Source organism: Pontibacter sp. T17, from assembly GCF_057219875.1.
The window spans coordinates 1-115,343 of sequence record NZ_JBXVVW010000002.1; the positions used below are offsets into that span (position 1 = coordinate 1).

The 115,343-nt window shown below is 55.4% G+C and carries 99 protein-coding genes, 6 tRNA genes and 1 rRNA gene (1 of these 106 running past the window's edge); 73 read left to right on the forward strand and 33 right to left on the reverse strand.

The features are described 5' to 3' along the window. The first annotated feature begins 226 nt into the window (after positions 1 to 226). The 6 genes from rrf to AC2D8O_RS07925 all read left to right on the forward strand — a co-directional run bounded on the left by rrf (position 227) and on the right by AC2D8O_RS07925 (position 5,028). A 5S ribosomal RNA gene (gene rrf, locus AC2D8O_RS07900) occupies positions 227 to 338 on the forward strand. A 150-nt stretch (positions 339 to 488) separates the two neighbouring features. After that, positions 489 to 797 (forward strand): YegP family protein, encoded by a 309-nt coding sequence (locus AC2D8O_RS07905; RefSeq protein ID WP_484678280.1) that lies wholly within the window; start codon positions 489 to 491, stop codon positions 795 to 797. Positions 798 to 847: 50 nt separating this feature from the next. Next, positions 848 to 2,230: a dipeptidase gene (locus AC2D8O_RS07910; RefSeq protein ID WP_484678281.1), complete on the forward strand. Its 1,383-nt coding sequence runs from the start codon at positions 848 to 850 to the stop codon at positions 2,228 to 2,230. An 80-nt stretch (positions 2,231 to 2,310) separates the two neighbouring features. Then, positions 2,311 to 3,276 carry a PhoH family protein gene (locus AC2D8O_RS07915; RefSeq protein ID WP_484678282.1) on the forward strand — a complete coding sequence of 322 codons (966 nt, stop codon included), beginning with the start codon at positions 2,311 to 2,313 and terminating at the stop codon, positions 3,274 to 3,276. Further along, a complete protein-coding gene (locus AC2D8O_RS07920; RefSeq protein WP_484678283.1) occupies positions 3,269 to 4,075 on the forward strand; it encodes an ABC transporter substrate-binding protein in 807 nt (268 codons plus the stop codon). The genes AC2D8O_RS07915 and AC2D8O_RS07920 overlap by 8 nt, the downstream gene beginning before the upstream one ends. An 8-nt stretch (positions 4,076 to 4,083) precedes the next feature. Further along, on the forward strand, positions 4,084 to 5,028 hold the full coding sequence (locus tag AC2D8O_RS07925) for a Smr/MutS family protein (protein ID WP_484678284.1): 945 nt from the start codon (positions 4,084 to 4,086) through the stop codon (positions 5,026 to 5,028). A 103-nt stretch (positions 5,029 to 5,131) separates the two neighbouring features. On the opposite strand, the gene AC2D8O_RS07930 is transcribed toward AC2D8O_RS07925, so the two are convergent. The 3 genes from AC2D8O_RS07930 to AC2D8O_RS07940 are packed head-to-tail and all read right to left on the reverse strand — an operon-like array spanning position 5,132 to position 10,059. Beyond that, a complete protein-coding gene (locus AC2D8O_RS07930; protein ID WP_484678285.1) occupies positions 5,132 to 5,482 on the reverse strand; it encodes a HesB/IscA family protein in 351 nt (116 codons plus the stop codon). Positions 5,483 to 5,533: 51 nt separating this feature from the next. Continuing rightward, the gene (locus AC2D8O_RS07935) at positions 5,534 to 8,677 is read right to left on the reverse strand and encodes a PAS domain-containing protein (protein ID WP_484678286.1); all 3,144 of its coding nucleotides are present in this window, start codon (positions 8,675 to 8,677) and stop codon (positions 5,534 to 5,536) included. Positions 8,678 to 8,685: 8 nt separating this feature from the next. Beyond that, positions 8,686 to 10,059 carry a sigma-54-dependent transcriptional regulator gene (locus tag AC2D8O_RS07940; RefSeq protein WP_484678287.1) on the reverse strand — a complete coding sequence of 458 codons (1,374 nt, stop codon included), beginning with the start codon at positions 10,057 to 10,059 and terminating at the stop codon, positions 8,686 to 8,688. 217 nt (positions 10,060 to 10,276) lie between these two features. Here AC2D8O_RS07940 and AC2D8O_RS07945 point away from each other — a divergent pair, with 217 nt between their 5' ends. From AC2D8O_RS07945 to AC2D8O_RS07955, 3 genes are read left to right on the forward strand one after another with little or no spacing between them, the layout of a single operon-like run. Continuing rightward, positions 10,277 to 10,492, forward strand: a complete 216-nt coding sequence (locus AC2D8O_RS07945) for a hypothetical protein (RefSeq protein WP_484678288.1) — start codon at positions 10,277 to 10,279, stop codon at positions 10,490 to 10,492. Positions 10,493 to 10,503: 11 nt separating this feature from the next. After that, positions 10,504 to 10,845 (forward strand): hypothetical protein, encoded by a 342-nt coding sequence (locus tag AC2D8O_RS07950; RefSeq protein ID WP_484678289.1) that lies wholly within the window; start codon positions 10,504 to 10,506, stop codon positions 10,843 to 10,845. A 19-nt stretch (positions 10,846 to 10,864) separates the two neighbouring features. Then, positions 10,865 to 11,203, forward strand: a complete 339-nt coding sequence (locus tag AC2D8O_RS07955; RefSeq protein WP_484678290.1) for a hypothetical protein — start codon at positions 10,865 to 10,867, stop codon at positions 11,201 to 11,203. 45 nt (positions 11,204 to 11,248) lie between these two features. Here AC2D8O_RS07955 and uvrB read toward each other — a convergent pair whose 3' ends face one another. The 6 genes from uvrB to mazG form a co-directional block, all read right to left on the reverse strand. After that, positions 11,249 to 13,276, reverse strand: coding sequence for an excinuclease ABC subunit UvrB (uvrB, locus tag AC2D8O_RS07960; protein ID WP_484678291.1), 2,028 nt, complete (start codon positions 13,274 to 13,276; stop codon positions 11,249 to 11,251). A gap of 93 nt (positions 13,277 to 13,369) precedes the next feature. Next, positions 13,370 to 15,757, reverse strand: a complete 2,388-nt coding sequence (gene pheT / locus AC2D8O_RS07965; RefSeq protein WP_484678292.1) for a phenylalanine--tRNA ligase subunit beta — start codon at positions 15,755 to 15,757, stop codon at positions 13,370 to 13,372. Between the two features lie 65 nt (positions 15,758 to 15,822). Beyond that, positions 15,823 to 16,506 carry a hypothetical protein gene (locus AC2D8O_RS07970; protein ID WP_484678293.1) on the reverse strand — a complete coding sequence of 228 codons (684 nt, stop codon included), beginning with the start codon at positions 16,504 to 16,506 and terminating at the stop codon, positions 15,823 to 15,825. 103 nt (positions 16,507 to 16,609) lie between these two features. After that, positions 16,610 to 17,728: a sensor histidine kinase gene (locus AC2D8O_RS07975; RefSeq protein ID WP_484678294.1), complete on the reverse strand. Its 1,119-nt coding sequence runs from the start codon at positions 17,726 to 17,728 to the stop codon at positions 16,610 to 16,612. Between the two features lie 116 nt (positions 17,729 to 17,844). Continuing rightward, on the reverse strand, positions 17,845 to 18,861 hold the full coding sequence (locus AC2D8O_RS07980; RefSeq protein WP_484678295.1) for an L-threonylcarbamoyladenylate synthase: 1,017 nt from the start codon (positions 18,859 to 18,861) through the stop codon (positions 17,845 to 17,847). Beyond that, positions 18,813 to 19,631 (reverse strand): nucleoside triphosphate pyrophosphohydrolase, encoded by an 819-nt coding sequence (mazG, locus tag AC2D8O_RS07985; RefSeq protein ID WP_484678296.1) that lies wholly within the window; start codon positions 19,629 to 19,631, stop codon positions 18,813 to 18,815. The genes AC2D8O_RS07980 and mazG overlap by 49 nt, the downstream gene beginning before the upstream one ends. 39 nt (positions 19,632 to 19,670) lie before the next feature. Here mazG and AC2D8O_RS07990 point away from each other — a divergent pair, with 39 nt between their 5' ends. Continuing rightward, positions 19,671 to 20,054: a RidA family protein gene (locus AC2D8O_RS07990; protein ID WP_484678297.1), complete on the forward strand. Its 384-nt coding sequence runs from the start codon at positions 19,671 to 19,673 to the stop codon at positions 20,052 to 20,054. Next, complete coding sequence (locus AC2D8O_RS07995) at positions 20,033 to 21,271, forward strand: tetratricopeptide repeat protein (protein WP_484678298.1); 1,239 nt, start codon at positions 20,033 to 20,035, stop codon at positions 21,269 to 21,271. The genes AC2D8O_RS07990 and AC2D8O_RS07995 overlap by 22 nt, the downstream gene beginning before the upstream one ends. An 8-nt stretch (positions 21,272 to 21,279) precedes the next feature. Here AC2D8O_RS07995 and ftsY read toward each other — a convergent pair whose 3' ends face one another. Then, positions 21,280 to 22,257 carry a signal recognition particle-docking protein FtsY gene (gene ftsY / locus AC2D8O_RS08000; protein WP_484678299.1) on the reverse strand — a complete coding sequence of 326 codons (978 nt, stop codon included), beginning with the start codon at positions 22,255 to 22,257 and terminating at the stop codon, positions 21,280 to 21,282. A 235-nt stretch (positions 22,258 to 22,492) separates the two neighbouring features. Here ftsY and AC2D8O_RS08005 point away from each other — a divergent pair, with 235 nt between their 5' ends. Continuing rightward, positions 22,493 to 25,834, forward strand: a complete 3,342-nt coding sequence (locus AC2D8O_RS08005; RefSeq protein ID WP_484678300.1) for a S8 family serine peptidase — start codon at positions 22,493 to 22,495, stop codon at positions 25,832 to 25,834. 79 nt (positions 25,835 to 25,913) lie between these two features. Then, a complete protein-coding gene (gene rpmB, locus AC2D8O_RS08010) occupies positions 25,914 to 26,150 on the forward strand; it encodes a 50S ribosomal protein L28 (protein WP_484678301.1) in 237 nt (78 codons plus the stop codon). Positions 26,151 to 26,202: 52 nt separating this feature from the next. Here rpmB and AC2D8O_RS08015 read toward each other — a convergent pair whose 3' ends face one another. Further along, the gene (locus tag AC2D8O_RS08015) at positions 26,203 to 26,826 is read right to left on the reverse strand and encodes a thymidine kinase (protein ID WP_484678302.1); all 624 of its coding nucleotides are present in this window, start codon (positions 26,824 to 26,826) and stop codon (positions 26,203 to 26,205) included. 79 nt (positions 26,827 to 26,905) lie between these two features. After that, the gene (locus AC2D8O_RS08020; protein WP_484678303.1) at positions 26,906 to 28,228 is read right to left on the reverse strand and encodes a UDP-glucose dehydrogenase family protein; all 1,323 of its coding nucleotides are present in this window, start codon (positions 28,226 to 28,228) and stop codon (positions 26,906 to 26,908) included. Positions 28,229 to 28,240: 12 nt separating this feature from the next. Here AC2D8O_RS08020 and AC2D8O_RS08025 point away from each other — a divergent pair, with 12 nt between their 5' ends. From AC2D8O_RS08025 to AC2D8O_RS08180, 32 genes are all read left to right on the forward strand, one after another. After that, a complete protein-coding gene (locus tag AC2D8O_RS08025; protein WP_484678304.1) occupies positions 28,241 to 29,560 on the forward strand; it encodes a 3-deoxy-D-manno-octulosonic acid transferase in 1,320 nt (439 codons plus the stop codon). Between the two features lie 11 nt (positions 29,561 to 29,571). Further along, positions 29,572 to 30,519, forward strand: a complete 948-nt coding sequence (gene rsgA, locus AC2D8O_RS08030) for a ribosome small subunit-dependent GTPase A (RefSeq protein WP_484678305.1) — start codon at positions 29,572 to 29,574, stop codon at positions 30,517 to 30,519. 2 nt (positions 30,520 to 30,521) lie between these two features. After that, entirely contained in the window at positions 30,522 to 30,974 is a 453-nt protein-coding gene (gene dtd, locus AC2D8O_RS08035) for a D-aminoacyl-tRNA deacylase (protein WP_484678306.1), read from the forward strand. Beyond that, on the forward strand, positions 30,971 to 31,330 hold the full coding sequence (locus tag AC2D8O_RS08040) for a nucleotide pyrophosphohydrolase (RefSeq protein ID WP_484678307.1): 360 nt from the start codon (positions 30,971 to 30,973) through the stop codon (positions 31,328 to 31,330). Before dtd ends, AC2D8O_RS08040 begins: the two co-directional genes overlap by 4 nt. Further along, positions 31,327 to 32,280, forward strand: a complete 954-nt coding sequence (locus tag AC2D8O_RS08045) for a DUF58 domain-containing protein (RefSeq protein ID WP_484678308.1) — start codon at positions 31,327 to 31,329, stop codon at positions 32,278 to 32,280. The genes AC2D8O_RS08040 and AC2D8O_RS08045 overlap by 4 nt, the downstream gene beginning before the upstream one ends. A 4-nt stretch (positions 32,281 to 32,284) precedes the next feature. Next, positions 32,285 to 33,064, forward strand: coding sequence for a 4-(cytidine 5'-diphospho)-2-C-methyl-D-erythritol kinase (gene ispE, locus AC2D8O_RS08050; RefSeq protein WP_484678309.1), 780 nt, complete (start codon positions 32,285 to 32,287; stop codon positions 33,062 to 33,064). Further along, positions 33,061 to 34,740 (forward strand): dipeptide ABC transporter ATP-binding protein, encoded by a 1,680-nt coding sequence (locus AC2D8O_RS08055; protein WP_484678310.1) that lies wholly within the window; start codon positions 33,061 to 33,063, stop codon positions 34,738 to 34,740. Before ispE ends, AC2D8O_RS08055 begins: the two co-directional genes overlap by 4 nt. Positions 34,741 to 34,930: 190 nt before the next feature. Further along, positions 34,931 to 40,321 carry a PAS domain S-box protein gene (locus AC2D8O_RS08060; RefSeq protein ID WP_484678311.1) on the forward strand — a complete coding sequence of 1,797 codons (5,391 nt, stop codon included), beginning with the start codon at positions 34,931 to 34,933 and terminating at the stop codon, positions 40,319 to 40,321. 53 nt (positions 40,322 to 40,374) lie between these two features. Further along, on the forward strand, positions 40,375 to 41,220 hold the full coding sequence (locus tag AC2D8O_RS08065; protein WP_484678312.1) for a CheR family methyltransferase: 846 nt from the start codon (positions 40,375 to 40,377) through the stop codon (positions 41,218 to 41,220). A 27-nt stretch (positions 41,221 to 41,247) separates the two neighbouring features. Further along, positions 41,248 to 41,841 (forward strand): chemotaxis protein CheB, encoded by a 594-nt coding sequence (locus AC2D8O_RS08070; protein ID WP_484678313.1) that lies wholly within the window; start codon positions 41,248 to 41,250, stop codon positions 41,839 to 41,841. 14 nt (positions 41,842 to 41,855) lie between these two features. After that, the gene (locus AC2D8O_RS08075; RefSeq protein ID WP_484678314.1) at positions 41,856 to 45,065 is read left to right on the forward strand and encodes a PAS domain S-box protein; all 3,210 of its coding nucleotides are present in this window, start codon (positions 41,856 to 41,858) and stop codon (positions 45,063 to 45,065) included. A 23-nt stretch (positions 45,066 to 45,088) separates the two neighbouring features. Next, on the forward strand, positions 45,089 to 45,745 hold the full coding sequence (locus AC2D8O_RS08080; protein ID WP_484678315.1) for a SiaB family protein kinase: 657 nt from the start codon (positions 45,089 to 45,091) through the stop codon (positions 45,743 to 45,745). A gap of 20 nt (positions 45,746 to 45,765) precedes the next feature. Beyond that, positions 45,766 to 46,149 (forward strand): DUF1987 domain-containing protein, encoded by a 384-nt coding sequence (locus AC2D8O_RS08085; protein ID WP_484678316.1) that lies wholly within the window; start codon positions 45,766 to 45,768, stop codon positions 46,147 to 46,149. 45 nt (positions 46,150 to 46,194) lie between these two features. Beyond that, positions 46,195 to 46,740 (forward strand): SiaB family protein kinase, encoded by a 546-nt coding sequence (locus tag AC2D8O_RS08090; RefSeq protein WP_484678317.1) that lies wholly within the window; start codon positions 46,195 to 46,197, stop codon positions 46,738 to 46,740. Positions 46,741 to 46,769: 29 nt separating this feature from the next. Beyond that, a complete protein-coding gene (locus AC2D8O_RS08095) occupies positions 46,770 to 47,144 on the forward strand; it encodes a DUF1987 domain-containing protein (protein WP_484678318.1) in 375 nt (124 codons plus the stop codon). Positions 47,145 to 47,254: 110 nt separating this feature from the next. Continuing rightward, entirely contained in the window at positions 47,255 to 47,686 is a 432-nt protein-coding gene (locus AC2D8O_RS08100) for a hypothetical protein (RefSeq protein ID WP_484678319.1), read from the forward strand. A 128-nt stretch (positions 47,687 to 47,814) separates the two neighbouring features. Beyond that, positions 47,815 to 48,036, forward strand: coding sequence for a DUF2795 domain-containing protein (locus AC2D8O_RS08105; RefSeq protein WP_484678320.1), 222 nt, complete (start codon positions 47,815 to 47,817; stop codon positions 48,034 to 48,036). A 156-nt stretch (positions 48,037 to 48,192) separates the two neighbouring features. Then, a tRNA-Thr gene (locus AC2D8O_RS08110) sits at positions 48,193 to 48,265 on the forward strand. 54 nt (positions 48,266 to 48,319) lie between these two features. After that, positions 48,320 to 48,402, forward strand: a tRNA-Tyr gene (locus AC2D8O_RS08115). A gap of 80 nt (positions 48,403 to 48,482) precedes the next feature. After that, a tRNA-Gly gene (locus AC2D8O_RS08120) sits at positions 48,483 to 48,555 on the forward strand. A 175-nt stretch (positions 48,556 to 48,730) separates the two neighbouring features. Continuing rightward, positions 48,731 to 48,802, forward strand: a tRNA-Thr gene (locus AC2D8O_RS08125). A gap of 42 nt (positions 48,803 to 48,844) precedes the next feature. After that, positions 48,845 to 50,032, forward strand: a complete 1,188-nt coding sequence (gene tuf, locus AC2D8O_RS08130) for an elongation factor Tu (RefSeq protein WP_484678321.1) — start codon at positions 48,845 to 48,847, stop codon at positions 50,030 to 50,032. Positions 50,033 to 50,072: 40 nt separating this feature from the next. Further along, positions 50,073 to 50,145: transfer RNA gene (locus AC2D8O_RS08135), tRNA-Trp, on the forward strand. A 32-nt stretch (positions 50,146 to 50,177) separates the two neighbouring features. Next, positions 50,178 to 50,372, forward strand: coding sequence for a preprotein translocase subunit SecE (gene secE / locus AC2D8O_RS08140; RefSeq protein WP_484678322.1), 195 nt, complete (start codon positions 50,178 to 50,180; stop codon positions 50,370 to 50,372). A 25-nt stretch (positions 50,373 to 50,397) separates the two neighbouring features. Beyond that, on the forward strand, positions 50,398 to 50,937 hold the full coding sequence (gene nusG, locus AC2D8O_RS08145; RefSeq protein WP_484678323.1) for a transcription termination/antitermination protein NusG: 540 nt from the start codon (positions 50,398 to 50,400) through the stop codon (positions 50,935 to 50,937). A gap of 38 nt (positions 50,938 to 50,975) precedes the next feature. Beyond that, positions 50,976 to 51,422, forward strand: coding sequence for a 50S ribosomal protein L11 (rplK, locus tag AC2D8O_RS08150; RefSeq protein ID WP_484678324.1), 447 nt, complete (start codon positions 50,976 to 50,978; stop codon positions 51,420 to 51,422). A 32-nt stretch (positions 51,423 to 51,454) separates the two neighbouring features. Then, positions 51,455 to 52,150, forward strand: coding sequence for a 50S ribosomal protein L1 (rplA, locus tag AC2D8O_RS08155; RefSeq protein WP_484678325.1), 696 nt, complete (start codon positions 51,455 to 51,457; stop codon positions 52,148 to 52,150). Positions 52,151 to 52,161: 11 nt separating this feature from the next. After that, complete coding sequence (rplJ, locus tag AC2D8O_RS08160; protein ID WP_484678326.1) at positions 52,162 to 52,701, forward strand: 50S ribosomal protein L10; 540 nt, start codon at positions 52,162 to 52,164, stop codon at positions 52,699 to 52,701. A 59-nt stretch (positions 52,702 to 52,760) separates the two neighbouring features. Then, positions 52,761 to 53,144 (forward strand): 50S ribosomal protein L7/L12, encoded by a 384-nt coding sequence (gene rplL / locus AC2D8O_RS08165; protein ID WP_484678327.1) that lies wholly within the window; start codon positions 52,761 to 52,763, stop codon positions 53,142 to 53,144. A 144-nt stretch (positions 53,145 to 53,288) separates the two neighbouring features. Further along, complete coding sequence (rpoB, locus tag AC2D8O_RS08170; protein ID WP_484678328.1) at positions 53,289 to 57,092, forward strand: DNA-directed RNA polymerase subunit beta; 3,804 nt, start codon at positions 53,289 to 53,291, stop codon at positions 57,090 to 57,092. Positions 57,093 to 57,173: 81 nt separating this feature from the next. Continuing rightward, on the forward strand, positions 57,174 to 61,592 hold the full coding sequence (rpoC, locus tag AC2D8O_RS08175) for a DNA-directed RNA polymerase subunit beta' (RefSeq protein WP_484678329.1): 4,419 nt from the start codon (positions 57,174 to 57,176) through the stop codon (positions 61,590 to 61,592). 127 nt (positions 61,593 to 61,719) lie between these two features. Continuing rightward, the gene (locus AC2D8O_RS08180; RefSeq protein WP_484678330.1) at positions 61,720 to 61,944 is read left to right on the forward strand and encodes a hypothetical protein; all 225 of its coding nucleotides are present in this window, start codon (positions 61,720 to 61,722) and stop codon (positions 61,942 to 61,944) included. Between the two features lie 16 nt (positions 61,945 to 61,960). Here the strand turns inward: AC2D8O_RS08180 and queG are convergent, their stop codons facing one another. Both queG and ruvB read right to left on the reverse strand, forming a co-directional pair. Beyond that, positions 61,961 to 62,896 (reverse strand): tRNA epoxyqueuosine(34) reductase QueG, encoded by a 936-nt coding sequence (queG, locus tag AC2D8O_RS08185; protein ID WP_484678331.1) that lies wholly within the window; start codon positions 62,894 to 62,896, stop codon positions 61,961 to 61,963. Between the two features lie 8 nt (positions 62,897 to 62,904). Continuing rightward, positions 62,905 to 63,918, reverse strand: a complete 1,014-nt coding sequence (gene ruvB / locus AC2D8O_RS08190; RefSeq protein ID WP_484678332.1) for a Holliday junction branch migration DNA helicase RuvB — start codon at positions 63,916 to 63,918, stop codon at positions 62,905 to 62,907. A 49-nt stretch (positions 63,919 to 63,967) separates the two neighbouring features. Here ruvB and AC2D8O_RS08195 point away from each other — a divergent pair, with 49 nt between their 5' ends. From AC2D8O_RS08195 to AC2D8O_RS08220, 6 genes are all read left to right on the forward strand, one after another. Then, positions 63,968 to 64,858 (forward strand): outer membrane beta-barrel protein, encoded by an 891-nt coding sequence (locus AC2D8O_RS08195; RefSeq protein WP_484678333.1) that lies wholly within the window; start codon positions 63,968 to 63,970, stop codon positions 64,856 to 64,858. 93 nt (positions 64,859 to 64,951) lie between these two features. Next, a complete protein-coding gene (locus AC2D8O_RS08200; protein WP_484678334.1) occupies positions 64,952 to 65,281 on the forward strand; it encodes a 2Fe-2S iron-sulfur cluster-binding protein in 330 nt (109 codons plus the stop codon). 24 nt (positions 65,282 to 65,305) lie between these two features. After that, on the forward strand, positions 65,306 to 65,557 hold the full coding sequence (iscX, locus tag AC2D8O_RS08205; protein WP_484678335.1) for a Fe-S cluster assembly protein IscX: 252 nt from the start codon (positions 65,306 to 65,308) through the stop codon (positions 65,555 to 65,557). 130 nt (positions 65,558 to 65,687) lie between these two features. Then, a complete protein-coding gene (locus AC2D8O_RS08210) occupies positions 65,688 to 67,238 on the forward strand; it encodes a complex I subunit 4 family protein (protein ID WP_484678336.1) in 1,551 nt (516 codons plus the stop codon). 135 nt (positions 67,239 to 67,373) lie between these two features. Beyond that, on the forward strand, positions 67,374 to 68,531 hold the full coding sequence (locus tag AC2D8O_RS08215) for a hypothetical protein (protein WP_484678337.1): 1,158 nt from the start codon (positions 67,374 to 67,376) through the stop codon (positions 68,529 to 68,531). Positions 68,532 to 68,655: 124 nt separating this feature from the next. Continuing rightward, positions 68,656 to 70,971: a hypothetical protein gene (locus tag AC2D8O_RS08220; RefSeq protein WP_484678338.1), complete on the forward strand. Its 2,316-nt coding sequence runs from the start codon at positions 68,656 to 68,658 to the stop codon at positions 70,969 to 70,971. 76 nt (positions 70,972 to 71,047) lie between these two features. On the opposite strand, the gene AC2D8O_RS08225 is transcribed toward AC2D8O_RS08220, so the two are convergent. The 5 genes from AC2D8O_RS08225 to AC2D8O_RS08245 all read right to left on the reverse strand — a co-directional run bounded on the left by AC2D8O_RS08225 (position 71,048) and on the right by AC2D8O_RS08245 (position 79,332). Next, positions 71,048 to 72,358 carry a PP2C family protein-serine/threonine phosphatase gene (locus AC2D8O_RS08225; RefSeq protein WP_484678339.1) on the reverse strand — a complete coding sequence of 437 codons (1,311 nt, stop codon included), beginning with the start codon at positions 72,356 to 72,358 and terminating at the stop codon, positions 71,048 to 71,050. Between the two features lie 159 nt (positions 72,359 to 72,517). After that, complete coding sequence (locus AC2D8O_RS08230; RefSeq protein ID WP_484678340.1) at positions 72,518 to 73,828, reverse strand: Y-family DNA polymerase; 1,311 nt, start codon at positions 73,826 to 73,828, stop codon at positions 72,518 to 72,520. 108 nt (positions 73,829 to 73,936) lie between these two features. Beyond that, the gene (locus AC2D8O_RS08235) at positions 73,937 to 74,614 is read right to left on the reverse strand and encodes a response regulator transcription factor (protein ID WP_484678341.1); all 678 of its coding nucleotides are present in this window, start codon (positions 74,612 to 74,614) and stop codon (positions 73,937 to 73,939) included. Between the two features lie 164 nt (positions 74,615 to 74,778). Continuing rightward, positions 74,779 to 77,394, reverse strand: coding sequence for an ATP-dependent chaperone ClpB (gene clpB, locus AC2D8O_RS08240; RefSeq protein WP_484678342.1), 2,616 nt, complete (start codon positions 77,392 to 77,394; stop codon positions 74,779 to 74,781). Between the two features lie 177 nt (positions 77,395 to 77,571). Beyond that, entirely contained in the window at positions 77,572 to 79,332 is a 1,761-nt protein-coding gene (locus AC2D8O_RS08245) for a DUF5723 family protein (protein ID WP_484678343.1), read from the reverse strand. A gap of 124 nt (positions 79,333 to 79,456) precedes the next feature. On the opposite strand from AC2D8O_RS08245, the gene AC2D8O_RS08250 reads away from it, so the two are divergent. Genes AC2D8O_RS08250 through mnmC2 form a run of 4 tightly spaced genes read left to right on the forward strand, consistent with a single transcriptional unit; the run spans position 79,457 to position 85,602 of the window. Further along, complete coding sequence (locus tag AC2D8O_RS08250; RefSeq protein WP_484678344.1) at positions 79,457 to 81,517, forward strand: BatA domain-containing protein; 2,061 nt, start codon at positions 79,457 to 79,459, stop codon at positions 81,515 to 81,517. Between the two features lie 40 nt (positions 81,518 to 81,557). Beyond that, positions 81,558 to 82,850 carry an amidohydrolase family protein gene (locus AC2D8O_RS08255; RefSeq protein ID WP_484678345.1) on the forward strand — a complete coding sequence of 431 codons (1,293 nt, stop codon included), beginning with the start codon at positions 81,558 to 81,560 and terminating at the stop codon, positions 82,848 to 82,850. Positions 82,851 to 82,860: 10 nt separating this feature from the next. Beyond that, entirely contained in the window at positions 82,861 to 84,927 is a 2,067-nt protein-coding gene (locus tag AC2D8O_RS08260) for a biosynthetic peptidoglycan transglycosylase (protein ID WP_484678346.1), read from the forward strand. 6 nt (positions 84,928 to 84,933) lie between these two features. Further along, positions 84,934 to 85,602 carry a tRNA (5-methylaminomethyl-2-thiouridine)(34)-methyltransferase MnmC2 gene (mnmC2, locus tag AC2D8O_RS08265; protein ID WP_484678347.1) on the forward strand — a complete coding sequence of 223 codons (669 nt, stop codon included), beginning with the start codon at positions 84,934 to 84,936 and terminating at the stop codon, positions 85,600 to 85,602. A gap of 69 nt (positions 85,603 to 85,671) precedes the next feature. On the opposite strand, the gene AC2D8O_RS08270 is transcribed toward mnmC2, so the two are convergent. Both AC2D8O_RS08270 and queC read right to left on the reverse strand, forming a co-directional pair. Beyond that, positions 85,672 to 86,127: a DUF2147 domain-containing protein gene (locus tag AC2D8O_RS08270; protein ID WP_484678348.1), complete on the reverse strand. Its 456-nt coding sequence runs from the start codon at positions 86,125 to 86,127 to the stop codon at positions 85,672 to 85,674. Between the two features lie 60 nt (positions 86,128 to 86,187). Beyond that, positions 86,188 to 86,868, reverse strand: coding sequence for a 7-cyano-7-deazaguanine synthase QueC (queC, locus tag AC2D8O_RS08275; protein WP_484678349.1), 681 nt, complete (start codon positions 86,866 to 86,868; stop codon positions 86,188 to 86,190). A 318-nt stretch (positions 86,869 to 87,186) separates the two neighbouring features. Between queC and AC2D8O_RS08280 the strand changes: the two genes are divergently transcribed. The 4 genes from AC2D8O_RS08280 to AC2D8O_RS08295 all read left to right on the forward strand — a co-directional run bounded on the left by AC2D8O_RS08280 (position 87,187) and on the right by AC2D8O_RS08295 (position 90,479). Further along, complete coding sequence (locus AC2D8O_RS08280) at positions 87,187 to 87,840, forward strand: AlbA family DNA-binding domain-containing protein (protein ID WP_484678350.1); 654 nt, start codon at positions 87,187 to 87,189, stop codon at positions 87,838 to 87,840. 72 nt (positions 87,841 to 87,912) lie between these two features. Beyond that, complete coding sequence (locus AC2D8O_RS08285; RefSeq protein ID WP_484678351.1) at positions 87,913 to 88,878, forward strand: glycosyltransferase family 2 protein; 966 nt, start codon at positions 87,913 to 87,915, stop codon at positions 88,876 to 88,878. Positions 88,879 to 88,893: 15 nt separating this feature from the next. Beyond that, a complete protein-coding gene (locus tag AC2D8O_RS08290) occupies positions 88,894 to 89,946 on the forward strand; it encodes an NAD-dependent epimerase/dehydratase family protein (protein ID WP_484678352.1) in 1,053 nt (350 codons plus the stop codon). Positions 89,947 to 90,020: 74 nt separating this feature from the next. After that, positions 90,021 to 90,479, forward strand: a complete 459-nt coding sequence (locus AC2D8O_RS08295) for a GyrI-like domain-containing protein (protein WP_484678353.1) — start codon at positions 90,021 to 90,023, stop codon at positions 90,477 to 90,479. Here AC2D8O_RS08295 and AC2D8O_RS08300 read toward each other — a convergent pair. Together AC2D8O_RS08300 and AC2D8O_RS08305 are read right to left on the reverse strand one after the other, a co-directional pair. Next, on the reverse strand, positions 90,472 to 91,137 hold the full coding sequence (locus AC2D8O_RS08300) for a GNAT family N-acetyltransferase (RefSeq protein WP_484678354.1): 666 nt from the start codon (positions 91,135 to 91,137) through the stop codon (positions 90,472 to 90,474). The two genes, AC2D8O_RS08295 and AC2D8O_RS08300, sit on opposite strands and share 8 nt — an antisense overlap. 11 nt (positions 91,138 to 91,148) lie before the next feature. Next, positions 91,149 to 92,093 (reverse strand): ChaN family lipoprotein, encoded by a 945-nt coding sequence (locus AC2D8O_RS08305; RefSeq protein WP_484678355.1) that lies wholly within the window; start codon positions 92,091 to 92,093, stop codon positions 91,149 to 91,151. A gap of 113 nt (positions 92,094 to 92,206) precedes the next feature. Here AC2D8O_RS08305 and rpsU point away from each other — a divergent pair, with 113 nt between their 5' ends. From rpsU to hpf, 3 genes are read left to right on the forward strand one after another with little or no spacing between them, the layout of a single operon-like run. Next, on the forward strand, positions 92,207 to 92,401 hold the full coding sequence (gene rpsU, locus AC2D8O_RS08310) for a 30S ribosomal protein S21 (RefSeq protein ID WP_484678356.1): 195 nt from the start codon (positions 92,207 to 92,209) through the stop codon (positions 92,399 to 92,401). Positions 92,402 to 92,431: 30 nt separating this feature from the next. Next, positions 92,432 to 93,343, forward strand: a complete 912-nt coding sequence (locus AC2D8O_RS08315; protein ID WP_484678357.1) for a tyrosine-type recombinase/integrase — start codon at positions 92,432 to 92,434, stop codon at positions 93,341 to 93,343. Between the two features lie 39 nt (positions 93,344 to 93,382). Continuing rightward, a complete protein-coding gene (gene hpf / locus AC2D8O_RS08320) occupies positions 93,383 to 93,679 on the forward strand; it encodes a ribosome hibernation-promoting factor, HPF/YfiA family (protein WP_484678358.1) in 297 nt (98 codons plus the stop codon). 73 nt (positions 93,680 to 93,752) lie between these two features. Here hpf and serS read toward each other — a convergent pair whose 3' ends face one another. Next, positions 93,753 to 95,036: a serine--tRNA ligase gene (gene serS / locus AC2D8O_RS08325; RefSeq protein ID WP_484678359.1), complete on the reverse strand. Its 1,284-nt coding sequence runs from the start codon at positions 95,034 to 95,036 to the stop codon at positions 93,753 to 93,755. A gap of 277 nt (positions 95,037 to 95,313) precedes the next feature. On the opposite strand from serS, the gene rho reads away from it, so the two are divergent. From rho to AC2D8O_RS08345, 4 genes are read left to right on the forward strand one after another with little or no spacing between them, the layout of a single operon-like run. After that, on the forward strand, positions 95,314 to 97,386 hold the full coding sequence (gene rho / locus AC2D8O_RS08330) for a transcription termination factor Rho (RefSeq protein ID WP_484678360.1): 2,073 nt from the start codon (positions 95,314 to 95,316) through the stop codon (positions 97,384 to 97,386). A 55-nt stretch (positions 97,387 to 97,441) separates the two neighbouring features. After that, complete coding sequence (locus AC2D8O_RS08335; RefSeq protein WP_484678361.1) at positions 97,442 to 97,909, forward strand: phosphoribosyltransferase family protein; 468 nt, start codon at positions 97,442 to 97,444, stop codon at positions 97,907 to 97,909. After that, a complete protein-coding gene (locus tag AC2D8O_RS08340; protein WP_484678362.1) occupies positions 97,906 to 99,225 on the forward strand; it encodes a DUF2851 family protein in 1,320 nt (439 codons plus the stop codon). The genes AC2D8O_RS08335 and AC2D8O_RS08340 overlap by 4 nt, the downstream gene beginning before the upstream one ends. Continuing rightward, a complete protein-coding gene (locus AC2D8O_RS08345; protein WP_484678363.1) occupies positions 99,222 to 99,698 on the forward strand; it encodes a hypothetical protein in 477 nt (158 codons plus the stop codon). The genes AC2D8O_RS08340 and AC2D8O_RS08345 overlap by 4 nt, the downstream gene beginning before the upstream one ends. Here AC2D8O_RS08345 and xerD read toward each other — a convergent pair. After that, positions 99,695 to 100,606 (reverse strand): site-specific tyrosine recombinase XerD, encoded by a 912-nt coding sequence (gene xerD, locus AC2D8O_RS08350; RefSeq protein ID WP_484678364.1) that lies wholly within the window; start codon positions 100,604 to 100,606, stop codon positions 99,695 to 99,697. The two genes, AC2D8O_RS08345 and xerD, sit on opposite strands and share 4 nt — an antisense overlap. A gap of 56 nt (positions 100,607 to 100,662) precedes the next feature. Between xerD and aroQ the strand changes: the two genes are divergently transcribed. Further along, positions 100,663 to 101,091 (forward strand): type II 3-dehydroquinate dehydratase, encoded by a 429-nt coding sequence (aroQ, locus tag AC2D8O_RS08355; protein ID WP_484678365.1) that lies wholly within the window; start codon positions 100,663 to 100,665, stop codon positions 101,089 to 101,091. A gap of 50 nt (positions 101,092 to 101,141) precedes the next feature. On the opposite strand, the gene AC2D8O_RS08360 is transcribed toward aroQ, so the two are convergent. From AC2D8O_RS08360 to AC2D8O_RS08390, 7 genes are all read right to left on the reverse strand, one after another. Further along, positions 101,142 to 101,924, reverse strand: a complete 783-nt coding sequence (locus AC2D8O_RS08360) for an enoyl-CoA hydratase-related protein (protein ID WP_484678366.1) — start codon at positions 101,922 to 101,924, stop codon at positions 101,142 to 101,144. 30 nt (positions 101,925 to 101,954) lie between these two features. After that, positions 101,955 to 102,623 (reverse strand): hypothetical protein, encoded by a 669-nt coding sequence (locus tag AC2D8O_RS08365; RefSeq protein ID WP_484678367.1) that lies wholly within the window; start codon positions 102,621 to 102,623, stop codon positions 101,955 to 101,957. Continuing rightward, the gene (locus tag AC2D8O_RS08370; protein ID WP_484678368.1) at positions 102,620 to 103,105 is read right to left on the reverse strand and encodes a hypothetical protein; all 486 of its coding nucleotides are present in this window, start codon (positions 103,103 to 103,105) and stop codon (positions 102,620 to 102,622) included. Before AC2D8O_RS08370 ends, AC2D8O_RS08365 begins: the two co-directional genes overlap by 4 nt. Positions 103,106 to 103,130: 25 nt before the next feature. Beyond that, positions 103,131 to 104,639: an RNA polymerase factor sigma-54 gene (gene rpoN, locus AC2D8O_RS08375; protein ID WP_484678369.1), complete on the reverse strand. Its 1,509-nt coding sequence runs from the start codon at positions 104,637 to 104,639 to the stop codon at positions 103,131 to 103,133. Between the two features lie 47 nt (positions 104,640 to 104,686). Then, on the reverse strand, positions 104,687 to 105,445 hold the full coding sequence (truA, locus tag AC2D8O_RS08380) for a tRNA pseudouridine(38-40) synthase TruA (protein WP_484678370.1): 759 nt from the start codon (positions 105,443 to 105,445) through the stop codon (positions 104,687 to 104,689). Between the two features lie 48 nt (positions 105,446 to 105,493). Continuing rightward, positions 105,494 to 105,859: a hypothetical protein gene (locus AC2D8O_RS08385; RefSeq protein WP_484678371.1), complete on the reverse strand. Its 366-nt coding sequence runs from the start codon at positions 105,857 to 105,859 to the stop codon at positions 105,494 to 105,496. Between the two features lie 865 nt (positions 105,860 to 106,724). Then, a tRNA-Val gene (locus AC2D8O_RS08390) sits at positions 106,725 to 106,802 on the reverse strand. 210 nt (positions 106,803 to 107,012) lie between these two features. On the opposite strand from AC2D8O_RS08390, the gene AC2D8O_RS08395 reads away from it, so the two are divergent. From AC2D8O_RS08395 to AC2D8O_RS08420, 6 genes are read left to right on the forward strand one after another with little or no spacing between them, the layout of a single operon-like run. Continuing rightward, complete coding sequence (locus tag AC2D8O_RS08395; RefSeq protein ID WP_484678372.1) at positions 107,013 to 107,777, forward strand: GLPGLI family protein; 765 nt, start codon at positions 107,013 to 107,015, stop codon at positions 107,775 to 107,777. Continuing rightward, positions 107,774 to 110,374 (forward strand): peptidase associated/transthyretin-like domain-containing protein, encoded by a 2,601-nt coding sequence (locus AC2D8O_RS08400; RefSeq protein ID WP_484678373.1) that lies wholly within the window; start codon positions 107,774 to 107,776, stop codon positions 110,372 to 110,374. Before AC2D8O_RS08395 ends, AC2D8O_RS08400 begins: the two co-directional genes overlap by 4 nt. 33 nt (positions 110,375 to 110,407) lie before the next feature. Continuing rightward, the gene (locus AC2D8O_RS08405) at positions 110,408 to 111,508 is read left to right on the forward strand and encodes a Nif3-like dinuclear metal center hexameric protein (protein ID WP_484678374.1); all 1,101 of its coding nucleotides are present in this window, start codon (positions 110,408 to 110,410) and stop codon (positions 111,506 to 111,508) included. Positions 111,509 to 111,516: 8 nt separating this feature from the next. Next, complete coding sequence (locus AC2D8O_RS08410) at positions 111,517 to 112,272, forward strand: zinc ribbon domain-containing protein (RefSeq protein WP_484678375.1); 756 nt, start codon at positions 111,517 to 111,519, stop codon at positions 112,270 to 112,272. A 17-nt stretch (positions 112,273 to 112,289) separates the two neighbouring features. Next, a complete protein-coding gene (locus AC2D8O_RS08415; RefSeq protein ID WP_484678376.1) occupies positions 112,290 to 113,798 on the forward strand; it encodes a tetratricopeptide repeat protein in 1,509 nt (502 codons plus the stop codon). A gap of 8 nt (positions 113,799 to 113,806) precedes the next feature. After that, complete coding sequence (locus tag AC2D8O_RS08420; RefSeq protein WP_484678377.1) at positions 113,807 to 114,484, forward strand: spermidine synthase; 678 nt, start codon at positions 113,807 to 113,809, stop codon at positions 114,482 to 114,484. On the opposite strand, the gene prmC is transcribed toward AC2D8O_RS08420, so the two are convergent. Further along, positions 114,478 to 115,343 carry the 3' portion of a peptide chain release factor N(5)-glutamine methyltransferase gene (gene prmC, locus AC2D8O_RS08425; RefSeq protein ID WP_484678378.1) on the reverse strand. 10 nt of this gene lie beyond the right edge of the window, so the window shows 866 of its 876 coding nt (coding positions 11-876); its start codon lies beyond the right edge, outside the window — the gene reads right to left on this strand; the stop codon is at positions 114,478 to 114,480. The two genes, AC2D8O_RS08420 and prmC, sit on opposite strands and share 7 nt — an antisense overlap.

Consider the following 115,343-nt stretch of genomic DNA (forward strand, 5'->3'; position numbering starts at 1 on the left):
GGCAGTGATGCCAAAGCCGAGCAGTACTAATTACCCGAAAGAGTTCCATAGAAACCCCTTTACTGGGTTCGCCTGTTGCGCCTGCGTATTCAATCGATTCGCACCGCTTGCCGATTTCCACTCGTGTTTTTCATACTTACTTTATACCGCATGTGCTGTTTCCTATGGCGGGAGACACACAGAAGATCTGGTCACAACAGTAACCCTGTGTTACTGACACCGAAGAGTAGGTGACCAAAGCGGGCGGGTGCACCTCTTCCCATTCCGAACAGAGTAGTTAAGCCGCCCTGCGCCGATGATACTGGGATAACACCTGGGAAAGTAGGTCGTCGCCATCTTTAAAGCCCCTCGCGTAATCGAGGGGCTTTTTGTTTTCTACACGCGCTCATACAAATTGTAATGCGTGGTGGATGATATTGCTTCTTCAGTTTTTGCTTTTGTGCCAAGCCAGATGGTAACTTCTGTTATCATCAACTAATTACATCACTATGGCAGGCGAAAACGATAAGATTGAAGTCTACCAAGACAAGCGCGGTGAATGGCGCTGGCGCCGGAAGGCCTCTAATGGGAAAATTGTGGGTGCTGCATCTGAAGGTTACAAGAGTAAATCGGATGCAGAGGCAAATGCTACTCGCAATAGCGACAAGGATAAGTGGGAATTTTATCAGGATGCTCGTAAGGAGTGGCGTTGGCGCAGGACCGCGTCAAACGGCGAAATCGTCGGTAAATCCTCGGAAGGGTATGACAGCAAGAATAATGCGATGGAGAATGCCAAACGAAATGGGCATAAGGGCTGAGTATCTCACCGCTTTTCTTATACTTGGGCACTTTATCAGTGCCCTTTTTTATGCAATCCGCTGACTTTAAATCATACATAGTAGAGCACCAGAGTCGCTTTTTGGACGAGCTTTTTGGATGGCTCCGTATACCCAGCGTCAGTGCAGACGTTCGCTTTGCTCAAGATGTGAGGAATGCCGCAGGCTATCTGGTAGATAGGCTGAAGGAGTTAGGCGTTCCGACCGTTGAACTTTGGGAAACAGCTGGCTATCCTGCGGTCTTTGGTGAAATTATAGTTTCGGCCGAGTTGCCCACTGTTTTGGTTTACGGGCACTATGATGTGCAGCCCGCAGACCCTCTGGGGCTATGGAAATCACCAGCATTTGAGCCAGAAGTACGCGACGGTCGTATCTACGCACGTGGGGCAACCGATGACAAGGGCCAGACCTACATGCATATTAAGGCCCTGGAGGTGTTGATGCGTAATGGTGGCTTACCCTGCAACGTCAAGTTCTTTATCGAGGGCGAGGAGGAAGTAGGTAGCGCAAATCTTGAGGTCTGTCTCCGTAAATACGCAGACCGACTGAAGGCAGATGTGCTGCTGATTTCAGATACCTCTATGATTGCCAATGATGTGCCATCCATTGCTGTCGGATTGCGTGGGTTGGCGTATATGGAGGTGGAAGTAACAGGCCCCAACCGTGACCTGCATTCTGGTGTTTACGGTGGCGCCGTTGATAACCCGGTGAATGTTTTGTGCCGGATGATAGACAGCCTCCACGATGAAAATATGCGCATCACTATCCCCGGTTTTTATGAGGATGTTCTGGAGCTGAGTTTGGAAGACCGTGCAGAGTTAGCTCGTATTCCCTTCAGTCAGGCAGAGTATAATGCCAAACTGGAGTTGAGTGATGTAAATGGCGAAGCTGGGTACTCTACGATAGAGCGCGCCAGTATTCGTCCCACGTTGGACGTAAATGGTATCTGGGGAGGGTATACAGGCGAAGGAAGTAAAACCGTACTGCCTTCCAAGGCACATGCCAAGATCTCCATGCGCTTGGTTCCCAATCAAAACCATGAGAAGATTGCGGCGCTCTTCGAGAGGCATTTCCTTAATCTCGCTCCGTCTACGGTTAAGGTAAAAGTGACCCACCATCACGGAGGTTTACCGTTCCTAACGCATACGGACTCCCCCGGCTATAAGGCCGCAGAAGCAGCCATGACTGCCACTTTTGGGAAAAAGCCAATTCCTGCACGTGAAGGGGGGAGCATCCCGATTATGTCCCTTTTCAAGGAAATTCTCGGGACGCCTACGGTGTTGATGGGCTTTGGCCTTGATATTGATGCGCCACATAGTCCCAATGAGAGTTATGGCATTTTTAATTATCTGATTGGAATCGAGACCATTGCATTGTTCCATCATGAGTTTGCCAAGCTTATTAAAGCTTCTTGATAAAAACGAAGCAAAAACTGGCGGCCTCGGCACCAAGGCTGTCTAACTTATAGTCACTTTCAACTAAAGCCGCACCTTTCTTGCAGCCACAAGCCTCATTCGAACGCGATTTGATTCTGGAGGACGTCAATCCAGTTGACTTCTTCGGAGTACACAACGAGAAGCTCGATATCTTCAAGGAGCACTTCCCGGACGTTAAATTCATTGCCAGGGGTAATTCCCTGAAGGTGTTAGGCGATCCAGAGAAGCTGGAAGCGCTGTTAGGCCTTCTTGAGAAGCTTCTGCAAGAGGTAAAACAATTTGGTCCAGTTGACAAACGGAGAATCACAGATATGCTTGCCGGCCGTACAAAGCCCAATGTGGCCCCGGACGGCATGGAGATTCTACGGGGCCCCAATGCCCTCAGTGTCAAAGCCCGCACTCCTGGCCAGTTGGAGATGGTAGAGGCAGCAGCTGAAAATGACATTGTCTTTGCCATTGGGCCTGCCGGTACTGGTAAAACCTACACGGCCGTTGCGATTGCGGTAAAGGCCATGAAGGAGAAGCGGGTAAAGAAAATAGTTCTGGTTCGCCCAGCAGTTGAAGCTGGCGAAAGCCTGGGGTTCCTGCCTGGCGACCTCAAGGAGAAGATAGACCCGTATTTGCGGCCGTTGTACGATGCCCTTGAAGACATGATTTCCGCAGACAAGCTGAAGGCTTTTCTTGAGCAGAACGTAATTGAAGTGGCGCCATTGGCGTATATGAGGGGGCGTACACTCAACAACGCTTTTATCATTCTGGATGAAGCCCAGAACACGACCGAGTTACAGTTGAAAATGTTCCTGACACGTCTGGGAATGGAGTCAAAGATCATCGTTACGGGAGATGAAACCCAGATTGATTTGCCCAAGAGCCAGCGTTCGGGATTGCTCCAGGGGCTGAAAATACTTCAGGGTGTCAAGGGAATCGGCTTTGTACGGCTCACCGCCCGCGACGTGGTGCGCCACCCACTTGTCCGCTCTATTCTGGCTGCTTACGAGAAGCTGGATAAGCCGCACAATGACTGAGCTGATCACAGTTACAGATGCGGTTGGGCGGGTAGTCAGCTTGCCGGCTTCTCCTCAACGAATGGTTTCCCTCTGCCCTTCCCAAACCGAACTTCTTTTTTCACTGGGTTTGGGAGATAAAGTGGTTGGCATCACCCAATGGTGTGTTCATCCGGCTGCGGGTGTAAAAGATGTGGTTAAGGTGGGCGGCACCAAGAAAGTTAACCTTCGTAAGGTAGCGTCCTTGCGGCCCGATTTCATTCTCTGTGAAAAGGAAGAAAATACCCGTGAAATGGTCGAAGCGTTGCAGCAGCTGGCACCTGTCTATGTAACGAACGTAGAGTCCGTGCCAGACGCGTTGGCAATGATAGAGACGGTAGGGCTGTTGACTGGCACAGCGCAGGCCGCGCAAGGACTTTCAGCACGCATCAAGCAGGAATTCGATAGGGTGCAAGGCGGCTCCCCGCCGTTGCGAACAGCGTATCTCATCTGGAAAGAACCGTGGATGGCTGCCGGAAGCACTACATACATTGGCAGTGTGCTGGCGCATTTGGGCTTACAGAACTGCATGCGGGTGGAGGGCAGCCGCTACCCAGCCTTTACCTTAGAGCAGCTGGTAGCAAGACAGCCAGAGCTGGTGCTGCTTTCTTCTGAGCCCTATGCTTTTACCGAGCAGCATGCCACCGAGTTGGCCAAACTGCTTCCTCAGGCACGTATCATGGTCGTTGACGGTGAGATGTTCAGCTGGTATGGGAGCCGCATGCTGTTGGCCGGTGCCTATCTGAATACCTTCTGCCTTTCGCTACAGCAGAGTGTGTAGTTTTGAAGATGGAATTCACTGTAGGAGATCCTATCCAACTGCTGGATAGTCGCGATAAGGGACAGGTATTACAGGTATACCCCGATGGCCGGATACTGGTTAGGTTGGAAGATGGGCTTGAAATAGAAGTACTCTCCAGGGACATTTCCCGCACTACTCCACAAACTGCTGCCGAGAAAGCGGAAAGAGCACCACAAGGGCGCACAGATATTGGACCTCTGGCCTCGCTTGATGCCGGCATCTATTTGGTCATTGACCGCCCGGTACCGACAAAAACGGATATACTGCTCTTCAACCATACAGATCTGGACATTCACTTTGCAGTGACCTCTATTCTGCGGACGGGTGAGTTGAGGGGCGTGATCGCTGGTAAGTTATTGGCTGAAGGACAGCAACTTCTCTTCAGTCTTGCAGGCTCGGACTGGATGGAGCAATTCGCCGACAGGCGTTTTGAGTGGCTCTATTTCTCGGCCAAGCCTTTTACGCCCCGGCAACCAGTCTCGGTTGATTTTCGGCTGAAGCAACGGCAACTGCTGCGCGAGCCGTTGCAGAATATTGCCACTGGCCGCAACAACCTCTTTGTGCCGCTGCATATGTGGGGAAAGGATGCTCAGTTGGAGAATACCCTACAGGAAATTGCTTCAGGAAATGAGGGCTCCAAGCTATCAGGCCCACCGCCCCGCGTAGTGGACCTGCACATTGAAAAGCTCACGGCGGAGTATAAGTCGCTGGACAAGGCCGCCATACTGAGCCATCAGCTGGAGCATTTCGAGCAGATGCTTAGCCTGGCGATCGCTCACAGGTTGCCAGAGATTACTTTCATACATGGTCTGGGAAATGGCACGTTGCGTGCTGAACTGCATAAAATCCTACGGCATAACCGCTACGTCAAAGCCTTTTATCTGGACGATGAGAAGCAGTTTGGCTACGGGGCTACACGTGTTAAACTATAGAGTGTCTAATTGTCTGATTGGCAATTTGTAGAACTCCATTCTTACCGGAAATAGAAATAAAAAAGGGAGCAGCGCTCCCTTTTTTATTAGACTTTTTAGATTCTTATGCTGAAAACGAAGTGCCACAACCACAGGTGCTTTTGGCATTGGGATTCTGGAACACAAAACCTCTTGCGTTAAGGCCATCCTGAAAGTCAATGTGCATATCCAGCAGATACAGCATGTGACGTTTGTCCATCACTATGTGAATGCCTTCGACCTCGTAGTGGTCGTCGTGCTGGGTAGGGCTGTCAAACCCCAACACATAGCTCATGCCAGAGCATCCACCGCCTTTAACGCCCACTCGTAGTACCTGATCAGAGGTGACGCCGTCGTTCTGGATAATATTACGGAGGGCCTCAATGGCCGAAGCGCTGAAAGAGACCGGGAGCTTTTCTGAAACTGAAGGAGTCATTTGCTGTAGCGGTATATGACAATGTAACGAGAGAACAGTCAAAGACGTATATCAAATTCCCGTAGGAGTGAGTTCCTGTTTAAGTTCATGTAAAAGTCCTTGAAGATCAAGGAGAGCCTGATCAGCAAGAAGTTTGATTTCTGCTTCATTACTCGGGCTACACTTCTCAAGCGATTCCAGGAGATTGGAAAGCACGCGGGCGCCAAGTTGACGGGTCAGGCTTTTGAGCTTGTGAGCCAGTCGTAAAAGATCGGCTGGTGGTCTTGATTGCTTTGAAAGCGCCTCGAATGTTTTCAATTCTTCCTTAAGCACTTCTTCGCTCAACTTCACGATATCCAGTACTTGACGCTCATCACCATCAAAAAAGCTGCGCAGAAAGGTTAAGTCCATCTGACGCATGGGATGTGACAGCTTCTCCTGAGCGGGAGTACTCCTTACCCGTTGGCGGGCTGTTTCCCTATTTGGTCGGGTGGTTTGCGTCAGCATGTGAGGACACAAACGAAGTATCTCGTCTAATAGATCGGCAGGGTTGTAAGGCTTGGCGAGATAACCATTCATGCCAGATAGGAGACTCCGCTCACGTTCGTTGGACATGACCTGAGCCGTAAGTGCCAGTATAGGAGTGTTACGGATTGGCTGAGGCAAGTCGCGACGGATTATGCGCGTGGCTTCATGTCCATCCATTTCTGGCAATGACAGGTCCATCAATATCACATCAAAGGCCTGCTTTCTAACGCATTCCAGCGCCTCAAGGCCATTCGTTGCTTCGGTTACAGTCAGGCCCCAATCAGTAAGCAGTTTGTTTGCAATAAGGCGGTTGACGGCATTGTCTTCTACCAGCAGCACATCGCCGCGCAGGCTGGCTTTATGCTTGGGCAGGCTTTTCTTTTTTGTGCTGGGTAAAGGCTTTTCAGCCAGCTTCAAGGGCAGTCGTACAGTAAACACTGAGCCTTTGCCTTCTGTGCTCTCTACGGTAACGCCCCCTCCCATCAGGTTGGAGAGTTCACGCACAATCGCCAAGCCCAGACCGGTGCCACCGTACTTTCTGGAAATGTCTGCCGACGCCTGTGAAAAGCTCTCAAAGATGGAGTCGAGCCGAGTGCTGGAAATGCCAATGCCAGTATCGCTTACCTGAAAAACAAGTCTAATCTGCTCCTCTTCAATTCCTTGTACGTCTACAGAAAGTTCTACAGAGCCCCTCTCCGTAAATTTGATGGCGTTACTGACGAGGTTGGAGAGAATTTGCCCCAGGCGTCCCGGATCGCCATGTAACGCTGAGGGTATCTGCTCGCTGATCTTGAACTGTAGCCCGATACCTTTCTCGGCCGCACGGCTCAAGTGCTGGTTACGCAGTTGGATTACCAATTCCTGAAGGTCAAAGTCAATGGCCTCCAGTTCCATGCGGCCAGCGCCAATCTTGCTCAGGTCCAATATGTCGTTTATGAGCAGCAGGAGTACTGATGCTGACTGTTTCAAGGCAAGCACATATTCGCGCTGCGTGGGATCCAAGCGAGTGCGGTCTAGTAGTTCCGCCAAGCCAACCAGGCCATTCAGTGGAGTCCGAATTTCATGGCTCATGTTGGCCAGGAAGCGCTCTTTGGCTTGTGTAGACTCTTCTGCCACTCTTCGGGCATGTATCAACGCTTGAGTATCCAACTTGCGCTGCGTGATGTCCATTCCAATACCCAGCACGTTTACGCGGCCGTCTGCATCCTGAAGTGGTTTCTTCAGCATTTGAAACCAGCGTACAGTACCATCTTTTAAGGTGATATTCTCCTCCAGGATAAATTCCTGCCGGGTTTTGATTACCTGTCTGTCAATATGTGAGAAGAATGCCTGTGGACCCAGCAGGTGTTCTTTTTCGGGTTGGGCATTGTGGCGTTGTATCAACTCGGCCTTTGTTGTTCCGAAAAGATCAGCTACCGCCTGATTAACCAGCAGAAAGCGCCCTTCTGCATCTTTCAGGAATATCAGATTGGGGTCGGCATCAATCACGGTCTGGATCAGGTGGCTTTGTTCCTGAAGGGTCCGTTCAAAGCGCTTCCGTTCGGAAATGTCCACTGAGTAGCCTAACAGCAGCGTCTCCAGTGACGGATCAATCTTAAGGGCCACTTTGCCCGCCAGCAGGGTGCGTGTACCCCGCCCCGAGGGCTTGGGAAGGTCTTCTTCCCGTACGATAGGCTTTGACGAACGTCTCGAAGAGGCATCGTCAGCCACAAAGCGTGCGGCAATCTCGGTAGGATATATATCCCAGTCGGTTTTGCCAATGATGTCCACTGGCGGCAGGTCCAGCTGGCGCTGTGTTTCGGTGTTGACGAATACAAACCGGCCAAGCGCGTCTTTGATGGTGATGCCGATGGGAAGCGTATCCAGAATGGATTTCATCAGATCCTGCTGGCGCAGAAGCGCCTGCCGTGCTATCTGGGCTTCGGTGATGTCAATGGCAACAGCAATGGCGCCGGAGTTTCGGCCTTCGGAGTCCAAATAGGGGGTGTAATGGACGTGATAGTGGCGGTCGTCCCAGGTTCGCTCCTCGGAAAAGCTGTCGCCTGCGATGACCCGCCTGAAGTCCTGTTGCCACTCAGGGCGGTCTTCCAGCACGGTAAGCACATTGTGGCCCAACCAATCGCGCTCTTTGAGGCCCAGTGCCTCCAGCCCCCGACCCGAATTCAACAGTATCCGACCCTGCTCGTCCAGCACAATGAGAATGGTCGGCAGGTTGTTGAGAATGGCTTTGAGATGCTGGCCAGTTGGCTGCGAAATGCGAGATACCTGCGTCCAGGCAGAAGTAACCAGTCTGGCATCTTGCAAGCGACGGTTTTGCTGAATGGCCAGCTTCAGCTTCAGCACCAGCAACTCATATGTTTCATCAGTTTCAGCGAACTGTACCAGCCCAATACGGCCGAGTGTATTGCTGAGAGGGCTTGTGAGCACGTTGCGTGCCAACTTGCGAAACACCAGAGTGGCACCCGCTTCGCCTGCCGATGACGATGCAAACTGAATGGTTGAGACGGTAAGGCTGTCGGTTAGCAGCAGCACATGGGCATTGCCTTCCGCTACCGCAAAGTGCTTGGGCAGACTGCGGTAGTAATGGGTAGTGGTTTGCAGTTCAGGCAGGTCGGCCTGAAGCCTGCCCAGCCAGTCGGCGGGGAAATGCCTCCCATGCTCCAGAATGTGCAGTTGCAGCGCTGGCATCGGTGTTATCAGGTGTTTGCAGGTTCCTGGGTCTGCTTGAGCATACGGTACAAGGTACTTTTGCCAATTCCCAGCTTCTGGGCCACCTTTACTACGTTGTGGTCATACTTCTCCAGGAAGTGGTTAACAATCCGTTGGGTGTATTCGTCTAGTGTCAGTTCTTCCGACAGCAGGTCGAGGTCTTTCTGAAGTGAGTGGAAGGTGATGTCTTCTGCCCTCACAACACCATTTTCTGCCATTACGGCCGCCAGCTCAATGGCTGCCCGCAGTTCGCGCACATTCCCTGGAAAGCTGTGTGTAAGCAGTTTCTTGCGAGCGTCTTCCGAGAGGCTCAGTTTGCCAAGGCGATTGTTTTCGGCAAATTGGTCGAGGAAGAATTTGGCCAGCAGAATAATGTCCTGTCCGCGCTGTCTGAGTGGTGGCAGGGGTATGGACAGGCCGAGCAGGCGGTAGTAAAGGTCTTCGCGGAAATTGCCGGCCGAGATCTCGTCGCCGAGGTTTTTGTGAGTCGCCACAATGATGCGGCAGTCGAACTTCACGGTTTCCTCGCCGCCTACTCGTACAAGCTCTCTCTCCTGGATAACCCGCAACAGTTTGGCCTGCAGGTTAATGTCCATTTCAGCGATTTCATCAAGAAAGAGCGTGCCTTTGTCGGCCATCTCGAATTTGCCTTTCCTGCGGGCAATGGCTCCGGTGAAGGCGCCTTTTTCGTGGCCAAACAACTCGCTCTCCATCAGGTCGCGCGGAATGGCCGCCATGTTGACGGCAATGAAGGGCTGCTTGGCTCTGCGGGAGTTGTAATGAATAGCCTTGGCAGCTACTTCCTTGCCGGTACCAGTTTCTCCAAAAATGGAAACATTGATATCAGATTGGGCAGCTTTACGCAGTAAATGGTATACCTGCTGCATGCTGTCGCTCTGACCTACCATCGATTTCTCAAATTCGTAGGTCTTCACCAGTTCGCGTCGCAATTCCGTGTTCTCGTGAGCCAGCTTCTTGTTCTTGACTATCATCTGGACCATATTGAGAATACGGTCTTTGGCGTCCTCATCTTTGATGACGTAGTCATAGGCACCTTCACGAAGCAGCTCAACCGCCACGGCGATTTCTTTTTGGCCCGACAGCACAATGCAGGTGGCTTCCGGTAGGGTGGTTTTGACGCGCCGCAGAATCTGGAGGCCAGTCATATCAGGCAACTGATAGTCAATGATGACGACATCCGGCGCCTGGTGCAGTTGGTCTATCAGCTCTTTCCCACTATGAAACGTCTGTACCTCATGGTCGGGATTCAGCTTCAGCAGATACTGCAGCATCCGCGTATACATCGGGTCATCTTCTACCACGAAGATGCGGAGCGAGTCATCGGAATTGGAAGTGGACACAGGATTGGGAATTCTTTCCCTCAAGTAAGGAAAATGTTTCTAAATGGGAAAATTGTTTTCATGCAACCCGTAGAACTCAGCCATACTCTTTGGTGGGAACGACTAACAGAAATCACCTCAATCTCTAGCCGCCATGTCATTCACGCTGTTTTTTGGGTTCCTCATGTTGGTGCCTGTTGCCAAAATTTTGTCGAAAACTTACCTGAAGGCAAGGGAGATGGAACTGCAGAACGGGGGCATCAGCCCGCGTACGGATGAGGTAAGCACCGAACTGCTGGCCGAGCTGAAGCGCCTGCACGGTACCATTGACGAACTGAAAGCCCGTATTGTTTACTTGGAAGGCGAGCAGAATAGTGTGGGCTATACTCACACCAAAGCACACGACGCTGCTTATATTGAGCGTGAAAAAGGTGCCAACTCACACGCTTACTAACTGATACAACCATGGTCGACTGGACTCCTGTCTTTATCATTGCCATTTTGATGACCCCTGCGGTGGTATTGCCGCTGGCCAGATGGTACATGAAGGCCCGGTTTGGTGATGGTGCCAAACAGGACGTTTCCCGCCAGCAAAGCCAGCAGGAAGAAGTGAACCGTGAAATGCTGGCCGAACTGAAACGCCTGCACGAGGGGATGGCCGGCCTGGAGCAGCGTTTGAATCGGATTGAGAGCCAAGAGCTGCGGCGTGAACGCGAAAAGCTGTCTTCGCTGGGCAATGCCAATGCAATAGAGACAGGCGAGAGCCGCACAGAATCTTCAGGATCCACCACTAAGGTTGGCTCCTAGAACCACAAACACTCACAACATGCCATCAGAAGTAGCAATAGCTGGCGCAATCATAGGGGTATCCCTAGCAGCCGCTTACACTCTCAGCAGTATCTTTCGCAGCTTTTTCCAGAGCCGGGCGCCGCAGCAACAATTGCCACAACAGTCAAACGATGAAGTCACACGCGAGATGCTGGCTGAACTGAAGCGCCTGCATGGTACCATTGGCCACCTTGAAAAGCGTCTTGATTACCTCGAAAACCTGACCCTGAGGCAGGAAGCGCATAAGCTGGAGGCGTACGCCAATGCCAACACAATTGGGTCAGGCGTCAGCAGCAATCAGAGTCAGGGTGCAGAATCCGCACGCGCCTCCAGCTGAGTCTCCACATACCCAATACAGATTATGTAGAAGCCTGAGCCCACCTCAGGCTTTTGTGCGTTGTTCCAGCAGCCGTTCCAGCAGGAACATCTCGTCGCGGTACTTGGCAGCAGTGATGAAGTCCAGATCTTTGGCCGCCGCTTCCATCTGCTTGCGGGTTTCGGAGATGCTGCGCTTTAGCTGATCCACGGTCATATTGGAGAGTACCGGGTCGGCCGCCAGGTTCTGTACCTGCACTTCGTCCAACATCTGCTGTTCCACAGGGGCTGGGGCAATGGATGCGCCCTGCAGAATCTGGGTGATAGATTTCCGCACCGTCTGAGGCGTAATGCCATGCTCGGTGTTATAGGCCATCTGTTTTGCGCGTCGTCGTTCGGTTTCGTCCAACAGCTTCTGCATGGATTGTGTTATGCGGTCGGCATAAAGAATTACGCGTCCTTCAGCATTACGTGCAGCGCGGCCAGCAATCTGAATGAAAGCCCGCTCTGAGCGCAGGAACCCCTCTTTGTCGGCATCAAGAATGGCAACAAGGGCCACTTCGGGCAGGTCAAGGCCTTCGCGCAGCAGGTTGATGCCTACCAGGACGTCAAACTTGCCCAAGCGCAGGTCGCGCAGAATCTCCACACGCTCAATGGCGTCGATATCGGAGTGAATGTAGCGGGCGCGGATACCAAGGTCGCCCAGATAACGCGCCAACTCTTCCGACAACCGCTTGGTGAGGGTAGTGATGAGCACCCGCTGCCCCATCTTCACCGAACGGTCTACCTCGGCCAACAGGTCGTCTACCTGGTTCACCAGCGGACGGATTTCCACTGGCGGATCCAGTAGGCCCGTTGGGCGCACAATCTGCTCAACAATAACGCCTTCGGAGCGGGCCAACTCGTAATCGCCAGGGGTAGCCGACACGTAGATGATCTGGTCTACGAGCGACTCAAACTCATCGAATTTCAGTGGTCGGTTATCCAGCGCCGAAGGCAGGCGGAACCCATGTTCCACCAGTACCAGCTTGCGCGAGCGGTCACCGCCATACATGGCCCGTATCTGCGGAATGCTCACGTGGCTTTCATCTACTACCATCAGGAAATCCTGTGGGAAGTAGTCAATCAGACAATAGGGGCGGGCGCCGGGAGAACGGCCTGTTAGGTGACGAGAGTAGTTTTCGATGCCTTTACAGAATCCCAGTTCGCGCAGCATCTCAAGGTCGTACTCGGTGCGCTCCTGAATGCGCTTGGCTTCCATGGGCTGGCTGGCTGCATTGAAGTAGGCCACCTGTGCGGCCATCTCCTGCTGAATACCCCAGACGGCCTTATTGAGTATGTCGCGTGAGGTAACAAAGAGATTGGCCGGGAAGAGCGTGAAGCTGGAGCAGTCTTCGATCTTGCGGCCGTTGATGGGGTCAAATCGCTGGATTTTCTCTACTTCATCGCCGAAGAACACGAACCGGACGCCATAGTCTTCATAAGCTGGGAATACCTCCACTGTATCGCCTTTTACGCGGAAATTGCCTTGCCGGAACTCCATTTCGCTGCGGGCGTACAGCATCTGGACCAGCTGGTGCAGGAAGGCATTGCGCCCCAGGGTCTGGCCAGCTTCTACGGGATAGATCAGCGCGGCAAAGTCTTCGGGCTTACCCATGCCATAGATGCACGAAACCGAAGACACGATGATGACGTCGCGCCGTCCGGAAAGCAGGGCAGAGGTAGCGCGGAGGCGCAGTTTCTCGATTTCGTTGTTGATGGCCAGGTCCTTCTCGATGTACACGTCAGAGGTTGGGATGTAGGCCTCGGGCTGGTAGTAGTCGTAGTAGGAGATGAAGAACTCTACCAGGTTGTTTGGGAAAAACTGCTTGAACTCGGCATAGAGCTGGGCCGCAAGTGTCTTATTGTGGCTGAGGATCAGGGTAGGGCGCTGCACCTGCTGGATGACGTTGGCCATCGTGAAGGTTTTGCCGCTGCCGGTAACCCCCAACAGCACCTGGTGGGGCTCGCCGTTCTCCAGCCCTTCCACCAGCTGGCGAATGGCTTCGGGTTGGTCTCCACTGGGGCGAAACTCTGAACTCAGCTGAAACTGCATAGTGTAAAACTAACGCTGGAAGTTACAAAGCAGTGCAGCCCCGCTGGCACTATCTCCAACGGGGCTGCGAAGTTGTGTCAGCGCCAGTGTGAATCAGGAGCGGAGGGTTACGCCCAGTTCGCCCAGTTTCTGCATAACGCGCTGCATCAGCTTGTCCACAGCTTCGTCGGTAAGGGTTTTATTGCGGTCCAGCACCGTAACAGATACCGCATAGCTTACCTGATCGGGGCCCAGTTTGTCGTATACATCGAACAGGTCCACCGATTGTACCAGTGCTGTGTTGGCCTGGGCAATGGCTGTGCGAATAGCTGCAAACGTGACGGCCCGGGGCACTACGAGGCTGAGGTCGCGGCGAACGGGCAGCAGCTTGGGCAGTTCGGTATACTCCACCTTCTGGTTGCTGCAAAGGCTCTCCAGCTTCTCGATGTCCAGTTCGGCGAAATACACCAGCTGGCGAATGTCAAACTGCTGCAACAGCTGGCTGCTGACGGCGCCATACTTGCCTATTACCTGCTTACCCACTTTCAGGGTGGCACCATAGGCATAATTGGAATCGTCGGCCAGCACGGCCTCTTCGACAGAAAGGCCCAATCGGCCGAACAGGCGGTGCAGGTTGCCTTTCAGCGTGAAGTAATCAGCAGGATGGGGCTTGATGCGCCAGTGCTCCTCGTGCACAGGGCCGGTAAGGGCCAGTGCCAGCCGCCACTGCTCAAAGCGCTTTCCGTTACTCTGGAAATAGATTTTGCCAGTTTCAAAGAGCGCCAGCTGCTGGCTCTTGCGGGCCAGGTTGTAGCTGACAGACTCCAGGAGGCCCATCAGCAGGTTCTGGCGCATGGCAGTGAGCTCTTCGCTCAGCGGATTCAGCAGCCGCACAGCAGTGGCTTCATCTCCCCAGCTGAGTGGCACCAGCGAGTTGTTCAGGGCTTCAAGCCAGCCAGCTCCCGCCAGCAGGTTGGCTACGCGTTCGCGGAACGCCGCCGCATTGCGGGCGGCCTGCGCCGGCAACGATGCGTTGATACGGGCCGCGGGGGCTACATTGTTCTGGCCGTAAATGCGCAGCACATCTTCTATCACATCTTGAGGGCGTGTTACATCCACACGGTACGTTGGAATCAGTACCCGCATGTTGCCATCACCAGCGGGCGTGTGGGGCATCTCCAGTCGGTTCAGCAGGTCGCTGATTTCGGCATCCGTCAGCGGCTTGCCAATCAGGGTGCGCACGTGGTCGAAAGAAAGAACGACCTCGGCCTGTGGGAACGGCTGCGGGTGGGTGTCCATGTGCACCGATGCCTTGCCGCCTGCCACTTCCTGTATGAGAGCTGTGGCACGGTCCAATGCGAACAGAACGGTATTGGGATCTACGCCGCGCTCGAAACGGTAAGAAGAATCGCTGTGGATGCCATGGCGACGCGCTTGTGTCCGCACCGTTGCGGGGTCGAAATAAGCAGCTTCCAGAAAGATTGCGGTGGTGCTTTCCGTTACGCCCGATTGCTGCCCACCCATTGTGCCCGCAAGGCACATGGGTGCCTGCGCATTGCTGATCAACAGGTCGTTGGCCGAGAGCTTGCGCTCAACACCGTCAAGCGTCGTGAAGGCCGTGCCTTCGGCTACGGGGCCCACTACGATTTTGTTCCCGGCAACATGGGCAAGGTCAAATGCATGGAGCGGGTGCCCCAGCTCGTGCAGCACGTAGTTGGTGATATCCACCACATTGTTGATGGAGCGCTGGCCAATGGCCTCCAAGCGCTGCTTCAACCAGGCTGGGCTGTCGGTAACCTTCAGGTCTGTGATGACACGGCCAGTGTAACGCGGCGCACCAGCTGGATTGGTCACGGTAACCACTACCGGACAGGGGCCATCAGTTTGCAGGCTTGGAATACTGGGCAGTTGGGCCTTTTTGTTCAGTACGGCTGCAAGGTCGCGGGCTACACCGTAGTGGCTGATGGCGTCGGTGCGGTTTGGCGTGAGGCCGATGGAGAACACCTGATCGCTGTAGAGTTTCAGATATTCAGCGGCAGGCATACCCACAGGTGTTTCGGCTGGTAGTACCATGATGCCATCATGGCTGGTGCCCAAGCCCAGCTCGTCCTCTGCGCAAATCATTCCCTTGGAAGCCTCGCCCCGGATTTTGGAATCCTGCAACACCAATGGCTTCTCAGCGCCCGCAGGGTGGAGCGTTGTACCGACGGTAGCCACCAGCACTTTTTGGCCCACGGCCACATTGGGTGCGCCACATACTATCTGCACGGGATCTGCGCCAGCTGCCAGGCGCACGGTGGTAACCTTCAGGCGATCAGCGTTGGGGTGTTTCTCACAGGTGAGCACTTCGCCAACTACTACACCACGGAGGCTGCCTTTTACCTGCTCGAACTCCTCAATGCCCTCGACTTCCAGCCCGGCCATGGTGAGCAGGTGCGACAGCTTTTCAGGAGATTCTTCCAGAGGCAGGTATTGCCTCAGCCATTGATAGGAGATATTCATAGTACGCCTTGTATTGCGGTGCCAGTGGCGGCCGCAAAGTTAGACGTAGCGTCCGCCAAAATGACTCAGGGACGAGTAAAAAAAACGGCGGTATAGTTCTGCGCTCTGCGCGGACGGTCAAGTGGCAGCGCTGAACTGCCGGATGCAGGCTTCTGCTGGGCAGGCTGGTTGGCCTGCTGTGCGCCCAGATAGTTCAGAATATAGAACTGCTTGATCTGCTTCTGGGTGTAGCCATTGCGGGCCAGTGTGGCATCCAGGCTGTCTTTCATGGCCTTGAACGCACGCATTTTGGCATCATCGGTCTGCTCATCCACCTGATACATCTGCTGAATGCTGGCGTACATACGGTCGGCATCCAACGCTTCGGTAGAATAGTTGGCACGCGCAGTTAGCGATTCGTTTTCACGGCGACCATTTTTGCCAGCAGCTTTCACCTGAGAGACAGTAGTGGGCTGCTCGGCTATCGATTCGGCAACTGCACTCGTATAGACAGGAGCGGCTTTAGGCTTGAATGCCTGAGGATCAGGTTGGGCAATGGGAACCAACAGGGGCACACGCTTGGTGTATCCGTGGTTGTAGGCAAGCCCTTTATAGGAAATAACCCTGCGGGAAGAAGTGCCCGCCGAGACAGGCGTAACGATGCGGCGGGTTTCGGTGTGACAGCCCACGAAGGATAGCATACCAGCCACCAGCAAGAGACTGTAAACCAATCGCTTGTAAAGTATGGTGTATGTCTGGTTGAGGCTCATGTGAGTACCCAGTAGTTGGATGCTTTCGGCAAAGATAGGCTATGTATCAAAAAATGAAACACTTAGCCCCGCCTTTTGTGTCTAACTGGGCGTAAAAAATGAGTCAGTTAACGCTGGGCGCCTCGAAAGGCAGCATCACAGTGAAAACCGTTCGGCCAGGTTCAGAATCAACAGAGATTTTACCTGCATGCCTTTCGACAATCCTCCGGCAGATATCAAGGCCGAGCCCAGATCCTTCGCCTTGCACCTTTGTAGTAAAGAAGGGCTCAAAAATTCGATTGATGTTTTCCTGAGATATGCCCTCACCTGAGTCTATAACCCGCACGATGGCGTATTGTGTGTCGCGGGCAATTTCGAGCGTCAAAGTGCCCGTGCCTTTCATTGCCTGTATGGCGTTGTGAATGAGATTGGCCCAGACTTGGCCCAACTGGTCGGAGATGCCCATAATAGGAGGAATCTCCTCATAGTTTTTGATTACCTGCACACCATGCTTCAGCAGGTTGTGGTAGATGGTGAGAATGGACTGAAGGTTACTCTCCAGATTAACCGGTTCAAGCTTTTCGTCGCGGTTGACGTGTGAGTAGCTCTTAAGCGCCAGAATGATCTTGGCAGTTTTTTCAGCGGCCAGATTCAGGTTGAGCACCGCGGCCTTAAGTCCCGCAACGTATTTGAGTACCTGCATGATTGCGGGAGCTTCATCGTGCTTTAGTAGCGGTAGAAACTCCTGTACGTCAATCATTTGGATCTCGATAAGCGTTTTGGCGAGCTCGGCTGGTTCTTCCAGTCCAGCTTCAGTAAACTGCTCTTCGAGTTCCTTTCGGTAATAACGCTCTTCCTTGGTCGTGAGGCTGGTGTCGTTGTTGGCAGCAGTGATCAACAATTTCAATAGCAGATGATTGGCATCTCCCTGCACGGCTGCAAACAACCCAGGAAGTTCCTGCACCAAAGGGCCCAGCATACGCTCAATGCTCTGCGCCGATGACTTCATGGCGCTCACCGGGGTGTTGATTTCGTGACCAACATTAGTGAGCAACTGGCCAAGAGCCGCCATCTTCTCCGATACCATCAGCAGATGGTGTGTTCGCTTTAACTCCTGTGCCAGTGCGGCATTGTCGATGGCCTGCTTCTGCAGTTGTTGCTCCAGTTCGGCAATACGGCTTTCGGCTTCCGTAAGCTTCCGGGTGAGTTCTGCAGGCTCCAGATTGGTAGAGGTAGCGTTCACTGTTCAGGACTTAATCAAAGCAATATACGTGTTTCTGCTTAATTGATGGTGTTTGTTCTGATAAATCCCGGCGAAATACCTGCAATAGGGTAGGGGCCGTATGTGTCTTGCGTTGTTCAACGTTTGGCGGCGGCACGTTTCAGTCGGTCATTGACAGCACGGCCCAAACCTTTCTCAGGCAGCAGCTCAGCTACAATTCCATGCAAGTTGCTGCTGTCCAGCTGTCTCAGGGCCGAGAAAATGTTTTGAGCTGCCTCGTTCAAATCGCCTGTCTCGGAGAGAACAATCTCGCGGCCCAGTGGCTTTTCGAGACTGCTTGCGAAGCTGATGCTACCCCATTTTGCCAGGTCCTGCTGCTCACCCAGATGGGCCAGAACGGCCTCACGCGTTCCCAAAAACAAAGGGGTGCGGGGGGCGTAGTGGCTGGCAAGCATTCCCGGCGCTTGTGGATTGGAGGTAGAGTGCGCTTTTACTTCCACAGGTCCAATGACATCCTCAATGTCTTCGACCGGAATACCGCCGAGGCGATAAACAACAGGGTGGGGATCGAAACCAACAATGGTACTTTCGATGCCTATGGAGCTGGGCCCCCCGTCGAGGATGTAGCTGACGCTGTCGCCAAGCTGGTCGGCTACGTGCTGGGCAGTGGTGGGGCTGACGTAGCCGAATGGATTGGCCGATGGAGCCGCCAACGGTAATTGGCAGGCTTTGAGCAGGTCGCGGACCATCGGGTGGGAAGGAATGCGCAGGGCCACACGGTCGCTTCCGGCTGTCACCAGGTCGTGAATGGCTGCCGACTTGGGGACCAGCAGTGTAAGCGGGCCTGGCCAGAAACGCTCGGCCAGTTGTAACGCTAAATCTGGAAAGCCGGAGGACAGCTTCTGGGCTGCTTCCAGATTCAGTACGTGTACAATCAGGGGATCAAAGAACGGACGGTTCTTTGCCTGAAAGATGGCCGTTACAGCGTCGAGGTTCAGGGCGTTTGCCGCCAGCCCATAAACAGTCTCTGTAGGTATGGCCACAAGCTTGCCGTCGTGAATGAGTGAGGCTGCCAGAGCTACATCTCGACCAGTTTTCTCGGCCATCATGCCTCTGTCGCGGGTTGGATGGGGGCTTGTTTGGCTCGTTGCCATAGTTCTTCGAGTTCGTCCAGGGTAAGGTTTCGTAGTTCCTGCTGTTTGCTGGCAGCCGTCTGCTCCATTTGCTGGAATCGGTGAATAAACTTGCGGTTGGCTTTTTCCAACGCATCCTCGGGGTTCAGACCAAGGTGGCGGCTGTAGTTCACCAACGCGAACATGAGATCGCCGAATTCTTCTTCAAGATGGCTGGCGTTGCCGCTTGCGGCGGCTTCTTCCAGCTCTGTGATTTCCTCCCGGACCTTAGCCATTGCGCCACTCGCATCAGGCCAGTCAAAACCGACGCCTTTGGCTTTTTGCTGAATCCGGTATGCTTTCACCAACGCTGGTAACGAAGCCGGTACGCCTCCCAGTACAGACTTGTTGCCTTCCTTCAGTTTGATGGCTTCCCAGTTGGCCAGAACGTCTTTTGTGCCCTCTACCTTGGTTTCGCCATAAATGTGTGGATGGCGGCGTATGAGCTTCTCACACAGTTGCGTGATAACACCCTCCATGTCGAACTGCGCCTGCTCCCTGCCAATGCGGGCGTAGAAGACAATGTGCAGCAGGAGGTCTCCCAATTCGCCTTTCAGCCCTTTCAGGTCGCCAGCAACGATGGCGTCGCCCAGTTCGTATACTTCCTCAATAGTAAGCGTGCGCAGGGTCTCGAGGGTTTGCTCACGGTCCCAGGGGCAGCACTCCCTCAGTTCGTCCATGATCCTGAGCAGCCGCTTGAAAGCGTCAGCTGTTGGATCGTAATTAACGTTGGGTACTTGGGAGATATCCATAGAGGTGGCGCTATATTTGGCGCAAAACTAATCAACCAGATGAAGCTGAAAGCCATTCATTCCGAAAGCGCCCCAGCAGCGATCGGACCATATTCCCAGGCCATTGAAGCCAATGGCATGCTGTTCTGCTCAGGCCAGACGCCAATCGATCCTGCTTCAAAGCAATTGGTTGGTACCGATATCGAAACGCAGACCCGTCAGGCACTGAAGAATGTGGCTGCCGTTCTGGCTGCTCGCGGACTTACCTTCAGTGATGTCGCCAAAACGACAGTTTTCCTGAAAAACATGACGGATTTTCCCCGAATGAATGCGGTTTACGCCGAAGTGTTTGGCGATCACCGTCCAGCCCGCAGTACTGTTGAGGTGTCGCGGCTGCCCATGGATTGTATCGTCGAAATTGAATGCATCGCTATTCTGCCCTAAGGTTGCTGCTTCGCGTTTCTTTCTGGCTCAAGCCCACAGTTGGCAGCGGCCTGTTGCTGATTCTGTGGGCTTTGCCCTTTGGACTGAGGGCCCAACTCATTCGGCAACCGGCTTTTGAGTCGGCGGCACGGGAGGGGTTGGCTCTGATGTATAACTTTCAGTTTCAGGCAGCTGATGTCATATTCAACCGTTTGGAGGCCGAAAGTCCCAATCATCCAGCCCCTATTTTCCTGAAGCTGGCCAACACCTGGTGGCAGGTTGCCGCGGCTGATCAGGACCAGCGGTATGACGCCCGGATGCTGGAGTTGGCTGAGAAATGTCTGTCGGCGTCTACTGAGCGACTGAAAGCGGACCCCAAAGATTGGGAAGCTGAGTTTTTTCAGTTTGGTGCGCTGGCTTTCAAAGCCCGGTTGTTGGCACTTCGTGGCAGCTATTTCAAAGCGGCCAACGTAGCTATCAAGTGTATGCCTGCCCTTAAAAAGGGTGACGAATTCAAGCAGGCGCACCTCGAGTTTCTCTTTGGCTCGGGCGTGTATCTCTACTACCGCGAGTGGTACAGCGACCATAAGCCACTGGCCCGCCCCTTTCTCAGCCTGTTCCCCAGAGGTAACAAGGTGAAGGGAATTCAGGAGTTGGAAACCTGCTTTGCCCGGCCTAATTACACCCAGACAGAAGCTGCTGGGTTTCTACTGGAAATACTGGAAACGGAAGGCAACCTGAAGCGCATGCGTGAGATTACAGCGCAATTACATGCCCGTTATCCCGGAAACTCCCTCTTTGCCTTCTTCTATGGCAGGGCTCTGTTTTTAGTAGGAGAGTATGCCGAAAGCGAACGGGTAACTGGCCAGCTCATCAATGCATTCAGAAAGGTGCCAGCTCATGAAACCCGCCTGCTGGGGGTAGCAGAAAGTGGTGTGCCAACCCAGACTGCGGCCAAAGCCTATCTCTTCTACGCCCGAGCCTTTTATGCCCGCACCAACCAGGCCGCCGAGGCGTTGAAGTTTGCCCTGGCTGCTCAGGCTTTCATGCGGAAAGCCAATGACCTTGAATCATCCTACACGGTAGAGCTATACCTGCTGTTGGGGCAACTCTATGAAGCCCAAGGCGATGTGCAGAAAGCACAGGAAAACTACCGTGCGGCAGCCGACAGGGACGAGAATCCCAAGGCACGCGCCATGGCCGAAGCACGTCTGAAAGCCCTCAGGGCTGTCAGATAATCGGGTCGTCAGCTTTTTTCAAACAGACTGCTTACGAACCGCTGCGGTTCGAAGAGCTGAAGGTCGGTCATGCCTTCGCCCACTCCGATATACTTTACTGGCACCTGAAACTGGTCTGAAATGCCCAGCACAACGCCGCCTTTGGCCGTGCCGTCAAGTTTAGTGAGTGCGAGTGCCGAAACCTGTGTGGCTTTGGTGAACTCCGCCGCCTGTTGGAAGGCGTTCTGCCCGGTAGAGGCATCCAGCACCAGCAGCACCTCATGGGGCGCATTGGGGATGACTTTGCTCATCGTACGGCGAATCTTGGACAGCTCGTCCATCAGGTGGGCCTTGTTGTGCAGGCGGCCCGCCGTATCAACTATTACCACATCGGCGCCCATTTCCAGACCCTGCTTCACTGCTTCAAAGGCAACCGAGGCGGGGTCGGCATTCTGGCCTTTGTCAACGACAGGCACGCCAACCCGCTGGCCCCAGATTTTCAGCTGCTCTACTGCTGCTGCCCGGAAGGTATCGCCAGCGCCCAGTACTACATTGTGCCCTGCCAGCTTGAACTGATGCGCCAGTTTACCGATAGTGGTGGTTTTGCCCACACCGTTCACGCCAACTACCATCAGCACATAGGGCATGGTCTTGCCATCCACCACGGGCTTTTCTACTTCCAGCGCGGCCGTGGCGCTCTTGTTCTCGGCCAGCATCTGCACAATCTCGTCGCGGAGCAGCGCATCCAGCTGGTCGGTGCCCACATAGGCGTCGCGCGAAACCCGGGCCCGGATACGGTTGATGATTTTTACGGTGGTAGCAACTCCTACATCGCTTTGCAGCAGTACGGCTTCCAGTTCGTCCAGTACCTCATCATCAATTGTGCGTTTGCCCACCACGGCGCGGGCCAGCTTGCCCAACAGGTTGCTTTTGGTGGGTGCCAGCCCTTGGGACAGTTTGTCCTTATTGGCATCAGTGTTCTTTCGGAAGAAATCAAACAGTCCCATTGGCTGATATTGGCCTGAATAAGTCGCGCGAAAATACTAATGTTTTGACGGGCGGGCATCTTTCTGCTTGTCCGCGCATTGTGGTGCAGGTTTTGCTGGAGTAGATTTGTATATGGGTACCAGACGTATAATAGTGTCAATGAGACTTCTGGCTTTTTTTTCAGGAGTCTTTCTGATTCTTTTCGGGACGGTGTGTGCCGAGGCGAGACAACCCGCTTGGTACCCAGGCAGAGTTGTGGTGAAATTCCGCCGTGAGCCACTTTTCCATGCGGGATATCGGGTAGAGGCTGTGCCGCTAATGGCTCAGGTATCACGTCTGTTTGGGAGCCCGATTATTCAGCAGAAATTTCCTTCGGCAGCTGCGTATGCCCGCCAGCCTGGTGCACAGGAACGCCTGCCTCGGGGCGGACGCTGGGTTGATCTGACAACCATCTACAATCTTGATTTCGGTCCAGAAGCGAATGTGCCTGCCATCTGTCAGTGGCTGTCGCTGTCTGCCGACATAGAGTATGCAGAGCCGCAATACATGGCTATACCACTAGCTACGAGGCCCAATGATTTCTACATAAACAACCAGCGCCCTTTGCCGGTGATAAAGGCATTCGATGCCTGGGATATTGCCAGAGGCGATACCTCCATTCTCATCGCAATCATAGATAATGCGATTCAATATGATCACCCAGATCTGCTTCCCAATCTTCAGCGTAATTACGCAGACCCTGTAGATGGGGTGGACAATGACGGGAATGGGTTTGTGGATGACTTTTTTGGTTTGGACTTAGTCGGTAACGATGCATTTAATCCCATTCCTGACCGAGACCCACGGCCTGGCAATGTCAATCTGCGGCATGGCTCATGGGTAGCGGGATATGCAGTTGCATTGGCCAACAACTCAATCGGAGTAGCTGGAATGGGGTGGAGTTGTCGTTTCCTGCCCGTAAAGGTTGCTGCAGAAAACCTGGCGGGAGGGATCTATGTGGGCTATGAAGCCATTGTCTACGCTGCTGATCGTGGAGCTGATATCATCAACTGCTCTTGGGGAGGTACTACGTACTCGCGGTTGGGGCAGGACGCCGTTAACTATGCTGTACTCACTCGGGGTGCTGTGGTAGTTGCTGCCAGTGGGGGCGACCCATACTACTATCCTGCATCGTTTGACAACGTACTCTCTGTAGGGACGGTTGACATCACTGACCGCAAAACTGCATCTGTCTTCAGTGGGGCTAACACGCGGATGGACCTGGTTACGCCTTCAGGTGGCAGCACAACCGATTGGCGTACCACGTATTTCGGGGGCGGGTATTACACATCGTTTAGTGCACCGTTGGCTTCAGGTGCAGCGGGTCTTGTCAAACAGATATATCCTACCTACAGTCCGCAGCAGATTGCGGAGCGATTACGTATCACAACGGATAACATAGACGCCTTGAATCCTGCTTTCGCACAGCGAATGGGCACAGGCCGCCTAAATGTATTCAGGGCACTGACTTTGGCAACGCCAGCTATCCGGACGATTTCCATTCAGCTGTCGAATGGCAAAGATAATGTGCCTAACGCTGGTGATACCATCACGTTAGACGTTTCTTGGCGTAACTGGTTGGATGCCGCTACGGGAGCTACTGCGTCGTTGCGTAGCTTCAGTCCCTACCTGGAGGTTTTACCCTTGGACTCAGTCGTTTCCCTGGGCGATTTGGCGAGCATGGCCACTGTAAATCCTGCGCAGAAGCTTCGTTTCCGTATCCGGCCAGACGCTCCCGCCGATGCGCTCCTGTATCTACAGTTTGGGTACACAGCCGCAGGTTATACCGACTACGAGTGGTATGAGTTGGAGGTGCGCCGCACCTATGCCAATGTTGACCGCAACAAGCTGCGCACTACACTGACTGCGAATGGCCGCCTGGGCTGGCAGGACTATGGCACCAATGCCCGCGGGCTGGGAGTGCAGTTTGGCGGCAAGGCCAGTGCGCTGTTCGAAAGCGGCCTGCTCATGGGGCGCGATACTTTTCAGGTGGTCGACAACATCCGGAACCTGAGTGGCCAGCAGGACCTCGACTGGATTCCCACTTCCAGCATCCGGTATTTGCCTCCTTCCGGAAGTAGGGTGCAGATTGCCGAAACCTGGGTCAACGACAGTGGCTCGGATACCCTGCCTCTTGGGGTGGGGGCGAGGCTGCGCGCCATTGCCGATACTGCTGGTGTGTGGAAGAATACCGTTCGTCTGGAGTACACATTCTACAACCAGCAACCAATTCCCGCCACTGGACTGTATACTGGCCTGTTTTTCGACTGGGACATTGGCAGCAATGCTTTTCTGGATTCCGCTTTCTACGACACCGGGCGCAAGCTGGCCTATGCTACCAGCGACACCGCCAGCACCAACAAGAAGTACTACGGCGTACTGGCGCTCTCACTTCCTGCCAAAGTGAAGGCCTATGCTGGAACGCCAGTGCTGGACCTGTACAAAGACAGTGGGAAGTTCCGGTTTATGGCTAGCCCGCCAGACTCTCAACGGTTCAAGGCCGACATTGTACAAATGCTGTCCTACGGCCCATTGGATGTAGCGGACTCTCTGACATTGGAATATGCTTTGATTGGCGCAGAATCGCGTGGAGAGTTGCTGGCTCGGGCCGATTCGGTGCGCCAGGCCTATCAATGCGAACAGCTGGCCTTTGCCGTTTCTGTGGGCAGCGACACTACCATCTGCGAGCCTGCGGTGTTGCGCGCACGAACCAACAGTCCGGCCGCCAGCTATCTATGGAACACCGGCGCCACCGGCGATACTCTGGCCGTGACGGTGGCGGGTACTTACTGGGTGCGTGCCGTAACAACTGGCGGCTGTGTGGCAGTGGATACGGTGAAAGTGGAATATCAGCCGAAGCCAGTAGTAACGTTGGGTAGCGACACGGTTTCCTGCGGGCCATTGGTTCTGCGGGCACACTACTCAACACCTGGTGCGCTGCTCTGGAACAGTGGTGCCACGGCTGATTCCATTTCGGTCACCACATCTGGTACCTATTGGGTGCGGCAGCTCAATGCATATGGCTGCCAGACGACAGATTCAATTCGGGTGGAGGTGTACCCAGTGCCAACGCTGATTGTGAGCACTACGGGACCAGCTACCACCCTGGAACAGGGGTTTAGGGCAGTAGACCGAACGCCGGGCATTGTCTTCCGATTGTGGTCGGCTAGCAATGGCGCCACAGGCACCGACTCGGTCTTTGTGTTCACCCCTGCCGATACAGGCCGCTACACCGTGCAGCTGATGGCCGCCACCGCGCATTGTTCCGCAACGCAGACATGGGTGGTACGCGTAGTGCATTCTTCAGCCGCATTGGCAGGTCCCGCCGTTTATCCCAATCCGGTGCGTGGGGCAATCTGGTTCCAGAGTTCTTCTTTGCCTGAGGGCAACTATCAGTTTACCCTGGTAGATGCCAATGGGCGATTGGTGCAACAATACAGCCGATATTTGCAGTCATATAGACAGACAGAGCTGCCCGGAGTAGCATCGAGTGGGGTCTATTTTCTGCTGCTGGAAGGGAATGGGCAGCGGTTTAAGCAAAAAATAGTGGTAGAATAGTTGCTGATTGCGTGAGATTTGTATCTTTGCAACTCTTTACGCGAATCCTGTTCTCAAACTGCATAAATAGACTGCGACAATGGCTCGTGTGTGTGAACTGACCGGCAAAAAAGTGCGCATTGGCAACAACGTGTCGCACGCCAACAATAAGAGCAAGCGCGAATTCGTGCCCAACCTTCAGGTGAAGCGCTTCTACCTCCCCGAGGAGAATCGCTGGGTTACGCTGAAGCTCTCTGCAAAAGCGATCAAGACGGTTGCCAAGAATGGCATTTCGGCCGTACTGAAAGAGATTCAGGCCCGTAAGGCTGGCAAGTAATTGCCCCTCAGCTTGAAAGAACAACGCCACCCATTGGGTGGCGTTTCTGTTTTCAGTGAGGTTGATTCGGGTCGGCAGGTGCTGATTTACGGCTGCGTTGGGCTTCCAGAAAGGCCCTGCGCGAAAGCGGCTCGTACTGCTCTTTTTCGCCCAGCATCAGCTGTCCTTCGAGCTTATCCTTCCGGTGCGAGAAATGCGCCATTTCGCCCGTGCGCGTGCAAATGGCATGCAGCTTGGTTACGTATTCTGCAATGGCCAGAAGGGGCGGCATGGGCCCAAAGGGGTTGCCGAGATAGTCCATGTCCAGGCCCGCCAGAATTACCCGCTTTCCGCTGTCGGCCAGCTGGCTTACAACGTTTACGATGCCGTCGTCGAAGAACTGGGCTTCATCTATGCCGATGATCTCGAAGTGATCGGCCAGTGCCAGAATCTCCTCCGAGCGCCCCACAGGGATGGAGCGAAGCGTGTTCCGGTCGTGCGACACGATGGCTTCCGCATCGAACCGGGTGTCGAAGCTGTGTTTGAAGATGCCGACCCGCTGTTTGGCAAACTGGGCACGCCGGAGCCTTCGCAGCAGTTCCTCGGTTTTGCCGGAGAACATACTGCCGCAGATAACCTCTATCCACCCCGTGCCAGGATTGCCGAGGTGTGCCGATTGCGTGGGTTCCAGAAACATGGTACCACAAAGCTAGCTTCCCAGCCGCAAAGGCTTTCCACCAAATGCCAGCTGGGAAGGCTGCAATGTGGGAAACCTGTCAGGCGCGGCCGTCTACTGTAGGACGGCCAATGCTGGCATAGAAGAAACCCGATTCCTTCATCGTTGCTTCTTCGTAAATATTGCGGCCATCGAATACCGCTTTCTCTTTCAGCTGGCCCAGTACACGTGGCAGGTCAGGGGTACGGAACTCGTTCCACTCAGTGATGATAACCAGCGCATCGGCCTGCTCGGTAGCCTGGTACATGTTGTCTACATACGTGATGTTGAGCGAAGGGTTCATTCGCTGGAACATCTCGCTGGCAACAGGATCATACGCAGTAACCTGTGCACCCCCAGCCAGAAGCTCTTCAATGATGACCGCCGCTGGGGCCTCGCGTACGTCGTCGGTATTAGGTTTGAAGGCCAATCCCCACACACCCAGTTTTTTGCCCTTCAGGCTCTGGCCAAAGAAACTGCGGATTTTGTCGGTCAGCAGCTGCTGCTGATTGGCGTTTACCTGCATTACGGCCTTGAGTATCTGGAAGGGATAGTCGTACTCATCGGCAGTGTGGTTCAGGGCTTTGACGTCCTTGGGGAAGCAAGAGCCGCCATAGCCTACACCAGCAAAAATGAATCTTTTGCCAATACGAGAGTCGGATCCGATACCCAGACGCACCATGTCAACATTGGCACCCACGCGCTCGCACACCTGGGCTATCTCGTTCATGAAGCTGATTTTTGTAGCCAGGAACGCATTGGCCGCATACTTCGTCAGTTCCGAACTGCGAACATCCATGAAGTAGATGGGGTTGCCGCTCATCACGAACGGCTTGTAAAGCTGCTCCATCAGGGCCTTGGCGCGGGGGCTCTGGGTTCCTACGACAATGCGCTCCGGCTTCATGAAATCCTCAACCGCGGCGCCTTCACGAAGAAACTCTGGATTCGATACTACATCGAAAGGCACATCCGTCCGGGCTTTTACGATCGCCGTAACACGGTCGCCAGTGCCTACTGGTACCGTGCTTTTGTTCACCAGTACCTTGTAGCTGGTCATCATGCCAGCAATGTCTTCGGCAACCTTCAAAACATATTGCAGGTCGGCAGAACCGTCTTCCTGGGGTGGGGTAGGCAGCGCCAGAAACAGAATATCGGCATGGTCAACTGCGGCCTTGAGGTTGTCGGTAAACGACAGCCGCCCTTCCTTGATGTTGCGCGAGAACAGGACTTCCAGTCCCGGTTCATAGATGGTTACAATCCCCGCATGCAGACGCTTCAGTTTTTCTTGGTCTACATCCACGCAGATGACATCATTACCTGCTTCAGCGAAGCAGGTGCCGGTTACCAGGCCCACATAGCCTGTTCCTACTACAGCCAGTTTCATGTTAGTCTTGAGGTGTGCGCAAAGATAGATGATAAATACCGACATGAGGGTTTTTGTGCAGATTTGCGGTGCACAATGATCACACTGTATCGATTGGTTCTGTGGCTGGGCGCACTGTTGGTACGTCTGCTGGCGCTTGGCGGTGGCAAAATGCGCCTGTGGGTTCAGGGGCGTCTCCACTGGCGTGAACAGCTTGCTGGTAAGTGGGTTGCGGGCGGTCCTACGGTCTGGATGCACTGCGCTTCGCTTGGCGAGTTTGAGCAAGGTCGCACCCTGCTCGAAGAACTTCGCCGCAGATCCCCAGATGCCCGTTTTGTCCTCACCTTCTTCTCTCCGTCTGGCTACGAGGCTCGAAAAAACTACACACATGCTGATCTTGTCTGTTATCTACCATTGGATGGCCCAGCCAATGCGCACGATTTTATCAGTGCTATTAGGCCTTCTTTGGCAGTGTTTGTGAAGTATGAGCTGTGGTACTACTATCTGGCAGAACTTGATCGGCGTAAGATTCCGGTCGCTCTGATATCTGCTCATATTCGGTCTGGCGGGGGTTTTGCTTCTTTCCCTGCGCGTATCTGGTACCAGCGGTTGTTTCAGCATCTTTCGCTGGTAGCCGTTCAGGAGAAAGCAAGTTTGCCAATACTGCGCAACGTGCTTAATTACAAAGGCTTTGCGGTAGCAGCGGGCGACACCCGCTTCGACAGGGTTGGGGAAATAGCAGATAACTGGCAGCCTTTGCCTGAAGTGGAATCATTCATCGGCAAGCGTCACTGTTTTGTGGCGGGCAGTACCTGGCCTCCCGACGAACGGATTGTTCTGCAAGCCACTAGCCGGACACTCGGGAAAGAGGCCTGTCTGATTCTGGTGCCCCACGATTTGAACGAACATCATCTCAATACGCTAGCGGAAGATCCGCGGGTACTGCGCTATTCCCAGCTGGCACTTCGCCAACCTGAGCACTGCATTCTGCTGGTAGATACAATCGGGCTTTTGTCCAGGCTGTACCGATACGCCGATCTAGTATGGATTGGAGGAGGATTTGGCGCAGGGATTCATAACACACTGGAAGCTGCTGCCTACGGTAAGCGCATCTGCTTTGGCCCGCATTATGAAGATTTTCTGGAGGCCAGAGGGTTGATTGAAGCGGGAGCAGCACGTATGATAAGCCAGGCCGAGGACCTGGCTGAAGAGTGGCGCAGAGCCCGTGCCGACGAGCCTGGCTACAATACGCAGGCACTGATCGCGGGTCGATATGTTTCGGATAACCGAGGCGCTACTCGCAGTATCCTGCTTGCCTTGCAAACGCACGGTTTGTGGCCTGCCATTCGCTAGCTTTGTTGTGAATGGAGAAACAACCAGAGGCGCAAGGCACTGTCGTTAGAAGCACAGGCTCATTTTACCGCATACGCCTGGCGTCTGGCGATGCTGTAGACGCAACCCTGCGCGGTAAATTCAGGCTGGATGAGGGCATCAAGAGCACTAATCCTATTGCAGTAGGGGACAGGGTAACCGTACGCTTTGAGGTGCCGACGCCAGTGATCGTAGAGATACTGCCCCGCGACAACTATATTCTGCGACGCAGCACGCGCCTGCACAGTCAGACGCAGATACTATGTGCAAACATTACCCAAGCCGTGATGGTGGCCACGCTGGCCAAGCCATTTACTCCACTGGGCTACATTGACAGTTTTCTTGTGATGTGCGAGGCCTACCACATTCCGGCAGTAGTGGTGTTCAACAAAATAGACCTGCTGAAGAAGCAGGAGGAACTGGACCGGCTGGACGACTACCGCTATATCTACGAGAACGCCGGCTATCCGGTACACCTCATCAGCGCACAGAAAGCCGAGTATGCAGAGACTGTTCAGGCTTTGCTGAAAGACAAAGTAACCTTTCTGTCAGGGCCCTCGGGTGCTGGCAAATCAACACTGGTCAATCTGGTAGACCCAACGCTCAACCTGCGTACTGCCCCTCTTACGGCCCACAGCGACAAAGGCAGACACACTACCACCTACGCCGAGATGTTTCAGCTTTCAATTGGCGGAGCCATCATTGATGCCCCCGGTTTTCGCGAGTTTGAAATTACAGGTATTGCCCGAGAGGAACTGGCGCACTATTTCCCCGAAATGCGTGCGCTCATGGACAAATGTCGCTTCAACAACTGCACTCATATCAACGAGCCGGGGTGCGAAGTGCTGGCTGGGGTAGAAGATGGCCGTGTGGCCCATACCCGCTATCACACCTATACCAATATGCTGGCCAACATCCCACAGAATTCCTATCACAAATAACCATGCGGGCAGTGATTCAGCGTGTAACCGAGGCTTCGGTTGAAGTGGAGGGCCAGCGGGTAGGAGAGATTGAGCAGGGGTTGTTGATATTGGTTGGAGTGGGGCCAGAGGACTCCATGGCCGACATTGATTGGCTGGCACCCAAGCTGCTGAATATGCGCATTTTCACCGACGATGCCGGTAAAATGAACCTGTCGGTGCAGGACCTGAACGGAGGGCTGCTGGTGGTATCCCAGTTCACATTGTGGGCCGACACCCGGAAAGGCAATCGACCAAGCTTCATCGGTGCTGCACCGCCAGCAATGGCAGAAAGCCTGTATCTTCAGTTTGTGGATCGCCTACGCAGTCTGCATTCTGGCCCCGTCATGACAGGCATTTTTGGCGCTGACATGAAAATCAGACTTCTGAACGACGGCCCTGTAACTATCTGCATGGACAGCCAACAACGAGGATGAACACGCCCCTTACTCTCACTCAAGCCCAACAGACTGTAGATCACTGGATTCGCACAGTGGGCATTCGCTACTACAGCGAGCTCACAAACATGGCTATTCTGACGGAAGAGGTAGGAGAGGTGGCACGACTGGCTGCTAGGCGTTACGGAGAGCAATCGTTCAAGAAAGGCAAAGAGCCTTCGCAGGAGGACCTTCAGGAGATGTGGGGAGAGGAGCTTGCGGATGTTCTGTTCGTGCTTATCTGTCTGGCAAACCAAACCGGTGTAGACCTGGATACTGAGCTGAAAAAAGGGCTTGAGAAGCGTTCCATTCGCGATGCAGAGCGCCATCGCGACAATCCCAAACTACAGCCATGAGCAGTTCGCCAGACCAACGGAAGGAAGCCACACGCTATCTGGACCCTGCTGTGGTGAGCCAGTTGAACAACCTGGAACTGCGCGCACGGCTTATTGTAGAGGGCTTCATTACGGGTTTGCACAAGAGTCCCTACCACGGCTTTTCGGTTGAGTTTGCCGAGCACCGGGCTTACAATCCCGGCGAAAACCCCCGCAATATCGACTGGAAAGTATACGGCAAAACCGAGCGCCTGTACACCCGGCGGTTTGAGGAAGAAACCAATCTCCGTTGCCATTTAGTGCTGGACGTGTCGGATTCCATGCGCTATCCCATGGGACAGGGGCGGGTATCCAAGCTGGAGTACAGTATCAACCTTGCGGCGGCACTCGGCTACCTGATGCAGCGCCAGCGCGACGCCGTCGGCCTGACACTCTATGACAACGAAGTAAGGCAGTCGCTACCACCTAAAACTACGGCCAGCACCTATCTGCGGCTGTTGCAGGTGATGGAAGAGGTGCTTGCCACACGCGAAACCCTACAGCATCGTACCGCTACGGCCGCTGTTCTGCACCAACTGGCCCAGAAACTGCCGCGGAGGTCAATGGTGATACTCTTTTCCGATCTACTGCTGGACGAAGAAAGCCCCGAAGTGCTGTTCCCCGCGCTCCAGCATTTGCGCCACCAGAACCACGACATCCTGATTTTTCAGGTGCTGGATGCCAGTACCGAACTGTCCTTCCAGTTTCCAGATCAGCCGCTGATCCTCGAAGATCTGGAATCAAACGAGCGTGTTTCTGTGCAGCCCGCTGACGTCAGGGCTACGTATCTGGCTCAGAGCGAGGCCTACCGTAGAACGCTGCATACCCGCTGCCGCGAACTGGAAATTGACCTCGTGCCGCTGGATGTGGCTCAACCCTATACCAAGGCCCTTACCGACTTCATCCGTTATCGCCGTCAGGCGGTACGCTGATTACATGAAAAGCCTGACGCTTCATCCCAACGCCAAAATCAACCTGGGCCTTTCATTCAAGGGCAAGCGGCAAGATGGCTATCACCTGCTGGAAACCGTGTTCATGCCGGTGCCCCTGTCCGACCGGCTGGTGCTGACAGTGTCTGATGGTTTGAGAGACAACGAACTGACAGTAACTGGGCTGCATGCCATTCCGCCAGCCCCAGATAACCTTGTGCTAAAGGCCTGGCAAGCGCTGAAGCAGATGGTACCGACCCTGCCTTTTGTGCAGATGGAACTGGAGAAGAACATCCCCTCTGGAGCTGGTTTGGGCGGTGGCAGTTCTGATGCGGCCCATGTGCTGAAAGGCCTGAACGAACTGCTTGCTTTAGGCCTGAAAGACGAAGTATTGGAAGCAATTGCATTGCCATTGGGTGCGGATGTTCCTTTTTTCATTCGAAACAAACCCCTGATGGCCAAAGGAATAGGTGAAGTGTTTGAACCAATTGAGGTCAATCTTGCAGGCTACAGGATTGAGTTGGTAACACCACCAGTGCATAGCGATACCCGCGAGGCTTACCGTAACCTCCGCCCCGAGCACTGGTCTACAGACTGTGATGTAAGGGCAGTGCTGGCGCTCCCAGTTGAGCAGTGGCGAGGCCAGCTGGTCAACGATTTCGAAATCAGTGTTTTTGCGCGATATCCTCAGCTGGCAACGGCTAAGGACCAGCTCTATTCCAGAGGAGCTGTCTATGCCGCAATGAGTGGCAGTGGGAGCGCACTTTTTGGCATTTTCAGGGTATGAGTGCGGCCCTGTTGGAAATCAGGAATCTGTCGTTGTCGGTGGGAGACTTGCCACTGCTGACAGATGTGAGTTTCTCGGTGGCGCGGGGCCAGATTGTCGCCGTAGTAGGGGAGAGCGGCAGTGGCAAAAGCCTTACATGTCTCTCGGTATTGGGTCTGCTGGAGCGGAACATCAGACGGACATCCGGGGCGATGAGGTGGCATGTGACGGAGGATTCAGTAAATCTCGCATTATGTTCTGACGAGGAGTTGACTGCTGTTCGCGGCCGGGAAATCGGTATGATTTTCCAGGAGCCGATGTCGGCCTTGAATCCGGTGCTGTCAATTGGTGCTCAGTTGGCCGAAATGTTCCCCGACCTCTCTGCTGCGCCACTACAGGCTGCTCTTTTTTCTTTGCTGGGCAAGGTGCACCTCCCAGCCGAAACCACCTTTCTGCAACGCTATCCGCACCAACTGAGCGGGGGGCAACAGCAGCGGGTGATGATCGCCATGGCGATGGCCCGCAAGCCCGCGCTGCTCATTGCAGATGAACCCACTACGGCGCTGGATGTTACCGTACAGGCCGAAATACTGCATCTCTTGCGGGATTTATGCAAGTCGAATGGTACGGCCATGCTGTTCGTGACACACGACTTGGCATTGGTAGAACAGTTGGCCGATGCGGTGGTAGTGATGCGGAAAGGCAGAGTAGTAGAGCTGGGCAGTTGCGAACAGGTATTTCATCAACCGCGTGAACTCTACACCCGCAGCCTGATTGCATGCAGGCCTTCGCATGCCGCTCCGGGCCAGCACCTACAAACCGTGCAGGAACTGGAGGCCGGAGGCCGTCAACTGCTTACAACAGTGTATGACTTGATTGCCCGTAAACCCGATACGCCCGAAGTCCCATTGCTGGAAGTCAATGGATTGAAAGTGGATTTTGTTACCCCTCGGCCTCTTTGGGCACGTTTAATGGGGCAAAAGCCTGCTGTCTTTCAGGCATTAGGGGGCATTGACTTGACGCTCCCTGCTGGCACTTCGCTGGGGATTGTTGGGGAAAGTGGGTGTGGTAAAAGCACGTTTGCCCGTGTACTGATGGGGCTGATTGCCCCTTCGTCAGGAACTGTAAGAATGAATGGACAGGCGTTAGGTCATAGGGTGCCAGGTATGAATCGAGGTGTGCAAATGATTTTTCAGGACCCTTATGGCTCACTGAACCCTAGACGAACCATTGGGCAGCAACTGATTGCTCCTCAGGAAGTTCATAGTATTGGGAGTTCCCATGCAGACCGGCTGTCGCGGACAGCTGCCATGCTGGAACGGGTGGGAATGCCTGCTGATAGTCTCCAGCGTTATCCACATGCTTTCTCTGGTGGTCAACGCCAGCGTATCTGTATAGCTCGAGCCCTGCTTTTGGAGCCTAGGCTCCTCATCTGTGATGAGTCTGTTGCAGCACTTGATGTATCTGTACAGGCGCAGGTGCTCAACCTGTTGGCCGAATTGCGTATGCAGACGGGGGTTCAGTTTCTGTTTATTTCGCACGACCTTTCGGTTGTCCGGTGGCTGTGCCCGCAGGTGATGGTACTGCAAAGGGGGCAGGTAGTGGAGGCTGGCGCAGCCGAATTGGTATTCCAAAACCCGCAAATGGAGTATACCCAGCGACTGCTTCAGGCGAGTGGTATTCTGCAATCCGCTTAAAGACAGCAAGATATCTCAATGCCAAAAAGCCTACGTATATTCCGCCTAGAAAATCAGGAATTCACGTCTGGTTGGGGCAGGGTAAGGGACTTAGTTTTGCTTGCAAGCAAAGTTGTATTGAACGGCCAGCAACTGGCCGTTTGTTCCTCCTTCAGGCCTCTGAACATTCGTATTTAGAACCCTTCTCTCCATGCAGGAGCCTACCAAGCGTAGTACAGACCGTAAGCGCAGGAATCTGAAAGCCAAGCGTCGTTCGCGCCTTACCGCCGAGCAGTTTCGCGCGCTGGCGCAGGAAACCTTCGATGACGTAGCCGAGGGTGGGCGTGGCTTGGGCCTATCCCTGCGGTGGCGTTTCGGTGTACTGTTGGCCATTGCAACGCTACTGGTTAGTTGGATTGCTTGGGAGGCCGTCACCGACCTGAGGCAGGCACATTCGCATTCACGCGCACTGGTCCAGGAGCGCCTGCAACCCACTGAGCAACTCGTTAAGCTCAAATCGCTGGTGTATGAGAATCAGCTTCAGGTACTGAATGCGCAGGGCACGCCTCTGCCATTTATCCTGCAACAGGCCAGTGACAACATTGACCGTAATAACCTGGCAATTAACCGCATCTGGTCGGGCCTGAAAGACAGCCTGAAACTGGCTGATGAATTGGCCATTGTCTCTGACCTCAAGGTCAGCATGGAGTACTACCAGATTGCCTGTCGTCTGCAGGTAGACTCTTTGATGCGCAAAGCCAAGGTCGTCATCCCTGACAGCAGCTTTCAACGGGCCCGCACCAGTTCTTTCGCACGCACGCGCTTCACAGACCGCGACCTGGATAACCTGTTTGTCAATGTCATTTTGCCTCGCTTCGACGAAATCAACGCAGGGCTTGCACGCCTCATTGAGATTCAGGTGCGAGAGGGCAACACGCTTGTCACCCGCGAAATCGACTCCTATGCCTGGCGGTCTACGCTTGTGGGCATTGTAGCACTGGTAGGCCTGGCCGCATTGATTCTATGGATGTTCCTACTGTACAACGGGATTACCGACCCCATGCACAGAATCAACAGGGCACTTCTGGCGCTGAGTCGTGGGGATCTTTCCCGCAAACGACTGCCAATCAGTGAAGACGAAATTGGCGAGGTAGCCCTGAATCTGCATGGCCTTACCAACAGTCTTCGCCGGGTGGCCAGCTTTGCCTCTGAAATTGGCGAAGGCAACTTCAAGACTGAGTTCAAACCGTTGGGCGAAACCGATCAACTGGGAGCTGCCATGACCAACATGCGTGACCGGCTGGCGCAGGTAGTTGAAGACGAACATCGCCGGAACTGGTCAGTAGCCGGTTTTGCTCAGTTTAGCGAAATCCTTCGCCTCAGTGAAGACGAGCAGCATCTTTCTGATCGCATAATAACCTCACTGGCAAAATATATCGAGGCCAATCAGGGTGCGTTCTTCCTTTTGAAAGACGAAGATCCTGATGATTTGCACTTGTCGCTAAGCGCAAGCTACGCGTACAACAAGAAGAAAACTACCCACCGTGAGTTTCGGCTTGGCGAAGGTTTTGTAGGCCAGAGTGCCGTTGAGCGCGAGGTCATCTCCATCTCCGATATTCCCACCGACTACATTACCATGACCAGCGGACTGGGCGAGGCGCCGCCGCGGTCGCTGCTCATCGTGCCACTGGTTTACAATGATGTCGTGTATGGGGTTGTTGAGTTTGCGAGCTTCACCCGATTCCACAGTTGGCAGATTGATTTCGTCAAACGCCTGAGTGAAACCATCGGTGCGGCACTGGCCAACCTTAAAGGCCGCTCCAAAACGCTGCAGCTGCTGAAGGAAAGCCAGGCGCTTAGCTCAGAACTCCAGAACCAGCAGAAAACCCTGCTCGAAACCAACCGGGCGCTGGAAGAGCGTGAAACCGAAATACTGAAAGCTACAACCGAGTTGCGGGGACAGATTTCTGCCCTCAACAATTCAGGTATTGTATCGGAGACCAACCTTGATGGCACCATTACTTTCGCCAACGATCGATTCTTGGCGGTCAGCCGCTTTTCTCGCGACGAGGTCCTGGGCGAAACCCACCGGATCATCAAGTCTGATACTACCCCGGCAGATGTGTTCCTCAACCTCTGGGACACTATAACCCGGGGAAAGGTATGGAAGGGCGAACTGAAAAACAGGGCAAAAGACGGCACCCTTTATTGGGTGGATGCCACCATAACACCTGTGCTGGGGCCTGATAGCAGGCCAGTGAAGTACATCAGCGTGCAGTTTGATATCACTAATCAGCGTTTGCAGGAGGAGCAGATTCGTACGGCGCTTGAGCAGTCGATGTCGCAGGAGGAAGAGCTGCGCCAGAACGCCGAAGAACTGGAAGCTCAGCAGGAAGAAATGCGTCGTACCCAGATAGAGCTGGTAGGGCAGATTTCGGCGCTCAACAACGCGGCCATCGTATCCGAAGCGGACCTTCAGGGGCGTATCATCACGGTGAATGACCAGTTCATTGCCATGAGCCGCTACACCCGTGAGGAGCTCATTGGCCAGAACCACCGCTTGCTGAAGAGCGGTCACCAATCTGACGACCTTTTTGAGAAGCTTTGGAAGTCTATTACCCAGGGCAATGTGTGGCGTGGCGAGTTCAAGAACCGCGCCAAGGATGGCACTTTCTACTGGGTTACGGCCTCTATTACCCCTGTACTGGACTCCAATGGCCAACCAGTGAAATACATTGGTGTGCAGTTCGATATCACCGCTCAGAAGCTCCAGGAAGAGCAGATTCGTGCGGCGCTCGAGATATCCCAGGCACAGGAAGCCGAACTGCGCCAGAATGCAGAAGAACTACAGGCTGCTCAGGAGGAAATGCGCAAAACGCAGATCGAACTCCGCGGCCAGATTGGGGCGCTCAACAACGCAGGTATTGTCGCCGAAACCGACCTGCGTGGCAACATTACGCTGGTGAACGAGGAGTTCTGCCGATTGAGCAAATATCCGCGCGAAGAGCTTATCGGCACGAATCACCGAATGCTGAAGAGCGGCCACCACTCCGACGATTTCTACATTGAGCTTTGGACCACACTAACCCGCGGCCAGGTTTGGCATGGGGTATTCCGCAACCTTGCGGCGGATGGCACCTATTACTGGGTCAAATCTTCAATTACGCCAGTGCTGGGCTTCGATGGCAAACCGGTGAAATACATCGGAGTTAGCTTTGATATCACAGCCCAGGTAGAGCAGGAGGAAAAGATCCAGCACGCGCTTGAGCTTTCGCAGGCGCAGGAGGAGCAGTTGCGCCACAATGCCGAGATTATGACGGCTCAACAGATTGAGTTGGCTGGTCAGATTTCGGCACTTAACAACGCAGGTATTCTTTCTGAAACAGACACCGAAGGCCGCATTACTTATGTGAACGATGCAGCGGTGGGTACCTGGGGCTACTCGCGCGAGGAGATACTGGGCAAAAACCACAACCTCATTCGCAGCGGCGAACACGATGAGGCTTTCTTCGCTGAAATGTGGCAGACCATTGCCGCTGGCGAAGTGTGGAAAGGGGAGGTAAAAAATACCAACAAAGACGGCGTTGACTTCTGGGTCATGCTTACCATCTCACCAGTGTTGAGTGCCGATGGCAAGCCGATGAAGTATATTGGACTGGCCTTCGACATCACCAAGCAGCGTCGCCAGGCTTCCCGCATTCGTCAGTTCCTTGAGCTGTCGCAGAAGCAGGAAGAGGAGCTACGACAGTCGGCAGAAAAGCTGAAACTGGCTCAATTGGAGCTCGCAGGTCAGATTGGTGCGCTCAACAACTCTGCTATTGTTTCTGAAACCGACCTTCAAGGTAACCTCACCTTCGTGAACGATGAGGCTACCTACCTCTGGGGCTACACTCGAGAGGAGCTGCTCGGACAGCCTCACAGCATTCTGAAAAGCGGACACCATGGTGCTGACTTCTTTGAGCGTCTATGGGACAAAATCTCCGCGGGTTTCCTCTGGCGTGGGGAGATAAAGAATAGGGCCAAGGATGGAACTGAGTTTTGGGTAGAACTCAGCATTACGCCAGTGTTGGATGCTGAGGGCAAGCCAATGAAGTACATAGGCGTGGCTTTCGACATCACCAAAACCAAAAACCAGTCACTTCGCATACGCGAAGCACTGAAACAGGCCGAAGCCCAGGAAGAAACCTATCGCGCACGAATTGCTGAACTGGAAGCCCAACTCGCTGACGCGCCCAGCGCTGCCGTGGCATCGGATGCCACAGAGCAGTTGGCGCTTGTACAGCAGCTGCAACGACAGGTAGACTCCCTCCAGGCCGAACTTGCAGTGGCCAAACTACAGCCCCATGCAGATCCTGAAGAACTGACTGCCCTGCAATCGGCGCTGGCTACAAACGAAGCGCAGTTGCTTGAGGCCGAGCAGCGTGCCCAGCAAGCATTGGCGCATGCCAATGAATACCAGACCCGCCTTCAGGAGCTTGAGCTGGTATTGGCTGATGCCCATACGCAACTCGCTGAGATGGCCTCGCGGCCCGCAACAGCTGCCATTTCACAGACGGGCATATACGAGCTGATTCTTGATCTCTATGGCAATGTGCAGCAGGCGCCGCTTTCGTTTGCGGAACGGCTTCATTTGCCAATGGTCCAGATTTTGGGCCGACACTTTACGGACCTAGCACCGGCAGCCGAGCGTGCGCGTCTTTTCGACCAGCAGCTGTGGCAGCGCCTTCCACATGCCCAGCAGCTAAGCGAGGTGGTTCAGTTTCAGAGTGGCTTGGGCGATACATTCCAGCTAAACTGTACTTTCAGTCTTGTTTTCAACGCGCAAGGCGAAGCCTCTGAATTTCATGTGCTTGCCGCTGATGCAGTTCCGACAGCAGTATCAGAAACACTGTCCAAGGAAGAGCCCGGAAGTAGCACACTTACGGGCCCCTGGGGGATGCTGGCAAGTGCCGCCATTCTTTCCGAAACCGATCAGCGAGGTGTGATAACTGAGGTGAATGATGCCTTCTGTGCTGTTTCTGGCTACTCCCGAGAGCAACTCCTGGGTAAGAACCATAACCTCGTACGCAGTCCGGATACCCCTGCCAGCATCTTCTTTGAGATGTGGGCGCTCATAGGCCGAGGCAAGCAGTGGTCTGGCGAGTTGCAGAACCAGCGGCAGGATGGCTCCCGCTACTGGATTCAGCTTACGATTCTGCCAGTCTTGGGCTCCAATGGCCGCCCAGAGCGTTATATGGCTGTTGCTTTTGATATTACTCAGCTGAAGAAATACGGCCCTTCGGCGAATGCCCGACATCAGCCTGCTGCTGTTGAAGATGCCGAATCCAATGGCCATGAAGCTCTGGATGCTGGTGCTACTCCTGAGCTGGCAGTGGAGCCCGCAATCGCGGTGTCTGAGCCCGTAGTGCCCACACCGTTAAAACAAAAACGACAGGAGGTAGCTGACAAACAGCACTTGATACTGAACCTTCAACAGCAGTTGCAGGAGGCGTCTGGCTCTGCGTTGGCCGAAGAACTGCGCCGCCAGTGTTTCTACGAAGAACAGGAGCTGCGTGCTTTGCTGATTGAATTGGAACTGATTGAGCAGCAGTATGCTTCCTGATCCGTCTAACACTCTGACGAACAACCCATCAACTAACCTTACTCTTCGCCGGTATGTATAACCCCACCAGCGAATTCGACATCGAAATCGACCTGCAGGAGCTCAAAAAGCTGACCGATGCAGTGCTTACGAAGTATGGCTTCGACTTCAGCAATTATGCGCAGTCGTCGTTCAAGCGCCGGATTATCATGGTGCTGAAAAAGAACGGCATTAAGACACTGGATCATCTCATCCAGAAGCTGATGCATGATGCCGTCTTCTTCGACCAGTTTATTCTCGACATCACGGTGAACACCACCGAGATGTTCCGCGATCCCTCGTTCTTCAAGGCGCTGCGTACCCAGATTCTGCCAGTGCTCAATACCCGCCCTGAGTTCAACATCTGGCATGCGGCCTGCTCCACTGGCGAAGAGGTGCTCTCCATGGCAATCATGCTGAAGGAAGAGGGTATGCTTTCGCGCGCCAAAATCTACGCTACCGACATCAATCATGCGGTATTGAAGCGTGCTGCCGAGGCGCGTTTCCCTTCCCGCAACCTCGACCTCTTTACCAACAACTACAACAGTTCAGGAGCAAAGGGTAAACTGTCAGATTTCTATCAGATTGTAGATAATGAAATCCGCTTCGACAAGTCCCTGCTTGAGAATGTGAAGTTCAAACACCACGACCTCGCTGTTGATCACCATTTCTTCAAGTTCGATCTCATCCTTTGCCGCAACGTGATGATCTACTTCAACCAGCAGTTGCAAAACCGGGTGTTCGAACTCCTCCACAACTCCATGTTCCTCGGGGGCTATCTGTCGCTGGGAGCCAAAGAGTCGCTCATCTGGTGCCGTATTGCTGATAAGTTCGAGTCTGTCAACGAGGCTGAAAAGATCTACAAGAAAATCAAACTCTGATCATTATCCCACCTGTAAGCGCCCGACATGACGTCGCTCTCTAGCTTTTTGCGGGATAAAGACAGGTACTCTTTCCTGGTGATAGGAGGCAGCGCTGGCAGCTTCCCTGTGGTATCACGTATCCTGGAGCAGTTGCCCAAGAACTTCCGCCTGCCGGTGGTATTGGTACTGCACCGCCTGAAAGACAAGCGCGAAGGCTTCAAGGAAGCTCTTGAAATCAAAAGCGCACTGCCTGTTACCGAACCGGATGACAAGAGTCCTATTGTGCCCGGATGGGCCTATGTGGCACCTGCCAATTATCATCTGTTGGTAGAGGACCGAAAGCACTTTTCATTGGCCGTAACGGAGATGGTGCAGTATTCACGTCCCTCCATCGATGTTCTCTTCGAGTCGGTGGCTGATATCTTTGGCCCCAACGCCATTGGTATCATACTTTCCGGTGCCAATCGCGATGGGGCACTTGGGCTCAAGCGCATTAAGGACAGAGGAGGGCTCACCATAGTGCAGGATCCCGCCGAATGTAGCATGACTACCATGCCTGATGCCGCCATACAGGCTACCAAAGTAGATATCGTGTTGCCGCAACCCCAGATTTCGCAGTTCCTCTCCCAGTTGAACTAACCTCCCTTTGCACCATGCTTAACCGTACCCTCAGCCGCCGCTTGGTGATTACCCTGTCTGGGGTGGTGTTGCTGTTTGGCGTGGTGATCCTGTCCAGCCTGTCGCTGTTTGACAAGGCCGCCACCATTGCCAGCCAGATTGCAACTGAGAAGAACAACGTGCTGGCAGTGCTGGAGCGCACCCGGCAATCGGCACAGGATGCCGAGTCAAAGGTGCAGGCTTGGCTGCTCTTTCGCAACCAGGAGTACAACGCACAGAACTCACTGACTCTTCCGCGAGAGTTTTCCTCATTGAAGAAACTGCTTTCTGAGCAGTCTCAGCGCGAAACCCAGCCGTTGCAACGTGAGCAGATGCGTCAACTGGTATACCGGCTGGTAGAGCTTGAAAGCCAGTTCAGCGCCATCCAGAAACTGGTGCCGACGCCTGCAACTTTTGTTGATACCGTGGCCGCTTCGGAAGCGCAACGCGTGTATGCTACACGACTGAGGCCGCTGGTACGCGAAATCAGCTCTTCTGTTGGTGGGTTGGTCGACAGCCGGCAGCAGGCGCTGGCAGTTTTAGAAGAGGACTATCGGGTCGTCAACCGCAGTTACTTTCAGTTGGTAGGTTTCAGTCTGCTGCTGTTTATTCTGTTCGTTATTTTTATTGGCAACTACCTCGCCCGTCTCGTGGTGCGGCCCATCCGCCAGATTCAGTCATACACGGCAATGCTGGCAGCAGGTGAATTTCCAGACAGCGACCTGCCCGAAAGCGACGATGAACTTGGGGAAATCGGTCAGTCGGTAAATGCCATTACCACTAATCTGCAGCAGGCTATAGATCTTGCACAGCGTATCGGAAAGGGTAAGTTTACCGTAAGCGAAGAGCTGGCTGAGAGCGAAGATCCTCTGAGTATAGCCCTTCTGGGCATGAACGACCGGCTACGCGAGATGGCCGATCGTGAATCCCGGCGTAACTGGGCAATTGCTGGTTTTGCCCGCTTTGGTGATGTGCTCCGCCGTACCACTGACCTTCGCATGTTGTGCGACGATGTCATTTCCAACCTCGCCCGGTATGTCAAGGCCAATCTGGGGGCCATCTTCCTGTTGAATGACGACAACCTCTCCGATCCGCGTCTGGAACTTGTCTCTAGCTACGCTTACAACAAGCGCAAGTTCATGCACCGTTCATTCGCTTTGGGCGAAGGTTTGGTAGGGCAGGCGGCACTGGAGCTGGAAACCATTCATATCACCCAAATCCCGGAGAACTACGTCATTCTGACCAGTGGGCTGGGAGAGGCCCCGCCCAGTTCGCTCCTCATTGTGCCGTTGATTTCGGCCGAAAACCTCTTTGGTGTAATTGAATTGGCTTCGTTCAACCGCTTTACCGAAGACGAGGTCGATTTCGTGAAACGTCTTGGTGAAAACATCGCAGCGGTTATCGCCAACGTAAAGGCAAACGAGAAAACCCTGCGGCTCCTGGAACAATCGCGCCAGCTCTCGGGCGAGTTGCAGGAACGGTCTCAGGATCTGGAGAAAAGCGCTGAGAGCATGGCAATGGCTCAGCAGGAACTGCAGCGCTCTAATACGGCGCTTGAGCAACAGATGCGCAAGCTGAACCAGACAGCCTTGGAGCTATCTCAAAGCGAGAAGCGCTTCTTTACCCTGTTGGAAAATGCTTCTGAAATCATTTCCATCTTCGAGAAGGATGCACGGGTGCGTTATCAGAGTCCTTCGATGGAGCGCATCCTAGGGTACAAGCCGTCCGACCTGCCAGATTTCTTCCGCTACATCGTTTCGGAAGATCTGGAAAAGGTTAGAGCATTCTTTGCTGAGATGGTGGAAAAGCCCGGCGAGGAGTGTGTGGTGGAGTTCCGCTATCGTCGTAAGGATGGGACTATCATCTACCTTGAATCATTAGGGAAAAATCTGCTGGATGACCCCTCGATTTATGGCCTCGTAGTCAACACCCGCGACGTAACTGAGCGCATACGCGCCGACTTCAACGCCCAGCGACGACTGCAATTCCAGTCGCTCACCGAAAACTCACCTGACCTCATCAGCCGCTACAACATCGAAGGCGAGTACCTCTACGTCAACCCCACAATTACCCGTTACACGGGACGTGCGCCATCTTTCTTTATTGGTAAGAATCTCTCGGAAGTGGGGTTATCTGCCGATGAGACACGGTTCTGGCAAGGTAGTATTCGGGGTGTTGCGGAAAGTAAAACCAAACGTACTGCTGAAGTCACGTTCCCATCGGTTCTGGGTGATAGAATCATGCAGGTGGAGTTTATCCCTGAACTCAATCTTGAGAATGAAGTAGCTACGATTCTGGCTGTCGCCCATGACATTACCGAGAACAAGCAGGCCGAGCGCATGATTCTGGATCAGAACACCACGCTACAGGCAGTGAATGCAGAAGTATTGCGCCAGAAGCTGGAAATCGAGGAGAAGAACCTTGATATCACAGAGAGTATCCGTTATGCAAATCGCATTCAGCAGTCTATCCTCCCGGCCCAGCACCTAATGGAGCAGGCTTTTGGCGAAATGATGCTGTTCTTCAGGCCACGCGACATCGTCTCCGGCGATTTCTATTGGTATCTGCATCGGGGCGACAAAGTGTTTATTGCCGCCGTAGACTGTACGGGTCACGGGGTTCCCGGTGCATTCATGTCGCTCATTGGCAATACACTACTGAACCAGATTGTTAGCGAAATGGGCATTCTGGAGCCAGCGCGAATCCTGAGCCAGCTGCACGTGCGCGTGCGCGCCATGCTGAAACAGACAGAAAAGCTGGCTGACGGAACCATCAAAGAAGTTTCCAGCAAAGACGGTATGGACATCGCCCTATGTCGTGTTGACCTGGGCAAGAAGACAATACAGTTTGCCGGCGCCTATCGCCCTATCTATTGGTGGCATCAATATGACATCCATGAAGTGAAGGGCGATAAGTTTGGTATTGGTGGAATTGAACTGGAGCCAGGCGAGGTCAGACACTTTACAAACCACGAACTGCGAATTGAGGATGGGGATGCCATCTACCTCTTCAGCGATGGGTTTGCTGACCAATTTGGGGGGCCTGAGGGCAAGAAATTTACAAGTAAGCGCTTGCGCGAAATTCTGCTCAGAAACCAGCACAGAGGCATGCGGGAGCAACAAAAAATCCTCGAACGCCACTTTGAGGAATGGAAAGGCGCTCAATCGCAAGTGGACGATATCATCCTCATTGGCTTGCGGTTTTAGTTTTTTGTTTTAAGCTTCGTATATTGCGCAAGCAACATTCAGCTTCTCTTGAAAGCTTTACAACTCCACGTATCGGGCACCTTTATATGAGTGATAAACAGTCGGTTGCAAATACTGGCACCGTAGATGGCCCCCTAGAAATCACCTATCCTTTCTATAAGGATATGGTCGATAACAACGTCATTTTCATGTACAAAGGCGTTGTTACCTCCGATTTGGTCACTCACGTGCTGGAGATCATGGAGGAAAAGCTCGAAGAGGACAAACAGAGCAAACGCCTCTCGAAAAAAGTATTCAACGTGATGGTTGAATGCTTAACTAACGTCTACACCGATGAGGACAACAAGGTTCGCCCCAAGTTCGATCCTACGACCCTTTTGATGGTGAAGCGCGAAGAAGATGCTTATTGTGTCACGACTGGACACTATATTTACAACGACAAGGTTCAGGATCTCAAGCGTACGCTGGATAAGATCAATGGTTTGCGTCAGGAAGAACTTAAGCAGCTCTACCAAGAGTTTCTTACCAAGGAAGATCCTGCACAGGCTGGTCTTACCACACTCGCGATTCTTGACCTTAGCCGCAAGTCAAAACACAAACTGAATTATCAGTTTCGCTATATCAACCCAGATCATACGTTCTTCAGCCTGGAGGCCCGCATCTCCAAGAACAGTATCTAAACCCAATCCACTCCGAAGCCATGCTTGAACCTCTGAAAATCGAGCCGACTCACAAGACCCCCAAGGTCTACTTCGACCCTGCTGAAGGTGTTTTCGAGCTCAGCGGCCGTTCCATCCCGGAAGACTCCGTGGGTTTCTATCAGCGTATCCTCGGCTGGATTGACGAATACTCGAAGAACCCCAATAGCAAGACCAATTTCAAGTTCGAACTTGAGTACTTCAACACCAGTTCGTCCAAGAATATCCTGGAGCTTCTTAAGAAGCTTGAGTCGATTCACAATGACGGCAACGAAGTACACATCTCCTGGTATTACGACGAGGACGACGAGGACATGGAAGAGACTGGCGAGGACTACAAGGCCCTCCTCTCTGTACCGCTGGAACTGATTGTGAAAGTGTACTGAGCCTCACGTCTTACCACCAGGACCCTAACATAGCACACCGAAAACATGACATACAGCTACTACAAGAACATGCAGCTGAACAACATCATCTTCGTCTATCAGGGCGAGGTGACAGCTGACTTGGTTTCTTCGATCCTCCACATGATGGAGAATAAGCTGGACGGCGACGGTGAGGACAAGAAGATCAAGAAGAAAGTCTTCAATGTGATGGTAGAATGCCTCCAGAACGTCTACCACCACCTGGATACGCTGGAAGTAGTAAGTGCTGACGATATCAACGATCGCACGGCTCTTCTGATGATTGGCAAAGAAGAGAAAGACTACTACGTTATCACTGGCAACCACATCATCAACGACCGCATTGGTGATCTTAAGCGCAAGCTGGAGCGCGTCAACAACTGCGATCGCGATGAGTTGAAGCAACTCTATCAGGAAATCCTGGCAAACGAGCCAATGTCTGAGAAAGGCACTGCTGGCTTGGGCATGATTGATATCGCCCGCAAGTCTGGCCAGAAGCTCGGCTTCGATTTTCACCCTGTGAACGATAAATATTCTTTCTTCAGCCTGGAAGCCAAAGTTTCCAGGGTTTAAGCAAAGGCAGCCGCAACCACCGACACACAATGAGAAACCTCATCATAGAACCCACTCCGAAAACGCCGAAAGTTATCCTGAATGCGGATATCAACGTTTTCGAGATCAGCGGGCGATCCATCCCCGAGGATTCTATTGGGTTTTACCGCAAGATTCTCGATTGGGTGGATGAGTACTCTAAGTCTCCCAACCCAAAGACCAACTTCAAGTTCCAGCTTGAGTACTTCAATACCAGTTCTTCCAAATGCCTTCTGGATCTTTTCCGCAAGTTGGAAAAGCTCTATAAGAGTGGGCACGAGGTAGTCATCACCTGGTGCTATGACGCCGATGATGAAGACATGGAAGAAACCGGGGAAGACTATAAGGCCCTGCTCGAAGCCCCTTTCGACCTGGTTTCGGTGTAATTAACAGAGTAGTTCGTAGAATCTGACGCTGCCGTTTATTACTTTTGCACCCTCTCTATACAATAGCCTCTGCGAACACCTATCATTGCACCAACTAACTGGATCGTAACATGGAGCTCAAGAAGAAACGGCTGGAAGCCTTTGGCAATGAAACCGAGTATCTGAACAATGCCCGGCAGCTCCTTGAGCGTCAACACTCAGAGCAGGAGCTTCGTACTGCTTATCAATCTCTTTGTGAAGAGTTTGAAAAGTTACTTGACGAGGCCAAGTTCCTTACGAAAGTCTCGGACAAGCTCGAGTCTAAGCTCAATGCCAGCAACGAACAGCTCCGTCAGTTCAATGAGACGCTGGCGAATGAAGCTGAGGTAGCCAAAGCCCAAAAAGAAAAGGTCATAGAAAAGAACAAGCAATTGTATCAGGAGAAGTCTGAGCTTGATTTCAAAATGAACAAGTTCCAGATGACCCTGATCATCCTGATTGTTTCGCTTTTCGTCATCATCATTATTCTGGCTTACTGGCTCTATAAGAGCAGCAGCCACTAATGGGGCTGATAAACCAAATAAAAGCTACCTGGTGGTAGCTTTTTTTGTGCAGTGTGAAGCTTGTTGCTTGCGCACGTTTTTAGTCTCACTGGTATTCTATATTTGCAGGACTTTTACCGAACCAAGTTATGTACTGGACCTTGGAACTCGCCTCGCATCTTGAGGATGCACCTTGGCCTGCTACGCGGGACGAGCTTATCGACTTTGCTATCCGCACGGGGGCCCCTCTGGAAGTAGTAGAAAACCTCCAGGAACTACCTGATGATGAAACTCCTTATGAGTCAATCGAGGAGATCTGGCCGGATTATCCTACTAAAGAGGATTTTCTTTTCAACGAAGATGAATATTGAGTAGCGGTCACGTTACTAGCACTATAAGCCTACGAGAGTAGGCTTATTTTTTTGTGCTTGTTTTCAGCAAGATATCACTCCACTAAGAAAAAACAGGGGAGTAGGGCTTGCGCTGTAATGACTCTTCCCCTACTTTTGCAACTCGATTTTCAATTGGCCTCCATAGCTCAGTTGGTAGAGCTACTGATTTGTAATCAGTAGGTCGGCGGTTCGAGTCCGTCTGGGGGCTCAGGAGGTATTTGAAAACCTGTTTTTTCAGTTTGCAGTAGCAACTGACTTTTTTGGGGAGATACCAAAGTGGCCAACTGGGACAGACTGTAAATCTGTTGGCATCCGCCTTCGGGGGTTCGAATCCCTCTCTCCCCACTTCTTAGGGCTGGTTATAAAGCCAGACGAAGCTCCGCTCGGGCTTCCACCGATCGGTGTCTCGTTGCCCAAGTATCCCCGCGGGAGTAGCTCAATTGGTAGAGCATCAGCCTTCCAAGCTGAGGGTTGCGGGTTCGAGCCTCGTCTCCCGCTCGTTCTTTGGTATCGATGGCGTGCACAGTATTGTTACCCCTGCTGGAGTCCCGTCCATTGCATTCTAGCCTCACTCTGCTGCTACTTTCTTCTTCTGTTGCAAGCATAGTGGAAAAGTTGTATAATTGCAGCCCGTTTCACCTCACCTGTGTGGCGTAAGCGGAAAGCATTATAAGCTGTTGTAGCTCAGTGGTAGAGCACTTCCTTGGTAAGGAAGAGGTCGTCAGTTCAATCCTGATCAACAGCTCTGGATCGTAACCGTTTCGTTTAACTCGTACATTTTAAACTCATGGCTAAAGAGGCATTTGACCGCTCCAAACCGCACGTCAACATCGGTACCATCGGTCACGTTGACCACGGCAAAACCACGCTGACGGCTGCCATCACCTCCGTACTGGCTGAAGCTGGTATGGCTGAGAAGCGCGACTTCGCTTCAATTGACGCTGCGCCTGAAGAAAAAGAGCGCGGTATCACCATCAACACCGCTCACGTAGAATATCAGACGGCTAATCGCCACTATGCTCACGTAGATTGCCCCGGCCACGCCGACTACGTTAAGAACATGGTTACCGGTGCTGCTCAGATGGACGGCGCTATCCTCGTAGTTGCTGCTACTGACGGTCCGATGCCCCAGACCCGTGAGCACATCCTCCTCGCTCGTCAGGTAGGTGTTCCCTACATCGTAGTGTTCATGAACAAAGTGGACATGGTAGACGACGAAGAACTGCTGGAACTCGTTGAACTCGAAATCCGCGAACTCCTCAGCAAGTACGACTTCCCTGGCGATAGCGTACCTGTAATCCGCGGTTCTGCCCTCGGTGCTCTGAACAACGAACCCAAGTGGGTTGACACCGTTAAGGCCCTGATGGACGCAGTTGATACCTACGTTCCCCTGCCCGAGCGTGCTATCGACAAGCCCTTCCTGATGTCTGTCGAAGACGTAATGTCGATCACAGGTCGTGGTACTGTAGCTACTGGTCGTATCGAGCGTGGCGTTATCAAAGTAGGTGAAGCTGTAGACATCATCGGTCTCCAGGAAGAGAAGTCCTCTTCTACTGTAACCGGTGTAGAAATGTTCCGCAAGCTTCTCGACCGTGGTGAAGCTGGCGACAACGTAGGCCTGCTGCTCCGTGGCGTTGACAAAGATCAAATCCGTCGTGGTATGGTTATTTGCGCTCCTAACAGCGTGAAGCCCCACACCAAGTTCAAGGGTCAGATCTACGTACTGAGCAAAGACGAAGGTGGCCGCCACACCCCCTTCTTCAACAACTACCGTCCTCAGTTCTTCTTCCGCACTACCGACGTTACTGGCACCATCACGCTGCCCGCTAACGTAGAAATGGTAATGCCTGGCGACAACATTGAAATCAATGTTGAACTGATCTACCCCGTAGCCATGGAAAAAGGTCTGCGCTTCGCTATCCGCGAAGGTGGCCGTACCATCGGTGCCGGTCAGGTAACCGACATCATCGAGTAATTTTCTCAGTGAGCCCTCTGGCAACAGAGGGCTCCTTTACACGGGCGTAGCTCAACTGGTAGAGTGACGGTCTCCAAAACCGTAGGTTGCGGGTTCGATTCCTGCCGCCCGTGCATAATCCGACATCGGTAAAACATAAGATCAAATGAATCGCATTCGACAGTTTTTCTCCGAATACACGGACGAGTTGTTCAACAAGGTTTCCTGGAAAACGGAAAGCCTTCAGCGCAACACAATCACGGTACTCGTGGCCTCTTTGCTGATCGCTGTCGTCATCGCGGTTATTGACCTTGCTTTCAACCGACTGCTGAGCGCTTTCTACGAGACGTTCGTAAACTGATTACCCTACCATTCAGAGCAGAATTATGGCAGCCCAATGGTATGTAATCCGCGCCGTCACTGGTCAGGAAAAGAAGGTCAAGCAGTATCTCGAGTCCGAGATCAATCGCTTGGGCTTGGGTTCTATGATCCTGCAAATCCTCATTCCTACCGAGAAGGTGTTTGAAATGAGGGGCGGTAAAAAACGTACACGCGAACGTAGCTATCTACCTGGCTATGTTCTTATCAATGCCCAACTTCAGTCCGAAATCATCCAGGTTATCAAGGATGTTCCCGGTGTGATAGGCTTCCTGGGCAGCGAAAAAGGTGCTACTCCAGTGCCTATGCGTGAATCCGAAATCAATAAGATTCTCGGTAAGGTTGACGAGCTCGCAGAAGCTGGTGAGATTATGGAAAATCCATTCATGGTTGGCGAGTCAGTCAAAGTAATGGATGGTCCTTTTTCTGGTTTCACAGGGGTTGTAGAAGAGGTTAACGAAGACAAAAAGAAACTGAAAGTCGTTGTTAAAATCTTCGGCCGCAACACACCAGTTGAGCTCAACTATCTCCAGGTAGAACGTCTGTAAAAGCCCTTTTCAACAGCCTACAATAAGAGCCTCCTGCAATGGCTAAGCAAATCGAAACCTACGTTAAACTCCAGGTGAAGGGTGGCCAAGCCAACCCTGCACCCCCAATCGGCCCTGCGTTGGGTTCCAAGGGTGTCAACATCATGGAGTTCTGCAAGCAGTTCAATGCTCGCACCCAAGACAAGGTTGGTCAGGTACTGCCCGTCCTGCTCACGGTCTACTCTGACAAGAGCTTTGACTTCATCATCAAGACGCCTCCGGCTCCGGTACTCCTCATGAAGGCTGCCGGTATCGAAGGTGCTTCTGCTGAGCCCAACCGCAAGAAAGTTGGCAAGGTTACCTGGGAGCAGGTGAAGACCATTGCTGAAACCAAAATGCCTGACACCAACTGCCTCACCCTCGACGCTTGTATGCGTATGGTGGCAGGTACTGCCCGTAGCATGGGTATTACGGTCGATGGTGTTGCCCCCTGGGAGAAAAACTAATTTCCGAACCACAATAGAGGGAGATCATTCTCATGAAACGAAGCAAGAAGTACAAGCAGGTCGTGTCCCTGTTTGATGGGAACAAGGCTTACGCACTTGCCGATGCATGCGAGATCGTTAAGAAGACCTCGTACACCAAGTTTGACGGTTCGGTAGACCTCGCGATTCGTCTGGGCGTTGACCCCCGTCAAGCCAATCAGATGGTACGTGGTGTTGCAAGCCTTCCTCACGGCATTGGTAAAGATGTTCGCGTACTGGTTCTTACCGGTGCCGACAAACAAGCCGAAGCCAAGGAAGCCGGTGCAGATCACGTAGGTCTGGATGATTATATCCAGAAAATCGAAGGTGGTTGGACAGATATCGATGTGATCATCTGTTCACCCGACGTGATGCCGAAAGTTGGTCGTTTGGGTAAAATTCTCGGCCCTCGTGGCTTGATGCCCAACCCCAAGAGTGGCACCGTTACTACCGAAGTTGGCAAGACTGTGAAAGAGGTGAAAGCCGGTAAAATAGACTTCAAAGTCGATCGCGCTGGTATCGTTCACGCATCTATTGGCAAAGTTTCTTTTGGCGCAACTCAGTTGGCTGAAAACGCTATGGAGCTCCTCCAGGTAATCCAGCGTCTCAAGCCTCAGGGCCTCAAGGACACCTATGTTAAGTCTATCCACCTGTCGGCTACTATGGGCCCGGGTGTTGAAGTTGAGAAAACCACTGTTCCTGGCCTCTAAGCCGACACGCCATGACCAAGCAAGAGAAATTCGAGTTTGTATCTAAGCTCGCCGACGAAATCCGAAGCAAGCCCAATTTCTACATTGTAGATATGGGTGGGATGACCGTAGAGCAGTCGAACAACTTTCGCCGTAAGCTGTTTGAAAAAAACCTTTCGGTGCATATGGCAAAAAACACCCTGATTCGTAAGGCCCTTGAAAAAGTGGCTTCAGAAGAAGGGCGTGATTACACCGGTATTTATTCGGCGCTGAAAACCCCCAGTTCGCTCATCTTCGTTAACGAAAGTGCTAACGAACCTGCGAAACTGATCAAGTCTTTCGCGGCTTCCACGAATAAGCCTGGAGTAAAAGGTGCGTACGTAGAAGAAGCTGCCTTTGTTGGCGGTACAAACCTTCTTGATACGCTCGCTACACTGAAGGGCCGTAAGGAACTTCTGGGCGATATCATTGGCCTGCTTCAGAGCCCTGCTCAAAACCTGGTTTCTGCCCTGCAGAGTGGTCAACACACGCTGGGTGGCCTGGTAAAAGCACTCGAAGAGCGCAAAGCCTAACGCCGCATCTTTCTTTTCTTTTTTGATTTTCCACCACAACGAGTTCAATACTTCCTACAATGGCTGATCTGAAGCAACTTGCCGAGACCCTGGTCAACCTCACCGTTAAAGAGGTTAACGACCTCGCTACCATCCTGAAGGACGAGTACGGTATCACCCCCGCTGCTGCTGCTCCCGTAATGGTAGCTGGCGCTGTTGCCGGTGGCGACGCTGGCGCTGCTGTCGCTGAAAAAACCGAGTTTGACGTTATCCTGAAGAATGGTGGCGCTAAGAAACTCGAAGTGGTTAAGGTTGTGAAGAACCTGACCGGTCTTGGCCTGAAAGAGGCGAAGGACCTCGTAGACGGCGCTCCCCAGCCCGTGAAGGAGAAGGTTTCCAAAGAAGAAGCCGAGTCTATTAAGGCTCAGCTCGTGGAAGCCGGCGCTGAAGTTGAAGTTAAGTAAGTGAGTGCGGCTTTGCCGCGTTTGACTTCAAGCTGGATTCTCGCGGTTTTGCACGATATTGCTACCGCGTAGCGTTTTGGGTAGACCTGGCGAAAGTCAGGTCTACACCCGTTTATCCTCCTCACCATTTAATAACTGACGTACTTGGCGAATATCTTCGAAAGCCCCCGTATATCCTTTGGTAAGGATACAACGGGTGCTGAATATCCCGACCTGCTCGAGGTTCAGTTGCAATCCTTCAAGGAATTCCTGCAGCTGGATACTCCGCCGGACCGTCGTGCAAACGAAGGCCTGTACAAAGTATTCAAGGAGAACTTCCCCGTCACCGACGCTCGGGAGAACTTTGTACTTGAGTTCCAGGACTACACCGTCGATCCCCCACGCTATGACATCGACGAGTGTAAGGAACGTGGTCTCACTTTCTCCGTTGCCCTCAAGGCAAAACTATATCTCTATTGCAAGGATCCTGACAACGACGACTTCGAGCCTGTTGTACAGGAAGTATACCTGGGCAATATCCCTTACATGACGCCTGCTGGCACGTTCATTATCAACGGCGCCGAGCGGGTTATTGTGTCTCAGCTGCACCGCTCTCCAGGCGTTTTCTTTGGTCAGAGCGTGCACCCGAACGGTACCAAGCTGTATTCAGCTCGTATCATTCCGTTCAAGGGTAGCTGGATTGAATTTTCGACGGATGTAAACAACGTGATGTATGCGTACATCGATGGCAAGAAGAAATTCCCCATCACTACGCTCCTTCGCGCTATTGGTTACAGCTCCGACAAGGATATACTGGAAATCTTCGGTTTGGCCGAGGAGGTAAAAGCTAACAAGGCCAGCCTGAAAAAGGTCGTTGGCCGTAAGTTGGCAGCAAGGGTGCTCAAGACCTGGGTGGAAGACTTCGTCGATGAAGATACCGGTGAGGTAATCTCCATCACACGTAACCAGGTTCTGCTTGAGCGCGACCATGTGCTGGATGAGGATGATATCGATACGATTGTAGAGAGTGGTGAAAAATCGATCATCCTGCTGGCCGAGTCTGCTCAAGCCAACGAATATTCCATCATTCTGAACACGCTTCAGAAGGACAACTCCAACAGCGAGATGGAAGCTGTGCAGTTGATCTATCGTCAGCTGCGCAATGCCGAAGCTCCTGACGAGGAAACTGCTCGTGGTATCATTGAAAAGCTCTTCTTCAGTGACAAGCGCTATGACCTTGGTGAGGTAGGTCGTTATCGCCTGAATAAGAAACTGCATGGCACCCAGGAAGAAAGCAGCCAGGTATTGACCAAGAAGGACATCATCCGGATTGTTAATTACCTGATCGAACTGCTGAACCAGAAGACGGCCGTCGATGATATCGATCACCTGTCCAACCGTCGCGTACGCACGGTAGGTGAGCAGCTATACGCACAGTTCAGCGTAGGTCTGGCCCGTATGGCCCGTACCATCCGCGAGCGCATGAACATTCGTGACAACGAACTGTTCACGCCTGCTGACCTGATCAACGCCCGTACCCTCAGCTCGGTTATCAACTCCTTCTTCGGAACGAGCCAGCTGAGCCAGTTTATGGACCAGACCAACCCTCTGAGCGAAATCACGCACAAGCGTCGTATTTCAGCACTCGGACCGGGCGGTCTTAGCCGAGAGCACGCAGGCTTCGAGGTGCGTGACGTACACTACAGCCACTATGGTCGCCTTTGCCCGATTGAAACGCCGGAAGGCCCGAACATTGGTCTGATTTCCAGTCTGTGCATTTTCGCCAAGGTGAACAGCATGGGCTTCATCGAAACGCCCTACTGGAAGGTTGAGAGTGGCAAGGTTGACAAGAAGAACGTTCTGTATCTTAGCGCGGAGGAGGAAGAGGATACCATCATCGCGCAGTCCGATACCGAGCATGATACAAAAGGTGCGCTGGTAGACAAGGTGAAGGCACGCCACATGGCCGACTTCCCCATTGTCGCGCCAGAAGAAGTGCACTACATGGACATCGCGCCCAACCAGATTGTATCGCTGGCTGCGTCGCTGATTCCCTTCCTCGAGCACGATGACGCCAACCGTGCGCTCATGGGCTCGAACATGCAACGCCAGGCTGTGCCCCTGCTGCGCCCCGATGCACCAGTGGTAGGTACCGGTCTCGAAGGAAAGGCCGCAGTTGATTCCCGCGCGCTGATTGTTGCCGAGGGCCCCGGTGTGGTTGAGTTTGTAGATGCAAACGAAATCCGCATCCGCTACGAGCTCGACGACACGCAGAACATGATCAGCTTCTCGGGTGACATCGTTACTTACAAGCTTCAGAAGTTCAAGCGTACCAACCAGAGTTCGGCCGTCAACATGAAGCCAATCGTCAAGAACGGCCAGCGTGTTGAAAAGGGTACAATCCTTACCGAAGGCTACAGCACCGAGCAGGGTGAACTTGCACTTGGCCGCAACCTTCTGGTAGCGTTCATGCCTTGGCAGGGTTACAACTTCGAGGATGCCATCGTTATCAGCGAGCGCGTTGTAAATGAAGACTTCTTCACTTCTATTCACGTAGAAGAGTTTGAGCTTCAGGTGCGCGACACCAAGCTGGGTCAGGAAGAGCTCACCAACGAAATTCCCAACGTATCGGAAGAAGCTACCCGTCACCTCGACGAGAATGGCCTTATCCGTATCGGTGCGGAAGTGAAGGAAGGCGACATCCTGATTGGTAAGATTACCCCCAAAGGCGAAACCGATCCTACCCCGGAAGAGAAGCTGCTCCGCGCTATCTTCGGCGACAAAGCTGGCGACGTGAAGGATGCCTCTCTCAAGGCGCCGCCATCTTTCCGCGGTGTGGTCATCGACAAAAAGCTCTTCTCGAAAGACAAGAAGGACGGCAAGTCCCGCTCGAATGACAAGAAGAAGCTTCAGGACCTCGAAGACCAGTACAAGGACGATATTGCCGCACTCGACCGCCTGATGGTACAGAAGCTCGTCAAGTTGCTCTCTGACCGCAAGCTCAACGGTGTGCGCAACAAGTTCGGCGAGGAAATCATCGCTCCGAACAAGAAGTTCAGCGAGAAGCTGATCGAAGGTGCCCGTTTTATCGACCTCGTTCCCTCCGAGTGGGTGACCGACGAAGAACTGAACAGCACCATCATCCAGCTCTTCCACAACTATAAGAACCGGTTCAACGAAATCGACGGCAAGTTCAAGCGCGACAAGTATCAAATCTCTGTCGGCGATGAACTCCCAACGGGTATCGTCAAGCTGGCCAAGGTCTATGTTGCCAACAAGCGCAAGCTGAAGGTGGGCGACAAGATGGCTGGTCGCCACGGTAACAAAGGTATCGTTGCCAAGATTGTGCGTGCCGAAGACATGCCCTTCCTGGCCGATGGTACGCCAGTCGATGTGGTACTTAACCCCCTGGGTGTACCTAGCCGTATGAACCTCGGTCAGATCTACGAAACCATTCTGGGATGGGCCGGCAAGAAGATGGGTGTGAAATACGCTACCCCAATCTTCGACGGCGCTACCATCGATGAGGTCAACGGCGAACTCGAGAAGGCAGGTTTGCCCGAGTTTGGCCGCACCTACCTCTACGATGGCCAGACTGGCGAGCGTTTCCAGCAACAGACCACCGTTGGTGTAATCTACATGCTGAAGCTCAGCCACATGGTTGACGATAAGATGCACGCACGTTCCATCGGGCCCTACTCACTTATTACGCAGCAGCCGCTGGGTGGTAAGGCGCAGTTTGGCGGTCAGCGCTTCGGCGAGATGGAAGTGTGGGCACTCGAGGCCTTCGGTGCCGCTCACATCCTGCGCGAGCTCCTCACGGTCAAGAGTGACGACGTCATCGGACGTGCCAAAACATACGAGGCCATCGTCAAGGGCGAGAACGTTCCAGAACCCGGTATCCCCGAGTCCTTCAACGTACTCATCCACGAACTCCGTGGTCTGGCTCTCGAGGTAACCCTCGACTAACTTTCAATGACACCCCCGGAGGCTAAACCTTCGGGGGCAGTCGGTTAACCTGGCATTGGTTCGACCCAACAGCTTTCGTTCATGTTCGCGAAAAAAGATACGAAACTCAAAAGTGACTTCCGGAAGCTCATCGTGAGCCTCGCATCTCCGGAAGCCATCCTCATGCGGTCGTTTGGTGAGGTCATTAAGCCCGAAACCATCAACTACCGCACATACAAGCCGGAAATGGGCGGCCTCTTCTGTGAGCGCATTTTCGGCCCCGTTAAGGACTACGAATGCCATTGCGGCAAGTACAAGCGCATCCGTTACAAGGGCATCATCTGCGACCGTTGCGGCGTAGAGGTCACCGAGAAGAAGGTGCGCCGTGAGCGTATGGGCCACATCTCTCTGGTGGTGCCTGTAGCGCATATCTGGTATTTCCGTTCGCTGCCCAACAAAATCGGTAACCTGCTCGGTCTTTCTACCAAGAAGCTCGACCAGGTAATCTATTATGAGCGCTATGTGGTCATCAACCCCGGGCCGCTGGCCGCTGAGGGTGTCAACCGCATGGACTTCCTCACCGAAGACGAATACCTCGATCTCCTTGAGCGTCTTCCCAAGGACAACGTATACCTGGACGATTCCGACGCCAACAAGTTTGTCGCCAAGATGGGCGCCGAGGCGCTGGAACTCCTCCTCAGCACCCTGCAACTCGACGAACTCAGCTATGAGCTTCGCCGTGCAGCAGCTGAAGAAACCAGCCAGCAGCGTAAGAACGAGGCCCTGAAACGCCTCAAGGTCGTGGAGGCATTCCGTGGTGCCAACAAGCGTATCGAGAACCGTCCCGAGTGGATGGTGATCCGCATGGTACCGGTTATTCCCCCTGAACTGCGCCCCCTCGTACCCCTTGAGGGTGGCCGTTTCGCAACGTCCGACCTCAACGACCTCTACCGTCGCGTCATCATTCGCAACAACCGCCTCAAGCGCCTCATCGAGATCAAGGCGCCCGAGGTAATTCTGCGTAACGAGAAGCGCATGCTGCAGGAGGCCGTAGACAGTCTCTTTGACAACACCCGCAAAGTCAATGCGGTACGTACCGAGAGCAACCGCGCCCTGAAGTCGCTGTCCGACATGCTGAAAGGCAAGCAGGGCCGCTTCCGTCAGAACCTCCTCGGTAAGCGTGTCGACTACTCCGGTCGTTCGGTTATCGTCGTAGGCCCCGAGCTCAAGCTCCACGAGTGCGGTCTGCCCAAGGACATGGCTGCCGAGCTCTTCAAGCCGTTTGTCATCCGCAAACTCCTCGAGCGCGGCATCGTCAAGACGGTAAAGAGCGCCAAGAAGATCGTCGACCGCAAGGATCCCGTCGTGTGGGAAATCCTGGAAAACGTTCTCAAGGGCCACCCCGTACTGCTCAACCGTGCGCCAACACTGCACCGTCTGGGTATCCAGGCCTTCCAGCCCAAGCTGATTGAGGGCAAGGCTATACAGCTGCACCCGCTCGTAACCACGGGCTTCAACGCCGACTTTGACGGTGATCAGATGGCCGTGCACGTGCCCCTCAGCAACGAAGCCATTCTGGAAGCGTCGCTGCTCATGCTGGCCAGCCACAACATCCTGCACCCCGCCAACGGCGCCCCCGTTACGGTACCCTCGCAGGACATGGTACTCGGGGTGTACTACATCACCAAAGACCGCCCGCGTCAGCGTGGCGAAGGCAACATCTTCTACAGTGCCGAAGAGGTAATCATTGCTTATAACGAGAAGCAGATTGACCTTCATGCACGCATTCTCCTCCGCTACAACGGTAAGCACGACCGTCAGACGCTCCCCAACAAGGAAGCCATTGACAAGGCTACCATCGAGGGCATGAACGTACAGGACGCCGACCGCAAGAAGCACATGCTGGCCTTGCTGACGGAAGACAAGTTTATCGCAACTTCGGTGGGCCGTGTGCTCTTCAACCAGATTGTACCTGCCGAGGTAGGCTACATCAACCGTCTGCTCACCAAGAGTCAGCTGCGTAACGTAATCCAGGAAGTGTTCCGCGCCTGCGGCATGGCCCGTACGGCCCACTTCCTTGATGATCTGAAGGCGCTGGGCTTCGGAATGGCTTTCCGCGGTGGTCTCTCTTTCCGTCTCTCCGACGTACTGGTGCCTGCCGAGAAAGAAAAGTTCATCGCAGAAGCGCAGACCAAGATCGACGAGGTGTACGCCAGCTACGGTATGGGTCTCATCACCGAGAACGAGCGTTACAACCAGGTTATCGACATCTGGACCCGCACCAACTCCAAGATCACCGAAGCCCTGCTCAAGCAGATTGCCTCGGACGAAGACGGCTTCAACCCCGTTTACATGATGCTGGATTCCGGTGCGCGTGGTTCGAAAGAGCAGATTCGTCAGCTCGGCGGTATGCGTGGTCTGATGGCCAAGCCGCAGAAAACCCTCAAGGGTTCTTCGGGCGAAATCATCGAGAACCCCATCCTGTCAAACTTCAAGGAAGGTCTCTCCGTACTCGAGTACTTCATCTCGACCCACGGTGCCCGTAAGGGTCTGGCCGATACCGCGCTCAAGACTGCGGATGCCGGTTACCTTACCCGTCGTCTCGTTGACGTTGCGCAGGACGTTATCATCACTGAAGAAGATTGCGGCACCCTGCGTGGCATTTCCATCTCGGCACTCCGCGAAAACGACGATATCGTCGAGCCCCTGGCCGACCGTATCGTTGGCCGCACACCGCTGGAAGATGTCCGTCATCCACTTACCGACGAAATCATCATCGCTTCGGGTGGCGAAATCTCGGAAGACATTGCTCGTAAGATCGAGGAAGCGGGTGTAGAAACCGTAGACATCCGCTCGGTTCTTACCTGCGATAGCAAGCGTGGTACCTGCTCCAAGTGCTATGGCCGTAACCTGGCCACGGGCCAGCTGGTGCAGAAGGGTGAGGCTGTAGGCGTTATCGCTGCCCAGTCTATCGGCGAACCAGGCACCCAGCTGACGCTGCGTACCTTCCACGTGGGTGGTACTGCCCAGCGCCTCTCGGCCGACAGCCAGATTCGCTCCAAATACCGCGGTAAGATCGTGCTGGAAAACGTTCGTTCCGTCGAGAAGACCGACGCCGAAGAGCCAGTACAGATCATCATCGGCCGCAACGGCGAAATCAAGCTGGTGGATGTCGACTCCGGTCGTCAGCTCACCCTCAACAACCTGCCTTACGGTTCTGAGCTGCTCGTGAAGGATGGCCAGATTGTCGAAAAGGGCACTGAGCTCTGCCGCTGGGATCCCTACAACGCCGTCATCATGTCCGATGTGGACGGTAAGGTCCAGTACGACAACATCCTCGAGGGTATTACCTACCGCGAGGAAGTCGACGACCAGACCGGCTACAAGGAGAAGGTTGTTATCGAGAACCGCGACAAGACCATCAACCCGGCCATCACTGTGCTGGACCAGAAGGGCAACGTCGTGAAGACCTACAACATCCCGGTTGGCTCGCACATTATCGTCGAGAACAACCAGAAGGTGAAGCCCGGTCAGATTCTCGTCAAGATTCCGCGTACACTCTCCAAGACAGGTGACATCACCGGTGGTCTGCCCCGCGTTACCGAACTCTTCGAAGCCCGTAACCCCTCGAACCCTGCGGTGGTGTCGGAAATCGACGGTATCGTACAGCTCGGCAGCATCAAGCGTGGTAACCGCGAGATTATGATCGTGAGCCGCGACGGTTCTGAAGAGCGCAAGTATATGGTGCCGTTGTCTAAGCACATCCTCGTGCAGGACAACGACCTGGTATACGCTGGCACGCCGCTCTCCGACGGTGCCATTACCCCCGCCGACATTCTCCGCATCAAGGGTACGGCCGCTGTTCAGGAGTACATCGTGAACGAAATCCAGGCTGTATACCGCCTCCAGGGTGTGAAGATCAACGACAAGCACATCGAAGTCATCGTACGTCAGATGATGCAGAAAGTCGAGATCGAAGACCCCGGCGATACCATCTTCCTTGAGCGCGAAATCGCCGACCGTCAGGAATTCCAGGAGGAAAACGACTGGATCTTCGACAAGAAGGTGGTTGTCGACGCAGGTGAGTCAACGACGCTCCGTCCAGGCATGATCATCTCGGCGCGCAAGCTCCGCGACGAAAACTCCATGCTCAAGCGTAAGGACAAGAAGGTGGTGGTCACCCGCGACGCCCGTGCTGCCGTAGCCTCGTCTACGCTGCAGGGTATCACGCGCGCTTCGCTTGGCACCAAGTCCTTCATGTCCGCCGCATCCTTCCAGGAAACCACCAAGGTACTCTCCGAAGCCGCTATCGCTGCCAAGGAAGACGATCTGCTGGGCCTGAAGGAAAACGTAATCGTGGGGCACCTCATTCCCGCAGGTACTGGCCTGCGCGAATACGAGGATATGGTTGTCATGTCGGTCGACGACTACAACAACCTGCCACTCGATGCCGATGCATCTGCACCTTATGAGCGCCTGTCTCGTGGCCGCCAGCGCGACCGCGAACTGGTCTCGGAATAAACTCTGTTTTCGCGAACACGTTAAACCGCCGGGTCTCAAACCCGGCGGTTTGCGTTTTAATGCACGGAATTAAAGTTTGGAGGAGCGCCGTGGCGCAACTTACATGCGAATCCATAGTCTCTTAGACATGGATTACGATAATGATCTTCCAAAGTTCCGCCTCCAGTACCACCGCCCTCGTAAGGGGTATGTGCTGGGCGTGTTTGCGCGGTTGGTGCCACCTAAGGGGCAGGTATGGGCCCGCGGATTGTTCATCGCGCTGCTGGTGTTTACTGGCGGCTGGATGTTCAAACTGGCAGGGGTAGGGGCCTACCTGCTGCTGGGCAAGGCCATCCGCAGTTCTCGCGACTGATGCTTTGTTACAATCGCTAGGGGCGGCTTTCCTGGGCAGCAGATAGGTTATCCAGCCACTTCTCCCTCCGTATGCGCCCCATGGCCGTAGGTCGCAGCAGCTTGTCAAACTGGTTGCCGCTGGTAGCCTCCCATTCTTCAGGCGTGCGGTTCAGGTGGGGCAGGGGCTTGAAGCGTGCATCATTGTGGGCTTGTGCAAAGCGGTTCCAGGGGCAAACATCCTGGCAGATGTCGCAGCCATATGCCCAACCCGCCAGTGCATTGCCCCGGTACTGATCCTCAATCCGGTCTTTCAGCTCAATCGTCTGGTAGCTGATACACTTGCGCGAGTCTATCTGGTACGGCGTCAGGGCGCCGGTAGGGCAAGCGTCGATGCAGCGGGTGCAGGTGCCGCAGAAGTCGCGCATGGGGCCATCGTACACCAACTCCACGTCCAGTATCAGCTCGCCAATGAAGAAGAACGAGCCGGTCCCTGGCCGTATCAGGTTTGTGTTTTTGCCTACCCAGCCAAGGCCCGCCAGCCGTGCCCAGGCTTTGTCCATCACAGGGGCCGAATCTGTGCACCAGCGCTGATTGACGGCGCCACACTTGCTTTCGATAAACTCTGCCAGCTGTATCAAATCCTGCTTGATTACCCGATGGTAATCCTGCCCATAGGCATAGGTACTGATTTTGGGTAGCCCCTGCTGCTGACGGTCCTCCGGCGCTGGGTAGTAGTTTTTCAGCACGCTGATCACCGACTTGGCTCCCGGCACCAGCAGACGGGGATCTGTCCGCAGGTCAAAGTACCCCTCCAGCCATGTCATTTTCCCGTGATGCTCCTTTTGCAGGAAAGCCTCCAGTTGGCGTGCCTCAGGCTCCAGAAAACCCGCTTTTGCCACGCCACAGAAATCAAAGCCCAGGCGCAGTGCTTCAGCCTTGATGGCTTGTGTCAGGGCTTCGCGAGAATACATGCTTTAAGTTAGAAAAGCTCGCTGGCCTTGCTACCATGCATGCGCCCAAAATGTGCATAGGCTTTGGGGGTGGCTTCACGGCCCCGGGGCGTACGCTTCAGAAAACCTTCCAGAATCAGATATGGCTCGTACACTTCTTCTATGGTCTCGGCTTCCTCGCCTACGGCGGTGGCAATCGTTTGGATGCCAACGGGGCCGCCTGCAAACTTATCGATGATGGCCAGCAGGATGCGGCTGTCCATTTCATCTAGGCCCGCGCTGTCAACCTCCAGCGCACCAAGGGCCAGCTGAGCTATCTCCAGCGTAATGCTGCCAGTGCCTTTCACCTGGGCAAAGTCGCGGGTGCGCCGCAGCAGCCGGTTGGCAATGCGGGGGGTGCCACGGCTTCGCCGTGCAATTTCCAGGGCCGCTTCCGGCGCAATGCCTACCTGCAACACTTTTGCCGAGCGGCCAATGATGCGCGAGAGCAGGTCGGCAGTGTAGTATTCCATCCGACACTGAATGCCAAAACGAGCCAGGAGCGGGGCTGTCAGCAGGCCGGCGCGGGTTGTAGCCCCCACCAGTGTAAAGGGGTTCAGCTTGATTTCAATACTGCGGGCATTGGGGCCCGTTTCAATCATTACATCAATCTTGTAGTCTTCCATAGCCGAGTAGAGGTATTCCTCCACCACGGGGCTCAGACGGTGAATCTCATCAATGAACAGCACATCGCGTGTGTCAAGGTTCGTCAGCAGACCCGCCAGGTCGGCAGGCTTTTCCAATACGGGGCCGCTGGTCGTGCGTATATTGGCCCCCAACTCCTGGGCAATGATGTTGGCCAGGGTGGTTTTCCCCAGCCCGGGCGGGCCGTGCAGAATCACGTGGTCCAGCGTTTCGTCGCGCAGCTTGGCCGCCTGCACGAATATCCGGAGGTTTTCCAGAATCTTGTCCTGGCCTGCAAACTCGGCAAACCGGGATGGCCGTAGGGCCAGTTCATCCTGGTCGCCGGGCAGGCTGCTGCCCTCCAGTTGTTTGTTCCGCATCCCACAAAATAACACACAGAAGGGCGCTTTTTAAATAGCTTTGCACCGTATGATGGCTTTTCGACTTCTCCTGCTGTCTGGCCTCTTGTTGGGGGCCGCAAGCCCTGTATGGGCCCAGACCGACGACGATAGCGCCGACCAGCGTGAGCATTTTTCCCGTGAAGCCGAGAAACGACGCCAACGTGAGCAGCGCGAGCGCGAAAAAGAACGTGAGCGCCTGCTGGAAGAGCAGTTGCGCGACCAGGAAGCCCAGATGCAGGAACTCGGCAGCCGACAGGACGACTCGCTCAACCGCTCCCTGAAGCGCTTTTTCGTGCGGCCCGGAGAAAAGATAGACCTCGTTTTCAACACTGGCTACCTGTTCACCGGGGAACTGCCAGACAGTGTTTCGGTGTCTCCTTTTTCTGGTAGTATCTTTGTGGGTATCAGTGCGAACTGGGTTATCAATAAACGGTGGGCAGTTAAAATACAACCTGGTATTACCTTCTACAAGCTGGTGTTTGACGCCTCGCAGGCCAAGAAGTTCCCTACCGCAACCCCAGGCCTTGAAAGCGAGAAAGTACGTGCATTTTACTTTGACGTCCCCATCGGTGTTGCCTTCGCGACCAAACGCCGAGACGACTTCAGACTGCGTCAGTTCGCCGAGGTGGGAGCAACAATCGGCTACATGTTTGAGACCTCTTACAAATCTACGGGCACAAACAATCTGGGTCAGTCTGCAACAAACCGTGTATACGACTTGCCCAATATTGCCAAATGGCGTGTTGCTGTATATGGCAAATATGTCTGGAACTTCGTGGGTATCTGGGCATTGTATCGGGTGTCTGATGTCTTCGAGTCGGGTGAGGGGTACGACCCCAGCACAGGGGTGCTGACACGTGGTACGGCACGCTATCCAGCAATTCCGAGGTTTGAAATCGGTTTCAACGTCACCATTTGACGCGCCGGTCGCTTACTTTTGCAGCCGAATGCCTGTTTGGAAACATTCCACACGCTGCTGCCGTTTGCAGGTAGACTGCTGACAAACATTCCCATGAAAGTACATACAGTTCACATACAGTTCGAGGAAGAAGGGCTGGCACCGGTCTCCATTAAAGCCGTGGAGGGTGAGTCTATTCTGGATGCCGCCTTGGAAAATGGCATAGAGTTGCACCATAACTGCGGTGGTGTCTGCGCCTGCACCACCTGCCACATCTACGTGGAGGAGGGAATGGACAACTTACCCGAGATGTCTGACCGAGAGGAAGATTATATCGACCGCGCCATCCGCCCCCGCCTCGAATCGCGCCTTGCCTGCCAGAGCCTGGTACACGGCAATGTCTCCATTACAATACCCGATCAGCGGCTCATGATTGGCCACTGATTATTCTCACCCATCCGTATTTCTATGTCTGCCAACAACGAGATGTTCGCGCTGCCAATCCGGTGGAACGATTACGAAGACATCGCCATGGGCTTGTATGAGCGCTTTGGTAACGATTTCAACGAATCACGCATCTACCGTATTCGCTTCACCGACCTCCACCAGTGGGTACTGGAACTGCCTCACTTTGAAGGAAAACCCGAAGAGAGCAACGAGGGGCATCTGGAAATGATACAGGCTGCCTGGGTAAACGAGTGGCGCGACAACAACCGATAGCCACGCTTTCCACACCTGCCGCCGCCAAAGGCTTGGCAGGCACGTGGACGGAACTATACTGCCTTTTCCTTGCATCTTGGGCCTGTAATCGTATTTTTGAGGCCGAACAATTTTACCAGCACATCCTCCTATGAGCGCAGATACCGTCAGCTTGCTGATGAATGTGATGATATTTTCCAGCGTCATTGGCGTGCCATTTATCCTGTTGCTGCCTCAGCGTCAGGCCAAATACGTCGCCATGCTGGCCTCACTCATCCCACTGGCGCTCTCGGTAGTGCTGCTGAAAGAATACCTGGCACAGGCCGCCAGCATGCCCGCGGGCGGTTATCTTTTCGAAACAGCCTACATCTGGTTCCCAGGTATTGACATCAAGTTCATTACAGGCATAGATGGTATCAGCGTCTGGCTGGTCATGCTCTGTACGCTGCTGTTCCCGCTCAGTATCTGGTTCAGCTGGGACAGCATCTCCAGCAACGAGAAGGGCTACTATTCGCTGCTGCTCCTGCTTCAGGTTGCCGTACTCGGCGTGTTCCTCTCGCTCGATCTTGTACTCTTCTACGTGTTCTTCGAAGTAGGTCTTATCCCGATGTACTTCCTTATCGGCATGTGGGGTGGCAAGGATCGTATCTATGCAGCTATCAAGTTCTTCCTCTACACGCTGGTAGGCTCGGTGCTCATGCTGATCAGCATCCTGTACCTGGGTAACCTTGTAGGCGAAGGCGCTGGCATCGGTTTCACCACCGACCTCCCAGTTATTCTGGATTATCTGCGCCAGCATCCGCTGGATGCCGCTACACAGAATCTCCTGTTCTGGGGCTTTGCCATCAGCTTCCTCATCAAGGTTCCTGTGTTCCCGGTACACACCTGGCTGCCGGCTGCGCACGTTCAGGCCCCCACTGCGGGTTCGGTCATTCTTGCTGGCCTTCTTCTGAAAATGGGTACTTATGGCCTTATCCGCTTCAATCTGCCGCTCTTCCCTTCAGCTTCGCTGGAGTGGGCATGGCTGATGGCGCTGTTGGGTCTTATCGGTATTATTTACGGTGCGATGGCCGCGATGGTCCAGTCCGACATCAAGCGCCTGGTGGCTTATTCTTCGGTAGCACACATGGGCTTCATCATCATGGGCATTTTTGCCTTCAGCCCTGAGGCCATGAACGGTGCAGTGCTGCAGATGATCAACCACGGGGTATCTACTGGCGCGCTGTTCCTTATCGTCGGCATGATTTACGATCGCCGTCACAGCCGCGAGATTGCCGACTTCCAGGGCATTGCCAAAATCATGCCCATCTTCACGCTGATGTTCATCATTGCCACGATGTCCAGCATTGGCCTTCCGGGTCTTAATGGCTTCGTAGGGGAATTCACGATTCTGCTGGGCAGCTTCAAGAGCCCGCAGATCAGCCCGGTGTATGCTACTATCGGCGCCAGCGGTGTAATCATCGCTGCTGTTTACATGCTCTGGATGTTCCGCCGTGTGATGTTCGGCGAACTCGACAAAGAGGAGAATCGCCACCTCACCGATCTCAATAGCCGCGAAGTAGCCATTCTGATGCCACTGATTATTCTGATGTTCCTGATGGGCTTCTGGGCAGTGCCCTTCCAGCAGGTAATCAGCCAGAGTTCTGACCAGATTGTACAGTTCGTGCTTTCTGCCCAGCAGGCAGTCACAGCGGTCAAGTAATAGAGCTGTTCTGAATTAACATGAGCCCCTGTTTATCAGGGGCTTTTTGCTTTAATGGTTAGTCTTTGTGAAGAATACATAAGCAGATTGGAGCGCATAAAGGTATGAGGTTGCTTTACGGATAACCTCTGAACTATGAATGCTTTTGTAATCGAGTACAATTCAGATTCAACGCTGGTAGTGCTCGGCTGGCCCAGTGGGCAGGTAGAGGTCTACGAGGTAAATGAAGCTGATGGCTCACCGGGGCGCAAGCTATCGAGCAGCCACCATCTCCAGCATACGATTGTGCTGCTGCAATTCCGTGGCATGGAAATGCTTGCCATGGATGAAACAGGCCATGTGACGCTTACACAGATACAAACTGGCATACTACAGCGGGAATATCGGTTCGATGGCGAATATGCACAGGGGGCGATATCGCCTTCCGGCCGTTATCTGCACCTGTTTGTCTACCAGTCTAAAGGCCGGTACGAAAGGCTCTTCAGACTGGACCTTCATTCCTTTGAAGAAGCAGGCGTAATCACAGAGCGGCATCTTGGTACTGGGAACAGAGTATATGCGCCATCGGACGACGTTATCTGGATGCACTATGTAAAGGACAATCTGGCGGCTGAGCCGCCACGCACGCAACAGGGAATCCTGGAGGGCAGTTTCCGTACGGGGGAGGCTTGTCTGCGACTCTTCAATCAGGGGCCCGCCAACGACTTGCACGCTGACAAAGAGCCATTTGATATCAATGTGGCACAGGGAATCGGCATTCGGTTGAATTATGACGATCCAGTAGAGTATACGACAGTAGCGGGGGCGGAGAGGATAGTGCTCACGCTGCAATCGTTCAATCCGCTTACGTTACAGGTACTGGGCGTGCATGCAGCTCTGCATTTCAGCGCCGCAGAAATGGAGGTAGAACCGGGCATACATGCGCTCAGAGGGCCAGTAGACACCTCCGCCTATCGCGAGGCGCTATTCAGGCTCTCCGGGGAAGTATGTGGCCTGAAGCTGGCCCTCGGGGGAAGCCTTTGCTGGATATCGCTTCGTAATGGACAGGTACGGCCATTCGACCTGAGGCGAAATCAGCGTGGCTGCCTGATCTCCGCTCCTGACCCCCTGCAGTACGGTGGCGGGGTATTACTGGACGATCCGTTTGACCGCAACTATATCAATAACTACACACTGGGTGTCAGTCCAGACGGGAACTATATAGGGTTTTGTAACCCCAACATATTCTTCAATGCAGCAGCAAATGACGTACTGGGCACCCTAAGGGAAATTGAATTGCCTCAGCAATTGTAATAATATGCCATAAATTAAATATTAATAACTATTTACTGTTACCGTATGTGATTGGTGTTAAGAATATATAAGTCAATTGTGTGGCAGAGGAATACTGGGTTGCTTTACAGACAACCTATGAACTATGAATGCATTTGTAATTGAGTACAACCCGGAATCAACGTATGTTGCCTTAGGCTGGTCTACAGGCCAAGTGGATATCCATTCTGTAAACCCTGCCGATGGGGCTCCGGAACAGAAACTCGCCAGCATATTTCATCACAAGCACGAAATCGTACTGATTCAGTATCGTGGTGAACATCTGTTGGTGGTGGATGAGACAGGGCGTATTACCCTGAGCCAAACCCAAACGGGCGCGCTTCTGAAAGAGTATCGGTTCAATGGTGAATATGCTCGCGGGGCGGTATCCCCTTCAGGCAATTATTTGCACATTTTCGTGTATGAATCCAACGGAAGAGACGAGAGTCTTTTCCGATTCAATCTGAATTCATTTCAGGAAGAGGGGGTAATCAGCAAGAAGTATCTGGGTATTGGGAATAAGGTATTCGCACCTTCTGATGATGTCATCTGGATGCACTATGTGAAAGACGACTGGGATCTGAAACCTCGGCGAACGCGTCAGGGCATTCTGGAAGCCAATTTCCTGACGGATGAAGTACAGATCCGGTTCTTTAAGGAAGGCCCCAAAAGCGATTTCAATGCCAATAAAGAACCTTTTGACCTCAATGTGCAGCATAACATAGGCATACGGCTGGATTATGATGCGCCAGTAGATTATGTGATGGATCAAGGGGAAGAATATGCCATACTGAAGGTGCAGTCTTTCGATCCACGCACACTGAAAGTGTTGGGCTCGCATGCAGTGTTGCGCTTCCGTGCGCAGGATCTGGAAGTAGATCAGAATATGCTCAATCTGCGGAACCCGGAAGCTTCCGAGGCGTACCGTGAGGCACTTAGCAGCTTCTTCCGGGAAATATGCAGCCTGAAGCTGGATGCCTCCGGAGAGATCTTCTGGATGTCAATTCGGAATGGGATTGTACGGCCCTTCCACATGGGGGCAAACCGCCGAGGGTGTCTGATTGCACACGGCGGCGAAATGAAAACCGTAGGCGGGTTTACGCTGAACGATGTCTTTGCCCGCAACCTCTTGAACAATGACACGCTGGGCATCAGCCCCGACGGGCGATATGTTGGCTTTGGCAATCCCAACGACTTCTTCAATGCAGAAGCACTGGACGTATTTGGTGAGCTTAGGATGATAAAGCTGCCACTGCGCGGTGGAGAGAATACCAGTGGAGAAGGGCGTGGAGAAACTCCCGACTTTGCTGGCTATACAGAAGATGGTGTAGCCATCGCCATTGCCAGGGAGGATGCCTTTTTTGCCTACGCTGCGGTTGATGGGGCCGAATTGCTGAAGTTGGAGGGCGTAGGTTATGGTGAAATTATTGATGTTTCACGCTCCCCCTCGGGCAATCAATGGCTTTTCGGCATGTCCGGTGATAGTGCTCAAGTGGCTATGCCCTCCGATGAGCCTGGCGTCATGGCAGTGTGTGATACAGGATATCCAGCTCATTCAGTGCTGGCGCGCTTTTTGAGTGAGAATGAAATGCTGCTGGTGCACCACAATGGGGCAGTGTCGCTGCTGGACGAAAAGGGAGGTGTCACCTTCCGCGCTGGCGATGATGAATATGATGAAGAAGAGGATGAAGAGCAGGAGGTGATGGAGGAAGAGGAGACGGCAGATGAGAGCGATGAAATGGACGAAGAGTCCGAGGATGAGGATGAAAATGCCGACGACGCTGACTACGCTGATGAGGATTTCGGGGACTACCGCCATTTCGAACAGCGCGATCCAGTGTATGGCTCTGACCATTTCCGTCAGGGAGATACTGACTGGGTAGCTGTGAATGTAGAAAGCTCGCAAATCAACCTCTACACTATTCAGAATCGGGAAATCAAACTGGTTTACAGCTTTGATAAGGCCGACAGCCTCTCTTACCGCACACGCGTTGCTGCTTGCGGGGGGCCTGGCGGCGGTCGCTTGGCTGTCTATGACGATCACACCGTACAGTTGTATGCACTTATGCCCGATCAGGCATATCCCATCTTCACAGTCAGCAAACCTGAACTGACGCAGATTTGGCTGCATCCCGAAGGAATGGCTATGTACCTCTTCTCCAATGAAACAGGTATTCTCTCCCGTTTGGATATGCTGACTATGCAGGAGCAAGATGTCCTGAAATATACTGGCGCATCGGTAAATGCGGTAGACTTCAGTTGGACGCACAACAAGCTGCTGATCTGCGAAGCGGATGGCAACGTAGTGCAGATTGACGTAGCAACGGGTAAGCCAGATTTTGCCCTGAGCCTCAAGGCCACAGCCGAAGGACGCACGATAGAGATGAGCCGCACACCAGAGACACGCGTGACGCTGCTGTGACCGCTGCCAGATTGGATTTATCGAAAACGGCCAAGGAAATCCCTGGCCGTTTTCAGTATTGAACTCCTGTTGGGCGTCATACGCGCAGGGCCATCACCAGAATATCGTCGGTCTGCTTCTCGCCACCTTTCCAGCGCTCGAAGAAGTCTTTCAGGCGGCCTTTGTAGGTGTCGAAGGGCAGGGCCTGAAGCTGTTGCAGAAACTCGCGCAGACGGGGCGCTGTCAGCTTGCGGCTGTCGGGGCCGCCAAACTGGTCAGTAATGCCATCAGTGAAGATGTAGCAGGTGTCGCCTGGTTGTAGTTGAATCTCCCGTTGTTCGAAACTGCCCTGTTCCTTCGCGCTGATGGAGCAGCGTGTACCCGCGTAGACGTCCATCGTGCAGTCGGCATGGCAGATATACAGTGGGCGCCGGGCACCCGCAAACTGCAGGGTGTTGGAGGTCGTGTCCATGCGGCACAGGGCGATATCCATTCCGTCTGCCGAGTGCCCGATATTATAGTCGGCCTGACTCAGGGCTTCGACCAGCAACTGGCGCACCCGCTCCAGTACCGCGCTGGGCTCCAGACTGCCAGATGACGACACCGCCTGGTTCAGCAGACTGTAACCCAGCATTGACATGAATGCGCCGGGCACCCCATGACCGGTGCAGTCTACTGCCGCAAAGAATACGTAAGGGCCCTGGTTATAGAACCAATAGAAGTCACCTGAAACGATGTCCTTGGCCTCATAGAACACCATGAAGCTGGGCAGCACATTCTGAATGCGGTTGTCTGACGGCAGGATGGACAACTGGATTCGCCTGGCATAGTTGATACTGTCCAGCAGGTCGTTGTTGACGTTCTGGAGTTCAGTGTTGATTTCGCGTATCTCGGCCGTACGCTGCTCTACCAGCCGCTCAACGCGCATCAGTTCCTTGTAGGCCCGCAGCGCGCCAATAACCGCGGTGTACAGCTTCATGGCCGTCAGTTCGGTCTTGGAGCGGTAGTCGTCGATATCGTAGTTCTCAATGACGAAGCGCTCGGGCGCCATGCCAGGCTGGCCAGTACGAAGTACCAGACGGATCCGGCGGTTACCCAGAACTTCGCGTATGTAGCGCACCAGTGCCAAACCCGCTTCGTCCTCTTCCATCACTACGTCGAGGAACGCCAGTGCAAAGTCATCGTCCGCCACCAGAATCTGCCTGGCTTCGGCAGCCGAGTGGGCGCTCACGAGTTTCACGGGGCGACCATCAAACTCTATTTCCGACAGCGCCAGACGGGTCACGCTGTGCAGGTCAGGCTCGTCATCCACCACCAGTATCTTCCAGGGCGTGTTATCGCCCGTACTGACAGTGGTCTCCTCGGCAAAGACCAACAGGTCGTCGGCCAGATCGTTGTTGCTGAACATGAGAGGGCAGGTTTGGGGCAGAACGAGAGGTAGTTCAGTCAGTTGGTTCGTTCGCTCAAACGCTTAAAAGAGAGTCTTCTAACAGTATTGATACATACAAATGTAAGTGTAATCCCTTACGTGGCAGTAGTGATTTTCGGGTAAATCATTGTAGCCGTGTTACCACCAGGGCCGGGTACGGTCGCGTTCGGCTTCCGACACATCATTCATGCGGTGTTTGCTCCGCTGCTCCGAGAGGGGCATCCAGGCCTTGCGCTGGCCCGTGGGTGTCAGGCCAGAACTGCGGCCCCAATACACCTTCATCTCGCGGAACCGTGCGTTCAGTTCATCGGTGGTGTGGTCCAATAAGGCCAGCCGCTGGCGGGGCGGAGGTGCAAAGAGGTTGGCCTGTACCGCGGCCTCGGGCTCAATGCCCGTCAGCAGCACGGCCGCTTTCTTGTATCGCAAACCCGGCTTGTACAGCTCGCGCACCAGCTGCAATGCAGGCTTCAGCAGTTCGGGCGTGCTGCACTGTGCAATCGGCAGGCGGATGCTGCGGTGTTGCTTCACATAAGGCTCGTCCTTGGCAAAGCGGTTGGTGCGCAGGCTCACAGTGATGATCTGTGCCGCCGAGCGCTGTTTGCGCAGCTTCAGCGCCGCAATGGCAATGAAGTGGCACACGGCCTCCTCCAGTTCGTGCAGGGCTGTCACGGGCTTGCCGAACGAGCGGCTGGAGCCAATCTGCACCTTGGGCGTATGGTCTTCTTCGACCTCCAGACACGACTGTCCCCGCAGCTCCTTCACCACGCGGGTTTCTACAACACTGTGCAGCAGTGGGTCTACCAGCGACAGTTCGCGCAGTGCCCAGGCTGTGTGTATACCGGCGGCTTTCAGTCGTTCGGCGATTCGCCAGCCTACGCCCCAGACGTCGCCCACCGGCAGGGTTTCCAACACGGGTTTGTGCTGCGCTTGGTCCATGAGAGTGCCCACGTAGGTAGTCTTGGCCTTCTTGGCCAGACGGTTGGCTACCTTGGCCAGCACCTTGCTGGGGCCGATACCGATGGAGACAGGGATTTCCAGTTCATCCCAGATCTGCTGCCGCAGCCGATGGCAGAAGCTCTCGGCGCTGACGTAGCGCGACATGCCATCGAGCTCCAGAAAGGCTTCGTCAATGCTGTACACCTCCACCTTGGGTGCTTCGCGTTCCAGTACGGTGATGATGCGGGCCGAGATGTCGGTATACAATTCGAAATTGGCCGACAGCACCCGCACCCGCTGTTGTCGCAGTTGGTCGCGCACCTGAAACAGCGGGGCGCCCATCGCAATTCCCAGTGCCTTGGCTTCCTCGCTGCGGGCAATGATGCAGCCATCATTGCTCGACAATACCACTACAGGCACGTCGCGCAGCGCACGGTCAAATTTCCGCTCACACGAAACGTAGAAGTTGTTGCAGTCTACCAAAGCGATGCAGCGTCCAAGTTCGCGCCCCATAACAGACGATAATTACGTCAATATTACGTTAAATGACGGAATTATCGTCTAAATGAGGCAATAAAAAAGCCTCCCGGACAGGAGGCTTTGGTGGTAAAAGACTGAATGTCAGTCGATCAGATTTTGCTGAATGGCGTAGCGCACCAGGCCAGCCGTGTTTTTGACGCCCAGCTTCTGGAGCAGGTTACGGCGGTGGGTATCGACGGTGCGCAGCGAGATGGAGAGCTTATCGGCAATCTCTTGGTTGGTCATCTCGTTGGCAATCAGTTTGATGATTTCGATTTCGCGCTTGGTCAGCTGCACGGCATGCTTCTGCACAGGCGTGGCCGTGGCGGTAGGGGCCGATCCGGGCTGCATGCCGCCGATGTAGGTCATCATCACGGCGTACGATACTTCGTTGCTGAAGTATTTTTCGCCCATGCTGATGCGGTAAATGGCGTTCAGCAGTTCCTGGCGGCCGCTGTTCTTCAGAATGTAACCCGAGGCGCCTGCTTGCAGCATCTTGGAGATGTACTCTACCTCATCGTGCATGGAGAGGCACAGGACGGGAATACCTGGGAAATCTTTCAGTACGCGCTGCGTCGTCTCGATGCCATTCATTTCCGGCATGTTGACGTCCATGATGACGAGATCCACTGGGCTGTCAGCCAGCATTTCTAGCGCCTGACGGCCATTGTCCGCTTCGCCTACGATCTGTATATCGGACGCATCGCGCAGCAGAGCCTTGATGCCATCTCGGATAATCTGGTGATCGTCAACCAGCAATACGCGTATCGGTTTATTCATGGAGCCTCCCTCCAGTTTGGAGTTTAGAAGGTATCTGGTTTTCCCGCTACAATTCTACGCAAAAAAACGTAGAAACCTACGGGGCTAAAAATGGGGCTTTCCCAAAATGAAATCGGCCCGAGTTAATCGGGCCGATTTTTACATCAAATGAGTTATCCCCAGTGTTAGGCTTCCACCGGCGAAACATTGCGGAAAACGATCTCCTGCGCAGAGCCAAGGTCTACTTCGATGGCGGAATCGCGGACGACTTCTCCCGCCAGGATTTTCTTCGACAGCTCATTGATCACTTTTCGCTGCATTACGCGCTTGAGTGGCCGTGCCCCAAATTGGGGGTCATAGCCCAGCTGGCCCAGCCAATCCAGTGCTGCGTCTGTAAAACTCAGTCGGATGCCGTTGCCTTCCAGTATCTGTGCCAGGCTTTTCACCTGCAGCTCCACAATCTGCCGGATTTCGCTGCGGTTCAGCGGTGTAAACATGATGATTTCATCAATCCGGTTCAGGAATTCGGGCCGCAGACTCTGCTTCAGCAGCTCGAATATCTCCAGTCGGGTGCGGGCCATGATGGTGTCACGGTCCTCGTCCAGCAGATTGGCAAAGCGTTCCTGAATCAGGTGGGCACCCAAGTTGCTGGTCATGATGATGATGGTGTTGCGGAAGTTTGCCGTGCGGCCTTTGTTGTCGGTCAGGCGGCCATCATCCAGTACCTGCAACAGGATATTGAACACATCCGGGTGGGCCTTCTCAATCTCATCCAGCAGCACTACGGAGTAGGGGCGCCGGCGAATGGCCTCTGTCAGCTGGCCGCCTTCATCGTAGCCTACGTAGCCGGGAGGGGCGCCAATCAGGCGGCTGACGGCGTGCTTCTCCTGATACTCCGACATGTCGATGCGTACCAGTGCATTCTCGTCATTGAAGAGATAGTCGGCCAGGCCCCGTGCCAGTTCGGTTTTGCCCACACCAGTGGAGCCGATGAAGATGAACGAGCCTATGGGCCGCTTGGGGTCCTGCAAGCCGGCCCGCGAACGGCGGATGGCGTTACTGATAGCCTCGATGGCTTCGTCCTGGCCCACTACGCGGTTGTGCAGTTCGGCTTCCATGCGCAGCAGTTTGTCGCGCTCGCTTTCCAGCATCCGGTTCACCGGAATACCTGTCCACTTGCTCACTACCTCTGCGATGTTTTCCGATTCCACTTCCTCTTTCAGCAGGCGGCGGTTCTTGCTGAGGTTGCCCAGCTGGTGCTGCAACTGCTGAATGGTCTTTTCCAGGTCTATGATACGGCCATAGCGGATTTCGGCAGCCTTGCCCCAGTCGGCATTGCGCTCGGCGCGGTCGGCTTCCATGCGCAGTTGCTCGATGCTTTCCTGTGCGCTGCGGATCTGCTGTATCAGCTCCTTCTCGTTCTGCCACTGGGCGCGCAGGGCATTTCGTTGCTCACTCAGGTTAGCTATCTGCTCGGACAGTTCCTCCACTTTGCGTTCGTCTTTCTCGCGGCGGATGGCTTCCCGCTCAATTTCCAACTGGCGGATGCGGCGCTCCAGCTCGTCCAGCTCTTCGGGCATGGAGTCTATCTCCATGCGCAGCTTGGCGGCGGCTTCATCCATCAGGTCAATGGCTTTGTCGGGCAGGTAACGGTCGCTGATATAGCGCTGTGACAGCTCCACTGCCGATACGATGGCCCCATCGGTGATTTTCACCCCGTGGTGCACCTCGTATTTCTCCTTCAGACCCCGCAGAATGCTGATGGCGTCTTCGGTATCGGGTTCGTTTACAAATACGGTCTGGAAACGGCGTTCCAGGGCTTTGTCCTGCTCTATGTACTTCTGGTACTCGGCCAGAGTAGTAGCACCGATGGCGCGCAGTTCGCCGCGGGCCAGTGCAGGCTTCAGGATGTTGGCTGCGTCCATGGCGCCGTCGGTGCGGCCAGCACCCACCAGCGTGTGGATTTCGTCGATGAAGAGGATGATTTCACCGTCAGAGGCAATCACTTCCTTCACCACAGCTTTCAGGCGCTCCTCAAAGTCGCCACGGTATTTGGCACCTGCCAGCAGCGCCCCCATGTCCAACGACACGATGGTTTTGCTCTTCAGGTTCTCGGGTACGTCGCCCGTGATGATGCGGTGGGCCAGCCCTTCGGCAATGGCGGTTTTGCCCACGCCCGGCTCCCCAATGAGCAGCGGATTGTTCTTGCTGCGCCGCGAGAGAATCTGCAGCACGCGGCGAATTTCATCATCGCGGCCAATGACGGGGTCCAGCTTGCCTTCACGGGCCAGCTCCGTCAGGTTGATGGAGAAGCGCTTCAGGCTGTTATACTTGTTCTCGGCGTTCTGGTCGGTCACGCGCTGGCCGCCACGCATTTCCTCAACGGCTTTCTTTAGGCCTTTTTCCGTCAGCCCTTGATCTTTGAGCAGCTGGGCCGTTTTGTCCCCGGCTTTCAGCAGGCCCATCAGCATGTGCTCCAGGCTCACGAATTCATCTTTCAGTGCGCCTGCTTCTTTGTCTGCAAGGTCTATCACCTTGTAGCCGTCGCTGGAAAGATACTGCTGGCCGCTGGCACCCGATACCTTGGGGTAGCCAGCCAGGATATCAGCCAGTTTGGTGCCTAGCTGATTCACATTCACGTCCAGCTTCTTTAGCAGAAACGGAATGACCGATTCGTCGGAGTTGAGCAGAGCCTTCAGCAGGTGGCCGGGCTCTATGGCCTGTTGGCCGTGCTGTTTCGCAATCTCGGCTGCGTCCTGCAGGGCTTCCTGGCTTTTGATGGTCAGATTGTTCAGGTTCATGTTGCTTGAATGGGTCGAGGAAAGGGCATCAAAGCCTGTGCAAACCCTTTCGAACCGGAAAAGCTGTCGGAAGTTATTACTTGAACTGCCGTAATGGCAAACCGCCCCGCCACTACTGTCGCTGGCATGGCCAGTTTGTCAGCAGATGGTGGGGCGGTTGATGCTTTTTGGCAGATGTCAGTTGCCGCCGTTGCCGTTGTTGGTAGGGGCGACACCAGCGGGGCAACCGCCGTTGCTGCGCTGGCCGGGTTTGTCGGGGCAGCCGTCCAGCGAGTCGGGCACGCCATCACCATCGGTGTCAGGGCAACCGAAGAACTGCGGCAGGCCTGGCTGTTCGGGGCACTTATCCTCGCTGTCGGGGATGTGGTCGCCATCGGTGTCGGGGCAACCCTCGAATTCCCAGGTGCCAAATACATCCGGGCACTTGTCGCGGCCGTTCGATACCTTGTCCTTGTCTTTGTCGGCAGGGCGGGGGTGACGCAGCGGTACGCGTACGGCGAAGAAGAAGTCAATGGACTTGATCTCCTCTTTCACAGCAAACGACAGCAGCGAGTTGCTGCCTACCATCACCGGGCCCAGACGTGCGGCTACACCCATGTTGAAGTCACCGAGGTTGCTAACGGAGAGTGGCAATGCTACATCAAAGCGTTTGCCCTCGAAGCGCGGCGTCAGCATGTAGAAGCTGGCAGTGCGGGTGCCGCGGCGCTCGTTGATGATTGAATTGACTGTAGTAAGATTCAGGAACAGGTTGCGGGTAGCACGGAAGTCTACCTGGAGGCTCACTTTTGTGGGCAGCGACACACTGTATTCGCCTTCCTCGCGCACAGTGGTGAAGCGAGAGCGAAGGTCAGCCGAAATCTGCGCCATGGTCTGGTTGCGATAGATACCAATGTCCCAGAGATACTGGTTGGGTCCAGCGGGCGGTGCGCCGTTGCCATTGGCTACCAGCAGTTCGTAAGCTTCGTTGGCCTTCCCACCTTTTTTATAGTAGACACGGCCAATATCGGTGATCGACAGGCCGATTTTCCAACGATACTTATTCTGGTCGCGGGTGGGCAGGTCGGTCTCTCCGTCCATTTCGTAACGGAAGTCGCGATAGCGGGGTCGGAACTCGTACACAAAGCCGATATCAAAGCCCACGCCTGGGGTGGCGCGTGGCGATACATCTGTGAAGCTCTGGCCGATGTTGCGAAACTCAAGCCCATCGCTGAAGCCATATCGGAACTGCGTACCCTGGTTCAGCTGAAGACTGTCGCGGTTGTAGAACTGATAGTTGAGGTTGCTGGCCTGTGCGTAGAACGAGTTGGTGCCAATAAGATACTTCGCCCTGGCCGCAGCTTTCAGGAAGTGCTTGCCCTTGTCGAACAGCACCCGGCCATAGGTAAAGCCGACCTCCTGAAAGGTGCTTACCTGCATATTGACTTCGTTGTTCGCAAGTGGCCGGTCCAGCAGATCTTCTGCCTCGAATCCTGTAATGACCATGCGCGCCAAACGTGAGTCTACGTCCGTGAAGGATGCCAGAATACGGCTGCGCAGCGTGAGCGCAATGGCCGACCTTGGCGACGTTGTGAGCATGAACGACGGCCACATGATGCTGGCGTTGGCATACACGTTTTTAAGCGTGTTGTCCATATTCTCCCGGAAAATAGACGAACTGTAGTTTTTCACCGACAGGTCGCCCCAGGCACTGGCATTGAACAATTGGTTGGTGCGCAGGCCGATATGGTCGTTCCAGAACTGCATGTTACCCGCGATGCCTACATCGAAGCGAAAACGGCTGTCGACGATGTTGGCGGGGTTCAGGTCCAACCCCAGAATGCCAGCATTGTTGCTGTTGGCTATACCCAGAAAGTCTTGGGCAACAGCCTGCTGCGCACCGCTTGCCAGCATCAGCACAAGGCCCGCACGTACCAGGTGTGTTCGTAGAGGTGAGTACATGTTGTTAGGCTAGTTCAGGGTAAAGTTACGAATTACTGCTTACGCAAAATCTCTTAGATGAACACCCAATTGGGCAGAAACCAACAACTAGGCCGTTTCGTCTGCGGATACTATCTTGGGACCAATGTTTGCACAGCCCTGGATGCTGTGGGCCTTATTGGCCCTGGCCATACCCATTCTCGTTCACTTTTTCAATTTTCGGCGCCCAAAAGTGCTGAAATTCACGCAGGTGCGTTGGGTGCAGGCCGTGGCGCAAGCCGTCCAGAAGCGCCTGAAGCTTTGGCGCTATCTGTTGCTGACCGCGCGCCTGTTGGCAGTAGCCTCGGTGGTGATTGCCTTTGCTGGCCCCAGCTGCTCCGACGGGCAATCGCTGGCGGCAGGGGGGCGCGATGTCGTTATCGTGCTAGATAATTCGCCCAGCATGAGTGTGCAGGATGGCGACGGTCAGCGTTTTCAGCAGGCCAAGGAAGCCGCCCGCAGTCTGCTGATGGCTGCTGGTCCCAATGATCGGTTTCAGTTGCAGGTGCTCTCCGACCTCAGGCCCGGTGGAGGCTTTGTGCCAGCTCGGTCGCTTTTGGCAGCAGTAGATGCCAGCCGCCTTTCTGAGCAGGCAGTGGGCTTGGGCCGGCTTGTGCTGGCCGCTCCTTCGTTTTTCCGCTCGGCCACACGCCCTGCCCGGTCGCTCTATCTGCTCTCCGACTTTACCAAAGGCCTGTCGGATTCGCTGGCCTATGTGCCACCAGCCGACTCCTCCTTTCAGTTTGTGGGGCTTCGTATCGGACAGCCTCAGTTGCCCGGCAACCTGTATCTGTCAGAAATAGTGCTGGCAGAGCCCGTGGTAGATCCACAGCAGCCGGTAAAGCTCCTGTTCTCTGCACATAATTCACGCGCCAGTGCCGTCAAAGACATATCGGTGCGGGTGGAATTGGGCGGCAAACTGGCGGGCTCTACCACACTGGATATCCCGGCCGGAAGTTCTGTGCGGCGGGAGGTGATGCTCTCGGCTGCCCGGGCTGGCTGGCAGGAGGGGACGATTACGATCGACGACCCTGCCATCTCGTTTGACAATACCCGCTTTTTCTCTCTGTACACACCCTCGGCCTATCGTGTGCTGGTAGTCGCCGATGCGCCCGCCCGTGAGCCGCTGGAGCGTTTGTATAAACAGGCACTTCCAGCTGTTAAAGCCGAGATCATTGGCCGCGCACAACTTTCAGCTACCGAGCTGGCCGACTTTGCGCTCGTCGTACTGGCTGCACCCGAGCGCCTTACCAGCGGCCAGTTGGCCTCTCTGGATGCGTTCGTGAAACAGGGTGGGGGGGTGATGATTTTCCCTGCCGTGGGCCAAACAGACGCGGTGGCGCAGTTGTATGCGCAGTTAGGGGCCGGAACATGGGCCAATGGGGAGTCATTCCCAGCGCCGGTAGTCTGCCAGCCTCCCGACCTCAAGGAACCGCTTCTTTCTGGGCTGTTCAATGCCTCGGTAGTTTCTTCTGGTAAAATCGAGTTTGACAGCCCACACATCCGGCAGCTTTATCGCTTCACACCAACTCCTGCCCAGCCTTTTACCATACTTCTGAAAACAGAAACCGGTTTGCCCGTAACGGTGACGCAGCGCCTGGGAAAAGGTCGGCTGGTGACCTGGACTGTGCCCTTGGCCGCCGATTACGCAGACCTTGACCGTGTGAGCCTGTTTGTACCGCTCATGTACAGGCTGACTCAGTTTCTGGGTGGTTCGCAGGACCAGCCGTTGGCATACCCGCTTGGCTCGCCAGTAACGGTGGAATTGCCCACTCCGCTCCGCGACCGCATCGAGCTGCGCCTGCACGATTCACTGACCGCCATTCCCACGCAGCGGGTAGGGGCGGGGCTGGCAGCGTTTCAGTTGCAGCGGATGCCCCTGCGCAGTGGTAACTGGCAGGTCTTTCAGGGCGACTCGCTCGTAGCCCGACTGGGTCTGAATCTGCCTGATGTGGAGTCAGACTTAACTCCCGTAAGTGCTGTGGATTGGCAGCAAATCATTACTGATAATGGTATTAGACAGGTACTGGTTTCAGATGACGCTCCGGCGGTAGCGTCGCGCGCATTTGCCGATGAAGCCAAGGGGCCTACTCTCTGGCGCTGGTGGCTTCTGGTGGCGCTGCTGGCGTTGCTGGCCGAAGCTATCCTGTCACGTTTTACCCGCTAGCCCCAAAAGCCCTAACTTTCGGCCCCAATTGTTCTGTCCCGTGTCCGCTACAGCCTCTTTCCCCGACTGCATCCTGGCCAATGTCCGCCCGATCATCTGCACCCCGCAGGGCGTTGAGATTGCCGCTGCTACCGATGTGCTGTTTCATGCAGGGAAGGTGGCGCAGGTGGGCGGCGAAATGCCCGTCGGGCTGCCGACAGTGCAGGGCAACGGCGCGCTGCTGTCTCCCGGCTTCTGCGATCTCGTAACATATCTTTCCGATCCCGGCCACGAAGACCGCGGCAGTCTGGAAGACCTCGCTGCCGACGCCCGTCAGGGCGGCTACTCGCTGGTCGTAGGCCACGGCAACAGCGTGGCCCCCATTGAGGAAGCCGATGCCCTGATGGCCATTCGGCAGCGTGGCCGCAACACAGGCCTGCAACTGGAAATTGCCGCTGCCCTTACCCAGCAGATGCAGGGCAAACACATGACCGAGCTGCGCGACCTCGCCCTTGCAGGCGCTGTTGCTTTCAGCGACGGTGCACACCCCCTGCAGGATGCTGGGCTCCTGATGCGCTCTCTGCAATACCTCCAGGCCGAGCCGCGTCCCATATTCCAGCTTCCGGTGCACCAGAGTATTTTCGGAACAGCCACTGCCGCCGAAACACCGTTCGTTACGGCATTGGGTCTGAAAGCAGCACCCGTGCTGGCCGAAACTCTCCGGATTTCTTCCGACCTGAAGGTGCTGGCCTATGCTGGCGGAAGCCTGCACATCAGCCCAGTCACGACGGCCGAGGGGGTGGCACTCATTCGCGAAGCCAAAGCTCAGGGCCTCAACGTTACGGCTGGTACTTCCCCCGCCCATCTGCTGCTCAACGAAACCGTGTTGGCCGCTTTCCACAGCCGCTACCGGCTGTTCCCGCCTCTGCGTTCCGAGGCTGACCGGCAGGCGCTGCTGGCTGCCTGGCTTGACGGAACCCTGGATACCATCGACAGCCATCACGCCCCCATGTCGCGCGAAACCAAACAGCTGGAGTTTGACTTCGCCGAGCCCAATGGCCCAACCCTCCAGGGCACTTTCAGCGCCCTCTTGACGCTTGTGCAGCACAAAACTGTAAGTCTGGAAAAGGTGTTGGCATCGTTGTTGGTTGCTGGCAGAAAGATTCTTAGACAGCCACTCATTTCAGTTGAGAAGGAGACGCCTGCTTCGACCCTTTTCCTGCTGGATGTGGCAGCGCAGCCAGCGATGGAAGGGCGGCCCGGTCGCCTGTTCCGCGAGTTTTCGCCGCTGGCCGAACTGCCGTTGGCTGGCACCGTAACCCCACTCACCTCTGTGGCTGTTCCGGCCCGCTGATCTCCCCTCCATGCAGATACTCACCTGGTGGCGTCAACTGTCTTCTGTCCGCAAATGGATGGTGGGTTCGCTGCTGGGTATTGTGATGCTGGGCTCCGTCCTCGAAGTGTTGGGCGTCCGCGGCTGGCTGCTGAATAGAGCCCTGTCAAGTGTGCAGGCGCGCGCGGCCCGACGGGGTCTCAGTTTTCAGTGGCAGGCCGCCGAGCTTACCGGCTTTAAAACCGTGCAACTACGCGGCGTGCGCATTGGCAAACCCGGCGCCGAGCCCCTGCTGCTTCTGAACCGTGGTGAGGCTTCCGTGCGCTTCTGGCCGTTGTTTGTGGGCTCGGTAGAACTCGCTTCGCTGGAGGTTGACACCGCTCGTGTCTGCATCATCGCCTGCGAAGACAGTACCCGAAACCTGCCGACGGCCCCCGTCACCCAACCTGATACAGCCCGTAAGGCTGACGCGGGATTTCCCGATTTTCCTGCGGCCGTGTATGCGCCCTGGCGACTGATCGAGCGTTTTTTGCCCGATGACGCCCGCATCGTCAACGTGCTCATCGAAACCCGCACGGAGACCCAGCCATTCACTGACCGGCTGGACTCACTTATCTGGCAGGAGGGGCATCTGATGGTGGCGACGCTGCTGGAAAACCAGCAGTGGCAGGTCTCGGGCCGTCGTACGTCCGAGGGTTTCTTTGCATCGCTGGTTCGCCGTCAGGGCCCGGCCGAGGTTGTGCAGTTACCGTTCCTGTCCGACAGACTGAAGGTGGGTATTGGTGCCGACTCGGCCGAAGTACTCATTCGCGAATGGGACATCGAGTCGGACGAAGTTGCCATTGCGGCCAATGTGAAAGCTTCAGGATTGCTGTTTGCACAGCCCCGGCTGGCCCGCGAAACAGTGCAGATTAAACAGGTACGCGCCGAGCTGTCGTTATCGGCCGCTGAAAGCGAATTGCAATTGGATTCTGCGTCACGTGTCTGGCTCAATGGGCTGGACCTCCGGCCTGCCTTCCGGCTCAATCTGGGGGCCGATACCACGCTGGCGCTGGCATTCCGTATGCCGGAAACAGAAGCCCAGCAGTTTTTCGATGCGCTGCCGCCGGCGTTGTTTGAGAGTTTTGTGGGCCTCAAGGCTAAAGGACGTTTGGGCTATCAGTTGAACTTTGATTTTACCTCACAGCAGCCCGACAGCCTGAAACTGGATGTCGCCTTTACCGCCTCGCCCGATTTCCAGATTACCCGCTACGGCGCCGTTAACCTCGCCAAAATCAGTGGCCCCTTCCGCCTGCGGACGTTCCACACCGGGCGCGTGCTCTCCATCTCCGATTCCAACCCGGACTTCACGCCCCTGGCCGACATCTCCCTCTATGCCCGCGAGGCTCTGTTGACATCGGAAGATGGCAGCTTCATGTGGCACCGTGGCTTCAATGAGGAAGCCATCCGCAAGTCCATCGCGGAGAACTTCCGGCAGGGCCGCTTTGCCCGTGGCGCCAGCACGGTGTCCATGCAGTTGGTGAAGAATGCCTACCTCACGCCAGAGAAAACGCTGGGCCGTAAGCTGGAAGAAGCCCTCATCGTTTGGCTGATAGAGAACCGCCGCCTGGTGAGCAAGGAGCGTATGCTGGAAGTGTACCTCAACATCATCGAGTGGGGGCCAAACGTATACGGCATTTCCGAAGCCGCCCGCTATTATTTCGGCAAGTCGCCGTCGCAGATTTACGTGGATGAGGCGATCTTCCTTACCATGATCGTGCCACGTCCGCGCGCTTTCGCGTACTGGTTTCTGCAGGACGGCACCCTGCGGCCGGATGCCGAAGGATACTTCCGGCTGCTGGCAGGGCTGATGGAGGCCCGAAAGATCATTACGCCTGAGCAGCGCGAGATGACCTCGTCCGCCAATGTCCGGCTCTCCGGTCCGGCGATTGACGAAGTGCGCAGGCGTTTCAAGGATACTTCCGACGACTCCACCGCCCGCTTTCGGCCTCTTGTGCCACTGGACGACGACACCGAAGAAGATTGGGATGAATACCTCGGCGCCGATACCCTTTCCGCTCCTGTTGTGCCTAACAGACTGCCACTTGTCCGGCACTGATCGCGTATGAGTCATCCAGTTTTGCCTGAGATTGTTCTGACGGAAGACGGCAGCCCAACGCTCCGGTTCCCGGGCACGCATCTCACGTATCACTCAATGGCGGGTGCCCGCTCCGAGAGCATTCACGTATACCTCAATGCCGGAAAGCTGGAGGCGCTTCTGGCGCAGGGTGGGGTGGTGCGCGTACTGGAAATCGGCTTCGGAACGGGCCTCAACTTCTGTCTGGCTGCCGAAGCCGCCTCAGCACACCCCAACACCGAATTGGAGTTCTTCTCCTGCGAACCGCATCCGTTGCCTCCCGCACTGCTTACGCAGTACTATCAGCACCTTGCCTTTCCGGCGGCGCTTACGGAGTTGGCGGTGCAGGGTGTCAGCGGCAGGTGGCAAAACAGTGTGCTGCACCTCACACACGCCCCCTGGCCCGAGTGGCCCGTGCCCCATCCGGTTGATGTCGTGTTCTACGATGCCTTTGCCCCTTCCGACGCCGAGGTGTTGTGGCAGCAGCGCGCACTGCTGGCTGCAATGCAAGCCCTGAAACCGGGGGGCTGCCTTGTCACTTTTTCAGTTACAGGCGCTGTGAAACGGCTGTTGCGCGAGGCTGGCTATACCGTGGAGCGCCTGAGGGGTTTTGGCGGCAAACGGCACATGCTCCGTGCCACCCGCCCCATCGGCTGAGTTGCCTGAAAACAGAAGAGGGCTGCCGACAGCAGCCCTCTTCTGGTAGGTTTGTTTTGTTTGAAGAACTCAGCGTGTCCAGGTACTGGTGCGGCCAATCATCGAGAAGCCGATATACCCTCGGAGGTTCATTGTCTTATTGTCGCCCATTTTGATGTAGCAGCTGTACTCCTTGCCCTTCTCGGGGTCATACACTTTGCCATCAGTCCACTCATCTTCGTCCTCGTCGAAACGCAGGCTGTGAAGAATCCGCAGGCCTACGATGGGACGGTTACGCAGTTTAGGATCCGGGTTTTTGTCATCGAGTTTGTTCGAGCCGTCGGCGCGCTTGGGGTCGCGCAGCCATACGATGGTGCCGATGTATGTGCCATCGGAGTTCCGCGTAATGCGCACCTTGCTCTTGCCACCCTCTGTAACCCATTCTCCTACAATGCGGTCAGCTTTTGCGCTGTCGACAGGCCTATCGGCCGGGACGGCGCCCAGCAGAACCAGGCTGGTTAGAAAACAGAGAATCAATCGCATCATACCACAATATACAGTTCTGTCACGTAACAAGTATCGGGGAGGTTTAATCCCCCAAAAAGGTTAACGGTCTTTTCCGAATGCCTGTTCATAGCCGCGCTGGCGCAGGTGGCAGGCTGGGCACTGGCCACAACCGTAACCCCACGCGTGCAGGTGCTGCCTGTCGCCATTGTAGCAGGTGTGGCTGTGTTGCACCACCAGTTCCAGCGCACCCAGCTCTTCTGCCAGCTTCCAGGTAGCGGCTTTGTCCAGGTGCATCAGCGGAGTGTGAATGCGGAAAGGTGTATCCATGGCCAGCGAAATTGCGGTTTCTGCTGCATCCACGAAGCCCCGCCGGCAGTCGGGATACCCACTGAAGTCGGCTTCGCACATGCCACTTACGAGGTCGTGTGCGCCAATCTGGTAGGCATAGGCTGCTGTATGCGACAGAAACAGCAGGTTGCGCCCCGGCACAAACGTGTTGGGCACGGTGCCTGTACTGGTTCCTGCGGTGTCTACCTCCAGTGTATGGTCGGTGAGGGCATTGCTGCCGGGCTGTGTAAGTAGGGGCATAGGCTGCACAGCAAACGGCACCTGAAGCAGCCAGGCAATTGTACGTGCCTGTGTCAGCTCGATACTGTGTCGTTGGCCATAGTCGAATGCCAGTGCGTGCACGCTTTCGAAGTGCTGGCGCGCCCACGCCAGACAGGTGGTGGAGTCCTGGCCGCCACTGAACAGTACGACAGCTGTGTTGGGGGTTTTCACACTGCAAATATCTACACCCCCTTGCTTTAAGAAACCGTCTAATTGTGAAAAACAAAAGTCGCTTTAACCTTCCGTCGATCAACGGGCGCGGCAAATCATCGGTAGACCAATTCACTAGACAAACTACATTTTTACATAACCCTGCGGCTGTTTTTTCTCAGCATAACAAACAGTCGTGCGTGGCTGTGGCAGTTCATTTCCCTGACCCGCTGAACGCCAGCTCGGCTTTCACCGTACATTCGTGTAAGACATACACTTTGCTCCGAACCACGGATGCATAGTGGGTGTTACGAAATCGTAGGCCTCATTACGCTCGCTATGCACTTTGCCGTACATCCTCTGGTGAAGCTGATTGCGGAAGGGGAGGGCCCCTCGCTCGACTTCAAGAAGACGATTTCCAGTGCCAAGAAGATTGCCCGCACGCTCGTCGCCTTCGCCAATACGCATGGCGGAAGCCTGCTGGTGGGGGTGCGCGACAATGGCACCATCTCGGGCATTCGATCTGAGGAAGAGATGTACATGATAGACTCCGCCGCCAGGGTCTTCTGCCAACCCCCTGTGCGGTTCGAGTACAAAATGCACGAATACAAGGGAATGGCGGTGTTGCAGGTTGTTGTGCCTGAGAGCTACAGCAAGCCCCACCTGGCCCGCGCCGAAAACGACGAGTGGCGCATTTTCCTGCGAATCAACGACAAAACCGTACTGGCAAGCCCACTGGTTGAGGAATTCCTGCGTCGCGACGCCCAGGGCGTGGAAGGGCATATCCGGTTTGGCGACGTAGAACGCGAGGCGCTGGCCTATCTGGCCAAGGTGCCACATGCCACCCAGCGCGAGCTTGGGGCCGTGCTGATGCTGGACCCCGACCAGACAGCCGAGTTGCTTATCAATCTGCTTACCGCACGGTTGGTAACGCTGGATGGCAACGACCGCGAAGAGCTCTTCCGCCTGGCCGACGACGATCCCGAGGCCTGAGCGCGGTTCCTGCCGCCACATTCGCTATTTTTGCGCCCTGTGGCACCCACTGTGCCCTCGCAGCATAGCCTTATGGCAGACAAAGCCTTACAGATCAGCGTGGTAGTGCCGCTGTACGACGAGCAGGAGTCGCTCCCTGAGCTAGTAGCCTGGATTACACGCGTTATGCAGGCCCATAGCTTCTCGCACGAGATTCTGCTTGTCGACGACGGCAGCAAGGACAAAAGCTGGGACACCATCCTTGCGCTCAAACAGCAGTACCCTGCCGTGCGCGGCATCCGCTTTCAGCGCAACTATGGCAAGTCGGCCGCACTCAATGTAGGCTTTGCCCACACCCAAGGTGAAGTCGTCATTACCATGGATGCCGACCTGCAGGACAGCCCCGATGAAATCCCGGCCCTCTACGACATGATTGCCAACCAGGGCTATGACCTCGTCAGCGGCTGGAAGAAGACCCGTCACGACCCCCTGAGCAAGACCATCCCCAGCAAGTTCTTCAACTGGGTGACCCGCAAAATGACGGGCATCCATCTGCACGACTTCAACTGCGGCCTCAAGGCCTATCGCGCCAAGGTGGTAAAGAGCATCGAGGTATATGGCGAAATGCACCGCTACATTCCCTATCTCGCCAAGGATGCTGGCTTCTTTCGCATCACCGAGAAAGTGGTGGAGCACCGTGCTCGCAAGTATGGTCACACCAAGTTCGGCCTCGAGCGCTTCGTCAACGGCTTTCTAGATCTCCTGTCGCTGACGTTCGTGCTGCGATTTAAGCGCCGCCCCATGCATTTCTTTGGCACAATGGGCATTCTCAGTATGCTGGCGGGCTTCTCGCTGGCCGCCTATCTTATCATTGACAAGCTCTACGCCAACCACGTGCTCAAAACCAGTGTCCGCCAGGTAACCGAACAACCGCTGTTCTACCTAGGCCTCGTAGCGGTAGTAATTGGTGTGCAGCTGTTTCTCGCTGGCTTCCTGGCCGAACTCATCTCCCGTGCTGCTGGAGACCGTAACCATTATCTCATTGGCGAAACCGTCTGAGACCAACCGACCTTCATGAACTACCATCTCGTTTCTGGCGGCTGCGGATTCGTCGGCCGTAACCTTGTCAAGCGCCTTCTTGCCACCACCACCGACACCCTGCTGGTGGTAGACGACCTGTCCACTGGTACCACCCCCGACCAATGGCTCGCCAACGCAGGAACAGGTGTTACCGTGGGCGATGGTACAATCCGTGCCTATGGCCCTGGCAACCGTCTGCTGCTGCTGTCTACCGACTTCCGGGTCTTCCTCCGCGGCATCAGTGAACACGCCGACTACCTTCAGCGCGTATGGGGGCTGCCCGCAGGCGCCCGCATCGCCGACGCTTTTCACTTTGCGGCCATTGTGGGTGGCCGGGCCAAAATAGACGGCGACCCCATGTCTGTCGCACAGGACCTTGCCATTGATGCCGAGTTCTTCCACTGGGTCGTGCGCTACAAGCCTGCCCGTGTAATGTATCCCAGCAGCAGTGCCGCCTATCCCGTTGACCTGCAGGGCACGGAGGGGGCCATTGCCCTCCGCGAGGCCGATATCAACTTCGGCAGCCGCCTGGGCCAGCCCGACATGACCTACGGCTGGAGCAAACTCACAGGCGAGTACCTGGCCCAGATTGCCGCGCAGCATTACGGCGTACATGTAGCCTGCGTGCGGCCCTTCAGTGGCTATGGCGAAGACCAGGACCTGTCGTATCCAATCCCCGCCATCGCTGCCCGCGCCGCCCGCCGCGAGGATCCCTTCGAGGTATGGGGCTCGGGCCATCAGGGCCGCGACTTCGTCCATATCGACGACTGCATCGACGCCATCCTGCTGGCCCTTCAGCACATCTCTGACGGCACCGCCATCAATATCGGCTCTGGTAAGCTCACGTCTTTCCGCGAAATCATTGCCCTCATGGCCAAATTCGCAGGTTATGAGCCCCAGATCAAGCCCCTGCTCGACAAGCCCGTGGGTGTCCACAGCCGCTACAGCGACCCCTCTTACGCTGCCGACCGCGTAGGCTTTCGCCCACGGGTCTCGCTGGAAGAAGGTATGCGGCGGGTGTATGAAGCTGCGCTGAAACGCATCTGATTTTTGCCGGATTATCCGTCATTTTAGTGGCGGATAATCCTATATTACGGTCGATTTATCGCTCACTCACACGCATGTCTTACACTTTCATTGACCGGCCGGCTTTCACGGTCTGTGGCATTGCCATCCGCACCACCAACCACGAAGCCGAGGAAACCATCAGCCAGGCGTGGTATAAGTTTTTCTCTGAAGGCATCTTCTCGCAGATTCCCAAAGTGCAGGAAGACGCTTTTTACGGCGTCTACACCGAGTACGAATCCGACGAGAACGGCGCCTACACTTTTCTCATTGGCATGAAGGTGCCAGCCGAGACGGTTGCGCCAGAAGGCATGCGCGTCATTCAGATCCCAGCAGGCCAGTACGCCCATCATCCCGCCAAGGGCAAAGGCAGCGAAGCCGTGATGGCCGCTTGGGAAGAAATCTGGCAGCGCCCATATCCCCGTGCCTACAAGGTGGATTACGAGCGCTACGACCCCCGCTATCATCCCGACACCGAGGGCGAGATGGATGTGTACATTTCCCTGCCTAGCTGAACAGCGCCACGCACAGCAGGCGGTCACCAGCCTCTGCCCTGATGTCATAGCGCCGGAACAGCTCTGCCGAGGGCGAAATGTTTTCCTTGCGGGCCTCCCGTACGATGCGGCCTTCTGCTTCGCTGTACCGATAGCCCGCCGCACCGCGCACCACATAGGGAGTTTCGGTGGGTGCACCGGGTTGGGCCAGGGCCAGCGCCCGTAAGACCTCAAGGGGTTCCAGCAGGCAGCTGCCATCCGGATGGGGTTGCAGATTCTGCATAACCTTCAGTGCCGCTGAATAGGCCATTGGCGTCGCAGTGCGGAAGTACAGGCCACGCCGTCCAAGGGTTTCAGCGGCTTTTACTTCTTCCCACAGCTGGCGCATCAGGGTAGGGGCCACGCCCTTTCCGCGGGCGGCGGGCGCTGCCAGTGTCAGGCCCAGGTATACCATCCGTACAGTAGCCCCCAATACCTCGATTTCCCGGGGCTCCCATTTTGCCATGGCTGCCCCCAAAAGCTGTGGTCCTTCGCGCGCCACGTACAGCGTGTCGTTCAGCTTCAGCGAGTTTTCCCATACCGCTCTGTCGGCATAGTATTGGTCTATCAACGAAAGTGCATACACCTCCACGGCAGCGGGCAACTCTGCCAGCTGATAGCGGTCTACAGTCACTGCCATAATAGGGAGGGTCAGTAACTGCGGGGAAAGCTGTCGGGCACCACCAGGGTAAAGTCTGCCCGGCCGCGGTTGTCGTTCTGCAGCGGCGTCAGGTCGTGCTGCACCACCGTGTCGATAATCAGGATGCGCAGTTCCGGCTTCAGTCGTTGCAGGTAATACGGAATGCCGTCTTGCTGGCTGCTCTGGCTATGTCGGTTGCTGTGGTAGCTGCCATTGACGTGCACAAACGTGTAGCCTGGCTTGTAGTTCTGGGCAATGGTCCATGCCATGGTGGCGTCTTTCAGGGCCTGTGCGGCCATCATGTTGCGCATGGCGGGCGAGTTGGCGGCGGCGGCGTCGTGCGCGCCCATCAGCTTGGCCATGCCAGCATAGCCGGGCAGGTCATAGTCTACCACCAGTGGCAGCGGCATAAACAGGGCCTTTTCTGCCGCGGGCAGGCTGTCCAGGGCATTCACCCCTTGCCGCGACACCAAGCGTGCGTACTTGCGGGGCACATTGGTAGCATAGAAAGCCAATTGATGCTCCAGCGCCAGGCGTACCAGCGGCTGGTAATCGGTGGGGTAGTTGGGCCACGTGCGCGTGTGTTTGCCCATTTCCTCCAGCGGAATCTGTTCGGCCAGCACCGAGTCCAGAACCGCCTGTTGGTCCGTCTCAAACATCTCGGCACCCAGCTGCACTTTCTGCTTCCGCTTGAACAGGTCATGCGCCAGTTCGTAGCTCAGCCAGTGGGCAATGACATTGTCGTGCAGTTCACCGAAAAATACCACATCAGCTTTGGCAGCAGCATTCAGCAGGTCGCGGAAAGTAGCACGTCGCCCATTGGCATCATACAGTTGATAGGGCATTTTATCGGCGGGGCCCTCCGCGGCTCGTTGTGTCTGGGCCATCGCCAGGGCGGTCAGGCTCAGGTAGAGCAAGGCAGTCAGGAGGGTACGGTAGGGGTATACAGGCGCCATTCTCAAAAATAGTGGATAGCAGCTACGTTTTCTGTGGAAGAAAACTTGCGAAATCCACAAGAGTCAGCTACTTTTGCCGTCCATACCAAATCGAACACCGCAGTTTCACACGTATGATCATCGTCGAAGTAAAGGAAGGCGAAACCCTAGATAAAGCCCTGCGTCGCTACAAGAAGAAATTCGAGCGCCTTGGCATCCTGAAGGAAGTACGCAGCCGCATGTACTACACGCCTCCGTCCGTTGCTCGCCGCGAGGTAGTGAAGCGTGCCATCCGCCGCACCAACTACATCCAGGCCCAGGAGGTTTAATTCTCCCGTGCCCCCTGCTATCTTTCCGATATGTCAGGGTCTGCACTGAAAGGCTTTACCGAGTATCTCCGCTACGAGCGCAATTTCTCGGATCATACTGTCCTGTCATACGAAAACGACCTGGCTTCGCTGGGTCGTTTTTGCGTTTCTGACGACGCCCCCAGCGTAGTAGATGTCGACCAGCCCACCCAGCTTTCCAAGCTGACACGCCAGCACGTGCGCCTCTGGCTCCTCTCACTTGATCTTGAGCGCAGCACCCTCCGTCGTAAGCTCTCCGCCGTTCGCACCTTTCTCGACTGGGCCCAGCGCCAGGGGTGGGTGCCCGCCAATGTGGCCAAACGGCTCCCTTTGCCTAAAATTCCCAAGCGGCTCGCTTCCTTCCTCACCGAGGCTGATATTCAGCGTGTACTGGACGCACCCTATCCAGAGGGTCTCTCTGGTGCCAGACAACGACTGGTGCTGGAGCTGCTCTATGGCTGTGGCCTCCGCCGCTCCGAAATCCTCTCGCTCCGCCTGCCGGATATTGACTTTGCCCGCGGCCAACTCAAGGTAATGGGCAAAGGCCGCAAAGAGCGAATCGTCCCCTTCGGCCAGCCCGTTCGCGACGCCCTGGATATTTATCTGGCTGAATTACAGGCATCTGCATTCGAGCCCATACCCGTGCTGGTGCTCACAGACCGCGGCCGCCCTGCATATGAGGCACTCGTCCATCGCATCGTCCACGACCGGCTGGCGGCTATTGGCAGCCTCTCCAAAAGTTCTCCACACGTCCTTAGACATACTTTTGCTACCCATTTGGTTGACAATGGGGCAGATCTGAACGCCGTGAAAGAGCTTTTAGGCCATTCTTCGCTAGCGGCAACTCAGGTATACGTGCATAACTCCATTGCCCGGTTGAAAGAAATTTATAAGAAAGCGCACCCCAAAGCACGTAAGGATTAGTAAATTCAGTCATCACCTTTTACCAAGAAAGGAGCCGACATGAACGTTACAATCCAATCGATCCACTTCGATGCTGACCGGCGACTGACCTCCTTCATCCAGCAGAAATGCGCTAAGCTGGCCACCTTCTTCGACGGCATCGTCGATGCGCAGGTGTACCTCAAACTCGACAAAAACAAACAGAACGGAAATAAAATCGTGGAAGTGAAACTGCTGGTGCCCCAAAACACGCTGCTGGGCACCGAGCAGGCCCGCTCTTTCGAAGAAGCCACCGACCTGGTGGTAGAGCAGATGAAACGTCAGCTCAAGAAGTACAAAGAGAAGATGCGCGACTGACGCCCACCACGGTTAAACGAAACGCAAAAGGCCACGGATTCCGTGGCCTTTTTGTTGTGTCAGGGTAAGTGGCTCAGCCAATCCGGTCGAACCGGGTGTAGGGCACCAGCACCTGCGGAATGCGGATGCTGCCATCGGGTTGCTGGTGGTTCTCCAGGATGCCCGCTACAATACGGGGCAGGGCCAGGGCGCTGCCGTTCAGGGTGTGCGCCAGCATTGTGCCTTTGCCATCGGCGCCGCGTGTGCGCAGCTTCAGGCGGTTCGCCTGGAACGTCTCGAAGTTCGAGATGGAGCTTACCTCCAGCCAGCGTTCCTGGCCCGCGCTCCACACTTCCATGTCGTAGCACTTGGCCGCACCAAACGACATATCGCCGGCGCACAGCAGCAGTGTGCGATAGGGCAGTTCCAGCGCGTCCAGCAGGCCCGCTACGTAGTGGCGCATCTGCTCGTGTATCTCATAGGAGTTGTCGGGGTGGGCAATCTGCACAATCTCCACTTTGTCGAACTGGTGCAGCCGATTGAGGCCGCGCACGTGGGCACCATACGAACCGGCCTCGCGGCGGAAGCAGGGAGTGTAGCCTACGCGCCGAATGGGCAGCTGCGCAGGGTCTACAATCTCGTCGCGGAACAGGTTGGTGACGGGCACCTCGGCCGTAGGAATCAGGTAAAGGTCGTCCTCGGTCACGTAGTACATCTGGCCTTCCTTGTCGGGCAGCTGGCCAGTGCCAAAACCGCTGTCTTTGTTCACCACGATGGGCACCTGTACTTCCAGATACCCCGCTTCGGCGGCCTTGTCCAGACACCACTGGATGATGGCGCGTTGCAGTTGTGCGCCCTTGCCTATGTAAACAGGGAAGCCAGCGCCTGAAATCTTCACACCCAGCTCAAAGTCAATGAGGTTGTGCTTGGCGGCCAGTTCCCAATGGGGCAGGGGGGCCTGCTCACGGGTGGGCTTGGCCCGTGGCGACTCATATGCCACTACATTCTCTTCAGCCGTGAAGCCTGCGGGCACGGTTGGGTGCGGCATGTTGGGCAGCGTCACCAGCAGGTCGAAGAGGGCTTTTTCCACCTCAGCCACCTGTTTTTCTCCATCGGCAATGCCCTGCTTGATGTTGGCGGTCTGGGCTTTCAGGGCTTCGGCGCCCTCTTTGTTGCCTTTGCCCATTTCCACGCCAATGGCTTTGGCTACACGGTTCATCTCGGCCCGGTTGGATTCGAGGTCTGACAGCAGACTGCGGCGCTTCTCGTCCAGCGCAAGTGCTTCATTCACTTTCTCTTGCGCATCTTCTACTTTTTTGAGTCCAAGAAGCCGGGCGGCTTCAGCAGGATTCTGCTTCAGTTGCTGAATCGTTAACATGGCGTGTCTTATACTGTAAGGTTCGAAATTCGGCAAAACCGCTGGTTTCTGGGGTGTGGGTGCTGCTTTTTTTCAGTTGTTTCTTGCAAATCCCTTTTTCCTATCTTGCAGGCGTTACCGATTGGCATTCCGCCGCTTGATATCGGTTTTGGGCGCACTGCCCACTGTTCTCCCCCGCTTGTTTGGTTTTCTGCCCGACGGCTCCCGCAGCCCTTATGGTCGGTTTCTGTCGGCAGAGGTGCAGACATACAGACTTCCCCTCCCCAATTCTCAGCGAATGTTCGATTCGTCCGAACTGAATAACATGCTCGTTTCCGAGCTGCGCGAACTGGCTACCCGCCTGAACCTGCCTGGCGCCCGCGAGCTCAAGAAACAGGACCTCATCCAGCGCATTCTGGGCCATAACCCCTCCGCAGCTGAAGTCAGCGCGGTGCAGTCCAGTGGCCTGCCAGTATCAGTGCCCCGCACCATTCTGGATGTGCTGCCACCCGCTGCCGAAACGCCTGAGGCTGCCGCTGAAGAGCCTGCTGCCCGCCGCCAGCCCAGGTCGCGCAACGCACCGCGCCGCGCCGAACAGCCAGAGATTGAAGCCCCTGCTGCCGACATGCCTGAAGCACCTGTAGCAGAAGCGCCTCAGGCCCAAGAGTCCGCCGAGGTTGCCAGCGCAGAGGGTGCTGAGAACCAGCAACCCCGCATGGAGCGCGACGAGCGCCGCGGTGACCGTTTCGACCGCGAACGCCGCAACGATCGTGAGCCACGTGCCGACCGCTCCGAAGGTCAGCAGGGAGAAGGACAGCGCCGCTTTGACCGCCCAGACCGTCAGCCCCGTGGCGACCGTCCCGAAGGCCAGCCCGGAGATCAGCAGCGCCGTTTTGAGCGCGGTGACCGCCCCCAGCGCGCCGAAGGCGAACCACGCGGCGAGAACCGTGGCGAAAGAGGCGAAGGCCGCCCTGACCGCCAGGACCGCTTCCAGCGTGGCGATCGCCCACAGCGCCCCGAAGGTGAGCCACGTGGTGAAAACCGGGGAGAAGGTCAGAACCGCGAAGGCCGCCCAGAACGACAGGACCGTTTCCAGCAGGGCGACCGGCCCCAGCGTCAGGATCGTCCCGACCGTCTCAACGACCGGCAGGGTGACCGCCCTTTGCGGCAGGACCGCCCAGAGCGCCCAGAACAGCAGCAACCGCCTCAGCCCGACCTCTTCCCCGCTTTCAACGAGAAAGCCCTGCTGGAGTTCGAGGGGTACATCACCAATCAGGGCGTCCTGGAAGTGATGGACGACGGCTACGGCTTCCTGCGCTCCCCCGAATACAACTACCTGCCCAGCCCCGACGATATCTACGTCAGCCCGGCGCAGATCAAGCAATACGGCCTCAAGACCGGCGATACTGTCTTTGGTCAGGTGCGCCCGCCCCGTGAAGGCGAGCGCTTTTTTATTCTGTTGAAGGTCAACACCATCAACAACCGCCCGCCCGAGCAGATTCGCGACCGTATCTTCTTCGACCACCTCACGCCGCTTTTCCCCAAGTCGAAGTTCACCCTCGACGACCCCGCTGCCGGCGACCTCTCGCTCCGCATCCTCGACCTCTTCGCGCCCATTGGCAAAGGCCAGCGTGGTCTTATCGTGGCACAGCCCAAAACCGGTAAAACCATCCTGCTGCAAAAAATAGCCAACGCCATTGCCCGCAACCACCCCGAGGTCTACCTCATCGTGCTGCTCATTGACGAGCGTCCGGAGGAAGTAACCGACATGGCCCGCAACGTAAACGCCGAGGTCATTGCCAGCACCTTCGACGAACCCGCCGAGCGCCATGTGCTGGTAGCCAACCTCGTGCTGGAAAAAGCCAAGCGTCTGGTAGAGTGCGGTCACGACGTCGTCATCCTGCTCGACTCCATTACCCGCCTGGCCCGCGCCCACAACACTGTCATGCCGGCTTCCGGCAAAATCCTGTCGGGTGGGGTGGATGCCAACGCGCTGCACAAGCCCAAGCGCTTCTTTGGCGCTGCCCGAAATGTAGAGCAGGGCGGTTCGCTCACCATTCTCGCTACCGCGCTCATCGACACCGGCAGCAAGATGGACGAAGTAATCTTCGAGGAGTTCAAGGGCACTGGCAACATGGAACTTCAGCTGGACCGCCGTCTGGCCAACCGCCGCATCTACCCGTCCATCGACGTCGTCAGCAGCGGTACCCGCCACGAAGACCTCCTCATCGACCCCAAGTACCTGCACCGCGTCTGGATTCTCCGCAAGTTCCTCGCCGAAATGACCCCCATCGAGGCGATGGAGTTCCTCAACGACAAACTGCGTGGCACCAAGTCCAACGACGAGTTCCTCATCGCAATGAACGGCTGACGTTTCGATACAGCCTCTGCGCTTGCCGAACGCCATCCGCCTGCTAGCTTTGCCTATGGCCCTGCCCATTCTACACACCGAGCGCGCCAACGCCATGCTGGAACGGATGGCGTTTGAGTTGTACGAACGCAATTTCGATGCTCCGGCACTTATTCTGCTGGGCGTTTCGGTGCGGGGCCCTTATCTGGCCGAACGGCTGGCTGTCCGGTTGCGTGAGATTTCCGGCAAGCAGGTGCACCTGGGCCAGCTGGAAAACCTTACCGGCATCCCCTTCAGCGAACAGACGCCCATCGTGCTGATAGACGACGTCCTCTACACCGGCACCACGCTCTTCCGTTCGTTGCGGCCACTTATGGAGATGCCCTGTGCCGCTTTGCAGATTGCCGTGCTCATCGACCGTGGCCACCGCAAGGTGCCCGTCTCGGCCGACTTCGTGGGAATGCACCTCGCCACCACGCTCCAGGAGTACGTGCACGTCACCATCGACCCCGCCCAGCATACCATCCTCGGCTATCTCGAATGACCGAACCTGAGACCGGCAATCCATTCAGCGAAAATCTCTTACACTATGCCTGGCAGGGACTTCGCTTCAACACCGCCGGACTCAGAACAACCCAAGGGCAACCTGTAGAAATCAGAAGCGTTGGCGTGCGCAATGCCGATGCCGGGCCCGATTTTCTCCGCGCCGAAATCTCCATCGACGGCCGTTTGCTGAAGGGCGCTGTAGAGCTGCACCTGCGGGGCCGCGACTGGTATACCCACGGTCACCAGTTCGACCCCACCTACAATTCCGTCATCCTGCATGTGGTGTTGGAGCCCGCCGAACAGCCCATTCAGCGCGCCGACCTAGAGCTGATACCTGAACTGTCGCTGGCCGACCTGCTCCTGCCCGACCTCCACTCCCAGTGGCAGGCCGGTCCTTTTGGCAGTGGCCTCATTCCTTGCGGCGAGCACATCACCGAAGTAGGTAATTTTCAAACGCGCAGGTGGCTCCAGTCGTTGGGTCTCAACAGGATGATTGATAAAGCCGAGCGGTTGGCTGCTGAATGGGAAGACCGTCTGCGCGACTGGAACGAAGCACTCTGGGTGGCCTTGCTGGCCTATATGGCAGGCCCGGTTAATCAGGAAGCCTTTGCCACACTGGGGCGCAGGCTGCCCTTCCGGGTAGTGGCCCGCCACGCCGACAGCCCGCTTATGCTCGAAGCCCTGCTCATGGGTGTCGCAGGCCTGTTGGCTGCTGAACCCCAGGACGACTACCACCGCAGCCTGCAGGAGCAGTGGGAATGGCTACGGGTCAAGTATGCGCTGGATGCGCTGCCCCCCGGCGAGGTTCGTTTCATGCGGATGCGCCCAGTCAGCTTCCCTACAGTACGGCTGGCGCAGGTGGCAGGCATCGTGGCCCAACTGTATCAGAAAGGTGCGGCGGGCTCGCTGGGCATGCTCATCACCACCGACCTTGCACGGCTCAAAGACCTGCTCCGGGCACCCGTTAGTCCGTACTGGGTGGGGCGCTTTCGCTTTGGCCCCGCTGGGGGCAAGAGCACAGGCCTGCCCGGCAAAGACCTGCTCGACCGCCTCATCGCCAACGTCATCGTGCCCTACGGCATTCTGTACCACCGCCACCGGGGGCAGCTGGATGCCGCCGAGCAGGTGACCTCGCTGTTGCAGAAACTCCCGCCCGAGAGCAATTCCGTCACACGCCACTACGAGCATCTGGGCCTCAAGCCCCGCTCGGCGCTGGAAGCACAGGGCATGATTGCCCTTTTCCGCGGATATTGCACCCAGAGCCGGTGCCGCGAATGCACCATCGGTTATACCTTGCTGGGGCTGAACAAATGAGATATCTACTACTGTTGCTGCTGGCACTGGCACCCCGCCCGGGGTTGGCGCAGGTACTGGATACCACCGCTGTGCGGGGCTGGCAGGGCATTGCACTGGGCACCGACGTGCGGCAGATGGGCGGCTTCATGCAGCACCGGGGCCGTGTACAGGGCCGCGAGATCTACCAGCGCGCCAGCGACACCGCCCTCTGTCGGCAGCTGGGCGTAGAGCGCATCCGCTATTTCTTCTATCTACAGCAGCTGCACAGCTTCGAAATCCAGACGACGCCCGCCCAGAGCCAGGCCCTGCTCGCCAAACTTCAGGAAGCCTTTGGCCCCGGCGAACAGGTAGGCTACGCGCCTCGCTACTACTGGCGTTTTCGGCAGTTGCACATCCACTACGACGAGAACCTGTTCACGCACCGCGCAGTCGTCACCTTCGAGAGCCCGCAGGTGCAGGCGGCACAGGAAAAAGCCTGGTGGGAACGCTAGCGCCGTTGCCCGCTGCGGGGGTGGTGTTCATGATACACTTGCCGCAGGTAATGCCGGTCTACATGCAGATAGCGTTCGGTGGTGGTGATGCTGGCGTGGCCCAGCATTTCCTGCACAGCCCGCAGGTCGGCCCCGCCTTCTATCAGGTGGGTGGCAAAACTGTGACGCAGCGTGTGCGGCCCCACGGTTTTTTGTATGCCTGCATGGGCACAGGCGTCACGTACAATGTTGAAAGCCGACATGCGCGTCAGTCTGCCGCCCCGCACGTTCAGAAACAGCGCCCCCTCCGAGCCTTTCTGCACCGTCTGGTGGTTGCGTTGGAACTGCCGGTAGAGGTCAATGTAATATACCGCCGACTCGCCCATGGGCACAAGACGCTCCTTGTCGCCCTTGCCTATCACCCGCACAAAGCCTTCTTCGGGGTACAGGTCCTGTATGTTCAGGGCCACCAGTTCACTCACGCGCAGGCCGCTGCCATAGAGCAGCTCGCACAGGGCGCGATTGCGCAGCTGTAGGGGTTCGGCCATGTCAAAGGTGGCCAGCATGCGGTCTATCTCGTCTACGGTCAGCACGTCGGGCAGGGTGCGGGCCAGTCTGGGGCTGTGAATCAGCTCGGCAGGATTGCTCTGCGTCAGCTGTTCGTCCAGCATCCAGCCGTGCAGCCCCTTCAACGCCGAGAGGTTGCGGGCCAGCGAATAGTCGCTCAGTTTGTGCACCTCCACCAGTTCTATCAGAAAAGCCTGTAGCTGGTCCAGCGTCACCAGTGCTGGGCTTTTCAGGCCAAACCGCTCGTTCAGAAAGTGCAGATACCGTTCCAGATCGTGCCCATACGCTTCAAGGGTGTTCTCCGATAGCCCTTTCTCCAGCTTCAGGTAATCCAGATAGGCTTTCAGCGGTGGCGGCAACATACACCCAAATCTAAGCTGTATCTTGCGCCCCCGAACCATCCCACTCTAACCTTTCCATGCGGATAGAAATCATCAACGGTCCCAATCTGAACCTACAGGGTAAGCGTCAGCCAGAAATATATGGTAATGAGACGTTTGAGAGCCTTGTTCGACGTATTCAGGAGGGTAACATGTCGTGCGAGTTTGGCTACTTCCAGAGCAACCACGAAGGCGCCCTCATCGACCGTCTCCACGCCAGCACTGCCGACGGCATTGTCCTGAACGCCGGCGCTTTCTCGCACTACAGTTACGCCATTGCCGATGCCATCCGCGCCATTGACGTGCCCGTCATCGAGGTGCACCTCAGCAACATCCACGCCCGCGAGGCCTTCCGCGACCACTCCGTCCTCAGCGCTGCCTGCGTAGGCACTATCGCTGGTTTTGGTATGCTCAGCTACGAAATGGCAGTCGATTACTTCCTCCAGAAGTCCGGCAAAAAGAAATAGCCAGCCTCTCAGCCAGCTATTGTTCCATAAAAGGGCGTTGGGGTGTTACCTCAGCGCCCTTTGTAGTTGGGGGCACGCTTCTCGATAAACGAGCTGACACCTTCCACATAGTCTTCGGTCTTGCCGGCAATGTGCTGGAAATACTTCTCCTGCTCCAGGCACTGTTCCAGGTTCTGCTCGTAACTACGCAGCAGCATCCGCTTGATGTAAGCCACGGCACGGGTAGGGGCTTTGGCATATTTGCCTGCAATGTCGGCCACGGCGGCATCCAGCTCGGCGGCTGGCACTACTTTGTTTATCATGCCCAGGCGCAAGGCTTCTGCGGCAGGGATGGTCTCGGGCAGAGACGCCAGTTCAAATGCCTTGCGTGTGCCTACCAGCCGCGGAAGAATGTAGGATGCGCCGCTGTCCAGCACCAGGCCTATTTTGGCAAAGGCGAACAGCAGGCCGCTCTCCTCGCTGGCTACCACGTAGTCGCATGCCAGTGCCACGCCTGCTCCCGCACCTGCGGCTATGCCATTCATACGGCAGATGAAAGGCTTCTCGGTGCCATAGATGAGCCGCACCATGGGGTTGTAGCGCCGCTCTACGCTCTCGCCAAGGTCGCGTACGCCCGCTACGCTGGCTACGTCTTTCAGGTCTTGTCCCGAACAGAAGGCTTTGCCCTCGCCTGTCAGCACCACGCACCGGATGTCCGCATCTTTAGCAGCTTTCTTCAGCGCGTCGATAAACTCCAACGACATGTCGGTGTTGAAGGCATTGTAGCGCTCGGGGCGGTTGAACGTAATCGTGCATATGCCCTGGTCTACCGCGAACTTGATCGTGTTGTACATGGAGGGAAGTCGGTTGCAGTGGAGGGGGTATTACAGTGGGAACTCCCACGGAAGCATAAGAATAAGCACTGGCAGCAACATTCCCAAGGCCATGCCTGTTACTACTTCGTCGGCAGTATGGGCTTTCAGTCGCAGACGCGCCCAGGCCAATGCCACCAGCAACCAGAAGAGCAGAATCAACTTCATACTTAAGGCCTCGCTGCTGCTGCGCGTGTACAAGAGAATGCTCATGGCGCCGAGCGCCATCATGTGCAAGCTCAGCTTGTAAAACAGCGTAACGGCCGCAGCTACAATGTTCAGGGCCAGCAGATAGCCAATGCCCAGAAACAGGAAGAAAGTGGCGCGACGTGTTTCTGGGTCGTCCAGAAACAGATACCGGAGCGTGAACACAAACAGCGCCAGGCTCACATTGTTGATGAGGAACGGAATGAGGCGGTATTCCCGCGCCAGCGAAAAGCCCACTTTCACCCCGACAGATCGAAGGTAGAGCACATAGCCTACCAACGGCAGTACCATGGCAAACAGCATGATCAAGCCAATCAACCCATAGCTCTGGGCGGCCATCAGGTCGGGCCAGGCAAATGCCAACAGCAGCACCACCTGCAGAATGTTGGGTTGCAACAGAGTGGTAAGCACCTGCGCCACACGCCGCTGGAACAGAGTGTCGGCTTCAGGCAGGGTAGGCTGTTCGTGCATCATGCAGCGCTGATCACTTTTGAGTAAGCCGCCAGTCGTTGCAGCAGCAGGTCACGGTCTGAGGCAAAAAAAGCGTCGGCGCGCACAAGTTTGTCCAGCTTGGCTGCCATCTGTGTTCCTTTCTGCTTTAGGCCCCGGTCTATGTTGCCTCGCCAGTACAATTGCGCCAATGCGCCCCAGATCCAGAACGAGGCTGCGCGATACTGCTGTTCAGCGCTCAAGGGCTGGCCGTCTTCCAGTGGCGCGTCCAGGTATTCCCACGAGTCGCACAGCATTTCCAGTGCCTCCAGGTCGGTAGCCACGGCAAAGGCATCTTTCAGGTCTGGCAGAGAGGCAAAGATGTCGGCACCGTCGTCGTTGCCGAAGGGGCTGTGGCTGTCTACTTCGTCGTACCAGAAGGGCTCACTGCACAACTCACGGAAACGCGCACTCGCTTCCTCGGGGCTGGGGATGGGCACCAGCAGTTCTTCTGTTTCGTCGGTCATGGGACAGGGTGTGTGAAACGCGGCCTTACACTTCTTTCCGCAGGCGGGCTACGGGTATATTCATCTGCTCGCGGTATTTAGCCACGGTGCGGCGGGCAATGTTGTAGCCCTTCTCATTCAGCATGGCGGCCAGTTTGTCATCCGAAAGAGGACGGTTCTTCTTCTCGCCTTCAATCATGTCCTTCAGGATCTGCTTCACCTCTTTGTTGGACACCTCCTCGCCACTTTCGGTGGTAATGCCTTCCGAGAAGAAGAATTTCAGCTGATAGATGCCGAAGTCGGTCTGGACAAACTTGCTGTTCGCCACCCGCGACACCGTCGAGATGTCCATCAGAATCTCGTCCGCAATGTCCTTCAGAATCATGGGCCGCAGCTTGGTGGTGTCGCCCTCGCTCAGGAAGAAGTCGCGCTGCTTGTTGGCAATGCTGGCCATCGTTTTCAGCAGCGTGTACTGCCGCTGGCGTATGGCGTCAATAAACCATTTGGCCGCGTCTATCTTGTTCTTGACGAACTGAATGGTCTCTTTTACCTCGCGCGTGTCGTGCTTCGACAGTTTCTCGTAGTGCGAGAGCATCTGGAGATACGCCTTGTTCACGGTCAGCGAGGGCGCGTTGCGGCGGTTCAACTTGATGTCGATCTCGCCACCCTCCACCGTCAGGATGAAATCCGGCACGATGTACTGCCCCTTTACCTCACTTTCGCTCTCGCCAGGCTTGGGGTTCAGTTTGGTGATGAGGTTGTAGGCGTCACGGAACTGGTCTCGGCTGATACCGAGGCGCTCGATGATGCGGTCGAAGTGCTTCTTCGTAAACTCCTCGAAGTAGTCCATCAGCACCGTCTGGGCGGTTTCTACTTCGTCGGTGTGGGGCTTGCGGTCCAGTTGCAGCAGCAGACACTCCTGTAGGTCGCGGGCGCCTACGCCGGGCGGGTCCAGTTGCTGCACGCGGTTCAGCACGTTCTCCACCAGCTCCTCCTCCACAAACACGTTTTGCCGAAAGGCCAGGTCGTCTACAATAGCCGACAGAGGCCGGCGGAAATAGCCGTCTTCGTCGATGCTGCCTATGATCTGTTGTGCTACAATGCGTTCCTGCTCGCTCAGCTCAAACAGGCCTATCTGGCCCATCAGCATGTCATACATTGAGCTCCGCTGCACAATGGGGGCTTCGTAGCGCTCTTCGTTGGGATCGTCCGGCAGCTGGGTGCGATAGTCGTAGTCGCTGTCCTGGTCTATGTACTCCTCCAGGCTGCTTTCCTGACCCCCCATTTCCTCGCCACCGCTGCTGCTTTCGCCACCAAAGTCCTGGCTTTCGGGCAAGGGGTCACCGGCACTGCCGGTCAGTGGACCCGACGCATAGGCAGTGTCCATTTGGCCCGTAGTGGGGTCTTCCAGTTCGGCCAGGGCAGGATTTTCCTCCAGTTCCTGCTTGATACGCGCTTCCAGTGAGGCAGTCGGTATCTGCAGCAGTTTGATGAACTGTATCTGCTGGGGCGAGAGTTTCTGTAGAAGTTTTTGCTGTAAGCCTTGCTTCAGCATAGGCAGACGCTGAAAGAGTTGTCGTCTGCAAACTAGAAAAAACTGGCTTACAAAAATTGTACCAGCTTTAGGTTTTCCTGTATATAACCTACATTAACAAGTACCAGGCCTTTGGCAGGGGCGGCCTGTCCGGCTCGGCGGCGGTCTTTGGCTTCTACTACCTCCTGCAAGCCGTTCAGCGTCAACTTGCCTTCCCCCACCAGTATCAGCGTACCCACCAGCGCCCGCACCATCCCACGAAGAAAACGGTTGGCGGTTACGTGATAGCGCAGTACACCTGGCGCTTCTTCCCATCGCGACTCAAACAGCGTGCACAGCGTTGTGTGGTTGTTGCCGCCAGTCTTGCAGAAGCTGGCAAAGTCGCGGTACTGAATCAGTAGCCCAGCGGCCTTCTGCATGGCCGCCACGTCCAGTGCATGGTAATAGGGCCAGGCACGATCATGCAGCATGGGCTGCTTGTAGCGGGCCAGTGTGTAGCAGTAGCTACGGCTCAGGGCGCTGAACCGCGCGTGCATCTGAGGGTGGGTGGCCTCGAACAGTTGCTGCACAGCAATGTCAAGCGGCAGCATACCGTTGAGTTTGCGCAGAAAGTCGGGTGGGAGGGGCGTCTCGGTGTCGAAATGGCAGTAGTTGCCAGTGGCATGTACGCCAGTGTCGGTGCGGCCGGCGCCCAGCACTTCAGTAGGCTGCTTCAGCAGAATGGACAGGCAGCGTTCCAGTTCGCCCTGCACGCTGGCGCCGTGTTCCTGGCGCTGCCAACCCTGATAGTTGGCGCCGTGATAGGCATGGTGCAGAAAGTAACGCATGGCAGGCAACTGACCTGCAAATGTCGCACAAAAACCCGCAGCAGGAGGTTATTCGCCTGCTGAAATCCGTCGGCCCTGGAAGGCTTCCATTCGCAGGGTTTTTTCCACCGTATCAGATACCGTGGCTACAGGTGCGGGTGCACGGCGCGCTATCTGTAGTTGTATCTGCAGGCTCAACAGCGCCATCTGCTCGTCACCGTTCTGGGCCACTGCAACCAGTGCAAGGTCGGTGGCATCGAATACCTCCGTAAAAGCAACACCATGCTGCGCACAGATGGCAGTCAGGGTCTCTGTCAGCAGCCGGTTGCGACCCTTGGTGTCAGCGCCCAGCCCTTGCAGCTGTTCTGCCAGTGCGTCGTCCCGAAGGGCTTCAAACAAGGCGCGGTAAAGCGGTGCTAGCGTTTGCGTTGACATAGTTAATCCGTTTAGGGTACAGTAAATATACGCCAAATGCGCAGCAATAGTTTTGCCAACTACGTGCTTTTCGTAAGTGTTTCGTGGTACTTGAAATAAATCTTGCTATAAAAAGCTGATTGTCAATATTATAAAAGCAAAGGGAAGCCTGGGTTAGGCTTCTCTTGAAAATCAACAACATACCTCGCTTGCGGTGGTTCGGGCGATGTGGATTATGCGCTGGCAGTGGGGCATCGGATTTGTGTCACCTCACGAACGTGAGTCAGTTAAATATTTGAATAGCAAATATTTAACTTCTATTCTGACGGTTATGGCTTTCTATCTTGGTTGGCGCATAATCTCCGTTCCGTATCAGTGCAACTCCTACTTCAATACCGGAATCGCGCTTCTAGCTGGTGAAGATCAAACTGCGTCAGCTGACCGCGATGGTCGATATGCCTCGCTCTCTGGGCGGCGGCTGGTACTGACAGGTTGCTGCTGCCGTACATGCAAAGAGCCCCGAATCGGGGCTCTTGTGTTGGTGCGCTGTAGTGCGGTTACTTTCCCTTCCCTTTGCTCGGGGCATGGTTGGGATTTTTCTGATTCGAGTAGTTGTCCCTGTCAGCTTTATGGCCAGGGTTGTTCGGATTCTTGACATTCGAACGTTGATCGTTCGGCGAAGGGCTGGAAGTTTTCTTTGCCATGTCTTGAGATAGTTTACTCAAAGACAAATCCAGTCGGATTCGGTTGCAACATTTCATGAAAAAATAGATGATTTGCAATCCTGGTTGTCTGCTGACTGTAGTTATTGCTGGCCGCGCCAAGATGGCGATGGTGCCCTGAAATGGCTTTAAATGCAAAGAGCCCCGAATCGGGGCTCTTGTGTTGGTGCGCTGTAGTGGATTCGAACCACTGACCCCCACTCTGTCAAAGTGGTGCTCTGAACCAACTGAGCTAACAGCGCTTGAGGGAGGGCAAAAGTAGGAACTCTGCCTCATTCTCGCAAATCCTTGCGCCTCCCATCATTTAAATCAGTAGCTGTCACATTCCGACAGTGCTAGTTTGCTTTTTCCAATCAGGCTTGATTATCTTGTTGGAAAGGTTTCTCTAAGTGGTGGCGGAGGAGTTTTCCTGCGCTACTGTCAGACGCATCAAGGCAATCCGCTCATCATCAATGACCAGGTTCATTACTCTGCTATGCTTCAGCCTGCTGGTTACAACCGCAAATGCGCAGGAAACCCCCATTCTGATAGCCACCTACACTTTCAGTTCCGGCAACGCCCTTCAGCGCGATTACCGCGTTATTGCTGACGGCCAGCAGGTATTCTCGGTAGATACGCTCACGGTAGGCCCCGACGGCGTAGTACGTAAACAGCAGTGGACCGGGGAGGAGACCATGACAATGACCGCTACCCGCCAACACCCTGACGGCAGTTGGTTCTACCATAACCTTGCCAGCCAGGCAGTGCGCTCGCATTCCAATATTCAGGACCGCTGGTTTATTGTGGACGAAACCCCCACAGCGGTGATAAACTGGCAATTGCACCCCGAAAGCCGTACCCTCAACGGCATGACCTGCTACAAAGCCACAGGCACCCTGCGCGGGCGCTCGTATGTGTGCTGGTACACCACCGATGTTCCTATTTCTGCCGGTCCGTGGCTCTTGGTAGGCCTTCCGGGCTTGTTAGTCGAGGCTTCTGACACCGCTGGCGTGGTGTCTGCCCGTCTCACTGGCTATCGGATCACAAACAATATAGTGTTGCCAGCCAGTGCCCAAGCGCCTGCCACCATTTCCCGAAAAGAATTCTATCAGCTGCGGCAGGAAGCCGACGTCCGCCGCATACAGCGCATAAAGGGCATGATGGCCTCGGTTCGAGGGGTATCGGTAGGGGCGGGAGCCAAAGTGGACAACTCACAGTCCATTGAGCTGACCGAATGAGGACTGGGACAGCGGTAGGCATCCTAATGGCGCTGCTGTTCTCTGTAGTGTTTCAGGCGGCCAAAGCCCAACAGCAGCCTCTGCTGTTGCGTGTCAACACCGAAGAGGGCCAACCAGCGGTTGCAGCCTCTGTGCTGCTGTTGGTTAACAAAGCGCCCATTGCAGGCGGCCTTACAGATGCCCAAGGGCAGTGGCGCCGTCAGGTAGCGCCCGGCAGTTACCTGCTGGTGGCCCGCCAGATGGGCTTTCGCCCCGACACTCTTGCGTTTCAGATTGCCACTCCCAGCCCCGACACCCTGCGCCTGACTGTCACCCTGCGCCCCGCTGCTGTGGAACTGAAGGAAGTAACGATACAGGCACGCCGCAACGGCTTCGAAGTCAGCGGCGATACCACCCGCTTCAATCCGCAGCAGTATGCCACTGGAGCTGAGAAGACGGTGGAAGACCTCCTGCGCCGACTGCCCGAGGTGCAGGTAGGAGCCGATGGCAGTATCTCCTATCGTGGCAAACCTGTGCGGCAGGTTCTCATCGACGGCTCCAACGTACTTGGCAGCAACCATACTGCTGGTACCCGCAACCTGCCCGCTGAAGCGCTGGACCAGGTAGAGGCCATCGACAACTTCTCCGACGACTATGTCCTCAAGCTGCTGGAGCCCGAAACAACCGACGCCGCGCTGAACCTCAAGCTGAAAAAGGAATACCGCGTGCGCCCTGTGTACAATGTCGAGGCGCTGGCAGGGGGCACGCCCTTTCGAGGGCAGTTGGGGCTCTCAGCCATGCAGTTGGCCGGGCAGAACAAATGGCTGTCCAGCGGTAGTATGCAGAACACCGGCAGCAGTGGCTCCACGGTTGCCTTTCTCCCCAATACTGCAGAGCCCATACTCAAGCCTGATCGCCTTTCTGCACCGCTTTACGGCACATTTAGATTGCCGCTGGTAGCGCCCCAGCTTGCCACCGACGCCACTGCTGCCCGTGCGGATGCTTCCATGAACTGGCGTAAGGGGCGCTGGCACTGGCAGCAGTCTGTACAGGTGCAGCACTTCCGCCAGTTGGGTGTCCGCGACCGGTTCACTACCAGCCGATTCTCCGATAGTCTGTTCACCGTTGCATCTCAAACCCGGCAGGAGGAACAACAGACCATGCTGGGGCATGAAATCACAGCCGAGTTTCGCATCTCCCGCACCCAGCGCCTGGCCTTGGGCAACCAACTGCGGTTTCAGCAGCAGCGCTTCACCGACCAGACGCTCGGCAACAGCCTCCCCATAGCCTTCCAGACCGACGGACGCTTCTTCACCAATACCTTCACTGCCGATTATTCGGCCCGCGTCGGCAAAGTTGCTGTCCTCAAGTGGGCAAACACCTTCACCGCCGAGCAGCTTACAGCCAATCCCCAGCGCCAACTGCTGACCGATGCCTCGTCTCCTTTCGCACAGAAGGCCACAAACCGCCAGCTTGCATGGGGCAGCCAGCTTCGTTTTTTCCTCAACCGCGACAATGAAATCCGTGCCGAAGCCCTCTGGCAGAACCATACAGGTCTGTTTTCCGATACGCTGGCACAATCCTTCCAGACAGCCCAGACTGCCCTCCTGCTGGGCTATCAGCATCAACGCCGTTGGGGCCGCTTTCTGCTGAAACTCTTCCCCACAGTACAGTGGAGCAGAGTGGCCTATCAGGGGCCTCGTCAGCCATCGGAGCAACAGGAAGCTGCCGTTACAGGCCAACTGACAGCACAGTATACAGTTTCAAAATACTTCAAGGCCCGGCTGGAGTATGTCGCAGGGTGGCAATCGCCTTCGGCTAACAGTCTTCAGCCTTTCTCCCTGCTTTCCAGTGCATTGACCACGAGTGCGGGCGCCGACGGCCAGATTGGCTTCACCCGCCAGCAGACGGTCCGTGGTCGGCTGTCCTATGCCAATTCCTATCAGCAGATTTCGGCTTTCCTCAGCGGGCAGTACAACGTTCGTCGCAATGTCTATGTCGGAACAGAAGTCTTTGCACTGCCTTTTTCAAGCCTGCGCGACTCGCTCGTGTCGGCCGCGCTCCCGGGTCTTCAGGTCATGGCGCTGGCCGACTGGTATGCCCTGCCGATACGTACTTACCTCAAGGCTGTTTACACTTTTCTTCAGTTCGAGGGTCTGGCCTATCGCGGCGCGTTGCCTTTCAGCACGCAGAATGCTCAGCATTCGTTGGAGTTTACCACTCAGACGTTTCTGGGCGAATACCTCCGGCTGGGTCTGGAATATCGCCTGCTCAGTACACGCAGCGGCGTGCAGTCAGCCCTTCTGCCTCCCGTGCAGTCGCATCTGGTGCGCCTGAATGCAGGCTGGTATGCACAGAAATGGCAGTTGAGCCTGGCGCCCTGCATTGCCTTCCCCTCTGCCGACTCGCCCAGCTTTGCATCGCTTTCCGGCAAGGCTGAGGTGGCATTGGGTCCGCGTATGCGGCTGCTGGCCGAAGCCGTCAACCTGTTTGCGCCCGGCAGCTTCGTGTTTGCCAGCCTCAACGGCGTTTCGTTTTCACAGGAGGCGTTTCAGATTCAGCAGCGTTACCTGCTCGTTGGCCTGAGGGTGCGGCTGGGCGTTGCAACGGGTGGCTGAGTCCCGCCCCCAACTTTTCCGCAACTTTGCTCCATGACCGTGCAGGACATTACACGGGTGCTGGAGCAGTGGGCTGCTCCACAACTCGCTGAATCTTACGACAATGTGGGGCTGCTTGTAGGCGACCACCATGCTTCCGTCACCAAAGCGCTCCTCACCCTCGACGTCACCGATGCCGTGCTGGACGAAGCCATTCGGCTCGGCGCCAATCTCATCATAGCCCACCATCCCATCTGGTTCAACCCCCGCAAGAACCTGACCGAGCGCGATTGGGTAGGGCGCCTCCTCCGTAAGGCCATCCGCCACGACCTCAACCTGTACGCCTGCCACACCAACCTAGATCACATTCACACCGGGGTGAACGCCGAGATGGCCCGCCGCTTGGGGCTCCAGAACGTCAGGGTATTGGCACCCAAAACCGGACTGATGCAGCTGCTCACGGTGTCCGTGCCCACCAGCCATGCCGATGCCGTAGAACAGGCGCTGCTGGCAGCAGGTGCCGGCACGGCCAGTCCCATTTACGATCAGGTTTCCGTCCGCTGGGAAACTACCGTTGGCTTCCGGCCTGTGGGGGCGGCCCAGCCGCACTCAGGGGCGGTGGGTCAGCGCCATACCGGCACCGAAACGCAGTTGCAGGTCATCCTTCCCAGCCATGCAAAAGGTACTGTGCTGGCCGCCCTGCGCAAGGCACATCCTTATGAGGAAATCGCCTGGCAGCTCACCACCGTGGAGGCCACGCAGACGCTGGCGGGCTCTGGCGCAGTGGGTATACTGCCCGCGCCCATGCCCAAGGCAGCCTTTCTAAATCTGCTGAAGCAGGCATTCCAGGTCCCCGCCATCCGCTATGCCGACACCAGCCGGGCAACCATCCAGAAAGTAGCTCTCTGTGGGGGCTCTGGCAGCTTTCTGCTGGATGCCGCCCGTGCTGCTGGTGCTGATGCTTTCGTTACTGCCGACGTCACCTACCACAAGTTTTTTGACAGTGAAGGCCAACTGCTCTACTGTGATATCGGCCACTATGAGTCGGAACAATTTACACCGCACGCAATTGCTGCACATTTGCAACAAGTTTTTCCTACTTTTGCGTTCTTGATTTCCGGGACTCCCACAAATCCCGTTTCGTACCACGTATGACCGATAACATGAGCGTCGATCAGCGCCAACAGGCGCTGGCCAACCTGCAACAGATCGATTCCCAGCTCGACCGCCTGCGCCTGGTGCGCGGGGGCCTGCCTGAGGAAGTCCGCGACCTGGAAGACGAACTGGAAGGGCTCAGTACGCGCATTGCCCGCCTGCAGGAAGAAGTAGACCAAGCGAATGAGGAAATCCGCCGCCGCCAGACGGTCATCCAGGAAAACCGCGACCTCATCAAGAAATACGACTCGCAGCTCACCAACGTGAAGAACAGCCGCGAATTCGAAGCCCTCAACAAGGAAATCGAGCTCGCCAACCTGGAAATCCTCACCAGCGAGCGCAAGATCAAGCAGTTTCAGGATTACATCGCTGAACGCGATGGCAAAATCGCCGAGGTGAAGCAGCAGTTTGACGAGCGCAGCCACGACCTTCAGGAGAAGAAGCGCGAGCTCGAAACCATTGTTTCCGAAACCGAAAAGGAAGAAAAAGCACTTATTGGCATGAGTGAAGACGCTTCGCGGAACATCGAAGCCCGTCTGCTGCAGGCCTACCACAAAATCCGCCGCAACATGCGTAACGGCCTCGCGGTCGTGACCATGGACCGCGGTGCCTGTGGCGGGTGTTTTGCCATTATTCCTCCTCAGCGTCAGCACGAAATCCGCCAGCGCAAGCGCATCATCGTATGCGAAAACTGCGGCCGTATTCTCGTAGACGCCGAATACTTCGAGAACAGCGCCAAGCTGACCGCCGAAGCCACCGTCTGATACACTGCTGCACGCTAATGCGCGCCAGCCAATATCTACAGCGCCTGTACCTTCTGGTATGGGCGCTGCTTATTTTTCCGCTACATGCCACCGCCCAGCTTTCCAGTCCATACGAAGCGGCTGTAGAGCGAACGGTGCTGAGCCTTTCGTTCAAAGAGGCCGAGCAGTATGCCTTACAGATATCGGGGCCCCGCAGGCTCTTTTACCTGCACCATCTGGCGTTTGTGCGCGCCCTCACGCACCCTTCGCCCAACAGCTGGCGTGCCTTCGAGGTCTACTCCGGCAAGGTGGAAGACGACTACGAAGCCTATCCACAGGCGGCCTCAACTGCTGCCCGTGCCAACCTTTACTTTGAGCGAGGCGTACTTAAGTTCCTGCACCAGAAGCAGTTCTCGGCCCTGCTCGACTTCCGCCGCAGCTACAACCTGGCCCAAGAGGCCGCCAGTGCTGACGCCAGTACCGAAGAGGGGCAACGCCTGCGCATGGAAGCCGCCCGACTCAAGGGGTTGTACGAAGTGGCGGTGGCGTCCATTCCTGAATCTTATCGCTGGGCGGCCAAGCTGTTCGGCTTCCGCGGCGACCTGCAGCAGGGCATCAAATTGCTCGAATCCGCCGCTGGCCACGGCCATTTCCTGCGTACCGAGGCCCAGCTGCTGCGCTTCCTGGTAGCCAAGCACATCCTGGCCGACCCGCTGGATGCCGCCACTCGCATCGACGCCCTCTACCAGACCGACTCGCTCAGTCCCATCATCACCTATCTGCGTGTCAACAGCCTGGTAGAGCGCAAGCAGAATACGCAGGCACTGACAGTGTTGGAATCGGCGCAGAAGCGCTTTCAGCCGCGTCAGCTGGAGTACATCCCTTTTCTTCGCTACGCAATGGGGCGCAGCCTGTTGCTGGCAGGGCAATACAGGCCGGCGCTGGCACATTTTCAGCAGTACTTGCGTCAGATGAAGGGCAGTCTATTGGTACGCGATGCCTTGTATCGTTCAGCCGTCTGCTTTGCGCTGGAGCAGAAGGCAGACAGCGCCCGCCAGTTCATGAAGCAGGTAGAGGCTGCTCCTTCCAGTGGCTTCGATGATGACAACTACGCCGCCCGACAGGCGCGCCAATATCTCACCGCTCCCTTTCGGGGCAACGACCTTCTGCTGTTGCAGGCCCGTTGGGCCTTCGACGGTGGCCAGCCCGAGCGTGTGTACCGCCTGCTCAACAACCCCTCGCTTAAAAACCTGACGGTAGACCAGCAGGTCGAACTGCATTACCGCCTCGGGCGTACTGCCCATGAGTACGGCCCGCTGGTGGACGCAAGCGGGCATTACGAAAAGTGCGTGGCGCTTTCCCCAGGCAAGGTACTGTGGATGAAGGTATATGCCCTGTATTACCTGGGGTCACTGGCCGAGCAGAAGGGCGACCTGAAGACGGCCCAGCGCTGGTATCAGATGGCTGCCACCTACCGCGATTATGACTATCGGCTGGGATTGGAGCAGCGCCTCAAAGCCGCTAACAACAGGGTAGGGATGCCCTAACTTGCAGCATGAGCACTTCTCCCATTACCTGGGTGCAGCGCCTGCGCAGTTGGTTCAAGCCCATTGTGCTGGAAACCGCCCAATCAAGCCACAACCCACTGCTCGAAGTGGTACTGTCTGAAGGGCGGCTCAAGCTCAACGCCACCACCGCCAACTACTCCTTCGGCTCGCTGCATGCCCTCTTTCAGGATCTCTGGATCGAGCGAGACCTGGGTCGCCTGCCCCTGAACAACGCCCTGCTTCTTGGCTTCGGCGCAGGCAGTGTGCTGAAACTCATCCGTGGTCATCATCCGCAGGTACCAGTGGTGGGGGTAGAACTGGATGCTGAAGTCATTCGTCTGGCTACCAAGTGGTTTGGCCTGAAAGATGAACCAGCACTTACGCTCCTTCATGCCGATGCCTTCCAGTGGCTGGCTAGTAATGCCACGCGCTTTGACCTCGTTGTGGCCGACCTCTTCATCGACTGTGACAGCCCCGTCGGGCTCAGCACGTCCTCGACCATCCGCCAGTTGGCGTCAGCTACGGCACCCCAAGGTCTGTGTATCGTAAACCGCATTGTCGATACCCCCACTCGGCTTGAGGCCAGCCTTCGGTTTCAGCGCCTGGTGACCGAAGGCTTTCAACAGGTAGAGGTGTACCCCGTTACACACAATCACCTGCTGCTGTGCCGAGGGCCGCGTTACTGATGTGGCCTGCGGGCCAGTAGCATACGGTCGCGGCCATACAGGTCTTTGCGCACCTCCACCGCTTCATAACCTAACTCCAGGGCTTTCTGGCGGACAACTTCAGCATAGGGTGGGTGCAGTTCAAAAAACACCCAACCCCCCGGCTGCAGCCAGTGCTGCCCCAGTTCCAGTATGCGTCGATAGAATATCTCCGGCTCTGCGTCAGGCGAGAACAGGGCCAGCGCAGGCTCATGCTCGCGCACGTGCTCGTCCAGTTCGGCGCGCTCGTGCAGCGGAATGTAGGGCGGGTTGCTGACGATGGCGGCCAGTCCGGTAAAGGCTTCAGCAGGGGCAGTCAGTACATCCAACTGCCGAAATTCCACCCCTACACCCAGATTTTGCGCATTCTCTTCAGCTATCAATAAAGCATCCAGTGATATGTCAATAGCACATAACTGCATATTTGGCAAATGCTTAGACAGCGCTATCGCTATGCAGCCGCTGCCAGTGCCTATATCCAGCACTTTCCCTGCCTTGAAATGGCTGTTTATTACCCCCTTTGCCAGATGTACCAGCTCTTCCGTCTCGGGCCGGGGAATCAGCACCGCCCCAGAAACCCGAAAGAGCAGCCCATCGAACCACTCATGCCCCTGGATATGCTGTATCGGAACACCTGAAATTAACCGCTCTACATACTGTTGATATTGTCTAATAAATTCATTGGTAACTGAATGTGCATATAGTAAAACAATCTCATGTTTTTCTTTCCCAAGAATGGCTGTAAACAACCGCCAGGCAAGCGCTTCGGCCTCGCGCTCGCCATAGCGTGGGGTAAGCAGCTCGCGAGTGGCCAGCATCATCTCCCGGTAGGTGGCAGTCT

Bases quoted from the DNA above. Each gene is read 5' to 3' on its own strand.
- AC2D8O_RS07905 (WP_484678280.1), top strand. From the start codon at position 489: ATGGCAGGCGAAAACGATAAGATTGAAGTCTACCAAGACAAGCGCGGT.
- AC2D8O_RS07910 (WP_484678281.1), top strand. From the start codon at position 848: ATGCAATCCGCTGACTTTAAATCATACATAGTAGAGCACCAGAGTCGC.
- AC2D8O_RS07920 (WP_484678283.1), top strand. From the start codon at position 3,269: ATGACTGAGCTGATCACAGTTACAGATGCGGTTGGGCGGGTAGTCAGC.
- AC2D8O_RS07925 (WP_484678284.1), top strand. From the start codon at position 4,084: ATGGAATTCACTGTAGGAGATCCTATCCAACTGCTGGATAGTCGCGAT.
- AC2D8O_RS07930 (WP_484678285.1), bottom strand. From the start codon at position 5,482: ATGACTCCTTCAGTTTCAGAAAAGCTCCCGGTCTCTTTCAGCGCTTCG.
- AC2D8O_RS07935 (WP_484678286.1), bottom strand. From the start codon at position 8,677: ATGCCAGCGCTGCAACTGCACATTCTGGAGCATGGGAGGCATTTCCCC.
- AC2D8O_RS07945 (WP_484678288.1), top strand. From the start codon at position 10,277: ATGGAACTGCAGAACGGGGGCATCAGCCCGCGTACGGATGAGGTAAGC.
- AC2D8O_RS07950 (WP_484678289.1), top strand. From the start codon at position 10,504: ATGGTCGACTGGACTCCTGTCTTTATCATTGCCATTTTGATGACCCCT.
- AC2D8O_RS07955 (WP_484678290.1), top strand. From the start codon at position 10,865: ATGCCATCAGAAGTAGCAATAGCTGGCGCAATCATAGGGGTATCCCTA.
- uvrB (WP_484678291.1), bottom strand. From the start codon at position 13,276: ATGCAGTTTCAGCTGAGTTCAGAGTTTCGCCCCAGTGGAGACCAACCC.
- pheT (WP_484678292.1), bottom strand. From the start codon at position 15,757: ATGAATATCTCCTATCAATGGCTGAGGCAATACCTGCCTCTGGAAGAA.
- AC2D8O_RS07970 (WP_484678293.1), bottom strand. From the start codon at position 16,506: ATGAGCCTCAACCAGACATACACCATACTTTACAAGCGATTGGTTTAC.
- AC2D8O_RS07980 (WP_484678295.1), bottom strand. From the start codon at position 18,861: ATGGCAACGAGCCAAACAAGCCCCCATCCAACCCGCGACAGAGGCATG.
- mazG (WP_484678296.1), bottom strand. From the start codon at position 19,631: ATGGATATCTCCCAAGTACCCAACGTTAATTACGATCCAACAGCTGAC.
- AC2D8O_RS07990 (WP_484678297.1), top strand. From the start codon at position 19,671: ATGAAGCTGAAAGCCATTCATTCCGAAAGCGCCCCAGCAGCGATCGGA.
- AC2D8O_RS07995 (WP_484678298.1), top strand. From the start codon at position 20,033: ATGCATCGCTATTCTGCCCTAAGGTTGCTGCTTCGCGTTTCTTTCTGG.
- ftsY (WP_484678299.1), bottom strand. From the start codon at position 22,257: ATGGGACTGTTTGATTTCTTCCGAAAGAACACTGATGCCAATAAGGAC.
- rpmB (WP_484678301.1), top strand. From the start codon at position 25,914: ATGGCTCGTGTGTGTGAACTGACCGGCAAAAAAGTGCGCATTGGCAAC.
- AC2D8O_RS08015 (WP_484678302.1), bottom strand. From the start codon at position 26,826: ATGTTTCTGGAACCCACGCAATCGGCACACCTCGGCAATCCTGGCACG.
- AC2D8O_RS08020 (WP_484678303.1), bottom strand. From the start codon at position 28,228: ATGAAACTGGCTGTAGTAGGAACAGGCTATGTGGGCCTGGTAACCGGC.
- rsgA (WP_484678305.1), top strand. From the start codon at position 29,572: ATGGAGAAACAACCAGAGGCGCAAGGCACTGTCGTTAGAAGCACAGGC.
- dtd (WP_484678306.1), top strand. From the start codon at position 30,522: ATGCGGGCAGTGATTCAGCGTGTAACCGAGGCTTCGGTTGAAGTGGAG.
- AC2D8O_RS08040 (WP_484678307.1), top strand. From the start codon at position 30,971: ATGAACACGCCCCTTACTCTCACTCAAGCCCAACAGACTGTAGATCAC.
- AC2D8O_RS08045 (WP_484678308.1), top strand. From the start codon at position 31,327: ATGAGCAGTTCGCCAGACCAACGGAAGGAAGCCACACGCTATCTGGAC.
- ispE (WP_484678309.1), top strand. From the start codon at position 32,285: ATGAAAAGCCTGACGCTTCATCCCAACGCCAAAATCAACCTGGGCCTT.
- AC2D8O_RS08055 (WP_484678310.1), top strand. From the start codon at position 33,061: ATGAGTGCGGCCCTGTTGGAAATCAGGAATCTGTCGTTGTCGGTGGGA.
- AC2D8O_RS08060 (WP_484678311.1), top strand. From the start codon at position 34,931: ATGCAGGAGCCTACCAAGCGTAGTACAGACCGTAAGCGCAGGAATCTG.
- AC2D8O_RS08065 (WP_484678312.1), top strand. From the start codon at position 40,375: ATGTATAACCCCACCAGCGAATTCGACATCGAAATCGACCTGCAGGAG.
- AC2D8O_RS08070 (WP_484678313.1), top strand. From the start codon at position 41,248: ATGACGTCGCTCTCTAGCTTTTTGCGGGATAAAGACAGGTACTCTTTC.
- AC2D8O_RS08075 (WP_484678314.1), top strand. From the start codon at position 41,856: ATGCTTAACCGTACCCTCAGCCGCCGCTTGGTGATTACCCTGTCTGGG.
- AC2D8O_RS08085 (WP_484678316.1), top strand. From the start codon at position 45,766: ATGCTTGAACCTCTGAAAATCGAGCCGACTCACAAGACCCCCAAGGTC.
- AC2D8O_RS08090 (WP_484678317.1), top strand. From the start codon at position 46,195: ATGACATACAGCTACTACAAGAACATGCAGCTGAACAACATCATCTTC.
- AC2D8O_RS08095 (WP_484678318.1), top strand. From the start codon at position 46,770: ATGAGAAACCTCATCATAGAACCCACTCCGAAAACGCCGAAAGTTATC.
- AC2D8O_RS08100 (WP_484678319.1), top strand. From the start codon at position 47,255: ATGGAGCTCAAGAAGAAACGGCTGGAAGCCTTTGGCAATGAAACCGAG.
- AC2D8O_RS08105 (WP_484678320.1), top strand. From the start codon at position 47,815: ATGTACTGGACCTTGGAACTCGCCTCGCATCTTGAGGATGCACCTTGG.
- tuf (WP_484678321.1), top strand. From the start codon at position 48,845: ATGGCTAAAGAGGCATTTGACCGCTCCAAACCGCACGTCAACATCGGT.
- secE (WP_484678322.1), top strand. From the start codon at position 50,178: ATGAATCGCATTCGACAGTTTTTCTCCGAATACACGGACGAGTTGTTC.
- nusG (WP_484678323.1), top strand. From the start codon at position 50,398: ATGGCAGCCCAATGGTATGTAATCCGCGCCGTCACTGGTCAGGAAAAG.
- rplK (WP_484678324.1), top strand. From the start codon at position 50,976: ATGGCTAAGCAAATCGAAACCTACGTTAAACTCCAGGTGAAGGGTGGC.
- rplA (WP_484678325.1), top strand. From the start codon at position 51,455: ATGAAACGAAGCAAGAAGTACAAGCAGGTCGTGTCCCTGTTTGATGGG.
- rplJ (WP_484678326.1), top strand. From the start codon at position 52,162: ATGACCAAGCAAGAGAAATTCGAGTTTGTATCTAAGCTCGCCGACGAA.
- rplL (WP_484678327.1), top strand. From the start codon at position 52,761: ATGGCTGATCTGAAGCAACTTGCCGAGACCCTGGTCAACCTCACCGTT.
- rpoC (WP_484678329.1), top strand. From the start codon at position 57,174: ATGTTCGCGAAAAAAGATACGAAACTCAAAAGTGACTTCCGGAAGCTC.
- AC2D8O_RS08180 (WP_484678330.1), top strand. From the start codon at position 61,720: ATGGATTACGATAATGATCTTCCAAAGTTCCGCCTCCAGTACCACCGC.
- queG (WP_484678331.1), bottom strand. From the start codon at position 62,896: ATGTATTCTCGCGAAGCCCTGACACAAGCCATCAAGGCTGAAGCACTG.
- ruvB (WP_484678332.1), bottom strand. From the start codon at position 63,918: ATGCGGAACAAACAACTGGAGGGCAGCAGCCTGCCCGGCGACCAGGAT.
- AC2D8O_RS08195 (WP_484678333.1), top strand. From the start codon at position 63,968: ATGATGGCTTTTCGACTTCTCCTGCTGTCTGGCCTCTTGTTGGGGGCC.
- AC2D8O_RS08200 (WP_484678334.1), top strand. From the start codon at position 64,952: ATGAAAGTACATACAGTTCACATACAGTTCGAGGAAGAAGGGCTGGCA.
- iscX (WP_484678335.1), top strand. From the start codon at position 65,306: ATGTCTGCCAACAACGAGATGTTCGCGCTGCCAATCCGGTGGAACGAT.
- AC2D8O_RS08210 (WP_484678336.1), top strand. From the start codon at position 65,688: ATGAGCGCAGATACCGTCAGCTTGCTGATGAATGTGATGATATTTTCC.
- AC2D8O_RS08215 (WP_484678337.1), top strand. From the start codon at position 67,374: ATGAATGCTTTTGTAATCGAGTACAATTCAGATTCAACGCTGGTAGTG.
- AC2D8O_RS08220 (WP_484678338.1), top strand. From the start codon at position 68,656: ATGAATGCATTTGTAATTGAGTACAACCCGGAATCAACGTATGTTGCC.
- AC2D8O_RS08225 (WP_484678339.1), bottom strand. From the start codon at position 72,358: ATGTTCAGCAACAACGATCTGGCCGACGACCTGTTGGTCTTTGCCGAG.
- AC2D8O_RS08230 (WP_484678340.1), bottom strand. From the start codon at position 73,828: ATGGGGCGCGAACTTGGACGCTGCATCGCTTTGGTAGACTGCAACAAC.
- AC2D8O_RS08235 (WP_484678341.1), bottom strand. From the start codon at position 74,614: ATGAATAAACCGATACGCGTATTGCTGGTTGACGATCACCAGATTATC.
- clpB (WP_484678342.1), bottom strand. From the start codon at position 77,394: ATGAACCTGAACAATCTGACCATCAAAAGCCAGGAAGCCCTGCAGGAC.
- AC2D8O_RS08245 (WP_484678343.1), bottom strand. From the start codon at position 79,332: ATGTACTCACCTCTACGAACACACCTGGTACGTGCGGGCCTTGTGCTG.
- AC2D8O_RS08250 (WP_484678344.1), top strand. From the start codon at position 79,457: ATGTTTGCACAGCCCTGGATGCTGTGGGCCTTATTGGCCCTGGCCATA.
- AC2D8O_RS08260 (WP_484678346.1), top strand. From the start codon at position 82,861: ATGCAGATACTCACCTGGTGGCGTCAACTGTCTTCTGTCCGCAAATGG.
- mnmC2 (WP_484678347.1), top strand. From the start codon at position 84,934: ATGAGTCATCCAGTTTTGCCTGAGATTGTTCTGACGGAAGACGGCAGC.
- AC2D8O_RS08270 (WP_484678348.1), bottom strand. From the start codon at position 86,127: ATGATGCGATTGATTCTCTGTTTTCTAACCAGCCTGGTTCTGCTGGGC.
- AC2D8O_RS08280 (WP_484678350.1), top strand. From the start codon at position 87,187: ATGCACTTTGCCGTACATCCTCTGGTGAAGCTGATTGCGGAAGGGGAG.
- AC2D8O_RS08285 (WP_484678351.1), top strand. From the start codon at position 87,913: ATGGCAGACAAAGCCTTACAGATCAGCGTGGTAGTGCCGCTGTACGAC.
- AC2D8O_RS08290 (WP_484678352.1), top strand. From the start codon at position 88,894: ATGAACTACCATCTCGTTTCTGGCGGCTGCGGATTCGTCGGCCGTAAC.
- AC2D8O_RS08295 (WP_484678353.1), top strand. From the start codon at position 90,021: ATGTCTTACACTTTCATTGACCGGCCGGCTTTCACGGTCTGTGGCATT.
- AC2D8O_RS08300 (WP_484678354.1), bottom strand. From the start codon at position 91,137: ATGGCAGTGACTGTAGACCGCTATCAGCTGGCAGAGTTGCCCGCTGCC.
- AC2D8O_RS08305 (WP_484678355.1), bottom strand. From the start codon at position 92,093: ATGGCGCCTGTATACCCCTACCGTACCCTCCTGACTGCCTTGCTCTAC.
- rpsU (WP_484678356.1), top strand. From the start codon at position 92,207: ATGATCATCGTCGAAGTAAAGGAAGGCGAAACCCTAGATAAAGCCCTG.
- AC2D8O_RS08315 (WP_484678357.1), top strand. From the start codon at position 92,432: ATGTCAGGGTCTGCACTGAAAGGCTTTACCGAGTATCTCCGCTACGAG.
- hpf (WP_484678358.1), top strand. From the start codon at position 93,383: ATGAACGTTACAATCCAATCGATCCACTTCGATGCTGACCGGCGACTG.
- serS (WP_484678359.1), bottom strand. From the start codon at position 95,036: ATGTTAACGATTCAGCAACTGAAGCAGAATCCTGCTGAAGCCGCCCGG.
- rho (WP_484678360.1), top strand. From the start codon at position 95,314: ATGTTCGATTCGTCCGAACTGAATAACATGCTCGTTTCCGAGCTGCGC.
- AC2D8O_RS08335 (WP_484678361.1), top strand. From the start codon at position 97,442: ATGGCCCTGCCCATTCTACACACCGAGCGCGCCAACGCCATGCTGGAA.
- AC2D8O_RS08340 (WP_484678362.1), top strand. From the start codon at position 97,906: ATGACCGAACCTGAGACCGGCAATCCATTCAGCGAAAATCTCTTACAC.
- AC2D8O_RS08345 (WP_484678363.1), top strand. From the start codon at position 99,222: ATGAGATATCTACTACTGTTGCTGCTGGCACTGGCACCCCGCCCGGGG.
- xerD (WP_484678364.1), bottom strand. From the start codon at position 100,606: ATGTTGCCGCCACCGCTGAAAGCCTATCTGGATTACCTGAAGCTGGAG.
- aroQ (WP_484678365.1), top strand. From the start codon at position 100,663: ATGCGGATAGAAATCATCAACGGTCCCAATCTGAACCTACAGGGTAAG.
- AC2D8O_RS08360 (WP_484678366.1), bottom strand. From the start codon at position 101,924: ATGTACAACACGATCAAGTTCGCGGTAGACCAGGGCATATGCACGATT.
- AC2D8O_RS08365 (WP_484678367.1), bottom strand. From the start codon at position 102,623: ATGATGCACGAACAGCCTACCCTGCCTGAAGCCGACACTCTGTTCCAG.
- AC2D8O_RS08370 (WP_484678368.1), bottom strand. From the start codon at position 103,105: ATGACCGACGAAACAGAAGAACTGCTGGTGCCCATCCCCAGCCCCGAG.
- rpoN (WP_484678369.1), bottom strand. From the start codon at position 104,639: ATGCTGAAGCAAGGCTTACAGCAAAAACTTCTACAGAAACTCTCGCCC.
- truA (WP_484678370.1), bottom strand. From the start codon at position 105,445: ATGCGTTACTTTCTGCACCATGCCTATCACGGCGCCAACTATCAGGGT.
- AC2D8O_RS08385 (WP_484678371.1), bottom strand. From the start codon at position 105,859: ATGTCAACGCAAACGCTAGCACCGCTTTACCGCGCCTTGTTTGAAGCC.
- AC2D8O_RS08395 (WP_484678372.1), top strand. From the start codon at position 107,013: ATGACCAGGTTCATTACTCTGCTATGCTTCAGCCTGCTGGTTACAACC.
- AC2D8O_RS08400 (WP_484678373.1), top strand. From the start codon at position 107,774: ATGAGGACTGGGACAGCGGTAGGCATCCTAATGGCGCTGCTGTTCTCT.
- AC2D8O_RS08405 (WP_484678374.1), top strand. From the start codon at position 110,408: ATGACCGTGCAGGACATTACACGGGTGCTGGAGCAGTGGGCTGCTCCA.
- AC2D8O_RS08410 (WP_484678375.1), top strand. From the start codon at position 111,517: ATGAGCGTCGATCAGCGCCAACAGGCGCTGGCCAACCTGCAACAGATC.
- AC2D8O_RS08415 (WP_484678376.1), top strand. From the start codon at position 112,290: ATGCGCGCCAGCCAATATCTACAGCGCCTGTACCTTCTGGTATGGGCG.
- AC2D8O_RS08420 (WP_484678377.1), top strand. From the start codon at position 113,807: ATGAGCACTTCTCCCATTACCTGGGTGCAGCGCCTGCGCAGTTGGTTC.